Here is a 111216-nt window from a genome sequence, read left to right as displayed (position 1 = left end):
CCAGGGGCCAGCCCGTGTCCGACTGGCGGCTGGAGGCGGCGTTGTAGCGCGCGTCCCACTTGTCGTCCGGCATCAGGCCCAGCACCAGCGCTTCCAGGAAGCCGCCCAGGGCGGACAGGGTCAGCGGCAATATCTGGTAAAACCAGTCCGCTTCGGGAAACAGCTGGCGCAGCAGCAGCGAGGCGGGCAGGGCGGCCAGGTGTAGCCAGCCCCAGCGGTCCTTGGCGCCGTGCAGGTAGAAGCGGTGGGCGCCCAGCATGCCCAGCAGGAAGGCCAGCAGTGTCGTGAAGGCCTTGTTCTTGTGCGACTGTTGCAAAATGGTAGCGGTGGTCATGGGACTCCAGAGTTGCTCATCGGTAAAGATTGCCAGTATCGGTCATTGCTTGCCGCAACGATAGCACTTTCAGGCGGCGTTCAGGCGATGCTGTCGTGCAATATCAACGCCTGGACGTGGCATGGCAGGCACGATAGACGCACGCGCCTATTGCGTCTTCGGCCATGACTGGTCATAATGTTTGATTAGCCCAAATTACACGCCCGTCATCATAACGCTTGCTGCCTGGCGGTAAAGCGCGCTATAATTTGCGGCTTTTTCCGCCTCAGCACACTTTTTGGAAATATTATGGTCGTTATTCGTTTAGCTCGTGGAGGCGCCAAGAAGCGCCCGTTCTTCAACATCGTCGCTACTGACTCGCGCAATCGCCGCGATGGTCGCTTCATTGAGCGTATCGGTTTTTACAACCCGATGGCGCAAGGTGGCGAAGTTCCACTGCGTATCACCGCAGACCGTCTGGCCTACTGGCAAGGCGTTGGCGCACAATTGTCGCCAACCGTTGCTCGCCTGGTAGCTAGCAACAACAAAGCAGCAGCTTAATTAGATCACTGGTTTGACGGTCAAGACTGCATCCGGGGTGAAAGTCCCCGATGACCTGGTACAGGTAGGCTATGTCTCCGGTGCTTATGGCATTGCTGGCGGGGTCAGGATCACTCCTTTCTCCGACGACGCGGATGCATTATTAAGCGTCAAAACCTGGTGGTTTGATAAACCGACCTTGCATGATGTTCAAGTCAGGCAAGCGAAGTTACACGGCGGCGACGTCGTGGCCCAGCTGGTGGGTGTGGTCGGGCGGGATGCCGCAGAAGCGCTGAAAGGCGTCTCTGTGCAAATTCCGCGTAGCCATTTCCCGACGCTGTCGGCCGATGAATTTTATTGGTCCGATCTGATCGGACTGACAGTCGAGAATTTGCAAGGCGAGTGCCTCGGCACAGTGCACGACATGATGAGCAATGGTCCGCAGTCGATCTTGCGCGTTACGCCCGTGGTCACTGCCGATGAGACCGTTGAAAAGGCGCCTGAGCGCCTGATCCCGTTTGTTGGCCAGTTTGTCATTAACGTTGACAAGGCTGCCAGCAAGATCACGGTCGACTGGGGCCTCGATTATTAAACCGCCTGCGCTTAACTTTGCGCCGGGCAAACTTTGCAGGATGGTGAACGATGCAATTTGATGTCGTGACCCTGTTCCCGGAAATGTTTGCCGCGCTGACGCAGTCGGGTGTGACCCGGCGCGCCTTCGAGCAGGGGAAATGTGGCTTGTCGCTGTGGAATCCCCGCGATTTCACCACCGACAATCACCGTACCGTGGATGACCGCCCGTATGGCGGCGGCCCCGGCATGGTGATGATGGCCCGTCCCCTCGAAGCGACAATTAATGCCGCGAAGCAACGTCAGACCGATCTTGGCCTGGCGGCGCCCCGCGTGGTGTTCATGTCGCCGCAAGGCCGTCCGCTGACGCACGAGCGCGTCACGCAGTTGAAAGCCGAACCCGGTTTGGTGATCCTGTGCGGCCGCTATGAAGCCGTGGACCAGCGTTTGCTGGACCGTTGCGTCGACGAAGAAATCAGCGTCGGCGACTTTGTCCTGTCGGGCGGTGAGCTGCCCGCCATGGCGCTGATGGATGCGGTGATCCGCCTGTTGCCGGGTGTCTTGAACACCGAGGCATCGGCCATCGAGGACAGCTTCGTCAATGGCTTGCTCGATTCGCCGCACTACACGCGGCCGGAAAGCTATGAAGGCATGGCCGTGCCGCCCGTCTTGATGGGGGGCAATCATGCCGAGATCGTCAAGTGGCGCCGCCAGCGCATGCTGGAAGCGACCGCGACAAAGCGGCCTGACCTGCTGGTCAGTGCGCGCGCCGCCGGCTTGCTCAGCAAGACCGACGAAAAATTCCTGGCCAGCCTGTAAGCCGTTCTCGGACGGCCAGCAGGGTGGCTTTGCAGTGCCGGGCATGTTGCCCAAATTGGTAATACCCATCCTCTACCGGGCGGATAGCACGCTATCCACAGTGCGCCGGCATGATGGTTTTCGGAGTTATAAAAATGGACTTGATTCAACAATTAGAGCAAGAAGAGATCGCCCGTCTGGGTAAATCGATTCCTGACTTCGCACCAGGCGATACCGTTATCGTCAGCGTCAACGTAGTCGAAGGTACGCGCAAGCGCGCCCAGGCTTACGAAGGCGTCGTTATCTCCCGTCGTAACCGTGGCCTGAACTCGAACTTCATCGTTCGCAAGATCTCGTCCGGCGAAGGCGTTGAGCGTACGTTCCAACTGTACTCGCCGCTGATCGCTTCGATCGAAGTGAAACGCCGTGGTGATGTTCGCCGCGCCAAGCTGTACTATCTGCGTGAGCGTTCGGGTAAATCGGCGCGTATCAAAGAAAAATTGCCAAATCGCCGCGTTGTGGCGAAAGCAAGCGCGTAATATCAGCGTCTGCGTTGGGAAAAGGGGTGCCTCTCGGCGCCCCTTTTTTATTCTGAATTGCTATTGAGGCAAGCTGCCATGGCCACCATCGCATTTGATCCCAAACAACTCGCCATCGATTCGATCGCCGGCGAGGCGGCGCTGGACGCCGAACGCCTGACGCCGGACTGGCTGCGCCGGCGCCTGGCCGAACAGCCAGACTGGCAGCCCGAGATTACCCAGGATTTCCTGTCCGCCCGCGCCGTGCCCGTGCGCGCCGCCGTGCTCATTCCGCTGGTGCAACGGCCACAGGGCTTGACCATCTTGCTGACCATGCGCACGGACCACCTGAGCAGCCATGCGGGCCAGGTCAGCTTTCCCGGCGGGCGCAGCGAACCGTTCGACGGTTCGCCCGTGGCCACGGCCCTGCGCGAAACGGAAGAAGAAGTGGGCCTGGCGCGCGAACACATTGAAGTGCTGGGCTGCCTGCCCGACTACCTGACGGGCACCGGTTACCAGGTCACGCCCGTGGTGGGCCTGGTGACGCCGCCGTTCGAGCTGCGCGCCGACCCGTCGGAAGTGGCGGAAATCTTCGAAGTGCCGCTGGCCTTCCTCATGGATGGCCTCAACCACCAGCGCCTGTCCGTGGAATTGCCCGGCGGACGGCGCTCGTTCTACGCCATGCCCTACGAGCGCTTCTACATCTGGGGCGCCACCGCCGGCATGCTGCGCAATCTGTTTCACCTCTTGCGCGCGTAAAATGGCACCCCGCACGTAATAAGTTTGATTCCAGCACTGCACTGCGCTATCGTAGCGGGCATTGCGGTATTGCTGAAAAAGACAAAAAGGACCATTGATGACATTTCTCTCCATACTTTGCGCATTGCTGATCGAGCAGCTCAAACCTTTGCGCGCGGACAATCCGATCTACGCCGAAATCAAGAGCCTGGCAATGCGCATGGAGACCTGGTTCAATGCCGGCCACGCCAACCACGGCCGCATGGGCTGGTTCCTCATGATCGGCGTGCTGATGGTGCCGACGGCCGGCGTGTACTGGCTCTTGCGGCATTACCAGCTGACCCCCCTGGCCTTCGTCTGGAATGTCCTCATCGTCTACCTGACATTGGGTTTTCGCCATTACAGCCATTACTTCACGTCGATCCAGCTGGCCCTGAGCGCCGGCGACGAGGCGTCCGCGCGGACCTTGCTGGCCGAGTGGACCAAGCTCGACACGGTAGGCATGGAAGCGAGCGAAATCGCCCGCATCGCCGTGGAAAAAGCCCTGATCACCACGCATCGCAATGTGTTTGGCGTGTTCTTCTGGTTCCTCATGCCGCTGGGCCCTGCCTGCGCCGTGATGTACCGCGTGGCCGAATACCTGGCGCGCGCCTGGAACGAGCCCGAGCACATGCGCAATGAAGCGTTCGGCCAGTTCGCCGCGCGCGCCTTTTACCTGATCGACTGGATTCCCGTGCGCCTGACGGCCGTGGCGTTTGCCGTGGTCGGCAATTTCGAGGATGCCATCTACGCCTGGCGCAATTTCGCCCAGCGCTGGCAGGACGAGGCCATCGGCATCATCCTGACGGCCGGCGGCGGCGCCATGGGCGTGCGCCTGGGCACGCCGGCGGAAACGGCGGCCCGCGTGGTCGTCACGCCCGACATGGCCGTCGATGACAGCGACAGCGAAAGCGATATCCTGCCGGGCGAAGAGCCGGGCGCACGCGCATTGCAGAGCACGGTGGGCCTCGTCTGGCGCGCCTTGCTGTTGTGGATGCTGCTGCTGTTGTTGATGTCGGGCGCCGTTTTCCTCGGCTGACGCGGGCGCACACGCGCCATCCATGCGCCTGGCGCGTGGAACAAGGTTAAAATAGGGGCTGGCGCGTTACGCGTGCCGGCCCCTGTTTGCATCGTCAGGGCAGATCGAGGTAGAACCCAAGTCTTCTATAAGATATAATACTGGCTTACCGCAGCAAACGTAGTTGAATTACCAGCCCGGCTTACCCGCCGGGGCCATTCACGCAATCCAGTCCCGACAAGCCACATGGCCGAGTTATCTCAAAAAACAGGGGAACTCTCAGACGAGTTCTTCATCCTTGGTCTCACCAGCAATGGCAAGCAATTCCGACCCAGCGATTGGGCCGAGCGCCTTTGCGGAGTGATGTCCTGTTTCAATCCCGAAGGCGGCGGGCGCAATGCGCACCTCCAGTATTCGCCCTACGTGCGCCCGACCGTCGTCAATGGCGTCAAGTCGGTGGTCGTCAACACGAAGTTGCGCGAGATCGAGCCGATGGCGTTTCACTTCGTGCGCGAATTTGCCAAGGATAACGACCTGCAAATCGTCGAAGCCTGCTTCCTGCCGCCCCCCGAAGAAAAGTAAGTACCGCTCCATTGATTTGCCTCAAGCCCGCCACGGTGGGCTGGCGTAGCGTGGACACTCTGCCTCAAACGGAGTGGCGACATGCGCATCGGCGACATCTGTACCCTGCACACCATCCATTGCCAGCGTGACACCAGCGTGCAAGACGCGGCGCTGCTGATGCGCCAGCACCACGTGGGCGACCTGATCGTGGCCGAACAGCCGAACGGCGAGCGCGTTCCCATCGGCATCCTCACCGACCGCGACATCGTCATTTCCGTCATCGCCCTGGGCCTCGACCCCGCCAGCCTGCTGGTGGGCGACATCATGAGCGCGCAACTGCTCACGGCCAGCGAAGACGAAGACGTCTACGACATCATCGAACGCATGCGCGTCAACGGCATCCGCCGCCTGCCCGTGGTCAACAGCCTGGGCGCGCTTTCCGGCGTCGTCAGCATCGACGACCTGCTCGCCTTCCTGGCCCAGGAAATGGCCGAGCTGGCGCGCATCAGCAGCGGCCAGCTGGTTTACGAAAAGCGCACCAGAAAGTAAGCCCGCATTGCGCAATTTCAGTCAAATCCTCGTGACCTGAAAATGCTACAGTCGCAGCTCGTTCAACGGGAAGCGTCCATGCACTATCTGGCCAAGGCACTCTGGTATATCGAATCGCATTATGCGGAGAATATCTCGCTCGGCGACATCGCCCACGTGGGCGGCGCCTCGCCGTGTCACCTGACGCGCGCGTTTGGCCTGGCCACGGGCCACTCCGTGATGCGCTATGTGCGGGCGCGCCGGCTCAGCGAGGCGGCGCGCGCGCTGGCGCAGGGCGCGCAAGACATCCTCGCCGTCGCCCTGCAGGCTGGCTACAGTTCCCACGAGGCATTTACGCGGGCCTTCCGCGAGCAGTTCCAGCGCACGCCGGAAATGGTGCGGGCCCAGCGCCATGTCGCCAACCTCGCGCTGGTGGAGGCCATCAAACTGGATGTGGCGCCTGGCGTGGCGCTGGAAGCACCCCGTTTCGAGCAGGGCCCCGCCTTGCTGGTGGCGGGCCTCGTCGAACGTTATCGCGCAGAAACGGTTGCCGGCATCCCCGCCCTGTGGCAGCGTTTCCTGCCCCATGCGGCGCCCGGCCAGCTCGTGTATGGCGTGTGCTGCAACAATGACGATGCGGGCAATTTCGATTACCTGTGCGCCATGCCCGTGAACGACTTTTCCCAGGCCCCCGACGGCTGGACGCGGCTGCGCATCGCCCCGCGGCGCTATGCCGTGTTTCATCACCGCGGTCACATTTCCACCATCCGCGCCACCTGGCACACGGTGTGGAACGAATGGTTGCCCCGATCCGGCCTGGAAGTGGCCGACGCGCCCGATTTTGAACGCTACGACCAGCATTTCGATCCCGCCAGCGGCAGCGGCGGCGTGGAAATCTGGCTTCCCTTGAAAGCATGACCATGTTCCCGACCTTGACTACGCCGGCTGCCGGCGGCACCGCGCTGCGCCAGCGCCTGTTGCAAACGGCCGCCGCGCTGGCGGCGGGCCTGCCCCTGTACTGGGTGCTGGGGCCGCAGCCGCTGGGCTGGTTGGCCTGGTGCGCGCCGCTGCCCGTACTGTGGCTGGCCCTGCGCTCGTCGCGCCGCGATGCGGCCTGGATGACGTTTTTGGCCGCTCTGCTGGGCCTGTCATCGAACGTTGCCTATTTTCGCCTGCTCATGCCCTTGCCGGCCGTGCTGGCCGTGATGTTCGTCAAGGCACTGCTGTGGCTGCTGGTGGTGCTGGCCACGCGGCGTCTCGTGCTGCGCTACCGTTCCGGCTGGACGGTGCTGGCGTATCCCGTGCTGTGGGTGGCCATCGATACGGCGATGGCGGCCTTGCTGCCCGATGGTAACTGGGGCAGCCTCGCGTATTCGCAAGCGGATAACCTTGCCGTGCTGCAGGTGGCGGCCCTGGCGGGCGTGCCTGGCCTGTTGTTCTTGCTGTGCCTGGCGCCATCCGCGCTGGCCTTGCTGCTGGCGGGCGGCCGCGCATATGCGCCAGCGGCGGGCGCGGCCGCGCTGCTTCTGGCGGCCGCGTTCGCTGGCGGCGCCTGGCGCGTGCAGGGAAACTCTGGCGCGCCGGCGCCTGGCGGGCCGCTGGCGGGACTGGTGGCCATCGATGACTTTATCGGTCCGGCCACGCCGCCGGCGCGCGCGCAAGCCGTCTGGGACCAGTACGCGCGCCATGTCGGGCAACTGGCCGGGCAGGGCGCCACGCTGGTGCTGTTGCCGGAAAAGATAGCCGTGCTGGCCCCTGCGCAGGCGGACGCCGTGCGGCAACGTTTCCAGGCGCTGGCGCGCAGCACGGGCGCGTGGATTATCCTGGGTATCGGCGTGCAGGACGCTGCCGGCCGGCGCAACCTGGCCTGGCTGTTCGCGCCCGATGGCGCCGCGCCTGTCAGCTATCAAAAACATCATCTGGCGCCGCCCGAGCGCGAGTTTCTTGCTGGCAGCGCGTATGCCGTGCAGCCGGTGGCGGGGCAGGCCATGGGGCTGGCCATTTGCAAGGACATGCATTTTGCGCCCCTGGGGCGGGCATACGGTGTGGCCGGCGCGCAAACGATGCTGGTGCCGGCCTGGGATTTCCAGGTCGATGCCTGGATGGGGGCGCGCATGACCGCGGTGCGCGGCGTGGAAAACGGTTATGCGGTGCTGCGCGCGGCGCGCGAGGGCGTGCTGACGGTCAGCGATGCGTATGGGAACGTGCTGGCGGAGCGGGCCAGCAGCGCCATGCCGGGCAGCACCTTGCTGGCGCCGCTGCCGGCAGCGCGGCCCGTGGCCACCTGGTCCAGTTGGCTGGGGCCGCTGTTCGGCTGGCTGTGCGTGGCGCTGGGCGTGATCCTGCTGGGCGCGGGCCGTCGCGCCGCGCCCGCCGTTTGACGCATAACGCCGCGTTTTGTTGCAATGCGCAAAACCGTATTGCACGGTCTTCTTTTATATTCTGCGCGGGCGGCCACATAATCGCCGCCGATAATTGCACCATTGCCGTGCATATTATAGGCGCGATGCCGGCATATATATTGCACTGCAATAAGTGGTGTTATCTGGTATTGAGAAATTCGCGCATCCGGTATTAATTGGTACTTAATTCGGCCACGAAGTCATACATATCGCCGCGGAAGTAGGAGCGGCAAAATTCCACGGCGCGGCCATCGCGCAAAAAGCCCAGCCTTTCCACCGACAAGCCCGCGTCGCCTTCCTCCGCCTGCAGCAGGCTGGCCTGCTCCCCCGTCAATAAAAGCGCGCTGAGGCGCTGCAAGGCGCGCACGGGCCGGTTGCCCGCCTGTTCCAGCGCGTCATACATGGACACGTCGACGGCGTCGAGCGCCGGCAGGCAACTGGCGACGATGGTCGCGTACTCCAGGCACATCGGCACCTCGTCCGCATAGCGGATGCGGTGGAAGCGGTACACGGGCGCGCCCGGCGACAGCCGCAGGCGCAAGGCTTCTTCCGGCGTGACGGTGCCTTCTGCGCGCTTGAGCCACACGCTGCGGGGCGTGCGTCCGCGCGCGCGCATGTCCTCGGAAAACGAGGTCAGCTTGGCGAAGTTTTTCTCGATGCGCGTATTGATGAAATTGCCCGAGCCGGGGCGCCGCACCAGCAAGCCTTCGTTGACGAGGCCATCGATGGCCTTGCGCACGGTGATGCGCGAAACGGACAGGTCGCTGGCCAGCTGGCGTTCGGCCGGCAAGGCTTCCTCGGGGCCGAGGATGCGCTTGTCGATCGCTTCGCGCAGCGCGCGCTGCAGTTGCTGGTACAGGGGCAGGCTACTCGTCTGCCCCAGGCCTTGCATGATGTGAGCGAGGGTTGTCATACGCTGAGGGTCTCCGTTACGGCGCGTTGCAGACGCGCTCTGTATCTGTTTTGTGTCGCTGGATAATACCAAAAAAGGCCGTTATAAAACCAATTTGAATTATCAGGCCAACAATTTATGCCTGGCTTCCCCCGTATTTAAGCCGCGCATACGGGCTACGGATTGATTTAGATAAAGTGGTCTGTGTGATTCAAACAACGTTATAAAAAAAAAGTTGCAACTGGTAGTGTTCTGGTATTGGATAGTAGTATATTGGCGTTGAATTGGTTTTGTAAGTGGTTGTGCCGAAGGGTCTGCAGCATGCCGGCGTGAGTGGGCGGGCTGGAAAGAAGACCTACGTTAAAAATGAAAAGGTTCCAATCCTGGAGCCTAAATCAAGGGGGAGTACATGAAACGCAATTTGACACCTGCAGCTGCCGTCGTGAAATCCGGATCGCGTAGCCGTACGCCGATCGCCGCGGCCGTTGCCGTGATGGTCGCTGGTCTGGCTTTTTCGGCGCAGGCGCAAGAAGCACCCGCCGACGACGTGACGACCGTCACCGTGACCGGCGTGCGTGCCTCGCTGGAAAAGTCGCTGAAGCAAAAACGCAATGCGGATTCCGTGGTGGAAGTGGTGACGGCCGAAGATATCGGCAAGATGCCTGACCGTAACGTGGCTGACGCGATCCAGCGCCTGCCAGGTGTGAATACCCAATCGTCGGCCGGTGGTGAAGGCGGCTTCGGCGAAAACGACCGCGTCAGCCTGCGCGGCACCAGCCCCAGCCTGCAGCAAACCCTGTTCAACGGCCATGCCATCAGCACGGGCGACTGGTTTGTCTTGAATCAATACGGTGGCAACGTGGGCCGCAGCAGCAGCTTCTCCTTGCTGCCGTCCGAGCTGGTGAGCTCGGTAGTGGTGAAAAAGAGCGCCACCGCTGATCTGGTGGAAGGCGGCGTGTCCGGTGCGATCGATGTGATTACGCGCCGTCCGTTGGAATTCAAGAATCAGATCACGGCCGAAGGTTCGATCCAGGCTGTCTACAACGACCTGTCCAGCAAAACAGAGCCGCAATTCTCCGGTTTGGTGAACTGGAAAAATGATACCAATACCCTGGGCGTCATGCTGCAGGGATTCTCGCAAAAGACGTCGGTACGCCGCGATGGCCAGGAAATCCTGGGCTACACCAGCATCACTGCGGATAGCGCGGCGGCCAAGGCCGATCCGTCCTTGGTCGGCGTGCGGGTGCCTACGTTTATTGGCGCGAGCTATTTCACCCAAAAGAAAACGCGTGAAGGCGGCGCGTTTGACGTCGAATTCAAGCCCAACAAAGACTTGACCCTGGACTTTAACGGCTTCTACTCCCAGTTGAAGGCGCCTAACCAGAATACCAATTTCCTGGCAGCGCCCGGCAATTCGGTCCGTGCGGATCGTTCGAACCTTGTTCCGACGAATTACACCGTCAAGAACGGTACCTTGGTCGGCGCTACGTTCGCCTCCAATGCTGGGGAAGTAGACAATGCCTACCGTCCCGATGCCGGCGGCGAGACGTACTATCTCGATTTCAATTTCAAGTACCGCGCGAGCAAGGACCTGACCTTTACCGGGAAGCTGGGCAAGACCCACGGCGTGGGTTACGACCGCGACGATGTTTATTATCAAAACAATGTCAATGGCGGCATGGCGTATGCACTCAACGGCATGAACCCGGCGACCGTTTCCTATCCAGGTGGTAATACTTCCTCGCCACAGGGAACCGGCTGGATCGGCGGCGGCGAATCGCAATCGGTCGACAAGGAACTCTACACGCAGATCGATGGCGAATTGCGCCTGTCGAGCGGCATTTGGGATTCCATCAAGTTTGGCGCACGCTTCACTGATCATAAACGTAGCGCCGAGCACCCGTATGAAGCCGGCCCTGGCAAGTTAGGTTTTATCAATCCAGGTCCCGTCTGGAATGGCACCATGTTCCCAGGCAATTATGGTAACAATTTGGGTGGAAACGTGCCAAACAATTACTTCCTGTACGATGGCCAGGCGCTGGCCAATTGGGGTGCCGTGCCAGGCAACCGCAACGTAGACCGCGTGGTGCGCCATAACTGGAAGGATGAGTTCAAACTGCAAGAAAAAACCCAGGCCGTGTATGGCATGGCCAATGTGGCTGGCGATAACTGGAGTGGTAACTTCGGCGTGCGTGCCGTGCACACCAAGCAAACGACGACGGTCAACTCCAGCGGTGGCCCGCTCTCCACGGCATTTGGCGATTACTCGCAAAACACCTACGAGCGCAGCTACAATGACTTCCTGCCTAGCGCCAACATCAAGTTTGATGTCAACCGCGATATCGTCGTTCGCGCAGCCTTGGCAAAGACCATTGCGCGTCCCGACTATAGCGCATTGGGTGGCGCTGTTGCGCTGAATGACGATACCATCAGCGGCACCAAGGGGAATGTGAATCTCAATCCGGTGCGCTCGAATAATGCCGAAGTCAGTGCCGAGTGGTATTTCGCACCGAAATCGGCGGTGTCGGCCGGTATTTTCTACATGGATTTGAACTCGATCGTGGCACAGCGCAACGTCAATGCGACCTATTTCAACACCAAGGTCGGCGCTAACAACCTGTATCAAATTACCGAGTCTTTCAATACCAAGGGCAAGAACAAGGGTGTCGAGTTGAGCTACCAGCAACCGGTGCTGGGTGATTTCGGCGTCCTGGCCAATTACACCTATGCCGATGGCAAGTTGAACGATGGCAGTGAACTGCTGAATGCATCAAAAAATACCTATAACCTGACCGCTTTCTATGAAGCACATGGTTTTAGCGCGCGCCTGGCCTATAACTATCGCTCGGCTTACAAGGCCGGCGTGGACCGTGGCGCCAGCCAGCACGTCGACGACAGCAGCTCTTTGGCCGGTTCGCTCAACTACAAGATCAACGAACACTTCACGATCACGTTCGATGCGCTTAACCTGACCAATGAAACCATCAAGATGTACGCCGAAAACAAGGAACAGCCACGCGCTTTCTATAGCAATGGCCGTACTTTCTACCTGGGCTTGCGCGGCAAGCTGTAAGCAAGACGATCAGGCCTGATGCGTCCGCGTCAGGCCAGGTCTTCCTCGGTCTTTCAAGCAAGTTCCTGCTTCAGGGGCTTGCTTTTTTTTTGCGCTCACCGGCTGGGCGGCTTCTGGCTTGTTCATGCCTGGGCTGTCCCCGCCGGTTGCCAGCATGACTTGCGCTGCCAAGCTTGTATCCTGCGGCGCAAGGTTTTTTGCCGCCTCCTTGCCGCAAGCAGGAAGGCGGTTTTTCTCATTTGGATTTGTTTGATCATGACTATTGCACCTCAACGCTACCTCGCTCTCGATGTCTTGCGCGGCCTGACCGTGGCCCTGATGATCGTCGTCAATACACCCGGCGACTGGGACAGCGTGTACGCCCCGTTCCTGCATGCCGAATGGCATGGTTTTACTCTGACGGACCTGGTCTTTCCCAGCTTTTTGTTTGTCGTCGGCAATGCCTTGGCCTTTGCGTTGGGCAAGTATGAAAACCTGGGCCATGGCGCTGTGCTGGCCAAGCTGTGCAAGCGCAGCGCGCTGATCTTTTTACTGGGCTTCCTGCTGTACTGGTTCCCTTTCTTCAAGATCGACGACGCGGGCCAGTTCGCCTGGTCGCCCCTGTCGCACACGCGCATCCCCGGCGTGCTGCAGCGCATCGCCGTATGCTACCTGGCCGCCGCGCTGATCCTGCATTACTGGAAGACGCGGGGCGCGCTGGCCTTCAGCGCCTGCGCCTTGCTCGGCTACTGGGCCATCCTGGCATGCTTTGGCGACTACAGCTTGCACGGCAATGCGCCGGCCAAGCTGGACCTGATCCTGCTGGGCGACAGCCACCTGTACCACGGCGAAGGCATCGCCTTCGATCCGGAAAGCGTCCTCGGCACCTTGCCGGCTATCGTCAATGTGATCGCCGGCTACCTGGCGGGCAGTTTCTTGCGCCAGGCTGCGCCGGCGCGGCTGCGCTCCAGCTTGTATCAGCTGGCCGTGGCCGGCGCCATTTGCGTGGCGGTGGCTTTGTGCTGGAATGAAGTGTTTCCGATTAACAAGAAGCTGTGGAGCAGCTCTTACGTGATGCTGGGCATCGGCCTGGACTTGCTGCTGCTGGCGCTGCTGATGTTCATCATTGACGTGCGTCAAATGACGGGCTGGACCTACTTCTTTGAAGTCTTCGGCAAGAACACCCTGTTCATCTACCTGGTGTCGGAAGTGCTGGTGATTGTCGCGTTTACCGTGCGCATCGGTGGCGTCAACCTGTACCAGTGGCTGTACCAGCAGTGGTTTACGGGCTGGGCGCCGGCGCGCGTGGGATCCATGCTGTTTGCCGTCAGCTTCATGTTGCTGTGCTGGCTGATCGCCTACGCGATGGACAAGCGCAAGATCTATATCAAGGTCTGAAACTTGACGTCAGCCCATGCCGTGTGGCTTGGGCGGCGATACCCATTCTTGGGTGGATGGTCGAAAAAAAAGCAGCCCCGGCCTGAGCCGGGAACTGCCTTGCGTCTGCTTGAGGGCGCAGGAATTACTGTGCCGCTGCTGCCGGTGCCGCCGCCGCTGCCGTGGCAGGACGGTTCAGCCACAGGATCCAGTAGCGGGCCAGGTCGCCCACGCCGTCGCCGCCCTTGACCGTTTCCAGGACCTTGATGGCGTCGTCTTTCTTGCCGGCCATGGCGTAGGAATAGCCAAGGCGCAGCTTGGCGTCTTCAGCACGTTTCAGGCCGCCCTTGGCGATGCCCTTCTGGATCAGGTCGATACCTTTGTCGAACTGGTCCATCGTCACGAAGGCGTAGCCCAGGTTGATCAAGCCCGTGCCATCCTTGCTCTTCATGGCCGACGCTTCGCCGCTGGCGATGTTTTTCGCATCGTCGGCGGCAGCCTTGTTGGCCTGGTCGCGCAGTTTCTTGTGCTTGGCAGCATTCGCGCCCGTGCCCAGCACGCCTTTGGCAAAGCCGGCGTCGATGACTTTTTTCGCTTCCGTCGGGAAGGCGTTTTGCAAGGCGATTTCAGCCATGTCGCTGTAGTCCTGTGGCGGCATGGTGTCGACGGCCTTGAATTGCAGGCGCAGCACGTCCAGCGCGAAGCGGTCGGAGTAACCGGCCTTGCCTTGCAGGCGGCCCAGCAGGTCGCTCCAGTAGTCATCCGACGGGTAGTAGCGCACCAGGTTTTCCATGGCGATCAGGTAGGTGGCCGGATCCTTGCTCTTCGAACCCGTGTTGGCCAGCAATTGCAGTTCTTCGATGGTCGGCGTCTTGCCCGCTTGCTGCTTGGCCGTCACGTCGGCCATCAGTTCCTGCTTGGCGCGCGCGAAATCATTGCTGAAGTAATACGCGCGGATGATGTAGGGACGCACGGAGGCTACGTCGCCCGTTGCCGTCTGGTAACGGGTAAACCATTTGATGGCGTTCGGGTAATCCTTGGCGTTGTAGTGATAGTTCGCCAGCGCTTGGATGAAGTCGCCTTCCGATTTCTTGTCCAGCTTGCCCGATTCGATCACCGCTTCCAGTGCCGTCATGGCCATAGGCGCATTGTTGGTGGTCGAGGCCAGCGCCACGCGCAGGCGGTTCAGCACGAACGTTTCATACGGCGTCAGGGCCGGCATGGCGGCAGCTTGGTCGATGCGGCTTTGCACGTCGGCGTAATTCTTGGCATCCATCGATGCCTTCACGGCGGTCGGATCGAGCAGCTTGAACACTTCAGGGCGCACCGAGTCGGCCGGAGCGGCAGCGGCAGCGGCTGGCTTGGCATCCTGCGCGTGCGACAGGGATGGCAGGACATTCAGGCCGATGGCGGCCAGGAGCAGGCTAAGACGGGCAAGACGGAATTGGGACATGGTCAATCCTTCAATCAATAACAAAAATACGCACCTGCACTGGCAGCCGCAACATCGTGCAGTGGCATTGCCAGAGGGGCAAGGAAGCTCGAAAAAACACACATTCTGCCAGTCTGCCTGCATAAGTCAAACAGAAGCGGCATGATACGAAGCGGCTATTGTCACATAAACGGCTGAGCGGGTGCGGCAAACGTGCGCGCCAGGGCTTGCCCTGCGGCATCGAACAGCAGGCAGCGCTGCGCCGGCAGATGCAGGCGCATGGCGTCGCCCGCCTGGCGCAAGCCTTCCTCGGCCGGCAGCTTGACGGCCAGCATCTCGGTCACGCCCGGCATGCTGGCGTAAACGATGGCCACGTCGCCCAGGTATTCGACATGGCTGACGGCCGCGTCGATGACGTTCTCGCCTGCAGCGTCCCCGTCCTGCAGGACGACGTGCTCGGCGCGCACGCCCAGGGTCAGCTGGTCGCCCGGCGCCACGCTCCCGCCCTGCGCTTCGACGTCGATCACGGCGCCGCCGGGCAGGCGCACGGCCACCGAACCGGGGCCGCTGGCGACGGCTGTGCAGGCGATGAAGTTCATCTTCGGCGCGCCGAGGAAGCCGGCCACGAACAGGTTGCCGGGATTGTTATACAGCGCGTGCGGACTGCCCACCTGCTCGATGCGCCCGCCGTTGAAGACGACGATGCGTTCGCCCAGGGTCATCGCCTCGACCTGGTCGTGCGTGACGTAGATCATGGTCGTTTTCAATTCCTGGTGCAGGCGCGAGATTTCCACGCGCATCTGCACGCGCAGCGAGGCGTCGAGGTTCGACAGCGGTTCGTCGAACAGGAATACCTGCGGCTTGCGCACGATGGCGCGGCCGATGGCCACGCGCTGGCGCTGGCCGCCCGACAGATCCTTCGGCTTGCGTTTCAACAGTGGCGTGATCTGCAGGATATCGGCCGCGCGCTCGACGGCGGCGCGCACCTCCGCCTTCTTGTGCCCCGCCAGCGAGAGGGCGAAGGCCATGTTTTCGAATACCGTCATGTGCGGGTACAGGGCGTAGCTCTGGAAAACCATGGCCAGACCCCGCTCGGCCGGCGCGATATCGTTGGCCAGCTTGCCGCCGATATGCAGTTCGCCGTCCGTGATGTCTTCCAGCCCCGCGATCATGCGCAGCAGGGTTGATTTACCGCAACCGGACGGCCCCACGAAGACGACGAATTCGCCGTCGCGGATATCGAGGTCGATGCCGTGGATGACCGGGTGCTTGTCGTCGTACAGCTTGACGATGTTCTTTAACGCGATATGTGCCATGAAGTGGTTCTATCCTAGCTGGCGCTGGCCGGCGCGGACGTGGCGCCCGTGTCAGTCTGGCCGGAGGCATCCTTCGGTCCGATGCGCATGAAGCGCGACAGGATCAATACGGGCACGGCCGACACCAGCACCCACAGGAAAAAAGTCTTGTAGCCGAGCGCCGTCTGGATGTCGCCGCTGATCATCTTGAACAGCACGAAGCCCAGCTGCATCACGCCGGTGGCGAACGCATAGTGGGCCGTCTGGTACTTGCCGACGGAGACCACCTGCATCATGAACAGGATCAGGCCGACGAAGCCGAAGCCATAGCCGAACATCTCCACGCTGAGCGCGGCCGTGATCAGGGTCAAATCGGTGGGCATGCTGTGGCTCAGGTAATAAAACACCAGGTTCGGCAAATTCATGGCCAGGATCAGGAAGAACATGGCGCGCTTGAGGCCCAGCCACGACGTGAAGTAGCCGCCGCCGATGCTGCCCAGCAGGAATGCGACGGTGCCGGCCGTGCCGTACACGGCGCCCACTTCCGTCGTCGACAGGCCCAGTCCACCCAGTTCGCGCGCTTCGCGCAGGAACAGCGGGCCGATGGTCTGCACTTGCGCCTCGCCGGCGCGGAACAGGATGATGAAGGCGATCATGCCCCAGATGCCAGGCTTTTTCAGGAAGTCCACCAGCACGTCCCACAGGGTGCGGCTGATGCCGGCCACGCTCTTGTCGGCCACGGCCGCATTGCGCACCTGCGGCAGCGCCCACAGGTGGTACGCGGCCAGCGACAGCATCATGGCGCCGATGATCAGGAAGATCACAGACCATGCGGGCTTGATGCCGATTTTTTTCTCCAGGTAGCCGGCCAGGATCACCAGGCCGCCCAGCGAGATGAATTTGCCCGCGTTGAAGAAGGCGCCTTGCCAGCCCGCGTAAGCCGCCTGCTGCTTGTCCGACAGGCTGGCGATATACAGGCCGTCGCAGACGATGTCGTGCGTCGACGAGGCCAGCGCGGCGACGAACAGCACGGCGATGCAGGCGGCAAACCACAGCGGCGTTTGCAGGGCCAGCGCGATCAGGCCCAGGCTCAGGCCACCGGCGAACTGGAACAGCACCACCATGGTCTTCTTGCTCGACGCCAGTTCCAGGAAGGGACTCCACAGCGATTTGAAGACCCAGGCAAAGCCGATCAGGCCCGTCCAGCGGGCGATCTGGTCGTTCGGCACGCCCATGCTCTTGAACATCAGGCCGGCCACCAGGGCCACGGCGTAGAACGGCAGGCCCTGGGCGAAGTACAGGGTCGGCACCCAGGAAATCGGGCTGCGTTTGCCAATGTTGGTGCGCTTGTCGTGCATGGAGGCTTCCTTATCGAGAGACGTTTTCATTTGACTGCGCCGTCCATGCCGCGCATGAAGAAGCGTTGGGTAAACAGGAAGGCGAGCAGGGTCGGCACGATGGTGATCAGGGTGCCGGCCGCAATCACGCGCGTGCTGCTGCCGAAGGTGCCGCGCAAATACAGCACGCCCACCGACAGGGGGAATTCATCGGGCTTGCTCATGACGATCGACGGCCAGATGTATTCATTCCACGATTCGACGGCCGTCAGGATGCCGACGGTGGCCAGCCATGGCGTAATCAGCGGCAGCATGATGCGGCTGAAGATCACCCACTCGGAGGCGCCATCGACCCTGGCCGCGTCGATCAGGTCTTGCGGCACTTCCTCGAACGCCTGCTTGAGCAGCAGGATGGCCACGGCCGTCACCACGTTGGGCAGGATCACGCCCGTGTAGGTGTCGACCAGGCTCATTTGCGTGATGGTGATGAAGTTGACGAGGAAGTTCACTTCCGACGGCAGCACCAGCGTGGCGAGGATCAGGCCGAACACCAGTTTGCGGCCGCGGAATTTCAGGCGCGCCAGCGGATACGCGGCCAGTGAGCACAGCAGCAGTTTCCAGAACACGGTGAACACGGCGATCAGCACGGAGTTCCTGAAGAACGACCAGATCGGGATCGCACTGAACACTTCGATGAAGTTGTCGAAGGACGGCGCCTTCGGCCAGAAGGTGGGCGGGAAGGCAAAGATATTGCCCTCCGTGGAAATGGCCGTCACCAGGGTCCACCAGAACGGGAAGACGCAGACGACGGCGATCGCGCACAGCACGGCATAGTGGCCCAGTATTTGCAGGCGGGTTTTCAGGGGGCGGGAACGTTTTTGCATGGTCATTCCCGGTCAGCGGTGCTTGGGTTTGAGGTAGCGCAGGCACAGCAGGGCGATGCCGATGCAGAATAGGGACACGACGAAGCTGGCGGCCAGCGCGCGCGGCAGTTTCAAGTGCTTGAGGCCCTGGTCGTACGCGTAGTACAGCGCCGTGAAGGTGGAATTCATGGGGCCGCCCTGGGTCAGCACGTCGACTTCCTGATACGCCTTCAGGGCCGCCAGCACGGACAGGATGGAGCACAGCATGATGGTGGGGCGCAGCATGGGCACGGTGATCTTCCAGAAGCGCTGCCAGCGGTTGGCGCCATCGAGCATGGCCGCTTCCTGCATGTCCGACGGAATCGATTGCAGCGCCGCCAGGTACATCACCATGTACCAGCCCAGGCCGCGCCACAGGGTGACGAACATGACGGCAAACAGGGCCAGGCTGTCGTTCGACAGCCAGCCCACGGGCGCGTTCACGAGTTTCAGGGTCAGCATCACGTAGTTCAGCGCGCCCTGTTCGTGGAACATGAAGCCCCACATGATGCCGACCACGGACACGGTCGTCACCACGGGCACGTAGAAGGCGGCGCGGAACAGGCGGATGCCGGGCAGGCGGTTGTTCACCAAGACCGCCAGGGTGATGGCGCCCACCTGCACGAAGGGCACCATCAGCAGGAACATCAGCGAATTCTTCAGGCCCGAGACAAACATCTCGTTATTGAAGATGTAGCGGAAGTTATCGAGGCCGACGAAGCGCGTCTCGCGTATCAGGCTGTAGTCGGTGAAGGCCAGCACGGAGCCGTAGCCGACGGGCCAGAAGGAAAAGGCGGCCAGCAGCAGCAGGGCGGGGGTCAGGAACAGCCAGGCTTGCAGGGTGTGACGGTGGGAGAATGTCATGGTGTCCTCAGTGGCGCGGCAGGGTGGCCAGCTTGCGGTTCCAGATGGCGACGGCCTGGTCCAGCGCCTGTTTCACATCCTGCTTGCCCGTCACGCCCGCCTCGACGGCTTTCACCAGCGAGCGGCGCAGCTCGTCGTAGTCGTCGATGCCGGCCACGTACAGGGTGCGCGAGTGGCCCATCGACAGGGCGCCGGCGGCGACCGCCTTTTCGGCCGCGCCCGCGTTGGTCGGCGTGGCGAGGAAAAACGGATCGGCCGCCGCTTTCACCGTGGTGGGGAAGACGCTGGCCTGGCGCGCGAACGCCAGCTGGTTCTCGTCGTTCGTCAGGAAACGCGCGAACTTGCCGACCGATGGCAACTGGCGCGCCGGCACGCCTTTCGGAATGGCGAAGTGCACCAGCCAGCCGCCGTCGGCGATGCCGGTGGGGCCCAGCGGCGCGGGCGCCACGTCGGTGATGGCGTAGATGTCTTTCGCGTCGCCGCGGATGCGCTGCATGGCCGTCGGCGGCGCCAGCAGCATGCCCAGGCGGCCGCCCTTGTAGGCGTCGATCACGGCAGGGAAGTTATCTTCGGCGAACAGGCTCTCCTTCAGCAGTCCGCCCACCTTGTAGGTGTCGGCCAGCTTCTGCACCAGCGCCACGTGCTGCGGCGAATTGAAGACGGCCCGGTTGTCGGTGATCACGGCCAGGCCCTGCTGCATGAACAGGCCATCGATTTTCGACAGGGCGGGGGCGATGCCGGCCTTGCCCGTGCGTTGCGCGATCTGGCGCGCGAACGCCAGCTGTTCATCGAGGCTGGCGGGGCCGCGCGTGAGGCCCGCCTGCCTGAAAATGGCGGTATTGAAGGCGATCACCGCGACATTGCTGTACATGGGAAAACCGTAGGTGCCGCCCTTGAAGCGCAAGTCCGCCAGGGCGCTGGGGATGTAGCCGGCGCGCGCCTCTGCGATCAGGCCATCGACGGGCGTGAGCAAGCCGTCGCGCGCGAACTCGTCGGCCCAGGGCACGTTCAGGCTGACCAGCGCGGGCGGCGTGCCGGCCACGATGCGCGTGACCAGCTTGGTCTGGATGACGTCCCACGGGAAGTCGATCCATTCGATCTTGACGCCGGGATTCTGCGCCTCATAGCGCGCCACCACCGCATTGAAATACGGCGTGAACTTGGGCTTCATGCTCAAGGTCCAGAATTCGATTTTCTCGGCAGCCCATGCCTGCGGCGCGAGCAGGCCCGCGCAGGCAACAACCGCCAACAGTCTCTTGATCGTCATTTTTATCCTGGAGCGCGAGGCTCCAATGTCCATGAGTCCGCGGCGCGGGTACATGCCCTTGCCGTCGCTTATATTCGGGTGCTACGGACGGCAGCCGCGCCCCGTGCCGGGGGCGCAGCTGCCGCTTGCTGCTTAATTGGTTTTGGTGACCTTGCTCAGGTGACGCGGCGCATCCGGATCCATGCCGCGCGCGGCCGACAGTTTGGCCGCCATCACGTAGAAGGACTGGATGGCGACGATCGGATCGAGGTCCGGCGTGGCCGCCACGGGGAGGGTCAGGTCGCGCTCGGCCACGTCGGCGGGGGCCGCCAGCAAGACCTTGGCGCCGCGGCCGCGCATCTCGGTTGCCAGCTGCAGCAGGCCGGCTTGCGTCGGGCCGCGCGTGGCGAAAATCAGCAGCGGGTAGCCGTCTTCGATCAGGGCCATCGGGCCGTGCTTGATTTCGGCGCCGCTGAAGGCTTCCGCCTGCAGGGCCGAGGTTTCCTTGAATTTCAGCGCCGCTTCCAGCGCCACGGGGAAGCTGATGCCGCGTCCGACGACCATGATGTTGCGGGCCGGCGCCAGCACGTCGATGGCGGGCGACCAGTCGACGCGGGTCGCTTCGAGCAGCGCTTCGGGCAGCGCTTCCAGGCCCGCCTGCAGTTCGGGGTCGTTCTGCCACTGCGCCACCATGCGCGCGCCGGCGACCAGGCTGGTGATGAAGCTCTTGGTGGCGGCGACGCTTTGTTCCTTGCCGGCGCGCAGGGGCATGGCCCACTCGGCGGCGTGCGCCAGCGGCGAATCGATGTCGTTGACGAGGGCCACGGTGGTGGCGCCGCCGTCGCGGAAGTAGCGGATCGGCTCGACCACGTCAGGGCTCTGGCCCGATTGCGAGATCGAGATGGCCAGCGTGTCGCGCGTCACCAGCGGCGACTTGTTCAGCGTCACCAGCGACATCGGCAGGGAGGCGACGACACGGCCCAGGCGCGCCATGATCAGGTAGGCGACGTAGTTGCAGGCGTGGTCCGAGCTGCCGCGCGCGATGGTCAGCGCGGTCGAGAACGAGGTGCTCCTCAATTTGCGGCCCAGTTCCGCGTAGCGTTCCGTGTCGCTGGCCAGTTGCAGGGCGACGCATTCGGCGGCGGAAATGGCTTCTTTAAGCATCATTGAGGTCACAGATTTCTCCTTCTATATACACAGCTTTGAGTTTGAGATCGCGATCGAGTACCACCAGATCGGCGTAAGTACCGGGGGCCAGCCGGCCGCGTTCTTCCAGGCCCAGGTAATCGGCGGCGTTGGTCGACACGCGCTTGGACGCGTCGGCCAGGTCCAGTCCCAGTCCCACCAGGTTGCGCAGCGCCTGGTCCAGGGTCAGGGTGCTGCCCGCCAGCGTGCCGTCGGGCAGGCGCACGCCGCCCATGCATTTCTGTACGGCGTGGCGGCCCAGCATGTATTCGCCGTCCGGCATGCCGGTGGCGGCGGTGGAATCGGTGACGCAGTACAGGCGCGGGATGGCGCGCAGGGCCACCTTGATGGCGCCCGGATGCACGTGCAGCAGGTCGGGGATCAGTTCCGCGTATTCGGCGTGCGCCAGGGCGGCGCCGACCATGCCCGGCTCGCGGTGATGCAGGCCGCTCATGGCGTTGAACAAATGCGTGAAACCCATGGCGCCGTGTTCCAGCGCGGCCACGCCGTCTTCGTACGAACCGAGGGTGTGGCCGATCTGCACGCGCACGCCGGCGTCGGCCAGGGCGCGCACCAGGTCCAGGTGGCCGGCGATTTCCGGCGCCACGGTGATGACGCGCAGCTTGGCCAGCGTTTGCAGGCGCTCGATTTCAGCCAGGTTGGCGGCGCGCGCGTAGTTCGGCTGCGCCCCCAGCTTGCCGGCATTGATGTACGGGCCTTCCAGGTGGGCGCCCAGCACGCGCGCCGTGTTCGGGCGGCGGTGGTTGGCGGCGATGCCGATGGCCGTCAATGCCATGTCGATATCTTCCGGCGGCGCCGTCATGGTGGTGGCCAGCAGGCTGGTGGTGCCGTGGCGCGCATGGATGCCCGCGATGGTGTACACGGCTTCGCCGCCTTCCATGATGTCCTTGCCTGCGCCGCCATGCACGTGCAGGTCGATAAAGCCGGGCAGGATGTAATCGTCGCTGTTGCCCGACGGGTGGAGCGAATCGCCCGTGATGCTGTCGACCCGCTCGCCGAAGGCGATGGCGCCGTGGATCCAGCCGCCGGGGGTAAGGATATTGCCTTTGATAGTGCTGCTCATCTGCGCGACTCCGCTACGAATTCATAATAATCACTGCGGCAATACGAGTGGGTCAGTTCCACCGCTGCGCCGTTGTCGAGATAACTGACACGGGTGATGTGCAGCATGGCTTCACCCGTCTTGATATTGGCCAGCTTGGCCTGTTCCGCCGTGGCGTTGACGGCGCGGATATGCTGCAGCGCGCGCATCGGGATGGTGCCGCGCGACTCCAGGTAGCCGTACAGCGAATCGGTGACCTGCTGCGGGTCCGGCATGTACAGCGCGGGGATGGTGGTCGTTTCGATCGCCATCACCACTTCGTCGGCCGTGCGCAGGCGGCGCAAACGCGCCACCGGCATGTGCGGCGACAGTCCCAGCGACAGCAATTCCAGCGGCGCGGCCGCGCCGATGTCGCGCTGCAGCCAGCGCGAGCCGGCCGTGAAGCCCCGCTGGCGCAATTCTTCCGAAAAGCTCGTCAGGCGCGACAGCGGCTGTTCCAGCTTGGGCGTGATGTAGGTGCCCGAGCCGCGCTTGCGCGTCAGCATGCCCCGGTCGCACAGCATGTCGATGGCCTTGCGCGCCGTGACGCGCGAGATTTCCAGGATGTCCGACAGCACGCGCTCGGAAGGCAAGGCCTGGTTGGCGCGCCAGTCGCCGCTGGCGATGCCGTCCGACAGCATGTTCGCCAGCTGCATGTAGAGCGGCGTGTCGCTGGCCGGATTGGGTTTGAAGGCGGACAGTTTGGCCAGCATGGTCATTGCTCCTGCAAGTGCTTGCGTATCAGGCGCAGGCCGCCTGCGGCCGAGTCGCCCTGTGCCGGCACGACCAGTTGCAACAGTGCCGCCGGCAGGTAGCTCGACAAGGGCGCCGCCAGGCCGCCGCACAGGGCCACGGGCAAGGCGCCGGCCGGGTCGAGGGCCCTGGCGATGAGGGCGATCTGCTGGCCCGCGTCCACCAGGATGGCGCGCGCCACCGCATTGGTGGCTGCGTGTTCGAGCACCAGGCGCGCCAGTTGCGCGAAATTGGTCTGGCTGGCGGCCGCCAGCCACACCTGCATGGCGTCGCGCTGGCCGCCGCAGGCATCGATGATGGCCGTGGCGAAGGCGCTGCCGGGCACGCGGCCGTCGGCCACCTGCTGCGCATGGTTGATGGCGCGCATGCCGATCCAGGCGCCGCCCGCTTCGTCGCCGGACGGGAAGCCCCAGCCGCCCACTTCATGGCGACTGCCGTCCGCGTGCAGCACTTCGCCCACGCTGCCCGTGCCGATGGCCACGATGGCGCCCGGCTGGCCCGCATGCGCGCCCAGCAGGGTGGTCAGGGCGTCCGATTCGAGCGCGACGGCGGCATAGCCGGGATTGTGTTCGATGAAGCTGGCGGCCCACTGCTTGTTGTGCACGCCAGCCAGGCCCAGGCCGATGGCCATGCGCTGCAGCGGCGGCTGTTCCAGTGCGGCGGCGCGGAAGGCCAGGGTGACGGCATGCGCGACGGACGTCCAGGCCCGTTCGATGCCCAGTCCCAGGCCGGATGGGCCGCTTTGTCCCTGCGCCAGTTCCTGGCCGTCGAGGCGCGCCAGGCGTACGCGGGTTCCGCTGCCCCCGCCGTCGACGCCGATTATGTATTCGATCATGTTGTGCAGTCCCGCGTTTGGTTGATTGCGCCTGTCTCGGTTCTTTTATTTGTCGGGCGGCGAAAAAGCTGAAAGCACTATATTGTCGCCCCGATGGCTTGTCAACAGGTATTTAAGTGGTATTAATAAATGCGTTGCGCGCTGTCGCCGCATGCCCGAGGGCGTGATTGCAAGTGATTGTTAATAAAGGGATTTTTATGCTTGCCGAATGGTATTGAAATTGGCCTTGTTTAATGCCAATTTTTTCAGACTGGTCTGCGCCGCGCGCGGTAGTGTTGCTTCCGCGCATGCTTGGCAAGGGACGCCATGAAGAGTAAAGTCCGCCTTTTACACCTGAGTTGGAAGAGCATGATGAACGACAAGGCAGCAAAGAGCGATTACTGGGACGACTGGCAGCAAGAGGCGCTGGCCGCTGGCGTGTCGGCGCCGCTGGCTGCGCTGGGCATGGAAATGATGCGCACGCACCGCAAGAACCGCTGGCCGAAGGATTTCCTGGGCCGCGAAAGCGATGGCCCGGTCATGATCGAAATGTGCCTGGAAGACGAAGCGGAAACGGAATTGTTCTTCATCGAGAACCTGTATCCCTACGATGCGGCGCTGATCGAAAAGACGCGCCGCCGCCTGTGCCTGCACTGAGAGTGCGCTGACGCGCGACTGGAACGGCCGCCTTGTGCGGCCGTTTTGCTTTTCGGGTGGCATTTTCATGGGGGAGTGTCATAATGGCCCAGGCATTTCCGCCCAGGTATGGAGTAGATAATGAGCAAGGCACAGGACAGCAAGAAGGAAGCCAAGAAGGAACCGGCCAAGACCATGAAGGAAAAGAAGGAAGCCAAGAAGGTCAAGAAAGAAGAGCGCAAGCGCTGATCATGCGCCTGCGTCGCTTACTGTCGCGCCCGTGGCGTGCGCCGGCCCTGCTGGCGGCGTTCGCCCTGCTGGCCGTGGGCACGCCCGTGTCCGGCGTGCTGGCGCAGCAAAAGCCGCCGCCATCTACGTTCGGGCAAGTGGTGGGCAACGCCGTGCTGTGCATCGACCAGATCGACAACAAGGCCTTCTATGCGTATCTGCTGACGGCCTTCGGCCCCGCCTACAAGCATGAAGGGGGCGCTTACTGGTTCCGCACGGACGCCACCTTGTGGGGCGCGCCGATTACCGACGTGATCGTCAGCGACGACACCAGTCCCCTCGTCTTCATGGGCGTGGTGGCGGACGCGACGCCGGAAAAGCTGGAACCGGCCATCCGCGGCGTCTCGGGCCTGCGCTTCAATAAGCTCGACAATTCCGCCTTTCCTGTCCGTGGTTCCGTGCCTGGCAGTAAAATCGTCTACTTCCGCAGCAAGGCGAAAGTGTATTGCGCCAAATACAAGCCGTTGCCGCCCGCCCGCACCCGATGAGGGGTTCGGCTTGCCGCCGCGCATTTTGATCGTTTCATCCGCAGGGTCTCCATGTACACGCATTATTTCCAGCTCAAGCAATCGCCGTTTTCGATCGCCCCCGATCCGCGCTACCTGTTCATGAGCGAACGCCACCGCGAAGCGCTGGCGCACCTGCTGTATGGCGTGGGCAGCGGCGGCGGCTTCGTGCTGCTGACGGGAGAAATCGGCGCCGGCAAGACCACCGTGTGCCGCTGCTTCATGGAACAGATTCCGGAAAATTGCCAGCTCGCCTACATCTTCAATCCGAAACTGTCCGTCGAGGAATTGCTGCTGTCGATCTGCGAGGAATTCCGCATCGCCCTGGCGCCCGGCGTGGCCAGCGTGAAAGGCTATGTCGACGCCATCAATGCGCACTTGCTGGCCAGCCATGCGCAGGGCAAGAATAATGTGCTGATCATTGACGAAGCGCAAAACCTGTCCGCCGCCGTGCTGGAGCAGCTGCGTTTGCTGACCAACCTGGAGACGAGCGAGCGCAAGTTGCTGCAGATCATACTGATCGGCCAGCCGGAATTGCGCGCCATGCTGGCCCGTCCCGAACTCGAACAGCTGGCGCAGCGCGTGATCGCCCGCTACCACCTGGGGTCGCTGACGGCGGACGAGACGGCCAGCTATATCCGTCACCGCCTGGCCGTGGCCGGCAGCACGGCGCAGACGCCGTTCGCGCCGCGTTTGATGGCGCAGATCCATGCCTTGAGCAAGGGAGTGCCGCGCCGCATCAACCTGCTGTGCGACCGCGCGTTGCTGGGCGCCTACGTGGAAAACCAGCCGCAGGTGACGCGCCAGATACTGCGCCGCGCCGCCGAGGAAGTGTTTGCGGAAGAGGGGAAGTCGGCTGCCGGACGGGGTCTGCGCTGGCCGCACGTGGCCGGTGGCGTGCTGGCCGGCGCCGTGGTCACGGCCGCGCTGGCTTGGCATTTCATGCCGCGCCCGTCCGCCGTGCCCCCTGCACCTGCCGTGGCCGCCTCTGTGCCGGCCGTCTCCGCCGTGGCGGTTGCCGCCGCATCCGCCCCCGCACCGGCCAGCGTGCCGGACCGCAACGCCGTGCTGCGCCAGCTGGCCAGCCTGTGGGGCGAGCAGTTGCCGGCCGGCGACGCTTGCCAGGCGGGCGCCCGCGCCGGCCTGCGCTGCCTGCAGAGCCGGGGCGGCATCGCCGAGCTGCGCGTGCTGGACCGTCCCGCCATGCTGGCCTTGCGCGACGGGGAGGGGGAGGAGCAGCTGGCGCTGCTGACGCGCGTGCAGGACGAGATCGCCACCTTGATGCTCGATGGCAAGCCACAAAGCGTGCCGCTGGCCCAGCTGGCGCAGCGCAGCGATGGCAGTTTCACCACTTTCTGGCGCGCCCCGCGCAGCTGGCGCGACGAAGTGCCGCTGGGCGCCCGCGGCGCCGACGTGGACTGGCTGGCGCAGCGTCTGGCACAGCAGCAGGGCTTGCCTGCGCCGGCCGCCAATCTGCCGCTCGATGCCGAAATGCAAGGCTTGCTGCGCGCTTTCCAGCAGCGCCAGAACTTGCGGGCCGATGGCCTGGCGGGCCCGAAAACATTCATACGCCTGATGCAGCTGGGTGACAACTCGGAGCCGCGCCTGAGCAGCGCGGCTCCTGCCGTGGCAGCGCCCGCTGCGACGGCGATGGTGGCGGGGAAATAAGATGTCCTACATACTTGAAGCACTGAAAAAATCGCAGGCCGAGCGCCAATTGGGCGAGTTGCCGTCGATCCACGCACCGCAAGTGCAGCTGCACGATGCCGCCGCATCCGGCGCCGCGCGGCGCGCGCCCGTGTGGCTGGCGCTGGGCGGCGTGACGGTGGCAGTGGCTGCCGCGCTGCTGCTGTGGCAGCCGTGGCAGGCGGGCGCGGCAGCACCTGCGGCCGTCGCCCCTGCCTTGCTGGCCCAGGCCGTGCCCGCACCGCTGCCGGCAGCGCCGCCGCCTGCTGTCCCCGCGCCCGCGCCCGCGGCTGCGCCCGTACCCGTACCCGTGCCGCCAGCGGCCACCGCCGCGCCCGTGCACCATGCGAGGGCCGTGCCGGAACCGAAGCAGGAGACGCCAGGCCAGGCCGCTCCGCCTGTCCCCGCTCCGGCTCCCGCTCCCGCTCCCGCTCCCGCTCCCGCTCCGGCGCCGGCCATGCCCGCGCCAGCGCCCGCGCCGGCGGCCGAAGAGAGCGTGCCCGGCATGCGCGACCTGCCCGAGCCGATACAGCGGCAAATCCCCACTGTCGCCATCGGCGGCTATATCTATTCGAAAAATCCGGCCGACCGCCTGTTGCTGATCGACAAGGTCTTGCGCCACGAGGGTGAGGAGCTGGCGCCCGGCCTGGTGCTGGAAAAGTTGCAGCCGAAGGCGGCCATCTTCAGTTTCAAGGGCTACCGCTACCGCGTGCCATATTGAGTTGTTGTGCATCAAGGCCGGGCCGCCATAGCTGAACCATACTGGCCAGGCCTGGTCGAACCAGGGTCGCTGCGACCGTGTGCGCGGCCGGGGAGGTCCGATGATTGCTGCCGCAACTGCTGGCGAGGGTGTGCTTGATGCGCAGGGCCTGGGAAACCTGGCGCGCATCGACCATATCGTCGTGCTGATGATGGAAAACCGCTCGTTCGACCACATGCTTGGCTACCTGAGCCTGGAAGGCGGGCGCACCGATATCGATGGCTTGCAGGCAAGTCATGCCAACGTGCATGCGGGCGTGCGCTACCCCGTGCACCATTTGCTGCGCACGGCCTTTGGCCCGCAGCAAGACCCGTCGCATACGGGCATGTCGGTGGCGCAGCAATTGCAAAACAATAACGGTGGCTTCGTTGACGATTATGCGCAAACGCATCCGGGCGACCCCGACATCGACCTGGTCATGGGTTACTACAATGGGGCCGACTTGCCCATGTACGATTTCCTGGCGCAGCAGTTCTGCGTCTGCGACCGCTGCTACAGTTCCGTGCCGGGCGCCACCTGGCCCAACCGCCTGTATGCGGTCAGCGGCAAGGCGGCCGGCAGCAAGGACAGCAAGCGCGTGCCCCTGTATGCGAACAAATCCTTCGTGCGCCACCTCGAGCGGGCCCAGGTCAGCTGGAAGTTTTATTCCGCCTGGAAGCCCTGGAGCCTGGCGCTGACGGACGACCATTACCGCTCGTCCGACATGTACGAACCGTTCGGCTCCAGCGCCCGCCGCTATGGTTTCATCGGCGATGCGCTGGCGGGCGCCTTGCCCTCGGTCAGCTGGATCGATCCCCATTTCTTCGACAATGACGACCACCCGCCGGCCGATATCCGCGCCGGCCAGGCGCTGGTGGCGCAGGTGTACCAGGCCCTGTCGCGCGGTCCCGCCTGGGCGCGCACCTTGCTGATCCTCAGTTATGACGAGCACGGCGGCTTTTTCGACCATGTGCCGCCACCCGTCGCCGTGGACGACGACCCCGCGTTTCGCCGCTACGGCGTGCGCGTGCCCATGCTGCTCGTGTCGCCGCTGATCGCGCCGGGCAGCGTCAGCCACGAGGTATACGATCACGCGTCGATCATCAAGACCATCCTGCAGCGCTTTTGCCGCGCCGCCGATGGCGCCTTGCCCCAGATGGGCGCGCGCGTGGCGGCCGCCAGCGGCCTGGGCGCCGTGCTGACCCTGGCGCAGCCGCGCGCTGCGCCTGCCGTGCCCGCAGCCGTGCAGGCGCAGCGCGCCGCCTGGGAAGCGGATGTGCGGGCGCAGGATTTCGCCCCGCTGGCGCCTGCCTCCCCGCCGGATGGCGCGCTGGCCGCCGCTGCCGCCGTTCCCTTCCAGTCCGATGCGGAGGCGGGCGCGATCGCCGCCCACCGGCAATTGGCGCGCAGGGCGAGGAATGCGCAGGCGGTGGATGGTAAACCGGCGAGTAAAATGGCAAGTCAAACGGCGGGAACGGCAGCGCCGAAGCCGGCGGGAAGGCGTCGGCGGCAGGGCGGCAAGCCAGGGCCCGCCAGTGCCAGGAATGGCGGGAAATCCGGCGGCGCTTGAGTTGCGCGATGAGTCGGGCGATGCGCGGCGCCTGCGCCAGGCGGCAGCGCCGGTGTGCTGCGTATAATCATTCCTTCTCAATCAAGGAGTGACCATGCACGATGCGATGCCCGCACACCCGGTACTCGGTGTGATCGGCCGTTCCGGTAGCGGCAAGACGACCCTGCTGGAATTTGTAGTGAAGGAAATGGCGGCGCGCGGCTTGCGCGTCAACCTGGTCAAGCACAGCCACCATGACCTGGCGCTGGAACCGCCGCAAAAGGACAGCGCCCGCCTGCGCCTGGCCGGTGCGGCGGAAGTGCTGGTGGCGTCGCCGTACCGTTTTGCCATCGTGCATGAACTGCGCGGCGCGCCGGAACCCAGCCTGGCGCAGCAATTGGCCCGCATGGGGCCGGCAGACCTGACCCTGGTGGAAGGCTTCAAGACGGACCCGATTCCCAAGCTGGAAGTATTCCGTCCAGAAGTGGGGCAGGCGCCCCTGTATCCGCATGACCCGCATGTGATCGCCGTCGCGTCGGACAGCCCGGCGCCGGCCGACTTGCGCGAGGGCGTGCAATGGCTGGACTTGAATGCGCGCGAACACGTGCTGGCCTGGCTGCTGCTGCAGTTGGAAAATAAGCTGGAAAAATAAGCTAAAGGTTTGCCGGCGGCATCCGTTAACAAGGGTAGAACCTCATTGGAGAAACGTATGGACGTCGGAAGCATTGCTCAACTGTCAACCACGATGGCGGAGACAGGCACGCGGCAAGCCGTCGGCTTGACTGTCCTGAAAAAAGCCCAGGATATCCAAAGCTCGACCGCCACGGCCTTGCTGGCAGCGCTGCCACCGGTACAGTCGGCGCCAAGTCTGCCGGCTCACCTCGGCAACCGCATCAACACGACCGCCTGAGCGCAGTCCCGCGGCGCCCGTCTGGCGCTCGCATTACTTACGCCCACACCACCGTCATCGACGGTGGCGCGTGGGCATTTTTGTCTGTCTTCCTGCTTTCCTTCCATTTTTCTCTCCGCCCCTGTCAAGTTGATTAATTGACCATGGTTCGCCATGGCACGGCCGATTCAGTAGAATGGCGTCCATCACCTCGCGTTGCCCATCAGCGCAGCCCGGGGCGTGCCATTACTTTGACCCATGCAAGAGGATTCCCCATGAACAAACGTCAAGCTCTCATCGCCGCCGCCCTCGCGGGCATCTGTGCCGGCACCACCCTCAACGCGGCCGCGCACGATGGTCCCGCCCCCGGCGACAAGGAAAAGTGTTATGGCGTGGCCAAGGCAGGGCAGAACGATTGCGCCTCGTCCGACGGCGCGCACTCCTGCGCGGGCCAGGCGGAAGCGGACAACTTGCCGACGGAATGGACGTATGTTGCCAAGGGCACGTGCGAACAGGCGGGCGGTTCCGTCAAGCCCATCAAGGCCGGCAAGGCGGCAAAACCAGCCACGCAGCCGTAAGCATCCGCCGCCTGCCCATGCCGCCGTCAGTTCAAGCGCTTGCCGGCGTCGGCTTGCGCGCCGCGCACTACCGCGACTTCCTGGCGCGCCGCCCCCGGGTGGGCTGGCTGGAAGTACACACCGAAAACTATCTGCAGCCGTCGGGCTGGGATAACCATGTATTGGACACCCTGCGCCAGGATTACCCCATCAGCCTGCATGGCGTGGGCCTGGGTCTGGGGTCCGCGCGCGGTTTTTCCGAGAGCCACTTGCAGCACGTGCGCGCCGTGGTCGAGCGCGTCGAGCCGGTCCTCGTGTCGGAACACCTGAGCTGGGGCGCCGTGGCGCAGCAGCAACTCAATGATCTGTTGCCGCTGGCCTTGAATGGCGCCGCCCTCGATTTGCTGTGCGCCAGGGTGGGGAGGGTGCAGGATGTGCTGAAAAGGCCGATCTTGCTGGAGAATGTCTCCACTTACCTGCGTTTTGCCGACGATGCCATGAGCGAGGCGCAATTCCTGGCGGAGCTGGCGCTCCGCAGCGGCTGCGGGCTGCTGCTCGATATCAATAACCTGTATGTGAACCAGTGCAACCACGGCGAAGACGCCTTGACGGCCATGCAGTCCATCGCGCCGGGCAGCGTGGGCGAGCTGCACCTGGGCGGCCATCTGGTAACGCCGCATGCCGTGATCGACCATCACGGCGCCGCCGTGGCCGATCCCGTCTGGGACTTGTATGCGGCCGCCTTGCAGCGCTTTGGCGCCGTGCCCACGCTGGTCGAATGGGATACGGACTTGCCCGCCCTCGATGTCTTGCTGGGCGAGGCGGACAAGGCGCAAGCCATGCTGGCGCGCCATGCGCCGCCAACGCCATGGCAGGGAGCAGCGCTGCCGTCCCCGCCGCCGCCCGCGTTACTTGATGCGTTGGCGGCCGGCCAGCAAGCGTTTGCCACGGCCTTGCTGGATGCCGAGGCAACCCTGCCACCGTTCGCGGGCGAGCAGGTGCCGCAGCGTTTTGCACTGTACCGTGGCAATATGAGCGCCACCTGGCGCCGCACCCTGGCGCACGCCTATCCCGTCGTGCTGGCGCTGGTAGGCGAGGAATTCCTGGGCGGCCTGGCGCGCGCGTATGGGCGGCAGATGCCATCCGATAGCGCCGATTTGAACCAGTTTGGCGCCCGTTTCGCCGATTTTCTGGCCACTTTCCCGCATATCTCCGACTTGCCCTATCTGCCGGACATGGCGCGCCTGGAATGGGCCGTGCACCTGGCCCATTACGCGGCCGATGCGCAGGGCCTGGCGCCCGAGTCGCTGGCCGCCTTGCATCCCGATCAGCTCGAAGCGCGGCGCTTCAGCTTGCATCCCGCCTGCGCCTTGCTGGAATCGGATTGGCAAGTGGCGGCCCTGTGGCAGGCGCATCAGGAGGGAGAGGGGCAGGGGATGTTTCCGCAGGATATGCAGGTGGCGAGCTGCGCGCTCGTATGCCGGACGCGCTGGAAGGTGCAGGTGCTGCTACTGGATGCGGCTGCGCATGCCGCCTTGCTGGCGTTAAGGCAGGGGCAGACGTTTGGCGCCGCGCTCGATGCGGCGTTCGAGCTGGACCCCGCATTCGACCTGGCCGCGCACTTGCGCCAGTGGCTGGCGCATGCGGTGTTGACAACCTGACTGTTATTCGAAGGCCCGCAGCAGACGCGCTTCGCCCGTCTGATCGCGGTACAGGGCATTTGCGGCCAGAGTGGCGTCCATCATGCGCGTGACTTGCTCTTCTTCAAAGCGGGCGAGCTCGGCCGTGGCCGCGACGAGGGCCAGTTCCAGCCTGGCGCGCGCGCTCTGGTACAGGCTGCTGGTGTATTTGTCTGTGTTACGCAGCAATTCTTCCGCGTTTTCTATTACCTGGCGCAAGTCGCCGATCAGGCGTTCCTGGCTGCGCGTACCTTGTTCGGGATGGTCCATGGCGCTTCCCTTCTGCAATCGATATTTATCTGACAATAACGACGTGTTTGCAGCTTGATCCAGGCAGCCGGCTGGCAGCGGCGCTGGCTGGACGCATGGGGCTGCTTTCGCGCCCCATGCCGGGATCAAGCGGGAGCGACGACCGTGATACGGATATCGCCCACGCTGACGACCTGGCCGGCGCGGATCTTGGCGGTCTTGCGCAATTCCTTCTTGCCATCGACCTTCACCACGCCGCTATCGACCATGACCTTGCCTGCGCCACCGCTGTCGCACAGGCCGACCAGCTTCAGCAGCTGGTTCAGCTCGACGAACTCGGATGTTAAATCAAAGCTTACTTTTTGCATTGTATCCCTTATTGCAACGATGTGTTTTAAACACTTAATGACGGTGTCAACTAAGGTCATAGTTTACATGAAGCCAGGAGGAATGCAGGCTGAGCCTTAACTTTTGTTGGGCCGCGTCATGTCCAGGGGCACGATCCACGCACCGAATTGCTCTTCCGTCACAAAGCCCAGGGCCAGCGCCGCTTCCTTCAAGGTCGTGCCTTCATGCTGGGCCTGCTTGGCGATTTGCGCCGCCTTGTCGTAGCCGATGTGCGGCGCCAGCGCCGTGACCAGCATCAGGGAGCGCTCCATCAGTTCGGCGATGCGCTCACGGTTCGGCGCGATGCCGTGCGCGCAATGCTCGTCGAAGCTGCGCATGCCGTCGCCCAGCAGGCGCGCGCTTTGCAGGAAGTTGTGCGCAATCAAGGGCTTGAAGACGTTCAGCTCGAAATTGCCCGAGGCGCCGCCCACCGTGATGGCGACATCGTTGCCGAACACCTGGCAGCACAGCATGGTCAGCGCTTCGCACTGCGTGGGGTTGACCTTGCCCGGCATGATGGAGCTGCCCGGCTCGTTTTCTGGGATGGTGATTTCACCGAGGCCGGAACGGGGGCCGGACGCCATCCAGCGCACGTCGTTGGCGATTTTCATCAGGGCCGTGGCCAGGGTTTTCAGCGCGCCATGGGCGGCCACCAGGGCGTCGTGGGCCGACAGCGCGGCAAACTTGTTGCTGGCCGTCTCGAACGGCTGGCCCGTCAGGCGCGCCAGTTCCGTCGCGATGCGGCCGGCAAATTCCACGTGGGCATTCAATCCCGTGCCGACGGCCGTGCCGCCGGCGGCCAGCTGCAGCAGCGGCGGCAACGATGCCGTGATGATGTGCTCGGCAAAGTCCAGCTGCGCCACGTAGCCGGAAAATTCCTGGCCCAGGGTCAGCGGCGTCGCATCCTGCAAGTGGGTGCGGCCGATCTTGACGATGTCGGCAAACTCCGTCGCCTTCGCGTCCAGCGTGGCGCGCAGCTGGCGCAGCGGCGGCAAGACCGTGTTGGCGACGGCCAGGGCGGCCGCCACGTGGATGGCGGTGGGGAAGATGTCGTTCGAGGACTGGCCCAGGTTGACGTCGTCGTTCGGGTGCAGCAGGCGCCCCTCGCCCCGCAAGCCGCCGATCAGCTCGGAGCCGCGGTTGGCCAGCACTTCATTCATGTTCATATTGCTTTGCGTGCCAGAACCCGTCTGCCAGACGGCCAGCGGGAATTCTGCCTCGTGCTTGCCGGCCAGTACTTCGTCGGCCGCCTGCGTGATGGCGATGGCTTTCTTGCCATCCAACAGACCCAGGTCCAGGTTGACGTGGGCGGCCGCGCGCTTGACGGTGGCCAGGGCGGCGATCAGTTCGGGCGGCATCTTTTCCGTGGAGATATGGAAGTGCTCGAGCGAGCGCTGCGTTTGCGCTCCCCACAGCCGGTCGGCGGGTACGTCGATCGGGCCGAAACTGTCGCGTTCGATTCTGCTACTCATGGCATCCCTTTCATCGATGGAGGTGGATCGAGTGTACTCCAGGCGTCAAAAAAGCACAGGATGATGCTGTATTGCATCATTTTTGCCCTGACCCATCTATATTTTTGCGATTTCCTGCCGTTAAAGACAGGCGAGTTCCCCTTATCTATCCTGTTATCAAAGCGATCAGTCCATGCAGAGCAGCATCTTTCCCCGTTGGTCCCTGATCGCGTGCGCCGCCGCCAGCCTGGCCTTGCCGCCTGTCATGGCGGCCGAGCTGGGTGACATGGCCGTGCTGTCGCACGTGGGCCAGCCCTTGCTGGCCGAGATCGAACTGACAGCCCTGGCGCCCGAGGAAGCGAGCGGCGTGGCCGTGCGCCTGGCTTCGTCCGATGTGTACCGCGGCGGCGGCATCGGCATGGATCCGGCCCTGCAAACCTTGACCATCAGCCCGCTGGAGCGCGGTGGACGCCACTATGTGCGCGTGACAACGCGGCAAGCGATCCAGGCAGGCCATGTGCACCTGTATTTATTGCTGGGCAGTGGCAATGGCGCCGTCGTGCGCCTGGGCACCTTGTGGCTGACGCCGGCCCCGCCCGCCGCCGCCGTCGCCCCTGTCAGCGCGCCAGCCAGGCCCGCCGTTCCGGCGCCCGCGCCCGTGCCGCAACCGTTGCCATTGCCGCGCGCCGTCTCCGCCGCGCCGTCGCCCGATGCCGCCGCCCTGGCGGCCCGCGCGCGCGCCGAGGGCCTGGTGCGCCCGGCGCGCGTGTTCGTGCCGCCGCCCGCCGCGCCCGCGCCGCCCGCTGCCGCACTGCGTCCGGCGCCGTTGCGCCGCGCCACGGCGCCCGTCGCCGCTTGCGCGCCGCAAGCCAATATTGAGCAGGCGCAAGCGTGCGTGGCGCTGGATGAGAAAAACGCGGCCCTGAATGACAAGCTGGGCGAATTGGAAGGCAAGATCGGCGCCTTGCAGCAGGCGCTGGCTCAGCCTGCCGCCGCTGCCGCTGCGCCGGCTGCCGCGCCGGCCGAGGCGCAGGCGCCGCATGCCAAGCCCAAGCCCCTGCACGCGGCGCCCGCAGCCGAGAAGAAGGCGGGCGGCAATGGCTTGCTGTGGCTGGGTATCGGCACCCTGGCCTTCCTGCTGTTGACGGCGCTCATCGTGTACGTCGTGCGCAAGCGCAAGCAGGCGGCGGGGCCGGGTGCGCCGTCGAAATACTGGGTCTTGCTGCGCAAGCCATTCGGCCGCAAGAAGAAGGAGGCGCCCGTGCTGACGGAGGCGGTGGAAGAGGGCGTGGCGGACGAGCCGGAACCGGAGCCGTTCTCGCGTTGATGATGTTGCAAGGGCTGCGACAAGGCGGCGCCGGAATTTGATATAAAAAAAGATATTGAAAAAAGACAGAAAAATGCTTGTATCGCGTGTTGCCTGTTTCTTAAATATGGTGATATGATTAATTCAGTGGACTTGCTCTACGACAAAACAGCCCCAGCCTGGCGCAGTCACCAACGATAGTGTGGCGCGGCAAACAGGTGTAGCGTTGCATAAACGCCTGGGTCTGGAAGCGGTTCGCGATGCCGACGATGTGCTCGCGAACGCCGGATGCAACCGGCAGCGAGGCGACGCCAGGAGATACCTGGGGCTCGCCTTCCAAATTCCCCTCCTTGTTTCCCGAGCGCCGCAGATGGCGTGCTCCCCGGCAAGGCGGCAGACGTAAAAAAAAGCACCCGCGGGTGCTTTTGTCGTTTCTGGCGCTGCAATATTGACTTACATGCGGGCGCGCGAACCTTGCATGGCGTTCGGCAGCTGCGTCATCCACGGTTCCGTGATGGTGCGGATTTCGCGGTCGTTGGCCAGGATTTGCTTGAGCAAGTCGATCTTGCGCAGGCGCGAGGCGCCGGCCTGGGCGGGCACCTTGCCCGTCATGACCGTGCTGGCGGCGCTGGCACACTGGTTTTCCAGGGCATCCAAGTCATTCCAGTCGCTCGAACGTGCGGCCACGACCATTTTATTGGTCATTCCTGCAATATTTTCATACATCGAAAGAACGTCGTTGGAGGTCATGAGCACACCCGTAACTAGTGAATGGATTACCGCTTGTCTAGATTAACGGCGTGCTTAACGGGAACTTGAGGGTGTTTTTGAAAAAAAAGTGAAAATAATTTGGATAATTTTGGCGATCCGCCGGAATCGCCCGCAAACCCGCATGGATGCAGGGTCGGCGATGCCGGCGGTGGGGGATTTATTTGACGAGTTCTTCCAATCCCGCGCTCAGTTCGGCTGGCGGCGGCATCTTGTCGACCAGTACCGAAGGCGGTAAACCGAGCGCTTCGGCCACGTTGCCGGGGTAGCAGGCGATGATTTCTTCATTGCTCAGGGCGTTTTCATCGATGCGGGCGCGCCAGGCGGCCAGGTGGATGATGGCGGCCAGGCGGTTCAGCGGCGCCTTGGCCAGCGGGTCGGGAAAGGCGGCGATGGCGTCGGCAAAGGCGCCGGGGAACTTCCAGCGGCGCGCCAGTTCGGCGCCCACCTGTGCATAGTCATAGCCCAGCGAGACCCGCTCCGCGTCGAGCCGGCGCGCATCGAGCGGTGGGGCGATCTTGTCGAGCTGCATGGCTTGCTCGGGCATGGCGGCATGGATCACCAGTTGTCCGATCGCATGCATCATGCCGATGGTGAACGCCAGGTCCTGGTTGTCGCCCGTCTGCCTGGCGATCCAGCGGGCCGACACGGCGCTGTGCAGGCTGTAGCGCCAGAATTGCGGCAGGTTCAGGCCGGGCACGGCCTTGAAGCCACTGACCAGGCCGGAGCTGATGACGAGGGTGCGCACGGTAACAAAACCGAGCATGAGCACGGCGTCTTCCACCGTGCCGATGCTGCGCGAGACGTGGTAATAGGCTGAATTGGCCAGCCGCAGCAGCTTGGCGCTCAAGGCCGGGTCCGCTCCCAGCTGGCGCGCGATGTCTTCGGTGGCGATGGCGGGGTTGTCGAAACTGCGCACCAGTTCATCGACGATCTTCGGGGCGGCAGGCAGGGCGTGGGGTTGCTGGAACAGCGCTTCCAGTTGCATGGCAATCTCCTTGGCGTACACGCGGCACGGGCTCGTGAAACTATAGGCCGATTTTTTGTCCGCATGCAAAAAAGTTCCGGGATGCTTTTTGCATGGGAAACAGGCTATGATTTTGACTATTCCATCGAAAGGATCGCCATGCACGGTTTGCGTTTTTCCTGGTCCCGGACGCCAGTCCAGGCCGCCATCGTCCTCGCCCTGGCCGGCGTCTCGCTGACCGGCTTGCCCGCCCGGGCGCACGGCCAGCCGGCCGCCGCCGATGTCGCTGGCGCCGCCGTCCCCGCCGCCTTGCCCGGCGACGACTTCTATGACTACGTGAATGGCGACTGGCTGCGCGGCACGGAGATTCCCGCCGACCGCAGCAGCTGGGGTTCGTTCGCCATCCTCGCCAATGCGACCAACGGGCGCATCATCGCCCTCGTCGAGGGCCTAGCGGCGGCGCCGCAGGCCGATGCCTCCGCGCGCCAGGTCAGCGATTTCTACCGTTCCTGGATGGATGAATCGGCTATCGAAGCGAAAGGCTGGGCCCCGATCAAGCCCTTGTTGAGCAAGATCAATGGCATACGCGACCAGGCAGGGCTGGCCCGGGCGCTGGGCGAGAGCTTGCGCGCCGATGTCGACCCGCTCAATTCCACCAATTTTTATACGGAAAACCTGTTCGGCCTGTGGGTGGCGCAAGACTTGAACGACACCACGCGCAATGTCGCCTACCTGCTGCAGGGCGGACTGGGCTTGCCTGACCGTGCCTTCTATCAGGACGACAGCGCCCGCATGCAGGGCTTGCGCGCCGGCTACCAGGCGCATATCGCCGCCATGCTCAAGCAGGCCGGCTACCGCGATGCACCGGCCCGCGCCGCGCGCGTGTTTGCGCTGGAACAGAAAATTGCCGCCAGCCACGCCAGCCGCGAGGATTCGGCCGATGTCGCCAAGGGCAACAACGCGTGGCGCGCCGCCGACTTCGCCAGCAAGGCGCCGGGCCTGGACTGGCAAGCCTTCTTCCAGGCGGCGGGCCTGGGCAAGCAGACGGATTTCATCGTCTGGCATCCGTCGGCCATGACGGGCAGTGCCGCGCTGGTGGCGAGCGTGCCGCTGGCCACGTGGAAGGATTTCCTGGCCTTCCACGCCATCAACCATTTCAGCACCACCTTGCCGAAGGCGGCCGCCGACCAGCGCTTCGCCTTCTATGGCAGCGCCCTGAGCGGCACGCCGCAGCAGTCGCCGCGCAGCAAGCGCGCGCTGGCCGCGACGAATGCGGCCCTCAGCGACGCCGTCGGCAAGCTGTACGTGGAACGCTATTTCCCGCCGGAATCGAAAGCCCGCGTGCAGGAGATGGTGACGAATATCGTCGCCGCCTTCTCGCGCCGCATCGACAAGCTGGACTGGATGGCGCCGGCCACCAAGGCGCAGGCGCAGGAAAAACTGCAAACCCTGTACGTGGGCGTGGGCTATCCGGAACGCTGGGACAGTTATGCTGGCTTGCGCGTGGTGCGCGGCGATGCGCTGGGCAATGTGCAGCGGGCGGAACAGTTCCACTATCGCCAGGAACTGGCCAAGCTGGGCCAGTCGCCCGACCGCAAGGCCTGGGCCATGCCGGCGCAGCTGGTCAACGCCGTCAACCTGCCGCTGCAAAACGCGCTGAACTTCCCGGCTGCCATCCTGCAGCCGCCGTTCTTCGACCCGCAGGCATCCGACGCGGCCAATTACGGCGGCATCGGCGCCACCATCGGCCACGAGATCAGCCACAGCTTCGATGACCAGGGCGCGCAATTCGACGCCCAGGGCAAGCTGCGCGACTGGTGGACGCCGGCCGACCTGGCGCATTTCCAGACGGCATCCAAGCAATTGGTGGCGCAGTTCGCGGCCTATAAACCATTCCCCGACCTGGCCGTGAATGGCCAGCTGACCCTGAGCGAAAACCTGGCCGACCTGGCCGGCGTGGCGGCCGCGCATGATGCGTTCACCCTGTCGCAGCAGGGCAAGCCGCTGCAGGCGGGCGCGGACCGCGATTTCTTCACGGGTTATGGCGTCAGCTGGCGCAGCAAGGCGCGCGAAGCGGCGGCGCGCCAGCAGATCCTCACGGATGGCCATGCGCCGGCGCAGTACCGTGCCGCCACCGTGCGCAATCTCGACGCCTGGTACCCGGCCTTCGACGTCCAGCCGGGCCAGCAGCTGTACCTGGCGCCGGAGCAGCGCGTGCGCGTCTGGTAAGAGTGCTGACGCTGCCGGCCGGGGAGCTGGTCGGCAGCGTAAAATGGCGGAACATATCGACAGGACCGCCATGATGCCAAGCCCACCGCAAGACCCCATCCACGCCATCACGGGCCGCACCCTGGCCCATTACGACGCCAGCGCCGAGCAGTTTTTCGAAGGCACGCGCGACCACGACGTCAGCCAGAACATCGCCGCGCTGCTGGACGCCATCGGCAAGCCGGCACCGCTGGCCATCCTCGACCTCGGTTGCGGCCCTGGCCGCGACCTGAAGGCGTTCACGGCCATGGGGCATCACGCCACGGGCGTCGATGGCTGCCCCCGCTTCGTCGAGATGGCGCGCGCCTACAGCGGCTGCACCGTGTGGCAGCAGGATTTCGTCGACCTCGATTTGCCGGCCGCGCACTTCGACGGCGTGTTCGCCAATGCCGTGCTGTTCCACGTGCCCAGCGCCGTCTTGCCCGGCGTGCTGCGCGCCTTGCACGCTTGCCTGAAGCCCGGTGGCGTGCTGTTCAGCTCGAATCCGCGCGGGCAGAACCAGGAAGGCTGGAACGGCGCCCGCTACGGCAGCTATCACGACGAGGAAACGTGGGCTGCGTATGTACAGGCGGCCGGTTTCAGCCTGCTCGACCAGTACTACCGTCCGCCGGGCTTGCCGCGCGAGCAGCAGCCGTGGCTGGCCACCGTGTGGCGCAAGCCGGCGTGATCGCCGATATTGGCGCAAATTGAGCATGTGTTAGGAACCGTACAGAGCATTGATCCCCCGCCCCGTAGTATGGACACATCGACACGCAGCAAGCAGTTTGCAACAGCGTGTGAGCCGCAGTACCGGCCCTTCGGGGCCGGACAACAGATGTACCAACTACAGTGAGGATCCATCATGAACAAAGATCAAGTCGAAGGTAAACTGAAGGAAGTCGGCGGTAAAATCCAGGAAGCCGCTGGCAAGATCGTCGGCAGCGAAGAACAGCAAGCCAAGGGCCTGGCAAACCAGGTCGAAGGCAAAGTGCAGAAGAAAGTCGGCGACGTCAAGGACGCGGTGGAAACCGTTACCCGCAAGCCGTAATCTGACGCACGCATAAAAAAACCGCCGCCTGTCGCGAGACAGGCGGCGGTTTTTTATTTGATGCCGGTCAAACCTATTTCACTGGATTGGCCAGGTTCTGCTTGAAGAACATCTCGATTTTCTTGTACACGTGGCGCTGGCCCGCGCGCGACGAGATGCCGTGCTTGGCGCCAGGATACGTCATCAGGTCGAATTGCACGCCGCGGTTCACCAGCGCGTCGATCAGGCGCGTGCTGTTGCTGAACAAGACGTTATCGTCGGCCATGCCGTGCACCAGCAGCAGCGGCGACTTCAGGCCGTCCAGGTGGGCGAACACGGTGCTGGCCTTGTAGCCATCGACGTTTTCCTTCGGCATGCCGAGGAATTGCTCCGTGTAGTGGGTGTCGTACAGCGACCAGTCGGTCACGGGCGCCACGGAAACGCCCATGGCGATCTTGTCGGACGCGGCCGACAGCAAGCGCAGGGTCATGAAGCCGCCGTAGCTCCAGCCGAAGACGCCGATGCGTTTCGGATCGACGAAGCTTTGCTTGCCCAGCCAGTCGATGCCCACCAGCTGGTCGGCCACTTCCGCCGCGCCCAGGTTGTGATAGATGGCGTCCGTGAACGCGCGCTCGCGGCGCGACGAACCGCGGTTATCGAGGCGGAAGACGACAAAGCCCTGCTGCGCCATGTACTGGTCGAAGTTGTTGCCCCAGCGGCGAGCCACGTGCTGCGAGTGCGGGCCGCCATACGTCGACAGGTAGACGGGATAGCGTTTGCCCGCGTCGAAGTTCGACGGCTTGACGATCGAATAGTGCAAGGTCTGGCCATCGTTGGCCTTCAGGGTGCCGTATTCGGTCGGCAGGTGGTCCGCCTTGTACTTGTAGTACGGATGGCTGGCGTTCAGCGCGTTTTCTTCCAGCCAGCCCACCATGGCGCCGTCCGGACGGCGGATGCTCACTTGCGGCGGCGTGGCCGGGTCGGAATACGTGTCGACGAACACTTCGCCATTGCGCGAGAACGTCGTGTCGTGCCAGCCATCGGCCTTGGTGACGCGCTGCGGCTTGTCGGCCGTGCTGCCATCGAGGGCCAGGGCGTAGGTCTGCTTGTCGATGACGGCATCGCGGTTCGACGATACGTAGACCTTGCCCGTCTTCTGGTTCACGGCCAGCACGCTGTCGATGCCCCACTCGCCGGAAGTGACCGGGTGCAGCAGCTTGCCGCCCATGTCGTACAGGTACAGGTGGTTGCGGCCCGTGCGCTCGGACGACCACAGGAACTGGCCGTTCGGCAGGAAGCGCAGGTCGTCATGGATGCTGACCCAGGTCTTTGACGTTTCCGTCAGCAAGGTGCGCTGCGCCAGGGTGGCCGCATCGACGGCGACCAGGTCGAGGGTCTTCTGGTCGCGCGACTGGCGCTGGTACACGAGCGACTTGCCGTCCGCGCTCCAGTCGGCGCGCACCAGGTAGATGTCCGGGTTCGTGCCCAGGTCCACCTGGCGCTGCGCGCCCGTTTCCGGCGAGACGATCAGCAGCTGCACCAGCACGTTCGGGTCGCCCGCAGCCGGGTAGCGCTGCTCGACGACGTCGGTGCGGTCGGCGAAGATTTCGAAGCGGCGCACGACGGGCACGGGCGCTTCGTCATAGCGTTTATAGGCGATGGCGGAATCGTCGGGAGCCCAGTAGTAGCCGGTGCGCTGACCCATTTCTTCCTGCGCCACGAATTCGGCTTCGCCGTTGCGGATGGTGCCCTTGCCATCGGTCGTCAGCTGGCGTTCCTTGTTCGTCTTGAGGTCGATCACATAGATGTTTTGATCGCGCACAAACGATACGTAGCGGCCTTTCGGCGAGATTTTCGGATCGAGTACATTGCCCTTGGCGACCAGGCGCGCCTTGTCCGGGTGGGCCGCGTCGACCAGGTACAGATTGCCGGCCAGCGGCACCAGCAGCTGCTTGCCGTCCGGCGACCAGCTGTAGCTGAGAATGCCGTTCAGGCTGGCCGTGCGCTCGCGTTCGCGGCGCGCCTGCTCTTCGGGCGAAATCGTTTCATTCGGCACCAGCGCCTTCGAGTCGACCAGGCGGTGCGTGCTCTTGTCCTTCAGCTTGAATTCCCACAGGTCGAGCTGGAACTGGTTGTCCGCGCGGCCGCGCAGGAACGTGACGCGCTCGCCATCGGGCGAGACCTTCAGGTTGCGCACGCCGGGGCCGGCCAGCGCCGGATCGGCGTGGATGCGTTCCAGGGTCAGCTTTTCAGCCGATGCGGGAACGCTGGCCATCGCGGCCAGAAAACAAAGAATAAAACGCATGGATGTCTCGGTGATTGTAAAGGGATGTCAAGAAGATGCTTGACAGCAAACGATACCAGAGCACGGCGTTTAATGCGATAGGGCCAGCCACGGAATAATCCGGCAATTGCCTTCTTTACTTTGGCGGAAAGAGTGCGGCGCTGGGGCTTTGTATGGCGAAGCAGGGAGGGCGGCATGCATAAATTGCGCGCCACCCTGTGTTCCATGCATTGTTTCAATGCGCCGCGCGCAGGCGCTGCAGCGACAGCCGGTTCAAGTACCAGGTCAGCAGCACGGCGGCGACCGTCAAACCCGTGACGAGGCCGATCCAGAAACCGGCAGCGCCCATCGGCTCGGCCGGCGACCAGGGGAAGCCGGCCGGCGCGAGGCCCAGCACGTAGCCGATCGGCAGCGAGAAGCCCCAGAAGGCCAGCAGCTGGATCAGCATCGGCTGGCGCGTCACCTTGTAGCCGCGGATGGCGCAGGACGTGGCCACCTGCGTCGCGTCGGACAGCTGGAACAGGGCGGCGAACAGCAGCAGCTGCGCGCACAGGGCCTGCACTTGCGGGTCGGACGTGTAGGCTTGCGCGATCTGGTGGCGGAACACGGTGATGACGGTGGCCGAGACGATGGCCGCCGTCAGCGACATGGCCACGCCCACCCACGAAATGAAGCGCGCGCGGCGCAGGTTGGCTTCGCCCACGGCATGGCCCACGCGCGTGACCAGCGCGATGCCGAACGTGAGCGGCACCATGAAGACGACGGACGAGAAATTCAGGGCGATCTGGTGCGCGGACACCTGGATCACGCCGAAGCGCGCCACCAGCAGGCTGATGACGCCAAACGCGCTCACTTCGGCAAAGTAGGTCACGCCGATGGGCAGGCCCAAACGCAGCATGGGGCCGATGGACGACAGCTGCGGCCCTTCCCAGTGCGTGAACGGGTACGTAGCGCGGTAGGCGGGCGCGATCTTGATCCAGGCCAGCATGGCCAGCAGCATCATCCACACGCAGCAGGTGGTGGCCACGGCGCAGCCCACGCCGCCCATCTTCGGCATGCCCCAGTGGCCGTAGATCAGCAGGTAGTTGACGAGGATATTGAGGCCCAGCGCGGCCAGCGCGATGACCATCACGGGCTTGGTCTGGTTGATGCTGGTGCTGTAGCCGTACAGCGCGCGGTAGGCGGCGAACGGCGGCAGCGCGCAGCTGATGATGTGCACGAACAGCTTGGCCTTGGCAGCCACGTTTGGCTCCAGCATCAGGTGGTCGAACACCAGCGCCGCCATGTTCGTCAGCAGGCAAGCCACGAGGCCCACGAGCAGCGCCTTCCACAGCGACTGGCGCACGATGTGCGGCACCCGGTCGTGGCGCGCGGCGCCGATTTCATGCGCCACCAGCGTATTGATCGCCATCATGATGCCGCTCACGGTGACGAGTACGATGGACCAGATGGCCGCGCCCAGCGAGACGGCGGCCAGTTCCTCGGGATTCGTATGGCCCGTCATCGCCACGTCGGCCGCGCCCATGCCGACGGTGGCCAGCTGGCCGATCAGGATGGGCCACGCCAGCTTCCACAGCGAAGAAATTTCAGTACGGACGGCGGGCGGGGTGAACGAGGTAGTGTGTGGCATGGTCGGCAAGCTTGACTAAACACAAGATTCTACCGGCATTCGCCGTGCTTGTCCGCCGTGCCGCCCCCGGGGGCGGCGCGCGGTAATCATTTGTTACAGCTAAGTGGGCCAGTCGCGGATAGACTGCGCGCTCTATTTGGCAAGATGACCAAATAGTCAACCGCAGTACCCTGACTATGGAGTAAGACCATGTTGAAGAAAGCTTTGAACTGCGCCCTGCTGCTGGGCGCCGCCATGACGGCCGAACTGGCCGGCGCCGGCGAACTGACCCTGTATTCGCGCGACGATTATCACGGCCGCTCGCACACCGTGCGCGACGCCGTCGCCGACCTGGAAGAGGTCCGTTTCAACGACACGACGCAAAGCATCCGCGTGCGCTCGGGCCGCTGGGAAGCGTGCGAGGAAGCCGATTTCCGCGGCGCCTGCTTCCTGCTCGAGGCGGGCGAATATCCGTCGCTGGACGGCCATGCCAACAAGATCACCTCGCTGCGCGAAGTGCGCGGCGGCTGGGATGGTTATCCGGGCCGCGACCGCGACCGGGGGCGCGACTGGGACGGCCGCCGTGACCGCGACCGCGAGCGCGGCCATTTGCCGGGGCGCTCGCTGGGCGGCGAACTGACCTTCTATACGCGCGACGATTTCGCCGGCCGCAGCTTGACCGTGCGCAATGCCTCGGCCGATTTGCGCGAGCGCGATTTCAACGACACGGTGCAAAGCGTGCGCGTGCGCTCCGGCTATTGGGAAGTGTGCGAGGACGTGGATTTCCGCGGCCGCTGCCGCACCCTGGAACCCGGTGAATACGCGAGCCTGGAGCGCCTGAGCAACCGCATCTCGTCGGTGCGCGAAGTGCGCTGACGCGGGGCAGCGCGTCAGCGAAATGGCAATAACCGGCTCCCGCAGGGCCGGTTATTGCTTTTGGTAACAATTTGTTGTCCTTTTCTCATACTTTGTTACACCGTTTTTTCTACGGATGGCTACACTGGCATCAGTTGTCATGTCGATCACTTGCCTTTGCCGCCACCGGAGACCGCCCCATGAATCGCCCGTTCGCTTTTGCCCTGCTGTGCGCCAGTTCGCTGTTTGTCCACCTCGCGGCGCAGGCCGGCGAGATCCGCCTGTACACCGACGATAATTTCAAGGGCAGGGTGGTGGTCTTGCGCGATACGACCGATGACCTGTCGCGCGTCAATTTCAATGACGCCGCGTCGAGCATCCAGGTCGAGTCGGGCAGCTGGGAAGTGTGCACGAATTCCGATTTCAAGGGCGATTGCAAGACGCTGGAACGCGGCGACTACCGCTCGATGCCGGGCATGAACGACAAGATTTCATCCGTGCGCGAAGTCGGCGGCAGCAGCAGCAGCAGCAACGGCGGCCGCCGCGCGGCGCTGGAACTGTATGCGGACGGCGGCCAGCGCGGCGCGTCTGCCGGCATCAACGCGGACCGCGACGACCTGGTCGACATCAGCTTCAACGACCGCGCCAGCAGCGCGCGCATCGAATATGGCTACTGGCAGCTGTGCAGCGATTCCAACTACCGCGGCAGCTGCCGCGTGTTCGGACCTGGCACCCACGATGACTTGGGCAGCCTGAGCGGGCGCGTGTCGTCCGCGCGCATGGTCGATCCGCGCGAAGAGAACCGTCCGCAAAATAACGAGGGACTGGTGGTGCTGTACGGCCGCGCGTTCCTGAATGGACCCGGGCTGCAGGTGAACCGCGACGTCAGCGACCTGGTGCGCCTGAACTTCAACGACCAGGCGGCCTCCATGACCATCCACGAAGGCACCTGGGAAGTGTGCACGGACTCGCAGTTCAGCGGCACCTGCGAACGCATGGGACCGGGCAAGTATGAAACCCTGGGCGCGACGCTGGAAAAGCGCATTTCCTCGCTGCGTCGCCTGTATTGAATGCGCGACCGGGCCTTCGCCGAGGCCTTGTATTTGTTACACTAACACCCTGGCGTTTTGGCCAGGCGAATCATCACCAAAGAATGAAGAATGGAGTTAATCATGACGGGCCCTTTCAAACACGCGCTGGCATGCGCGGCGACCTTGCTGCTCTCGCTGGGGGCGCATGCAACCGCCCATGCGGGCGATATCACCTTGTTCGAGGATGATAATTTCCGGGGCCGCGCCGTGAACCTGCGCGAGACGACGGACGATTTGTCGCGCTTTGGCTTCAACGACAAGACATCGAGCATCCTGGTGCGTTCGGGGACCTGGGATGTGTGTACCGATGCCGGCTTCCGCGGCAATTGCAAGACCCTGGGGCCGGGCGAGTACCGCTCGATGCCGGGCATGAACGACGCCATCAGTTCGGTGCGCGAATCGGGGCGCGGCGACGGCTACAATCCGGGACGCCCCGGGCGCGATCCGGACCGCGGCCATGGCGGCTATGGCCGTGGCGGCACCCTGGAAGTGTATTCGGGCGCGGGGCAGAATGGCGGCTCGGCGCGCCTGAACCGCGATACGGACGATTTCGTCAGTATCGGCTTCAACGACCGCACCACGAGCATCGTCATCTACAACGGCTACTGGCAGCTGTGCAGCGATTCGAACTACAACGGCGTGTGCCGCATCTTCGGCCCCGGCCGCCACGACGACCTGGGGCGCGGCCTCGATGGGCGCGTCTCGTCGGCGCGCATGGTCGACGAGCGCGAAGCGCGCCGCCAGCAGCAGTATGAGCAGCAGTACCAGCGGCCGCAATACGAGCAGCAGTATCCGCAACAGCAGTATCCGCAACAGCAGTACCAGCAGCGCGGCGCCGTCCTGCTGTTCCCCGAAGCGGGCATGCGCGGCGAACCGCTGGCGCTGGACCGCAATGCGGAAGACTTGGTGCGCTACAACTTCAATGACCGCGCCTCGTCCATCGTCGTCAACGAGGGGCAGTGGGAAGTGTGCAGCGATTCGAACTTCCGCGGCCGCTGCGAAGTGATCGGGCCGGGAGAATACGGCCGCCTGAACAGCATGGAAAACCAGATTTCCTCGCTGCGCCGCGTGCGCTGATCGCGCCTTGACGCGATACTGACAGGCCGCCTGCCGGGTTGATCCCGCCAGGCGGTTTTTACATTCCCTGCCGTGTGCTGACATTTGCTTGCCCTTTGTTACACTCGCCGCCTGTCGCCTGGACTACACTGGCGAAAATGTCTCAGTATTGGAGTTGTCATGGTTCGATCTTTCCGGCCCGCGCTGCTGTGCGCCGCCACCTTCCTCGCCCCCCTTGCCGCATCGGCGGGCGAAATCACCCTGTTCGAGGATGCCGGTTTCCGCGGCCGTCCGGTCACCCTGCGTTCCGATGCGGGCGATCTGTCGCGCATGGGCTTTAACGACAAGACCTCCAGCATCATCGTGCGCTCGGGCACCTGGGAAGTGTGCAAGGACGCCAATTACCGTGGCAATTGCCGCACCCTGGGACCGGGCCGCTACGACACCATGCCGGGCATGAACGACGCCGTTTCCTCGGTGCGCGAAGTGGGCCGGCCGGGTCACGGCGGCGGCGATCACCGTCCCTACCCGCCGCGGCCGAACCGTCCGTATCCGGAGCCGGAACGCCCATACCCTGGCCACGGCCATGGCGGCGGCCACCGTCCCGACATGAACGGCGCCGTGCTGATGTTCCCCGATGCGGGCATGCGCGGCCGGCCCGTGCGCCTGGACCGCGAAGTGCGCGACTTGAGCCGCTATGGCTTCAACGACCGCGCCGAATCGATCGTCGTCAATTACGGCCGCTGGGAATTCTGCGTCGACGCCAACTTCCGCGGCCGCTGCGTGGTGATGGGGCCTGGCAGCTATGGCCGCCTGCACCATGGCCTGGATCGCCGCATTTCCTCGCTGCGCCGCGTGCGCTAGACCTTTTCCGCTGCCCTTGCACCGCCCGCGCGACCCGTGTCCCGCGGGCGGTTTGGTTTGTGCGTCCGCTGTCCTTCGGCCAATTCGTGTACTCTTCCTACAGGCACTTCAACCATGGGGAGCAGGCACGGTGGAATACAAGGATTATTACAAGGAGCTTGGCGTCGAAAAGACGGCGACCGAGGCCGAGATCAAGAAGGCGTACCGCAAGCTGGTACGCAAATACCATCCCGACGTGAGCAAGGAGCCGGACGCCGACAAGCGCACCAAGGCCCTCAACGAAGCCTACGGCGTGCTGGGCGACGCGGAAAAGCGCGCCGCCTACGATGAACTGGGCCGCAGCGCGCAGGGCCATCCCAAGGGAGAGCCCTTCCGCCCGCCGCCGGACTGGGGTTCAGGCTACGAATCGTCGGGCGCCGACGACAGCGACTTCTTTGCCGACCTGTTCGCCCACGTGGGCGGGCGGCGCCGCGCCAACAGCACGTTCCAGATGCAGGGCGAAGACAGCCACGCCGCCATCACCATCGATTTGCAGGACAGCTACCAGGGCGCCAAGCGCCATATCGTCATGCGCGTGCCCGAGGCGGATGCGCAAGGCCACGTGGTGACGCGCGAGCGCACGCTGGAAGTGACGATACCGAAAGGCGTCACGGAAGGCCAGCAGCTGCGCATGAAGGGGCAGGGCAATCCGGGCAGCGGCGGCGCGCCGGCCGGCGACCTGTACCTGGAAATCCGCTTCCGGCCCGATGCGCGCTACAAGGTGGAAGGGCGCGACGTCTTCGAGACGGTGCCCGTCACGCCGTGGGAAGCGGCGCTGGGCGGCGAGATCGACGTGCCCACGCCATCGGGCACGGTCTCCGTCAGCGTGCCGCCCAATTCGCAGACGGGGCGCAAGCTGCGCCTGAAGGGACGGGGCATCCCCGCCGCCCAGCCGGGCGACCTGTATCTGCTGCTGGAAGTGGTGCTGCCGCCGGCGAACGATGACAAGGCGCGCGAACTGTATGCAACCATGGCGCGCGAGATGGCTTTCAATCCGCGCCAGAAGCTGGGAGGGTAAATCATGACAAACAAGGTAATTGGCGAATTGCTGGAAGACCGTGCCCTGAGCCTGGAAGAACTGGCGCGCGCCTGCGCCGTGGAGCCGGACTGGGTGGTGCAGCACGTGCAGACGGGCGTGCTGCTGCAAAATGGCCCGCCGGCGGGGCAACTCACGGCCTGGCGCTTCACCAGCCTGGACCTGGTGCGCGCGCGCCGCCTGCACGAAATCGAATCCGTGTTCGACGCGAACGCCGAACTGGCCGCGCTGGTGGTCGACTTGTCGGAAGAAGTGGCGCGCCTGCGGCGCCGCCTGCACGTGCTGGGCGTCGATTAGGCCTTATGCCGGCTCGCCGTGCCGCTGCACGGTGAGCCGGGCAATATAGAACTGCCCGTCGACGACCACCCGGTGCGGGATGCCGGCCACGTCGAAGCCGGGGCCGCCGTCTTCCATCCATTCCTGCGCCAGCGAATCGAATTGCTGCGGCGTCATGCGCAGCATCTGCGCCGTGATGACGAAGCGCGCGCCAGGTTTTTGTTTGTTGACGAAGTCGTCGATGCCGGCCATGTGGTTCCTTCTGATGCTGATCAATGTATGCGCGCATGATACCCGCCCGCGCGCGCTTCTAGAAGACTTGTGCCAGTAGCGGCAACTGTTCCGCAAACCGCTCCGTCAGCCACTTGCCCGCCTGGCCCGGCGGCGTGTCGGCGCGCTGGATCAGATAAATCGGGTAATTCTCGCCATTGTCGACGGCCAGCGGCAGGTGCACCAGGCGGCCTTCCGCCAGGTCGTCGCGCACCATCGCTTCGGGCATGTTGCCCCAGCCCAGGCCCGCGCGCAGCAGTGCGTGCTTGGAACCGAGGTCGCCCAGGCGCCAGTTGCGCAATCCCAGCACGCCGAAATCCTGGCCTTCCGTCAGCACGCTGCGGTCGCTGAGTACCAGCTGCACGTGTTCGCGCGCCACGTTGGAGGCGATCGGGCCTGCCAGCTGCGCCAGCGCGTGGCTGGGCGCGGCCACGGGAATCAGGCGCACGTGGCCCACGGCCAGGCGCTCGAAGACGCTGGCCGTGGCCGTCATCCAGCCACCGAGGCCGATGTGGCAGCTGCCATCCATCACCAGTTGCGCCACGGCGCCCATGGCCTCGATGCGCAGGCGCAGGGCGACGGTGGGGAACTGCGCCTGGAACGCTTCGAGCACGCGCACCAGCACGCAGGTGGGAAACATCACGTCGACCACCACCGACACTTCCGCCTCCAGCCCGCCGGCCAAGGCCTTGGCGCGCGCGCGCATGCCGTCGACCTTCAGGGCCACGGCGCGCGCGTCGGCCAGCAGGGCCTTGCCCGCGTCCGTCAGGGTGGGCTTGCGCTTGCCGCGGTCGAGCAGCACCACGTTCAGTTGTTCTTCCAGGTTGGCGATGGTGTAGCTGATCACCGACTGCGTGCGGTGCAACTGGCGCGCCGCGTGGGCGAAACCGCCCGCGTCGATGACGGCGACAAACACGCGCAACTGGTCGAGCGAAGGCTGGCCCGGTTCTCTCATGCTGACTCCATATCCAGAAATTCGATGCTAATCATTTATATTTACACGGTTTTCTCGATGGTAGACCCGAACTATGCTGTGTGCAAGGGCTGCGATGCGGCCATTCCCGTCACCCATCTTCACAGGAGCACTTCATGAGCAAGGTCTTATACATTAATAGCAGTGTGCGCAACAGCGGTTCCCTTTCTCGTCAATTGTCCGGCGAATTCGTCGCCAAACTGGCCGCGCAAGGGGCCAGCGTCGTCGAACGCGACCTGGCGGCGCAGCCCGTGCCGCACTTGACGGAAGAGGTGATGGGCGCCTTCTTCACCCCGACCGACCAGCGCAGCGCGCAGGCGGCAGCGGCCGTGCAATTGTCCGATACCCTGGTCGACGAATTGCTGGCGGCCGACGTGCTGGTGCTGGCCGCGCCCATGTACAACTTTTCCGTGCCCTCGACCCTGAAGGCGTGGATCGACCACGTGGCGCGCGCGGGCCGCACGTTCCAGTACACGGCGACGGGCCCGGTCGGCCTGGCCACGGGCAAGAAAGCGGTCATTTTCACGGCCAGCGGCGGCGTCTACAGCGAAGGCCCCGGCGCCGCGTATGACTACCTGAGCACTTATCTGCGCACGGCGCTGGGCTTCATCGGCATCACCGAGATCGAGTTCGTGCAAGCCGAAGGCGTGGCCATGGGCGAGGAAGCCGTCAGCAGCGCGATCGCCAAGGGCCGCGCCTCGATCGAAGCCCTGGCTGCCTGAGTCAGGCTCGCCTCTAGTTCCAAAGGGGGATTGCCAATCTGCCATGGTTGACATAAGCTTGCCGGCGGCACGCCCCGTGCCGGCCCGGCGAGCGGTTCGCCATGAAAGTCCCTCATGCACAAGTTGGCAAGCGCGGTATTGTTCGGATGTTCTTTGTTTTCAGCAGGCATTGCGCTGGCGCAAACTGCGCCAGCTGCGCCGTCCCACGTGGGGCGCCATGCTTCCACACCCGAAGATATCCGCGCCATTGAAAAAGTCGTCGCCGACTTCCAGGCGGCCCTGATCGCCAAGGATGTCAAGCTGCTCTCGTCGCTGCTGCTGCATACGAACATCCTGTTCGCCTCGCCTGCCGACGACGATTTCATCAAGAAAATGCGCGACACGACGGACGTCCACTTCGACGGCGTCGGGGCGGCCGGCTATGTCGGTTTCGCCAACTTCATCAAGCGTGAACCCCAGCGCACGGAAGAAAAATTCTACAACGTCAAGATCACCCAGGACCGCCATGTCGCGTGGGTCAACTTCGACTACGAATTCCTCGTCGGCAATAAATTGTCCAACTATGGCGTGGAAGCGTGGCAAATGGTCAAGCGCGATGGCGAATGGAAAATCCTCAGCGTCGTGTGGTCCATGCATTCCGCGGCCGAGGCCGGAAAGTAGGGGGCCGGCGACGCCGTGTCAGTCGCGCGGCAGCTCGCGAATTTCCACCGTCCCCCCTGCGTTCAGTACGGGGTTTCCGATTAACAATTTTTTTGCATCGTCTATACTTTCAGCTTGTACACGTATATAACCTGACAAGTGTGGCGTGACCGGTTTGGCCTGGCCGGACCGGTGCACGCAGATACCGGGACCGATGGAACTGCCGCCGCAGAAGCGGCCGCTGGCCCTGAGCATGGCGAAGTAATCTTCCCAGGCCGGCGTGGCGACGTCCACTGGTGTTTCCGTGTCGTCGTGCATGAAGATGAGGTAGTCATTCATCCATTTTCTCCTGTGCCGCGTTATAAAAACAAAGCCGCATCGGGTATCCCGAGCAGGCGTGAACGCATGGTTTTACCTTTTTACCGCGTCAGTCCGTAGAGACAAGCTGTCCGGCCATGTCATTTTTGGAGCGAACATCGTGCCGATAAAGTATGTTGATTTTTATGAGGTGAATTACACGGCGGAACCCTTGCGGGGCTGCAAGCTATGGGGCGCCTACGTCGCCATCTATGCCCCGTCGCGTAACCCCATGCACCGGGTCAACCTGGTGAAAAAGCGCCGGGTGTCGGCCGACCACCAGTTTACAACGGAAGCGGACGCCGTGGCGGAAGCGGGCGAGGTGGCCGTCAAGCTGGTCGAGCGGCGCCAGCGCCGCTATGTCTTCCACCCCTGAAGCATCGCGTGGCTTGTTTCGGTGCAAGTTATTGCGAATGAGCACAGTCCGGGCTTAGCCGGTGCAGGCGCGCCGGCGCAGTTGCCCGTATCATGCGAACTATTGCCACGCCAGAGGACCGCCATGAAACGCCAGTTGCACCTGCTCGTCATCGATCCGCAAAACGATTTTTGCGACTTGCCTGCCGCATGGCTGCCGCCAGACGCCGCACCGGCGCTGGCCGTGTCCGGCGCCCACGCCGACATGCTGCGCGTGGCGCAACTGATCCGCGAAGGGGGCGGAGGTTTGACGCAGATCAGCATCACGCTCGATGCGCACCACCGTTACGACATCGCCCACCCCGCCTTCTGGCGCACGGGCGATGGCGGCGCCGTGCCGCCGTTTACCCAGATCAGCGCGCAGCAGGTGCGCGACCGCCTGTTCCTGCCCGCCGCCAGCGGCGCCTTGCCGCGCGCGCTGGCCTATCTGGATGCCTTGCAGCAAGCGGGGCGCTATCAATTGATGGTGTGGCCCGTGCATTGCGAGATCGGCAGCTGGGGGCAGAATGTCCACGCGGCCGTGCGCGCCGCCTACAACGCGTGGGAAGTGGAGCGGCTGCAAGTGGTGGCCAAGCTGAGCAAGGGTTCGAACCCATGGACCGAGCATTACTCGGCCGTCATGGCGGAAGTGCCCGATCCGCAGGATGCGGCCACCCAGCTCAACCGCGCCTTCCTCGATACCTTGCTGCCGGCGCAGCAGATTTATGTCACCGGCGAAGCGGGCAGCCATTGCGTGAAAGCCAGCACCGAGCACATCGCCGACTACCTGCAAGCGCAGCAGGGACCGCAGGCGCTGGCGCGCCTGGTCTTGCTGACGGACTGCATGAGCCCTGTCACGGGCTTTGCATCACAGCAGCGCGACTTCCTGGCCGCCATGCAAGCGCGCGGCGCGCGGCTGGCCACCTCCGCCGACGTCTTGCCCGAACTGCAGGCGAACGCGATTGCCTGAGCCATTGTCGATTGTGTCCTGCTGAAATGCTTGCAGTGGCGTACTATTCTGGCTTCAGGAAGTTGGAGAAAACACACATGACCCCGATAGTGCGCAGTTTGCTGGAAACCGATCTGTATAAATTTACAATGTGGCAAGCATTGCTGCACGGTCATCCGAATACCCATACCGAATACGAATTTGTCTGCCGCAACGCCACCGCCTTTCCCCTGGCCGAACTGAAGGGCGAGCTGGAAGAGCAGCTCGACCATTTATGCTCGATGTCGTTTGCCGACGACGAGCTGGCCTATCTGCGCACCCTGCGCTTCATGAAGAGCGATTTCGTCGACTTTTTGACGGTGTTCCGCTTCCAGCGCAAGTTCATCGAAGTGAGCACGGATGGCGACACCTTGCTCGTGCACGCGGCCGGGCCGCAAGTGCACGTGATGGGCTTCGAGATTTTCGTGCTGTACATCATCAACGAACTGTATTTCCGCCGTTTCGACCTGGATGCGGCCATGCGCGAAGGGCGCCACCGCCTGGGCTTGAAAGTGGCGGCCGTGAAGGAATTCGGCAAGCTGCCAAGGCGCAAGCATCCATTCGAGTTTTCCGACTTCGGCGTGCGCCGGCGCTTTTCCGGTGCCTGGCATGACGAGGTGGTGCAGCGCCTGGCGCGCGAGGTGCCCGAGTATTTCAAGGGCACGTCGAATGTCTACCTGGCGAAAAAGCTAGGCATCGTGCCGATCGGCACCATGGCGCATGAATACATGCAATCGTTCCAGTCGTTCGGTGTGCGCCTGCGCGACTTTCAAAAGGCGGCACTGGAAGACTGGGTGCAGGAATACCGGGGCGACCTGGGTATTGCCCTGACGGACGTGGTGGGAATGGACGCCTTCCTGGCCGACTTCGACCTGTATTTCGCCAAGCTGTTCGACGGCTTGCGCCACGATTCGGGCGACCCCGTCGAGTGGGGCGAGAAGGCGCTGGCCCACTACGCGGCCCTGCGCATCGACGCCAATACCAAGCGCCTCGTGTTTTCCGACGGCCTGGACCTGGACAAGGCGTTTGCCCTGTACCAGCACTTCGCCGACCGCATCATGACGGGCTTCGGCATCGGCACCAATCTCACCAACGATGTCGGTTTGACGCCGCTCAACATCGTCATGAAACTGGTGCGCTGCAATGGCCAGTCCGTGGCGAAATTGTCGGATTCGCCGGGCAAGACCCTGTGCAAGGATGAAACTTTCCTCGCGTACTTGCGGCAAGTGTTTCACCATCCTGCCGTTTAAGGCGCCGGCACGGACATTGACAGCCCGTGCCGCCTGCCGATATTAAAACCCGGTCACCACCGTGTTCATGTGCTCGACCTGGGGCGGGGCGGCGAAGAATTCGCCCACCAGGCCGCGCCATGCCTGGAAGTCGTCGCTGCCGCGGAAATGCACGGTATGGTCTTCCAGCGTCGTCCAGCCCACGACGAGGCGGTAGGCGTCGCCGTTTTCGATCGAGCGCTCCAGGCGCATCGACTCGCAGCCGCGCGCGCGCTGGAACAGGGGGATGGCTTTCGTCACGGCCGCTTCGAAGGCAGCGTGCGTGGCCGATTTGATCTGGATGTGGGCAATTTCAAAAATCATGGCAAGTTCCACTGAGGAATGAAGGAAGCTTGATCTTGCCATAATTCGGCCGCGCGGGGGAGAGCGCCTCAGCCAGCGAGCGTAGCGACGCCTGCGCGCCGGCCGCCCACGTGGCTGGCCGTGCGTTGTTCGATATCGCAGCCGTGATGCGTCTGCACGATGGCGTGCGCCCGTTCCCGTTCCTGCGCATTGCCGATGGCCACGACGAGGCGGAACATGCCGCGCCACGCGGCCTTGCCCTGTATGGGGACGGTGGGGACGGCCTCGTCGTCGACCGTGTCGAGCTGCACGGCGTGCGCGGGGAAACCATCGTCGAGCAGGGCGCTGCGGGCCTGTTGCGCATCGGCAAAATGGTCGAAGATACGGATCAGGGCAGGCGCAACAAGGGGGCTGGTGGCGGTGTGCATGGCCAGGCTTTCGAGTGGGGGCGTCCGAGTTTGAGCTGCCAGCCTGTAAAAAATTCTGCCTCAGCCTGTAAAATCCTCGATCAAGGCGCAAAAGTTTGATAAATATCCAGTATGGTTGCCAAGTCGCGCTAAGATACGCCTTGCGGTGCGTCTTGCTGGCAGGGATGCGGGATCAATCTTTCATAGGAGAACTAAATGGCAGCGAAGAAAATTCTGTTTTTGACCGGCGATTTTGCAGAAGATTATGAAACGATGGTGCCGTTCCAGGCCCTGCTGATGCTCGGCCATACCGTGCATGCCGTGTGCCCCGGCAAGAAGAGCGGCGAGACGATCAAGACGGCCATCCACGATTTCGAGGGCGACCAGACCTACACGGAAAAGCCGGGCCATTTGTTCACCCTGAACGCCAGCTTCGACGACATCGACCCGGCCCACTATGACGCCGTGATGATCGCCGGCGGCCGCGCCCCCGAATACCTGCGCCTGAACGAGAAAGTCATCGCCGCCGTGCGCCATTTCGCCGAGGCGGGCAAGCCTGTCGCGGCCGTCTGCCACGGTGCGCAGTTGCTGGCCGCCGCCGACGTCATCCGCGGCAAGCGCATTTCCGCCTATCCCGCCTGCGCGCCGGAAGTGAAGCTGGCGGGCGGCACGTATGCCGACATCGCCGTCACGGACGCCGTCACGGATGGCCAGTTCGTCACGGCGCCCGCGTGGCCCGCGCATCCGGCCTGGCTGGCGCAGTTCGTCAAGCTGCTCGGTACCGAGATCCGTTTGTAACCTTTACCAGCCCGGCAGGCCGCAGCGCTTGCCGGGCGCACTACTTTTCAGATTCGAGTTCTTCATGCATGCGCCGCGCAGTCAATCTTCCCGCAAACAACTTCCAGCGTCGCGCTGGCGCCAGCGCCGCCTGGCGCAAGCCGAGTCGGGCCTGAGCGCCGCGCAGGAACGCCAGCTGGCCACTCTGCACGAGATTTCCACCTTGCTGGCGGGACAGCACGCCATCGATGCGCTGTGCCGCGGCTTCCTGCGCCACGTGATGCAGTTCGCGCAAGCGGAAGGGGGCACCGTGCGCATCCTCGATCCGCAGCACGATACCGTGCACATCATCGTGCACGAGGGCATTTCCGACGCCATGGTGGAAGAGGAACACTGCATCCGCAACAACGATTGCCTGTGCGGCGCGGCCGTGGCGCAGGGCGTGATCCAGATCCGCGATTTCCGCCAGGTCGATGCCTTGCAGCGCTACCGTTGCCAGGACGAAGGATTTATCGCCATCGCCGTCTTTCCCATCCTCGCGCGCGACCAGGTGGTGGGCAGTTTTTCGCTGCACTTTGCGCGCCCGCAAGCCGTGCATGCGCAGCAGCAGGGCTGGCTGGAAACGCTGGGCCAGAGCCTGGGCATCGCCATCGAAAACCAGCGCCTGATCGCGCGCGAAAAGGAATTCGCCGTGGCGCGCGAACGCAGCCTGCTGGCCGAAGGCTTGCATGACAGCATCGCGCAAAGCCTCAACTTCATCAGCCTGCAAGTGCAGATGCTCGACGATTCCGTGCGCCGGGGCCAGCTCGACGAAGCGGCCGAAGTGTTGCCGCTGATGCGCATGGGCGTCGAGCAAAGCTACCAGGACGTGCGCGAATTGCTGGTCAATTTCCGCACGCGCTGGCATGGCAGCGACCTGGAAAGCAAGCTGTCGGAAGTGCTGGCCAAGTTCGAGCTGCAGACGGGCGTCGTCGGCACCCTGGACATGAGCGGCAATGGCGCGCCGCTGGCGCCCGAGCAGCAGTTGCAGATCCTGTTCATCGTGCAGGAAGCGCTGTCGAATATCCGCAAGCACGCGCAGGCGAGCAACGTGGCGTTGCGCGTGGTCAACGGGCGCGATTTCGCGCTGCAGGTGCGCGACGATGGCGAAGGCTTCGCCGCCAACCTGCGCGACAAGAAAACGGAATTGCAGATCGGCTTGCGTATCATGCAGGAAAGAGCCGAGCGGCTCGGTGCGCAATTTGCCATCGACAGCACGCCCGGCGGCGGCACGACGATCTCGCTGGCCTTGCCGGCAGCCCGGCGCCAGGCCGCGTAACAGATGACTTATCCCTATCAGGCCACAAACATAGTGAACGCACCAATCAAAATCCTGCTGGTCGACGACCACACCTTGCTGCGCAGCGGCGTCAAGCTGCTGCTGCAGCGCAATCCTCAATTCCAGGTGGTGGGCGAGGCATCGAACGGGCTGGACGGCGTGCGCCTGACGGCCGAACTGCGGCCCGACGTGGTGCTGATGGACTTGAACATGCCCGGCGTGTCCGGCGTCGAGGCGCTGCAGCTGATCTTGCAGGACTTGCCGCAGATGGTCGTGCTGATGCTGACCGTGTCGGAAAACGCGGCCGACCTGGGCGCGGCCCTGCGCGCGGGCGCGCGCGGCTACCTGCTGAAAAATATCGAAGCCGAGCAGCTGGGCCAGGCCATTTGCCGCGCCGCCGCCGGCGAATCCGTGATCGCCGACGCCATGACGGCCAAGCTGGTGTCGCAGTTCCGCGCGGGGCAGAACGCGCCCCAGGCCGACTATGACAAACTGACGCCGCGCGAACGCGAAGCCATGGCATGCCTGGCGCAAGGATTGAGCAACAAGGAAATCGCGCGCCAGCTGGACGTGGCCGAAAGCACGGTGAAAATCCACGTGCAAAACATCCTCAAAAAGCTTAAGCTCAGCAGCCGCGTGCAGATCGCCGTGTATGCCGTCGAGCGCGAGTTGAGCAAATAAAGATCAAACAAAGTGCAAATAGTGCGCAAGGAATGCGCGATTGTTTGATCTGCATGGCGTTCCGGCCTAGACAACCCTAGTTCCTTTGACGTATGGCCTTGACCGTGCCTGCGCATTACACTCTTAGTCATTCGCTAATCTAATAAGAGAGTGTCATGCATAAGGTCAACGTCGATGGCTTGCTATCGAGCCAGGCTCTGTTTCGCCATATTTCCCCTTCGCAATTAGAGCAATTGCGCCAGGATGTCGTGCGCGTCGAAGTGGAAAAAGGCAAAGTACTGTTCCGCAAGGGCGAAGTGGCGGAAGGCGCCTATGTGGTGGTCTTCGGCCTCGTCAAGCTGAGCGTGTTTTCCATGGAAGGTACCGACAAGGTACTGGAACTGATCCGCCCGGGCCAGAGTTTCGGCGAAGCCATGATTTTCCTCGATGAACCGTATCCGTTCTGCGCCGAAGCGCTCGAGCACTGCCTGCTGCTGCGCATTCCGCCGCACGCGCTGCTGCGCCTGCTGGACCAGTCGCCCCGTATCGCGCGCCAGATGATGAACAGCCTGTCGCATCACCTGATGGGTTTTATCCGCAACGTGGAGCGCTGCTCCGTGCAGAACGCCACCCAGCGCGTGGTCGAGTACCTGTTGCAAGCTTCGGACCAGCAGCGTTCGAACGAGGTCAAGCTGGACTTGAAGAAAAGTCTGTTGGCATCGTTCCTGAACCTGGCGCCCGCCACCCTGTCGCGCGTGCTGCACCAGTTGACGGACTTGCATTTGATTAAAGTCAGCGGTTCGCTGATCCAGATCCAGCCGGACGCCTTGAAAACCTACCGCCATGGTTCTACCGCGGCCATGCTGAACTAAGCTTTTTCAGCAGGCAAGGTCAGTCGCCAGAACAGCAGGGCGAGCAAGCTGACCGCCGCGCCCAGCGCGCATACCCCATGCCAGCCCGCCAGCGCATACACGCTGGTGGCGGCAATCGCACCGAGTCCGCTTCCCACCGCATAAAACAGCATGTAGCACGCCACCAGGCGGCTGTGCGCGTCGCTGTCCTGCCTGAAAATCAGGCTCTGGTTCGTCACGTGGATGGCCTGGCCTGCCAGGTCCAGCGCGATGATGCCGACGAGCAAGGGCCACAGGGCTGCGCCCGCAAAGCTGAGCGGCAGCCACGCGGCCAGCAGCAACAACAGGGCCGCACCCGTCGTCCACTGCGCGCGGCCATTATCGGCCAGCGCCCCGGCGCGCGCCGCGCCCAGCGCCCCCACCACGCCCACCAGGCCAAACGCGCCGATGGCCGCATGGCTGTAGCCTTGCGCCGTCAAGGGCAGCACCAGGGCGCTCCAGAAAATATTGAACACGGCAAACATCAGCAGGGCCAGCGTGCCCCGCACGCGCAAGACCTTGTTGTGCATCAACATCTCCACCATCGAGGCGAGCAGGGCGCCATACGCCAGTTGTCGGTTGGCCGACTGCGCCGGCGGCAGCTTGCGCCACAGCAGCAACAGCAGGGCGCAGGCGATGGCCGCCGACACAAAGTACACGGCGCGCCAGTCGGCCACATCGGCCACCACGCCGGACAGGGTGCGCGCCAGCAGCAAGCCGATCACCACGCCGCCCTGCGCCATGCCGACCACGCGGCCCCGCTCGTGGCTGGCCGCCGCGCTGGCCGCATAGGCGATCAAGCCCTGCGTCATGGCCGTGCCCAGCAAGCCGACCAGGAGCATGCCGCCCAGCAAGGCGGCCGTGGAGCGGGCGCAGCCCAGCGCCGCCAGGGAGATGGCCAGCAAACCCAGCTGGAACAGGGTCAAACGGCGCCGGTTCAGCATGTCGCCCAGGGGAACCAGCAGCAGCAGGGCCAGCGCGCAGCCGAGCTGCGTGGCCGTGATGACCATGCCGCTCGCCGCTTCCGTCATGCCGAATTCCTGCGCCAGGGTGGCGAGCAAGGGCTGGGCGTAATACACATTGGCTACGCTGAGGCCGGCCGCCGTGGCAAACAGCCAGACGAGTGAAGGGGGAAGTGCTGTCGTGATGGATGGGTTGGTATCGCGCATGGGTCTGTATGTAAGTGGTTTCAAATTAAAACCAGTTGGAGTCTACGCCGGGAAGTTTTAAAATGCAACCACTCAATCCTGGAGAATGCCCGTGGCCAAGCGCAAGAGCCTGAAAACCGACCCCTGTCCCGTGGCGCGCGCGCTCGATGCGATCGGCGAGCGCTGGTCGCTCCTGATCGTGCGCGACGCCTTCGACGGCATGCGCCGGTTCGGGGAGTTCCAGAAAAGCCTGGGCGTGGCGAAGAACATCCTGGCCGACCGCCTGCACACCCTGGTGGAAGAGGGCATCTTTACGGTCGCGCCCGCTTCGGACGGCACGGCCTACCAGGAATACGTGCTGACGCCCAAGGGGCTGGCGCTGTTTCCCGTCGTCGTCGGTTTGCGCCAGTGGAGCGAGGCGCAATTGTTCGAAGCGGGCGAGGCGCATTCGACCTTGCTGCAGCGCGGTTCAGGCTTGCCCGTGCGCAGGATGGACGTGCTGGCCGAGGATGGCCGCGTACTGCAGGCGGGCGATACCGTCGTGCACAAGGTGTCGCCACTATGACGCGGGTGGCCGTGCTGGGCGCCGGCATCACGGGCGTCACTACCGCTTACGCGCTGGCGAAACGGGGCGTGGATGTCACCCTGATCGAGCGCCACCGTTATGCCGCCATGGAAACGTCGTATGCGAACGGCGGGCAATTGTCGGCCTCGCACGCGGAAGTGTGGAACCACAAGGCAACGATTTTGAACGCCCTGAAATGGATGGCGCGGCGCGATGCGCCCTTGCTGCTGCATCCATGGCCCAGCTGGCACAAGCTGAGCTGGTTTGCGCAATTCCTTGCCGCCATGCCCGCCTACGAGCGCAACACCATCGCCACGGCGCGCCTGGCGATCGCCGCGCGCGCACACTTGTTTGCCTGGGCGCAGGAAGAGCATATTGATTTCGATCATCGCCGCGCCGGCATCCTGCACGTGTATCGGGACAAGTCCGGCTTCGAGCGGGCAGCCGGCGTGTCGCGCCTGCTGGCGCAGGGCGGACTGGAGCGGCGCGCCGTCACGCGGCAGGAAATGCGCGCCATCGAGCCGACCTTGCAGGGCGACTTTTACGGCGGCTACTACACGGACAGCGATTCCACGGGCGACATCCACAAGTTCACCAGCGGCCTAGCCGACGCCTGCCTGCGCCTGGGCGTGGCTTGCCGCTACGGTGCGCAGGTCACCGCGCTGGCGCGCGAACACGGCAAGGTGCGCATTGGCGTGGGAGACGGCGCGGGCGAGGACAGCACCCTGTTCGACGCCGTCGTCATCTGCGCGGGCACGGCCAGCCGCGCCATGGCGGCAATGCTGGGCGACCACGTGAATGTATATCCCGTGAAAGGCTATTCGATCACGGTGCAGCTCGACGACGCAGCCAGCCGCGCGGCGGCGCCGAAGGTCAGCCTGCTCGACGACGCGACCAAGCTGGTCAGCAGCCGCCTGGGCGAAGACCGGCTCAGAGTGGCGGGCACGGCGGAATTCAATGGTTTCAATGACGACATCCGCGCCGACCGCATCCGCCCGCTGGTGCGCTGGGTGGAGCAGTGTTTTCCGGGCGTCAATACGCGCAAGGTGATCCCGTGGGCGGGCTTGCGCCCCATGCTCCCGGACATGCTGCCGAAAGTGGGGCCGGGCAAGGCGCCTGGCGTGTATTACAACACGGGCCACGGCCACCTGGGCTGGACCCTGGCGGCCGCCACGGCGGAGATGGTGGCAGAGGTGCTGCTTAGTTCTTCGGCAGCAAATCGCTGAGGGCGGCGCGGCCCTTGACGGTGAGGAAGGGGCCGACCTTGCTGTAGGGCAGTAAAAAGTCGTTTTCGCAGCCGCTGCCGTTCGAGTCTTCCCAGAAGGACACGCCTTCCGGCTTCAGGGACAGGTGGAAGCGGCCTCGGCCGTCGTAATCCGTGCCCTTGCATTCGGCATCGATTTTCACGTCCTTGAACAGGGCCTGGCGCAAGCGGTCCGGCAATTCGGCCTTGTCGTCGCCATCGCTGGCGCTGGCGCCAAACCAGTTCCACACGTCCGTTTCCTGGCCCGTTTTGACGTCCCAGGTACGGAATTTGATGGAGATGCCGTTGGCGCCATAGCCTGCCGCCCAGCGGTAGAACTTGACCGTCACCCAGCGCGGCGACCAGTAGGTCGGCTCCGCATACACTTCGTCTTCCGTCGTGAACCCGTTGCGGCCCAGGTATTCGCGCCGCGTGGCATAGAAGTCGGCCAGGTCTTTTTTATTTTTTGCCAGCACGGCGCGCAACTGCGCATTGATTTTTGTCACGCCATCGCCGGGCGCGATCAATTCCACGGTGATGGTGTCGCCCACTTGCAGGTTGCGGTATTGCCTGCCTTCGAAGGCGATCGGCTTGCTCGTCTTGGTATTGGGAAAATCTTCCAGCGCCAGGTTGTAGGCATCGCTGGCGCAGGACGGATGCTCGCGGTCGCCCGCCGCTTCCAGCAGGGTCAGGGCCAGGGGCAGGGTCTTGCCGCTTTTCGGGTCCGCCCAGGTGCCGGTGACTTTGCCGTCTTGCGGCGCATTCAGGGACCAGGTGCCCGTCGTGTCGCCCTTGGCGTCGAGTTCCTGCCACAGCGTCTTGCCGTTCGGCTTGGCCAGCATGATCGGCGTCTTGTAGCGCGTGTAGTAATAGTTGCCGCTGCGATCAGACCCTTGCGTGGGGCCGGGCTGGTTGAAGCAAGCCACGATATTGGCCTTGCCCACGGTGCCCTGCCATACCCCTTGCACGGGCGGCTCGGCCGCCATGGCGGCATGCAGGGCGGGCAGGGTCAGGCAAGCAAACAGAAAGCGGCGCATCGGTTGTTCCTCTCGTGGGCGAAGGCCGATTCTACATGGCCCCGCCCACGAGATGCCACACGTCAACTTATTTGGCGGGACGCCCCTGCGCCACCACGGCCATCGCCGCGCCCAGGTATTGCAGCATGGCTCCGTCGACGAAGCTGCCTTCCATCAGACGCGGTTCCTGCTGGTGCGCCTGGCGGAATTTCAGCTGCGTGGCCGGGTTCGTGCCCGCATACGAGCGGAACAGTTCCAGCCACTGCCGCGCCAGCTGCAGCACGGCCGGGTCGGTGGGCGGCGTGCGCGCATCCATGGCGGCGCGCACGGCGGCGATCAGGGCCGGCCACTCGCCCGAACGCTTGCCGTAGTTGGCCACCAGGTACGCATATTCCTGCTCATCGAGGAAAGGTCGATACAGCGCAATGCGCGAGGCATTGAAGGCGGCGATGATGAATTGCATCACGTCCGCATCGACGCTGGTCGTCGCTTGCATCGATGGTTCCTGTTCGTGCATGCTGTTCAGGCGCGCGAACAGGCCCGGGTGGGCGCCCGTGTCGCGCACCAGCTTGACCATCCATTCCGTGGCCAGCGCTTGTGCTTGCGCATCGCCGGGGCCGGCGCCCGCCTCCTTGACGGCGCGCACCCTCGCTACCAGTGCTTTCCATTCCTGTTCTACGGCGCTATCTGTCAGCAGCGGCAGCTGTTGCAGTTCTTCGGGACTAAAGTATTTGTCGTACATGGTCATTAACTCCATAGTGGTGAGCCACTCGGTCAGTTCCGGCGCCTGCCCCTGCGCCAGTTGCGCCTGCAGGGTGCGCAGGCGTTCGCGCAAGGTGGAAGCTTGCGCGATCTGGCGTTCCAGCATGGCGATCTGCTGCGCCACGATGGAATGCAAAGGCAGGTCCGGGCCGGCGAGGGCGTTGGCGATATCGGCCAGCGACAACCCGAACTTGCGCAGCGCCATGATCCGGTGCAGCCGGTCCATGTCGCCGTGCTGGTACAGGCGGTAGCCAGCTTGCGTGCGCGCCGAGGGCGAGAGCAGACCGATGCTGTCGTAGTGGTGCAGGGTGCGGATGCTCAAGCCTGTCATCTTGGCCAGTTCACCGATTTTCAACAGCATGGGGTACTCCTTTCCGGGTGCGTGCAAGCAGAATCGCACCTGACGTAACGTCAGGGTCAAGCGGAATTTTCAACTGAATTAACTGAATCAACTGATCGTCAGCCGCTGCCGCAGTTCCTGCAGCAGGGTGCCTGTTTTCGGCGTCAGCTGGCGCGCCAGCGGCCACGCCAGGTACAGGGGCAAGCCTTGCGTGGCCAGTGCCGGCAGCACCGCCACGATGGCGCCCGTGGCCAGGTGCTCGTGCACCAGCCACGTGGCCAGCTGCGCCACGCCCAGGCCTGCCAGTACGGCGGCCGTGCGCGCTTCCGCGTCGCCCACCGTCATGCGGGGAGACGCCAGGCGGTGCTCGACCTGCCCGCCCGTGGCGACGTCAGGGAAGACCCACGGCATGGGCGAACTGTCGCCGCGTCCGTAGGCGATGCAGTCGTGGCCATCCAGATCCGCGATGGACGCGGGCGTGCCGCGCCGCGCCAGGTAGCTGGGCGCCGCGCACAGGATCAGCTGTTCGTCGCCCAGGTGCATCTGGCCCAGCGCGGCGGGCCAGTGCGAGGGCGCGCCGATGCGCACGGCGATGTCGATGCGCTCCTCGAACAGGTCGACGAAGCGGTCGCTGAAGGCGATCGACGGCTGCAAGCGCGGATACTGCGCGCACAGCTCCAGCAGCGCAGGCATCACGCGCAGGCGCCCGTACGAGGCGGGTACGCCGATGCGCACCTTGCCCGCCAGCTCCGTCGCGTGTTCGGCCAGCACGTCTTCCGCATCCATCAGTTCCTGCAGCACGCGCTTGCAAGTGGCGTAGTAGGCGCGGCCCGCGTCGCTCAGTTTCAGCCGGCGCGTGCTGCGCTCGAACAGCAGCACGCCCAGCCGTTCTTCCAGCCGCGCCACGCTCTTGCTGACGGCCGAGCTGCTCAGGTGCAGGCGCTCGGCCGCCTTGGTAAAACTGCCCGCGTCGGCCGTGGCGAGAAACGGTGTGAGGCCCTTGAGATGTTCCGATGAAAACATGATCCGCGAATTTTATTCATGAATAGGGAGAAATAGTATCGCGGATAAGAATTGATGTCGCGGATATGATGTTTTTTTCTTTCGGAGGCTTTCTCTCATGCAAAAACACGCTCTCATCATCGGCGCCAGCGGCATCATCGGCAGCAATCTGGCCACGCACTTGCTGGCGCAGGGCTGGCAGGTGACGGGCGTCTCGCGCGGCCGCACGCCCGTGCCGGCAGGCTGCACTTCCCTGCAATTTGATGCCACGGATGGCGCGGCAGTAAACGCCGCCCTGTCGGGCGTGGACGCCAGCCACGTCTTTTTCACGGCCTGGGCACGCCAGGAAAACGAGCAGGAAAACATCCGCGTCAATGGCGCCATGGTGGCCAATGTGCTGGCCGCGCTGGGACCGGCCGGCCACTTGCGCCATGCGGCGCTGGTCACTGGCCTCAAGCATTATCTGGGACCGTTCGACGCGTATGGCAAGGGCAGCGTGCCCGTCACGCCATTTCGCGAAGAGCAGGGCCGGCAAGCGGTCGAGAATTTCTACTATGCTCAGGAAGACCGGTTGTTCGAAGCGGCCGCGCAGTACGGATTTACGTGGAGCGTGCACCGCCCGCACACCATCATCGGCTACGCGCTGGGCAATGCCATGAACATGGGCCTGACCCTGGCCGTGTATGCGAATTTGTGCAAGGCCGGCGGCCAGCCCTTCGTGTTTCCCGGTTCGCCCGCGCAATGGCACGGCTTGTCCGACATGACGGACGCGGGCCAGATCGCGCGCCACCTGGCGTGGGCGGCCGACAGCCCCGCCGCGCGCAACGAAGATTTCAATATCGTCAATGGCGACGTATTCCGCTGGAAGTGGCTGTGGCCGCGCCTGGCCGCCTACTTCGGCGTCGCGGCGGCCGACCTGCCCGAGGTGATGGCGCCGCTGGCCGAGCGCATGCAGGATGCCCCCGCCCAGTGGCGCGCCATCGCGCAGCAGCATGATCTGGCCGAGCTGGATGTCGGCCGCCTCGCTTCCTGGTGGCATACGGATGCCGACCTGGGCCGGCCGATGGAAGTGATGACGGACATGGGCAAGAGCCGCAAGGCCGGCTTTCTCGATTACCAGGATACGCAAGACGCCTTCTTCAAGCTGTTCGGGAAGTTGAAGGCGGAGCGCGTCATTCCGCGCTGACGGACTCCGCGGCAGCCGGTGGCGGGGTTGCCGCCGCTGCCGCCGCATTGGCCGCATTTGCCTTATGCTGCTGCGCCCGCTGCCATTCCAGGCCCGGGCGGTCGACGCGAAATTGCAGCAGCCGTCCCTGCACCACTTCCGTCACGTACGCCGTGCGGCCATCGGGGCCGCCGAAGGTGATGTTACTCGGCTTGGCGCCGGGCACGCTGATCTCGCGCAAGATGCGGCCCTGCGGCGACAATTTGACCACGCTGCCCTTGCCGTAGCGCGTCACGTACAGGTTGCCGTCGACGTCCACGCGCATGCCATCCATGCCGAAATCGTCGAACTTGATCAGCAATCGCTTGCCGCTCAGGCTGCCGTCCGCGGCAATGTCATACATCCAGATATTGCGCTGCACGCTTTCATTCACATACAAGATCTTGCCGTCGGGGCTGACCTCGATGCCGTTGGCCGTGCCCATGGTGTCGAGCGCCAGGGTCACCGTGCCGTCTTGCGCGATGCGCCACACGCGGCCCGTGTTTTCCTTCCAGTTCGGGTCGCTTGCATACAGCACGTCATCGGCCGTGATGGCGATGTCGTTCGGCTGCGTCATGCGCGGTTCGCGCGCGTGGATGGTGAGCGCGCGCGTGGCCGGGTCGACCAGGTAAATCGTGTGTTCCATGTAGTCGGCCAAATACATCTGCCCACGGCTGCCGAAGCGGATGCCGTTGGCGATGCTGGTGCCAGGCAGGGTCAGGTACACCTCGCCCATGCCGCCCGGGCTGACCTTGCCGATGGTTTGCTGGCGCGCAAAGTTGACGGCATAGATATTGCCATCCGCATCCACGGCCGGGCCTTCGATGCCCTTGGTAAAGGAGTGCGCGGGCGTGAGGGTGGTGGCGAGGAACAGCGTTTCGTGCGCGGGCGGGCTGGCGCAGGCGGACAGGTTGGCCAGCGCGGCGGCCAGCACGGCCGTGCGCAGCGACGGCAGGGCGTATCGGGAATGGGGCATCGAGTGTTCTCTGTATGGCAAAGGTGGCGTATGTTACCCGACGCGCGCCGACGCAGGCGCCGGGCTAGGTTGCCACCTAGGCCGCCACCACGACGAGGTCGGGGAAGTCGTCCTGCCAGCCGTCCCAGTCGTCTTGCAGATGGGCATGCATGCCGGCCCGGTCTTGCGCCTGATCAAAGGTGTCGGCGCTGGCCAGCAGAAAATGGGCGATGGCGCGCAGGGTGGCCGGGTCGGCGTGGATGGTCACGTCGGAGCAGGGCAGGGGCCGCTCGGCGGCGGCGTCCTGCAGATAGCAGTGCAGCGATAAATGTGTGCTCATGGGTGTCGGTGGCTGATATAGGCGCCCAGCATGGCGTGTGCGTTCAGCGCGGTGCGGGCGGCGTCCAGTTCCTCGGGCGGCAGGTACCAGAAAGTCAAGCCGGCATGCTCTTCGCAGCGGCCATACGCCTGCATCGCGTCGCGCAGCGCTTGCCGGCGCTCGGGCGGCAGCGCATCCAGTCTGGCTTGCGTGAAACCATTGATGGGATATACATCGCGCAGGTGCGAATCTTGCAGCCCGCGCCGCTTGATGGCGGCCCAGTTATTTGCGGGGCAAGGAGTGCCAAAGGTCATCGGATGGGCCTCATCGATCTGCCGGTAGCCGAGTGCGTAGCCGGTGCCATAGCCCTGCGTTTCAGCGTAGCAGTACACATATTCGCAATGCTCAAACAGGCCGGGTATGGCCCGGGCACCGTCGAACAACGGCATCAGCGCAAGCTTGCTGGCGCGTATGGACAGAACCAGCTCCGAGCCCGATGAGTACATGGCTTGCGCGTCGCAGTTGACGGCCTCGTCAGCTTCGTCGGGCGGCACGAGACGCGGCGAAAGCAGTCCGATGCCGTCGGTCTCTGGCGCGAACAGCATTTTCTCGTAATTTCGCTGTGAGAACTTGACGATCTTGCCGCGCTTGTTGCCGTAGCGCTCGACGGGTTCGCCGATGTGCGCGAACCAGGCGAACAGCTGCGCGCTGGCCGCGGCGGCAATGAAGGGGGTATTTTTCTTGAATTCGCCTACCAGGAAGTGATATTGGTCCATGTGTCGCCAGAGTGAATGGGTAACGCGCATGATGCCATGTGCGGGAGCGTGCGGCTAGCGCGCACGCGAGGAATGGCGCAGGTCTGGATGCACGGTAACGTAGCAGGACGGGTGGAATGGAAAAAGATGCGCGACAGGACGGCGCAATGGCCGGGTTGAGGCGTATGATGGAAATACGGATGTGGTTGCCGCAATGCAGTGCGACCGGCATGGGCCGCACGTCTTGCAGGTTTTTTTCGTGGTTTTGGCAGCAATAACAACGAGGAGACATCATGGACAAACCCGAATTCATCCTGGCCGCCAAGGCCATGGAAACCCTTGAGATGTATCAAACGTTTTACGGCCACTCCAGCGAATATCAGGCGCACCAGCAGGAAGTCTTGAAACTGCTGCGCCACAAGGGCGCCTCCCTGCTGGTGTCGGACCATGGCCCGGCGAAGTTCCTGCTGGCGTTTGCCGATGCGCTGGAGGTGGCCAGCTTGCCGGGGGAATACGTGCCGTTGAGCCGGCGGTAGGGCGGGCGCTGCCTGTCAGCCGCGTGTGTCGTTGAGAAAAGAGCGAGCACCATGGCGCAGCAGGCAAAGTGATTCTTCATCCATGCTCCCTGGCAAGTGCAGTGGTAATTTTTTTGTATCTTGTTTGTGACGATGTGTGAGTATGTTGCTGCCTATTTGGTGCACACTTTGCGGCATGTCAATCCGGGAGTGTCGCCATGATCAGGTCACGCAGCTTGCCGCCACGCTTGTTGGGAGCAGGTTTCCGTGGTTTTTCCTTACTGCCGCTGGCCATCTCATTTGTCGTGCTGGTGTGCCTGTCGCTCCTGGCGATCCAGTTCTGGATGACCTTGCGCGCACGGGAAGTACAGCTGAGTGAGGCGGCCCGCGAAAGCGCCAATCTGGCGCAATCTGTTGCGCAGCATGCCTATGACACCATCAAGGAAGCCGATACGGTGCTGGTCGGACTGGTGGAGCGGGTGGAAACAGACGGTGTTTCCGATAGCGAATTGGCCCGCATGCACAAATTGCTGGTCGCCCGTGTCGCCGAGCTGCGCCAGTTGCACGGCATCTTCATCTATGCGAGGGATGGCAGCTGGCTCGTGAATTCGCAGAAAACGCTGTTGAGCAATCTGAATAATTCTGATCGGGATTATTTCAACTACCATCGAACGCATGAGGACCGGGGGCCCTATGTCGGACCTCCCGTGCGCAGCAAATCAACGGGGCAATGGATAGTCACGGTATCGCGGCGAATCAATATGCCCGACGGAAGTTTCGGCGGCGTGGCGCTGGCGACCATCGACATGAATTATTTCAGGCTGTTTTATGAACGCTTTTCGATAGGGAAAAAAGGCGCCATTTTCATTGCGAATGGAAAAGGCATTCTTTTATTGCGAAGGCCTTTCGATGAAAGCCTGTTGGGACGCGATATTTCGCAATTCCCCGTGTTCCACGATTATTTGCCCAAAAGTCCCGTTGGCACGGCCGTGATCAAGTCGGGCGTCGATGGCGTGACGCGTATCAATAGCTATCGAAGGGTCGAGGAATATCCGCTGGTGGTCTCTGCCGCACTGTCACAGGATGAAGTCCTCGCTTCGTGGCGTCTCGACACGATTTTACAGAACGCGGTGGGTGGCGTGCTGGTGCTGCTGATTGCCTTCATCGGATACCGCGTGGTGCGGCAAATCGATTTGCGGGTCAAGAGCGAGGCTGGATTGCTCGAGGCGCGCAATGAGCTGGAATTGATCAATGAAACCCTGGCCCGCCTTGCCAACCAGGATGGCTTGACGGGGCTGGCGAACCGGCGCCACTTCGACCAGTCGCTGCTTGCCGAGTTCAGCCGTGCGCAGCGTGAAGACGGCTCGCTTGCGCTGGTGTTGATCGATGTCGACTTCTTCAAGCAATACAACGATATCTATGGCCATGTGGCCGGCGACGAGTGCCTGAGAAAAATCGGCAAAGTGGTCGGCTACAGCATGCGCAGGCCGGGCGACCTGGCGGCACGCTATGGTGGCGAGGAAATGGTCATTTTATTGCCTGGAACGGATTTGCCGGGCGCCCTGGCGGTGGCGGAAGGCGTTCGCCAGGCAGCGCAATCGCTGGGCGTCGAACATCGGGGCAATCCCCTGGGCGTGGTGACGGTCAGCGTCGGCGTGGCGGCTTTCATGCCGACGCACCTGGAAAACCAGGCAGTCGAACTGGTTGAACTCGCTGATACGGCACTGTACAAGGCCAAGGCATCCGGCAGAAATCAAGTCTGTTATGCCTCGCCTTGCGAACCGGCCGAGCAGGACGCGACTGCTTTTGCGTTTCGATAGCGATTGCTGACGGCGGAGGGGGGCGCGTGCGCAAGCCTTGTTCATGTACAATCGGCAACATCCGGATCGACGTATCCGCCCCTTCACTGCGGAGTACGCCTGAGCGTGACACAAACATTGCAAACCTGGCTGCTGGCCTGGCGGGAAGCCTTCACGTGCATCGGCCTGGGAGTGCGCGATGCGCGTCATGCGGGGCTGTGGTGGCGCTCCGCGCTGTGGTGCATGGCGGTCGTGGCGCTATGGCTGGGACTGTATGGCTGCTTCGGCCGTTTTTTTGTCGAGCTGAGCGCCATGCTGGCGCTGGTGTCGGTTACCGGCTTGCTGGGCCTGGGCGTGATGGATGGCGTCGGGACACTGGCCAACGGGCCTGCCACGCTCTCGCAGATGGGCAATATCGCCGGCGGCCTGGGCAGCGCCGCCAAGGCCCTGCTGTCGATAGGCCAGATCGCCCTGGCCTTGCTGGCGCTGGCCACCTTGTTCTATGTCATGGTCTTTATCGTCGGCGCCATCGGCACGGCGCGCTTGCCGTTGCGCTGGCTGTTGCTGGAACGGGCCAAGGCTGTGGCGGCACGCCGCTATGCTCCGTGGCAACCTCCGGCCGGCCTGGAGCTGTCCTCCCCGCGCCCCGTCTGGCGGCGCCTGTTGCTGCTGCTTTCCCTGCTGATCCCCGTGTGGGCCATGTGCGTGCTGGTCTCGTACCTGCTGGCCTGGAATGTCCGGATGATCTACGGCGCAGCGGCCGAAGACGTGCTCGGCGCAGAACAGCAAGCGGCGTTGCGCCGCGCGCAGCGTCCGGCGATTGCTGCCCTGGGCCTGCTGCTGTGCTTGCTGATGCTGATACCGGTGTTCAATTTACTGGTGCCAGCCTTGCTGTGCAGCAGCGTTTGCCATTTGCAGCGCCGCGGCTGGCGCACAACGGGGTCAGCAACCAACGTGGAGTGAACAAGGAATAAACATGAGTGAACACGCAAGACGCGGCACCCTGGAACGCGCGATTGAAATCGCCGCCGCCACCCATGCCGGCCAGAAGGACAAGGGCGGCGCGCCATACATACTCCACCCCTTGCGCGTCATGCTGCGCGTCGCCCCTGGCGCCCAGCAAATTGTCGCCGTACTGCATGATGTGGTGGAAGACAGCGATGGAAAAATCACCTTCGACGACCTGGCGCGCGAAGGATTTTCCCGGGGAGTCATCGACGGCGTGCGCGCCGTGACCAAGATCGAGGGCGAGTCGTACGAGGATTTCATCGCCCGCGCGGCCCTGAATCCGGTCGGCAAGGCCGTCAAGCTGGCGGATCTGGCCGAGAACAGCGATTTGTCGAGGATAGATATGCCGACGCAGAAGGATTTGGAGAGGGTGGAGAAGTATCGGAGGGCGATGGGGTATTTGCTGGGAGAGGTTCTTTAGTTTCAAAGTGACGCGGCGCGATCTTGTGCTGGTCCAATGTCATGGCTGCAACTAGCGATAACGCCATTAACGTACAGGGATTTGATCCTTCGCAATGCTTCGGGAATGCATTACGGCAAAAATTGTCGAGTGTGCATTTTTGGGCGATCATGCGAAGATTCTCGCCAATTACTGCGGCGCGAGACATCGTCAATAAAATGCGCAACAAGGTTTGACAGGCAGTATGCATCGCGATGCAACGGCGCAGCTAATCCGCATATTTTTTGAATTCAGCTTTGTCCAAGTTATTTATTTTAATGACCCTACTATCCCCCGGATAAGACCACTCATACATCACGACGACCATTTTCACGTCACGATTAAGTAGCGGGACGGATGACATGAAACGCATTCTCGCTGTTTTTCCGCTCCTTGTCGTTGCTATGGCCATGGCTCAGTCCGCTCCCAAATGGTTATTTTCTTACCAGTCATTCAAAGGCCGCTATGCCATCTATAGCGGAGGCCTGAGCGATCCGCAACCGTCGACCGGTAAAGACAAGCGCATTGCATTCTGGATCGATGGCAAGGCGGCAAAGCAGCTATTCGATGCGATGGGGCCGGACTTGCGCAATGCGTGCGGCGCGGATGGCGAATATCGCCTGCGCCAGCGGGCGGAAGTGCGCTGCTCCTATCATCCCCGTGATGGGCACCATTGCGACTTCGGTTTTGACCTTCTGAGCGGACGCAGTATCGGCGGCTCCGTATGCTGAGGCGCGCCAGCCAGCTATTCGTCGCGCTACTGTGCTTGTTGTTGGCGCACCAGGCCAGGGCCGTATGGGAATTCGTGCAAAAGGATTTTTCAGGGGCGTACGCGATTTATGGCGCATATCTCGACGATGCCGTGGCACCGGTTGCGGGCGATACCAAAGTTGCGTTTCGTTTGACGGGAGCCGCTGCAAAGGACATGTTTGACGCCATCGGGCCGGATATGCGCGATGGCTGCCCCGACCCGCAAATACGCATTCGCAATCGTGACATGCTGCTGTGCCGGCATCGTCCGAAAGATGGCTATCGCTGTGATTTTGGTTTCGATTTGTCGACGGGCTTGAGTATCGGGGGAGCGGTGGGTGGGGCGGTGTGTGGGGAGTAATGGGGGCGACCGGTCACCGGGTACGAGCAAGAGCTTTGCGGATGGCTTGTTCGACGGGGCGGTCTATCAGCGCCAAAACGAAGACCACGACAGCGGTAACAATCATTCCCTCCAGTAAAGCTGGATCGGGGAAAAGTTGCTGATTGGTGATGGCACCGGGCACGGTTGCTCGTTTCCAGACAAGGAGCAACAGTGCGGCACCCGCGGCGAGAAGCATGGCCGGTCGACGATGGTGCAAGCGGGCGATTTGTCCCATCAGCAGCAGCGCGATACCCCACGCAAAAGGATAGAAGCCGTGGTCGAACAAGATCATGCGCTCATCATAGTATGCGCCGGTGTACCAGGCAAAACGGGAGAGGCCGAAAAGACCATAGACGACGAGGGCCACGGCTAGCACGAGGAAACTGGAGGAAAGCATGCGAGCAATTTTCATGGTTTGGGTTTCTCTGCCAATGCCTTGAGATAGCGCAGATCAGTTGGCCCTTCTGTTTGGTTACTTGGATAGTCTTGTCTTTGCTGAATATGGCTCGCTGGCCGTGTTTGTAGTCTTGCTTGCTATTTTTTTCTCGCGCCGGCGTGGCTTGCCAGGCCACCTTTGCGTATGATTTTACCGGCTAAAGGGCGAGGGGCAGGTCCGCCATTCGTACACGGCCTGAGCAGTTCATGTTGTCGCTAGGAAAAACCGCCTGCGGCGCAAAACCTAGTCAGACGAATCGGAGAGGGTTGCGCTTGCAAGCGCAACCCGGTTTTGCGGCGCCGAGCTGCGCTCGCCGAAGCCCCGCAAAACCCCCGCGCCCGTACCGGACGCGGATTCGACGCCCGCGCTCTGCATGCATGGAATAAATAAAAAGGGCCTCCCCGCCAAAACGGGGAAGCCCTTTTATTTATTCAGTGGTGGAGACGGCGGGAATCGAACCTACCGTAAACCAAGGTTTCTTAGGTATCTTGACGGTTTTGCTGTCAAAATGCAGACAATAGACCTGCTACGTTAATTGTTTGTTAGATCAGACATGCTTACCTCTTCTATGATTGATGGGCGAGAATCCATGTAGATCTTTCGACCACTAGCAGCTTGAACTACCTGACCTTAGAGGCACGTTGATGATAGAAATGAACAAATCGGATTTGTGGAAGAACTTTAGACTTGGCGAAGAAGTGCACATCTCCGGCTCATTCATCTATAACGGCTTGCGTCGTTTTCATGAGCTTGAGGTGCTTAATCACAGCGAAGAGCTTTTCGAATTCCTTTATAACTTGTCAGTTGGCATTGAGCGACTCTTAAAGATTGCTATTGTGCTTCACGAGCATACTGAAACTACCGATCAGATCAGTCTAGAGAAGTCACTGATCACACACAGCCACTTGGACTTGTTGGCGCGCGTGCGGAAAAGTGTCCTGATCAATTTCGGCAAGCCACAGAATGATCTCCTGCAACTCTTGAGTACCTTCTACAAATCAGTAAGATATGATCGGTTTTCTCTCAATTCGGTGTATGAGGGAAAGAAGGAAGCTTCAGCGATTTGCGGATTGCTAAGTAAGCACCTAAACATAGAAATTGTTGATAGAGAGATTTTTGGCACGCCTAATGAAGACAACTACAGATCGTTTATCAGGCGTACCGTATTGAAGATTTCACAAACGATCTACAAAGTTATCACCGAGCGATCCAGTGCCCTTGGATTGTATACATACGAACTACGGCTCGAATCGAAGGCAGCGCGTGTTTTTTTGGGGACGGCGGATATCCGTAATGAGGATGTTTTGTGGAAGGAATTGTTGATTTTTTTCATGAATACAGCCCCTACAACGGGCTATTTGAACTACTTGAAAGAGATTGTTCCGCTGGATTTCGATCCAGCGTTGTTAGACGATTACCTTAGTTGTTTCAAATTAAATCCACCTCCAGCTGGTGTGATGGACGAGTTGGAGTACCACTATGAAAACCTGGATTCGGATACCAGAAAGCTGAGATTCGAGACATTAAACGTTATCGCTATGGGTGGCGTTGATTTTAGTCAACCTGAGGACTTGGGCGAAATTTATGATGACGAAGACGATTTTTGACTAATTCTTTGAAGAGCTGATGTTCATGGAAAAGGTTAGGGATGTTCAGGTTTGAAATACTCCGTTAAACAACCTGCTTTGGGGCATTTCAGCCCCATAGTTTGGGTAAGTAGGGCAGGATGAAAACTAACCGATATTGCTAGTTTTAGACGCCGAAAACACTTTCGGACTTTGAGCCCGCACACTGGTCAGCATCCGGCATCCACCTCCCATATACCCTGGCAATCATCGTCCAGTCAGCATGCCCCATCTGTTTTGCCACCCAAATAGGGTGTTCACCGGCCGATAGCATCATGCTGGCATAGGTGTGCCGTGTCTGATACCAGGCCGTGCACCAGTTCAACAAGGGCCGCGTGTTCCACCTGATGGAACCGGACGTCAATCAGGAGCTGTACGGCGTGCCGCAGTACCTGAGCGCGCTGCAATCGGCCTGGCTCAACGAGGCCGCCACCCTGTTTCGTCGCAAGTACTACAAGAACGGCTCGCACGCCGGCTTCGTGTTCTACATGACGGACGCCGCCGCCAACACCCAGGACGTGGACAACCTGCGCCAGGCCATGCGCGACAGCAAGGGGCCGGGCAACTTCCGCAACCTGTTCATGTACGCGCCGAACGGCAAGAAGGACGGTATCCAGATTCTGCCGGTGTCGGACGTGGCCGCCAAGGACGAGTTTTTCAACATCAAGAGCGTCACGCGCGACGACCAACTGGCCGCGCACCGCGTGCCGCCCCAGCTCATGGGCATCCTGCCGAACAATGCAGGCGGCTTCGGTGCCGTGGAACCGGCCGCGCGAGTCTTCGCGCGCAATGAGCTGGTGCCGCTGCAGTCGCAGTTCATGGCGATTAACGAATGGGCCGGCGTGGAAGTGGTGAAGTTCGCCCCGTATGACCTGGCCACAGGCGGGGAGGGCGCGGCATGAGCGACCACGTCGACAACACGGACAAGATCATCTTCGCCGAGGTGGCGCGCGGCTTGGCCGCCGTGCGGCGCCGGCCGGGCCTGGTGGCGCATGGCTGCTGCCACTACTGCGACGAGCCGCTGGCGCCCGCGCTGCTGTTCTGCGATGCGGACTGCCGCGACGACTACGAGAAGGAGCAGGCGGCCAAGGTGCGCGCCGGCTGCCCAGGATGACTGTCACGCCGCGTTAGCCGGCAGGGCCGGGCCGCGATAGCCCAGCCGCGCCAGAGCGCCCTAGCCACCGCACAGGCCGCCCATGAGGCGGCTTTTTCACGTCCCGACGAATGATGTTGCCCTTGGAGCAAGAAAACAGCCCATTTCGGCCCGGCGCGCGCAGTTGTCCCCCCTCCACACCTGCCCGCTAGTTAGGGGTCTTTTGACTCAAATGTGCGCCATGGCCGAAGGCGCATGAGGACTGGCGCGGCGGGGCGAAGAGGGGGTATGCGATTTGACGCATTTTGACGCACTTTGAGCGGTTTTGTGCTCCCCCAATTCTGCAGGGATTTCGCTGATATTTTATTTGACGGAAAAGCAACCTCAGTACACTTTGGAGGTTGCGTTGCCCAGGAGCGTTGTGGGTAATGACTAAATTATTTCTGCCATTTCACGAAATATTTCTCTCGTTTCATTGGGAGTTCTAGATTGCTTCAATGGGGTGAGTAGATACATATCCCAGTCGGGTTGCACTGGGTCAACGACCTCAATAAAATCGGTGAAGGTTTCAAATTTGAGTGTGACCATTACCCCTCCTATTTTGATTGGAGGGCGTTCACGGAGCGAAATGCGGTGAGCCGAAAAAACAACCGTCAAATTCCATTCAGCCAACTCAGCAACGCCTTGTAGCTCATCGGATCTCAGGGAAATCACCTTGCTAAGTGTTCGTAAGTGCTCATCAACGTAAACGTCGGTCAGTTCTCCACCATGGGATTCATAAGCGATGATTTTTCTATTTGCAGCATCTTGGAAATCACAATCCCCTAGTTTCCTTCGGCTGACATTCGTTGTATTCACAGAGTCACCAAGGCCTCGACTGCGCCAGCCATCTGCAGGTAAGTGCATTGACGAGGAAATTGCATCCACGACCCGTTGCTCCAACACTCCAAACGTAGCCGTATTGCCAAGTGTAATACGTCGCAATAGCGATGAAACTTGGACTGGTGTCAGTGCGTCCGGAAGAGGTACAAATAACGGCGCACTTAGGCGCATGATCCTGTGTAGCCAAAGCCGCAGAATTTTTGCAAGTTCTCGCCTAGCTGCGAAGCGTAATGACTCCAATCCTTTCAAAATATCCAGGAGAGATTTAGCGCCAGGGCGTGCCTTGAGTTTTTTACTTCGTACCCAGGAATCATCTAGATTGCCCACTGACTTTAGGTTGTTCAGGTACGGATTTCCGGCTGTTGAGAGTGCATCCGGATACTGTGCAAACAGCCAAAGCGCCGCGTTGCCCCTTGGGCTGAACTCGTACATGTCTGTGGCAGCATGGTCGTAAAACTCCGCTATCGTGCATTGATAGTGAAGTATTTGTAAATATGGCGGGAAGTATGCAAGGTCATCTGCAGGGCAAAGTGTTCCCAAGGCTTCCTTTATGTCATACGGAAACCCTAATAAAGTAGCTGATCCAGCAACTATTTCGGCAGAAGCATTCATGTCAGAGTCGGCAAATACTGAAATTTCCGACTCAGTATCGCTTTGGTAAAGAAGCTTTACTTGTTCAACTGAAAGTGAGCAGGTCCGGCCCAACGACTCCAAAAGATATCCAACAGACTGCCGACTAAATTTTAATTGTTCATGACCCTGGGAAAGTAGCCTTGAAATTTGAGCGCCAGAGAGTCTCTCAAGCTGGGCGAGATCGGCCATCAGAAAAGCATTTGTTAGAAATGCTCTGGCCTCTTCGTGCGACATGAAGTGTTCAGAAATGAGCTGACGGTGGATAATGAAATACTTATCCGCTAGGACCAGACCATGTTCGGAGTCTGCTGCACGAAGTACAGCTTGTGTTGCTATGCAGAATTCAGCTGATGGAGCACCTGAGTCTCGCCAGGTTCCAGTTTGCAGTTCAACCCAGGCACGAAAGTCAGCCTCAATGATACCCATGCCGACGAGAGTTGCTTCAAACGCTACAGAACATTGCAGTTCTTTCTCGACCCGCATGGGTAAAAGAAGCATGCGTAAGCAAGAGATAACATAGGCGGGATTAGGCATCTGAAAGCCCCCCATGACTTGCAGAGCCGGGAGTCTCCAAGAGCGAAGACGCCTCAACGCCCAGTGCACCACTAAGCTTGTGCAGTGCCTCGAGGCTAGCGTTTCGTCGACCTCGCTCGCAACTGCTAATGTACGTTCTATCAAGTCCAGCGCGATCAGCAAGCGCTTCCTGTGAAAGTCCGGCAATTAGCCTTAGCTCTCGGAGACGAAGGCCAAATTGTATTTTTGGGTCAATGCTATGTGAGGTGCTCATGAACACATGATCATGTTCATGTGGACTTTATGTCCACGGACTATGAGTCACCTCATGCTCGAGCTAACCCAATGCTCTGATTAAGGCTTTACCTACCGCACGTGCCAAAAGAGGTGGGACGGCATTGCCAATTTGTCTGTACTGCGCGCTCGTTAGACCACTAAACTGAAAATTCTCAGGAAATGATTGCAAGCTTGCAGACTCGCGAACTGTTAAGCGACGGACGCCTTCGACCAGTCCTGCTTTTGGGGTTCCGCCGTTCATAAGATGTGCATGATATTCAAGCAGAACACCATTTTCATCAACGATATGCGTTCTGTTGCCGCCGGCCGAAGCAGGTATAGTTTGCGAGGGTAGGTCAAGGTTAATTGGTCGACCACCGCCATTGACCAGCATGCCAGCCCAGGGGCTTGGGCGCAGGACAGGGGCCTTGGCATACGTCACAATGGCACGATTCGGAGCATCGGCGGACGCTTGCATGATTGCCTCTCGAGCAGACTTAAATGGACGATTTTTTGTGCCATGTGTTGCCGTGGGGAATATCGGATTGGAGCGCGCGGAACCAATCACAATTACGCGATTTCGATCCTGTGGCACACCAAACTTTGCAGCATTTAAAACCTGGTACTCGACCTCATAGCCAAGTGCCTCAAGGATGGCGATTTTTTCCTGCAAGTAAGGTGTATGTCGAACCGAAGCAAGTCCCGCTACATTTTCCATCAGGAACATTTTGGGCTTGATTTCTTGCACGGCACGGACAAACTCAGGCAGCATGTCGCGCATATCATTGGCAGCCTTTTGATTTCCTGCAACAGAAAATGGCTGACATGGAGGACCTCCAGCAACGAGATCTATTTTTCCTCGTAATGGTTTCCAGTCAATTTTGCGAACATCGCCTTCAACTACTTCAGTATTCGGGAAATTGTTGCGATAAGTGGCGCAGGCTCGAGGGTCGAAGTCGGACGCAACTTTTGTGTCCCATCCAGCCATTTCAAGACCAAGGCTAAGTCCCCCTGCGCCTGCAAATAAATCGACACTTGTTGGTTTTTTCATAATGATTCTAGATATGCTATTTCAGGAATGCTGGTACATCTAATGCCGGTCTTGGCGGGTATTGTTAGGCTATGCACTTGCCAACGCCAAATCCTTCTGTGATGCCGCGACTTTTGTCGTGACATCCAGTCATCGTCTTTCGCAACGTTTGGTTCTTCAAGGCTGAAAATGCCTGATGGCTACAGTTGGACTTAGTCCCTTTGAGGTGCTGCGATGCCTGGCTCAATGAGGATGAATCAATATAGCAGAAGATGAACTCCGCGTATTTAGCAAGTGTGGCAACACATTCTGGCGAACAAAAAAAAGCTGTCATTTTGTTGTCATTCCTAGGCTAAAACAGCCCAAAAACAACCCAAATAATGACAGCCTTCTTCTTGCTAACTACTTGATTCTAAACAATTCAGTGGTGGAGACGGCGGGAATCGAACCCGCGTCCGCAAGCACTCCACAGACAGTTCTACATACTTAGCACTATCATTTAATTTAACTCAGCCAGCACGGATGTGCACGTTATGGGCAAGCGAGTTACCTATTATTTAGTCGGACGCTAAGTAACCCAGCATACGACGAGTCCCTGTAAATGACTCTAGAGCTTTTGACGGCCCACCCCAGGGACGAGGTGTTCTAGAGCTAACAGCGATTAAGCTGCCAGTGCGTACGAGTTATCGTTTGCAGTTAAGTTTTTTCAGGTTGTATTTACGAGGTAGCCCGCCCTCGGTATGCCCTGCGCTGCTTTGCAACCCACGTCGAAACCAGGTCGTCCCCACAGAACCTTCATTGTAGCGCAATCCGCCCACTCTTGCATGGTGCATTCGCTTGCTGGCGTGCCAGATCAAGCGCGGGCCGATTTATGCCGCCAATTGCCGCGCCTGCGCCGCCTTCACCACCGCGCTGACCAGCTCGAGCAGCGCATGCGGGGTATCCAGCAGGTGGTCGGCGTTCCAGTGCTGCGGTTCGACGGGGCCGCAGTAGCCCCAGGCGCAGGCCACCGTGCGCATGCCGGCGGCGCGGCCGGCCTGGATGTCGCGCAGGTCGTCGCCCACGTACCAGCAGTCTTCCGGCGCCAGGTCCAGGCGGCGCGCCGCTTCCAGCAGGGGGGCGGGGTGTGGCTTCGGGTGCGCCATGGTGTCGCCCGAGATCACGCAGCCGGCGGCGCCCAGGCCGATCTGGCCGACCAGCGGGTCGGTGAAGCGGGCGGCCTTGTTGGTGACCACGCCCCAGGCCAGGCCCAGGGCTTGCAGGCCTTCCAGCAGGGCAGGGATGCCGTCGAACAGGCGGCTTTCCACGGCCAGGGCAGCTTCGTAATTGTTCAGGAAGCCGTCTTTCAGGGCTTCGTAGCCGCTTTCGCCGGGGCCGATGCCGTAGGATGCACCGATCATGCCGCGCGCGCCGGCCGAGGCCGTGGGGCGCAGGACGTCATACGGGGTCGGCGCCAGGCCGGCGCGCGCGCGCAGCAGGTTGATGGCCGCCGCCAGGTCGGGCGCGGTGTCGGCCAGGGTGCCGTCGAGGTCGAACAGGATGGCGCGCGGGGCTGGCAGATGGTCAGTGATCATGGCGGACAAAGTGTGTCAAGTAGGAATGAAAAATGGCGGCCGCAGCCGCCTTGTATTGTGCGTGATGGTTACAGCGGCCGGGTGCAGGCCACCAGATAATTGACGCTGGTATCGCTATTAAGTGAGTAAATCTTGGTCAGCGGATTGTAGCCCATGCCGCGCATGCTGTTGACGTCCAGGCCGGCGCTGCGCACGTATTGTGACAGTTCGGAAGGAGTGATGAATTTGTCATAGTCATGCGTGCCTTTCGGCAGCAGGCGCAGCAGGTATTCGGCGCCCAGGATGGCAAACAGGTACGCTTTCGGGTTGCGGTTCAGGGTCGACAGGAAGACGTGGCCGCCCGGTTTTACCAGCGCAGCGCAAGCCTTGACGATGGCGGCGGGGTCCGGCACGTGCTCGAGCATTTCCATGCAGGTCACGACGTCGTACTGACCAGCCTCTTCCTCGGCCATGGCTTCGGCGGCGATCAGCTTGTAGCGCACCTTGGCGCCCGATTCCAGGCTGTGCAGGTCGGCCACTTTCAAGGCCTTGTCGGACAGGTCGATGCCCGTCACGTCGGCACCCTTGCGGGCCATCGATTCGGCCAGGATGCCGCCGCCGCAGCCGATGTCGATCACGCGCTTGCCGGCCAGCGGCACTTTCGCGTTGATCCATTCCAGGCGCAGGGGGTTAATTTCGTGCAGGGGACGAAACTCGGAAGTGGGGTCCCACCAGCGGTGGGCCAGCTCACTGAATTTTTGGATTTCGAGAGGGTCGGCGTTCATAGGTCGAATAATAGCGGCAATTTTACAATTGGGCAGCCACGGACGAAAAAAAACCCCGCCGTGGCGGGGTTTTTCATGCTGTTCTTGACTTGCGCGATGACTTGCGGCAAGTCCAGGGGTTCAGCTATTACTTGTTGCGGGTACCAACAACTTCGATTTCCACGCGACGGTTTTTCGCACGGCCTTCGGCAGTTTTGTTATCAGCAACAGGTTGTTTCTCGCCTTTGCCTTCGGTGTACACGCGGTTGCTTTCAACGCCTTTGGTGACCAGGTAGGCTTTGACAGCATCAGCACGACGTACCGACAGTTTTTGGTTGTAAGCATCGGTGCCGACGGAGTCGGTGTGACCCACAGCGATGATGACTTCCAGGTTGATGCCGCCCAGTTGTGCGGACAGCTCGTCCAGCTTGGCTTTGCCTTCTGGCTTCAGCGTGGCTTTGTCGAAATCGAAGAATGCATCAGCAGCGAAGCTGACTTTTTCCGAGGTAGGAGCAACGACGACTGGTACTGGTACGACAACGACTGGTGCCGGTGCTGGTACGACTGGTGCTGGAGGAGCCACGCATTTGCCGTCTTGCAGGGTTTCTGGCTCTACGCACAGTGGCACGTCGCAACCTGGCACTGCGTCAGCAGGTGTCCAGTAGCCGGTACGCCAGCACAGGCCGAATGGGTCACGCACGATCACGCCGCGGGCATCTTGCACGTAAGCGCTTTTTGGGCTTGGTGCTTTGATGTCAGTGGTAACTGGCGCGAATGGTGGGGAGGTTGGGGTTTGGGCCGAAGCCGAGCCAGCAATCACTGCGGATGCAGCGAAAAACAGCGTTACAAATTTATTCATTCTTTTTTCCTTTCGGGGGGTGATATCCGCAGAACAACACTGCGCTACTGGTGCTACGTGCCAAGATTTTATCATGTAGACCATATGCGCTCGTTTCAGATTGCGAAACTAGCAATTAACTTCCCAGTCATTTTGCCACACGCATCAGGGGCGCACGACCGTGGTTAAATCAAAGCTTGCCCGATTTTAGACCGCGCGTTGTTTTTGCGCAACGAAAATGCCCATTTGTAACGCGTCTGTAACAATTGATCGCTTTTTTTGCCTCTTTTAAGGGCAGGTGTCTTGAACTGGTATTGCCATTGTGCATTATCGAAAGGTCAGGCTGCACGGCTCCCGTGCAAACTGCCAATCTTGTTGGTATGGCCAATTTGTACAGGTAGCTGGGCGCGCATGCTAAAATCGTGCGCTTGACTGTTAAGAGTGTCGGGCAAATGCCCACGGCGGCACTGCATGGCCAGCGCGTACCACTGCGGTACACGTACTGGCCGTGCCGCCAGCCCGCCGATTTGTTCCGGCACTCTGCGACATGGAAGCCGGGCCGCGCCAGCAGCGCGCGGCGCGGCGTCCACGACGACAGCCACCCAGGATATGCAGTATTGCGTCATACATTGCGTAACAGATAAGTTAACCACAGCCTGAGATCAGTCGAACCGCCAATGGATCAATTCGCAAAAGAAACAATTCCTATTTCCCTCGAAGAAGAGATGCGCAAGAGCTACCTCGATTACGCCATGAGCGTGATCGTCGGTCGCGCCTTGCCCGATGCGCGCGATGGCTTGAAGCCAGTGCACCGCCGCGTCTTGTTCGCGATGCATGAAATGAACAACGTGTGGAACCGCCCTTACGTCAAGTGCGCCCGCGTGGTCGGCGAAACCATGGGTAAATACCATCCCCACGGCGATGCCTCGATCTACGACACGCTGGTGCGCATGGCGCAGGATTTCTCGCTGCGCTACATGCTCGTCGATGGCCAGGGCAACTTCGGCTCCGTCGACGGCGACGGCGCCGCGGCGATGCGTTACACCGAGTGCCGCCTGGACAAGATCGCCAGCGAGCTGCTGGCCGATATCGACAAGGACACCGTCGACTTCCAGCCCAACTACGATGGCAAGGAAAAGGAACCGACGGTCTTGCCGACGCGTATCCCGAACCTGCTGATCAATGGCTCGTCCGGTATCGCGGTCGGCATGGCGACGAACATTCCGCCACACAACATTACCGAAGTCATCGACGGTGCGCTGCACGTGCTGCGCAACCCCGAGTGCACGATCGATGAGTTGATCGAGCTGATTCCGGCGCCGGACTTCCCGACGGCCGGCATCATCTATGGCGTGTCCGGCGTGCGCGACGGCTACCGCACGGGCCGCGGCCGCGTCGTCATGCGCGCCAAGACCCACTTCGAAGAATACGGCAAGGATGGCGGCCGCATCGCCATCATCGTCGATGAGCTGCCATTCCAGGTCAACAAGAAATCCTTGCTGGAACGCATCGCTGAAAACGTGCGCGACAAGAAGCTCGACGGCATTTCCGACATCCGCGACGAATCCGACAAGTCGGGCATGCGCGTGGTGATCGAGCTGAAACGGGGCGAAGTGCCGGAAGTGGTGCTGAACAACCTGTACAAGCAGACCCAGTTGCAAGACACCTTCGGCATGAACATGGTGGCCCTGGTCGATGGCCAGCCGAAGCTGCTGAACCTCAAGCAGATGCTGCAATGCTTCCTGTCGCACCGCCGCGAAGTGGTGACGCGCCGCACCGTGTTCGAACTGCGCAAGGCGCGCGAACGCGGTCACGTATTGGAAGGCCTGGCTGTCGCGCTGGCCAACATCGATGACTTCATCGCCATCATCAAGGCCGCGCCGACGCCGCCGATCGCCAAGGTCGAACTGATGGCCAAGGCCTGGGATTCGTCCGTCGTGCGCGAAATGCTGGCTCGCACGGGCGACGGCTCGACGCCAGGCGGCATCGACGCCTACCGTCCGGAAAACCTGCCGAAGCACTATGGCATGCAGGGCGATGGCCTGTACAAGCTGTCGGACGACCAGGCGCAGGAAATTCTGCAAATGCGCCTGCAGCGCCTGACCGGCCTGGAACAGGACAAGATCGTCAACGAGTACAAGGACGTGATGGAACATATCGCCGACTTGCTCGACATCCTGGCCAAGCCGGAACGCGTCACCGTCATCATCACCGACGAAATGACGGCGGCGAAGAACGAATACGGCGCTGGCAACAAGGACGTGCGCCGCTCGCAGATCGAATTGAACGCGACCGACCTGGAAACGGAAGATCTGATCACGCCGCAGGACATGGTCGTGACCCTGTCGCACACGGGCTACATGAAGGCCCAGCCGATCACCGAATACCGCGCGCAGAAGCGCGGCGGCCGCGGCAAGCAGGCCATGGCGACGAAAGAGGAAGACTGGATCGACCAGCTGTTCATCGCCAACACGCACGACTACATCCTGTGCTTCTCGGATCGTGGCCGCATGTACTGGCTGAAGGTGTGGGAAGTGCCGCAAGGCTCGCGCAATTCGCGCGGCAAGCCGATCGTCAACATGTTCCCGCTGCAGGACAACGAAAAGATCACCGTGATCCTGCCGCTGTCGGGCGAGAACCGCACGTTCCCGGAAGACCATTACGTGTTCATGTCGACCAGCCTCGGTACCGTCAAGAAGACGCCGCTGAAGGACTTCAGCAATCCACGCAAGGCCGGCATCATCGCGGTCGACCTGGACGACGGCGACTTCCTGATCGGCGCGGCGCTGACCGACGGCCAGCACGATGTGATGCTGTTCTCCGATTCGGGCAAGGCTGTGCGCTTCGACGAAAACGACGTGCGTCCGATGGGCCGTACGGCGCGCGGCGTGCGCGGCATGAACCTGGAAGAAGGCCAGCACGTGATCGCCCTGCTGGTGGCCGAGAACGAGCAGCAGTCGGTGCTGACGGCCACGGAAAACGGCTACGGCAAGCGTACGCCGATCACCGAGTACACGCGCCATGGCCGTGGCACGAAAGGCATGATCGCCATCCAGACCAGCGAGCGCAACGGTAAAGTGGTTGCCGCGACCCTGGTCGATACCAGCGATGAAATCATGCTGATCACCACCGGTGGCGTATTGATCCGCACCCGCGTGTCGGAAATCCGCGAGATGGGCCGCGCGACGCAGGGCGTGACCCTGATCGCCGTGGAAGACGGCACCAAGCTGTCCGGCCTGCAGCGCGTGGTGGAGACGGATATCGACGAAGTCGAGCTGACGACGGAGGTGGGCCAGGAGGCTGCGGCCGCGCCGGCAGCGGCTGAACCGGCCGATCCTGTCGACCCGGCGCAGCCGGAGTAAGATGATTGGGGCTCTTTCGGGAGCCCCAATTGCTGTTGGCGTGCCGGTTGCGGCGCTAGCCTGCGTATCCCCAGATAGTTCCCCGCTTTTGTAAAGTCCCGCATGCCATGAGAAAAATCGTCGCCACCTTCTTCGCCGCGTTTTCGCTGGCCTTCCTTGCGACCCTGCCGGCCCTGGCCCAGAGCACGCAAGCCACGCCCGCCCGCCAGGCGGCGCCCAGCCCCGCCATGAAGGTGGCCGTGCGGCGCATGCTCGACGCGATGCAGTTCCCGCAACTGACGCGCAACATCTTCGACCAGATGCTGCAATCGGTGCCGGCCATGATCCGCCAGTCGGCGCAGCAGCAAATCAGCAGCAACCCGAACCTGGACGAGCAGCGCAAGGCGCGCGCGCTGGCCAGCGCCGAGGAAGAAATCCCCCTGGCCATCGCCACCCTGACGCAGGTGCTGGCCGACCCGACCCTGATCGACGAACTGGCCGCCGAAATGGTGCCCCTGTACGCGCGCTTTTACACGGTGCCCGAAGTCGAGCAGCTGACGACCTTCTACAAGACGCCGCTGGGACGCAAGATGCTGGCCACCATGCCGCAACTGTCTGCCGAATCGATGGCCATCAGCCAGCGCGTGCTGATCCCGCGCGTGAATGCGGTGCTGGACCAGGTCATGCGGGCGGCCACGCAGTCGCCCCAATAAGATTTTCATTTTGCCAAGGACCGTATCGTGACCCATATCTACAATTTTTCCGCCGGCCCCGCCGTCCTGCCCAAGGAAGTGCTGGCGCAAGCAGCTGCCGAGATGCAGGACTGGCATGGCAGTGGCATGTCGGTGATGGAAATGAGCCACCGTGGTCCCGAATTCATTTCCATCTACCAGCAGGCAGTGGCCGACCTGCGCGAGCTGCTGGCCGTGCCCGACAACTACAAGATTCTGTTCCTGCAGGGCGGTGGCCTGGGCGAGAACGCCATCATCCCGATGAACCTGGTGGGTCTGGCCGCGCAGCAGCCGGCCACCGTGGACTTCGTGCACACGGGCTCGTGGTCCGGCAAGTCGATCCAGGAAGCGGCCAAGTACGCCAACGTCAACGTGGCCGCGTCGTCCAAGGCCGCCCGTTTCACGGGCGTGCCGCCGGTCTCCGAATGGCAGCTGACGCCGGGCGCCGCCTACCTGCACATCTGCACCAATGAAACCATCGACGGCGTGGAATTCCAGCAGGCGCCGAACGTGCCGGCAGGGACCACCATCGTGGCCGACATGTCGTCGCACATTCTGTCGCGCGTTATTGATGTATCGCAATATGGCGTCATCTTTGGCGGCGCGCAGAAAAATATCGGCCCGGCCGGCCTGACCCTGGTCATCGTGCGCGAAGACTTGCTGGGCAAGGCGCTGCCGATCTGCCCGTCGGCCTTCGACTGGAGCATCGTGGCCGAACATGAGTCGATGTACAACACGCCGCCCACCTACGGCATCTATATCGCCGGCCTGGTTTTCCAGTGGCTCAAACGCCAGGGTGGCGTTGCAGCCATGGAACAGCGTAATATTGAGAAAGCGGCGCTGCTGTACGCGGCGCTCGATGCGGACGACTTTTACCAGAACCGGGTCGCCCCAGAATACCGCTCGCGCATGACCATCCCGTTCTATCTGCGCGATGAAAGTCTGAACGACGCATTCCTGGCCGGCGCAAAACAGCGCGGCCTGCTGCAACTGAAGGGCCACAAGTCCGTCGGCGGCATGCGTGCATCGATTTATAACGCGATGCCGATCGAGGGCGTGCAAGCCCTGGTCAACTATTTGAACGAGTTTGCCGGACGCTGAGTCGCCTAGACGACCGCGCCGGCCCGCCGCCGGCGCAGGCCGCGCGGCCATGATTGAAGTACAGCTGACGAAACAAACCAACCATGACCGATAAATTGAAACCGCTGCGCGAACAGATCGATGCGATCGATGCGCAAATCCTCGAACTGCTGAACCGCCGCGCGCAAATCGCCCAGCAAGTGGGCCACGTGAAGGCTGAAACGCAGGCGCCCGTGTTCCGCCCCGAGCGCGAGGCGCAGGTGCTGCGCGGCGTGGCCGAACGCAATCCCGGCCCCATGGGCGACCGCGAAGTGCAGACTATCTTCCGCGAAATCATGTCGTCCTGCCGCTCGCTGGAAAAGCGGGTCACCGTGGCGTACCTTGGCCCGGCCGGCACTTTCAGCGAACAGGCCGTGTACCAGCAGTTCGGCAGTGCCGTGGAAGGCTTGCCATGCGCGTCCATCGACGAAGTATTTCGTTCCGCCGAGGCGGGAACGGCGGATTTCGGCGTGGTGCCGATCGAAAATTCCTCGGAAGGCGCCGTCAACCGCACCCTGGACATGATGCTGCAGACGAGTCTCATCATCAGCGGCGAGGTGGCGATCGCCGTGCACCACAGCCTGATGACGAAGAGCGGCAACATGGATGGCGTCACCGCCATCTGCGCCCATTCGCAGGCGCTGGCGCAGTGCCAGGTGTGGCTGAACCAGAATTACCCGCACATCGCGCGCCATGCCGTGGCGTCGAACGCCGAGGCGGCCCGCATGGCCGGCGAAGATGGCACGGTGGCCGCGATTGCCAGCGAACTGGCGGGCGCGCAGTACAAGCTGGGCGTGGTCAAGGGCCATATCCAGGACGACCCGCACAACCGCACGCGCTTTGCCGTCGTGGGCACCTTGCAGACGGCGCCGTCGGGCAAGGACCAGACGTCGCTGGTGCTGGCCGTGCCGAACAAGGCGGGCGCCGTGTACCAGCTGCTGGCGCCCCTGGCGAAACACGGCGTGTCGATGACGCGCTTCGAGTCGCGCCCGGCGCGCATGGGCAGCTGGGAGTACTATTTCTATGTCGACGTGGAGGGTCACGTGCACGACGCAGCCGTCGCCCAGGCGCTGGCCGAGCTGCAAAGCAATGCGGCGTTTTTCAAGGTGCTGGGGTCATATCCGGTCAGCCTGTGAAGCTGTAGCTATTCTTACAATCACCCACTTTTTTAAAGAACACCATGTCTAAAAATATCGGTCCAGAATACGTCCGCGCCATCGCCCCTTACCAGAGCGGCAAACCGATCGCGGAAGTCGCGCGCGAATTCGGCCTCGACGAGGCAGCCATCGTCAAGCTGGCATCGAATGAAAACCCGTACGGCATGCCGGAATCGGCCAAGCAGGCGATGATCGCCGCCATCGATGACCTGGGCCGCTACCCGGACGCCAACGGCTTTGACTTGAAAGCCGTGCTGTCGAAGCGCTATGACGTGCCGGCCGACTGGATCACCCTGGGCAATGGCAGCAACGACATCCTGGAAATCGCCGCGCACGCGTTTGTGCAGCATGGCGAATCCGTCGTGTACTCGCAGTATTCGTTCGCCGTGTACGCGCTGGCCACGCAAGGCCTGGGCGCGCGCCACATCGTCGTCCCGGCGCAAGCCTATGGCCATGACCTGGACGCCATGGCGGCGGCGATTGCCGACGACACGCGTCTGATTTTCATCGCCAACCCGAACAACCCGACCGGCACCTTCCTGACGGCGGCGCAGCTCGAAGCCTTCCTGCAGAAAGTGCCGGCGCATGTCGTCGTCGTGCTGGACGAGGCCTACAACGAATTCCTGTCGGCCGACGAGCAGTACGAGTCGACGGCGTGGGTGCGCCAGTATCCGAACCTGGTGGTCTCGCGCACCCTGTCGAAGGCGTATGGCCTGGCGGGCCTGCGCATCGGCTTCGCCATCGCCCAGCCGGTGCTGACGGACCTGATGAACCGCATCCGCCAGCCGTTCAACGTCAATTCGCTGGCGCAGGCGGCCGCGATTGCCGCCCTGAACGACAAGCCCTTCCTCGAGCAAAGCGCGCGCAACAACGCGGCCGGCTACCAGCAGTTTACGGAAGCGTTTGCGCAACTGGGCCTGGAATACGTGCCGTCGCACGGCAATTTCGTGCTGGTGAAGGTGGGCGACGATGATGAAGCGGGCGCGCGCGTGAACCTGGCGCTGCTGAAACAGGGCGTGATCGTGCGCCCCGTGGGCAGCTATGGCTTGCCGCAATGGCTGCGCATTTCCATCGGCCTGCCGCAGGAAAACGCCATCTTCATCGCCGCGCTGACGAAAGCGCTGGCCTGACGCCATGACGACGCCTGCACTGAAGAAGGTCGTCATTTTTGGCGTAGGCCTGATCGGCGGATCGTTCGCGCGCGCCTTGAAACACGCGGGCGCGGTTCAAACCGTAGTCGGCATGGGCCGCTCACGCGCGTCGATGGTGCGCGCGCTCGAACTGGGTATCATCGACGAAATCGGCGGCGACATGGCGCAAGCCTTGCATGGCGCCGACCTAGTGCTGCTGGCCGCGCCCGTGGCGCAGACGGGTCCCATCCTGGCATCCATCGCGCCGCACCTGCAGCCCGGCACCATCGTCACCGATGGGGGCAGCACGAAGAGCGACGTGGTGGCGGCCGCGCGCGCGGCGCTCGGCGGCAAGGTGGGCCAGTTCGTGCCCGGCCACCCGATCGCGGGGCGCGAGACGAATGGTCCCGACGCCGCCATCATTGATCTGTATCAAGGCAAGAAAGTGGTGCTCACGCCGCTGGCGGAAAACGCAGCGGACGACGTCGAGCGCGTGGCGGCCGCCTGGCGTGCCTGCGGCGCCATCCTGCACACGTTGACGCCCGAAGAACATGACAAGGTGTTTGCCGCCGTCAGCCATCTGCCGCATTTGCTGGCCTTTGCGCTGGTCGACGACATCGCCAACAAACCGCACGCGGGCCTGCTGTTTCAATACGCGGCCAGCGGCTTTCGCGACTTTACGCGCATCGCCGGTTCATCGCCGGAAATGTGGCGCGACATCAGCCTGGCCAACCAGCCGGCGCTGCTGCACGAACTGGACGCCTACCTGGCACAGTTGACGGCCTTGCGCACCCACCTGGCCGCGCACGACGGCGCCGCCATCGAGGGCGTGTACGCGAACGCCCAGCACGCGCGGCAGCAATGGATCGAGGCGATCGAGACGGCGGAAGCTCCCGCGCCCGCACAATAAATACTCAAGGATTCCAGCATGACCCAGACCAAGCACTACCCCCACCATATCGACTTGAAGCCGGTGATGCACGCCGAGGGCACGGTGCGCTTGCCCGGCTCGAAAAGCATTTCCAACCGCGTGCTGCTGCTGGCCGCGCTGGCCAAGGGCACGACGAAGATCGTCGACTTGCTCGCCTCCGACGACACCTTCGTCATGCTGACGGCCCTGACGTCGCTGGGCGTCAAATGGACGCAGGACGAGTTGCAGGGCGACCCGGCCACCGCGCACCAGATCCACCACGTGGAAGGCTGCGGCGGCGTATTCCCGCACCACGAGGCTGACCTCTTCATGGGCAATGCCGGTACGGCGATCCGCCCGCTGACGGCGGCGCTGGCCGTCATCGGTGGCGACTACACCTTGCATGGCGTGTCGCGCATGCACGAGCGCCCCATCGGCGACCTGGTCGACGCGCTGAACGCCGTCGGCACGCAGATCGAATACACGGGCGAGCAGGGCTTCCCGCCGCTGCGCATCCGCCGCGGCCACATCCACGCGCAGCGCATCGCCGTGCGCGGCAACGTGTCGAGCCAGTTCCTGACGGCCCTCTTGATGGTGGCGCCGCTGATGGCGCGCGACCATGCCGTCACCATCGATGTCACGGGCGAGCTGATTTCGAAGCCGTACATCGAGATCACCCTGAACCTGATGCGCCGTTTCGGCGTGACGGTCGAACATGACGGCTGGCAGTCGTTCACCGTGCAGCCGGGCCAGCAATACCAAAGCCCGGGCACCATCCACGTGGAAGGCGACGCTTCGTCGGCCTCGTATTTCCTGGCGGCCGGCGCCATCGGCGGCGGCCCCGTGCGCGTGGAAGGCGTGGGGCGCGACAGCATCCAGGGCGACGTGCGCTTCGTCGAAGCCTTGCAGCAGATGGGCGCGACCATCACCATGGGCGAGAACTGGATCGAAGCCCGTTCGAACGGCGTCCTGAAAGCCGTCGACATGGACTTTAACCACATCCCCGACGCGGCCATGACGATCGCCGTGGCCGCCCTGTACGCGGACGGCACCAGCACCTTGCGCAATATCGCCAGCTGGCGCGTAAAGGAGACGGACCGCCTGGCCGCCATGGCCACGGAGTTGCGCAAGCTGGGCGCGGAAGTGGAAGAGGGCGCGGACTACCTGCGCGTGACGCCGCCGGCGCAGATTCTTGCCGCCACCATCGACACGTATGACGACCACCGCATGGCCATGTGCTTTTCGCTGGCTTCGCTGGACGGCGCCGCGCGCCGCGGCAACGAGATGCGCATCAACGACCCGAAATGCGTGGCCAAGACCTTCCCCGAGTATTTCGCCGCCTTCGCGGGGATTGCCAAAGATACTTTGATTTAATTGATTGCCAACACTATGCCGACCTCCCACATTCCAGTCATCGCCATCGACGGCCCCACCGCTTCCGGCAAGGGCACGGTGGCGCACCGCGTGGCCGACAAGCTGGGCTTTCATTACCTGGACTCGGGCGCGCTGTACCGTCTGACGGCCTTGAGCGCGCTGCGCCGCGGCACGGACTTGCGCGACGAGCACGCGCTGGCCAAGCTGGCCGAACACTTGCCCTGCCATTTTGCGGGCGGCGAGATCCTGCTGGCGCATGAAAATGTCACCGAGCAGATCCGTGCCGAAGAAGTGGGGAATACGGCGTCGAAAATTGCTGTTTTACCAACCGTCCGCCATGCCTTGGTCGGTTTGCAGCTGGGCTTTCGCAAGACGCCGGGCCTGGTGGCCGACGGACGCGACATGGGCACGGTGATCTTCCCGCACGCCCCGTTGAAGGTGTTCCTGACCGCCAGCGTCGAGGCGCGCGCGCAACGGCGCTACAAGCAATTGATAGACAAGGGTTTTTCTGCTAATATGGAAGACCTTCTGATGGATTTGCAGGCGCGGGACGAACGTGATACTCACCGTGCGATTGCGCCGCTGGTCCCCGCAGAAGGGGCGCATGTCCTCGATACCTCGGCCATGACGGCAGATGATGCCGTCGAAACCGTGTTGAAATGGTATGCCGCAGTTGCAAAATAAGCAGAAAAATAGCGTGTATTGATGTGTAGTGCGTGCTATGTGGTGCCCGTTGACGGCTCCTGGCCTGTCCGGGTGTGTCAAAAACCTAACCCAGTTTAAGTCGCATCGTGCGATCTCTGCTGGATAACCTGTGTGAACCCTATGTCTACTGTTACAACTAACGAATCTACCGGTATGGAAAGTTTTGCTGCGCTCTTCGAGGAATCGTTGTCGCGTCAAGATATGCGCTCCGGCGAAGTTATTTCCGCTGAAGTCGTGCGCCTCGACCACAATTTCGTGATCGTGAACGCTGGCCTCAAATCCGAAGCATTCATCCCTGTCGAAGAATTCAAGAACGACCACGGCGAACTGGAAGTCAAAGTTGGTGACTTCGTTTCCGTGGCGATCGAATCGCTGGAAAACGGTTTCGGCGATACCATCCTGTCGCGCGACAAAGCCAAGCGTCTGGCTTCGTGGCTGGCTCTGGAAAAAGCGATGGAATCGGGCGAAATCGTCGTCGGTACCGTCAATGGTAAAGTCAAAGGCGGTCTGACCGTGTTGACCAACGGCATCCGCGCATTCCTGCCGGGCTCGCTGGTTGATACCCGTCCTGTCAAAGACACCACCCCATTCGAAGGCAAAACCCTCGAATTCAAAGTGATCAAGCTGGATCGCAAGCGTAACAACGTGGTTCTGTCCCGCCGCGCCGTCATCGAAGCTTCGATGGGCGAAGAGCGTCAGAAACTGATGGAAACGCTGAAAGAAGGCACGGTCGTGACCGGCGTCGTCAAAAATATCACCGACTACGGCGCGTTCGTGGATCTGGGCGGTATCGATGGCCTGCTGCACATCACCGACCTGGCATGGCGCCGTGTACGTCACCCGTCGGAAGTTCTGACGGTTGGCCAGGAAATCACCGCCAAAGTCCTGAAATACGATCAAGAGAAAAACCGTGTTTCGCTGGGCGTGAAACAACTGGGCGACGATCCTTGGACCGGTCTGTCCCGTCGTTACCCACAAAGCACCCGTCTGTTCGGTAAAGTAACGAACCTGACCGACTACGGCGCGTTCGTTGAAGTGGAACAGGGTATCGAAGGTCTGGTACACGTTTCCGAAATGGACTGGACGAACAAAAACGTTGCTCCTAACAAAGTTGTCCAACTGGGCGACGAAGTAGAAGTGATGGTTCTGGAAATCGACGAAGAGCGTCGTCGTATTTCGCTGGGCATGAAACAGTGCAAAGCCAATCCATGGGACGACTTCGGTGTTACCCATAAGAAAGGTGACAAAGTCCGCGGCGCGATCAAATCGATCACCGACTTCGGCGTGTTCATCGGCCTGGCCGGCAACATCGACGGTCTGGTGCACCTGTCCGACCTGTCCTGGACCGAAACCGGCGAAGAAGCCGTGCGTCGCTTCAAGAAAGGTGACGAACTGGAAGCCATCGTTCTGGCCATCGACGTTGAGCGCGAGCGCGTTTCCCTGGGCGTCAAGCAACTGGAAGGTGACCCATTCAACAACTTCGCAGCCATGAACGACAAAGGCTCGCTGGTAACCGGTACCGTTAAATCGGTTGAGCCTAAAGGCGCCGTGATCCAACTGTCCGAAGAAGTTGAAGGCTACCTGCGCGCTTCCGAAATCTCGCGCGACCGCGTTGAAGATGCTGGTACGCACCTGAAAGTCGGCGACACCGTCGAAGCAATGGTGTTGAACATCGACCGCAAAGCCCGTGGTATCCAACTGTCGATCAAAGCGAAAGACAACGTTGAAACCCAGGAAGCCATGCAGAAGATGGCAGCTACCGACAACAACGCAGCTTCGGGCACCACCAGCCTGGGCGCCTTGTTGAAAGCTAAGTTCGATAACAAGAACTAAGACTGCGGATACGGCAGATGACAAAGTCCGAGCTGATCAACCGCCTCGCTGAGCGTTATTCTCAGCTGGTGGCGAAAGATGCGGAGTATGCCGTCAAGACCATTCTCGATGCGATGACCAACGCCCTGGCGACCGGTCAGCGTATCGAGATCCGCGGTTTTGGCAGTTTTGCCCTGAACAGCAGGCCCCCGCGCATCGGCCGCAACCCGAAATCCGGCGACAAGGTGATGGTTCCCGAAAAACGGGTACCCCACTTCAAGCCGGGCAAACAGTTGCGCGAGCGGGTGGACGCGATGGTCGGACAACCGATCATCGAGGATTAATCGTCTGCTGGAAGGCGACACAAAGAGCGGCGTCCTTGGATGCCGCTTTTTTTTGTTAATATGCTGAGAATGCCTGACATAAGCTACTGCGCGTCGCGCTTTGCGGCCTGCGATGCTCACCGTACTTAAGTACGGTTGTGCTTCTCGGACCAAAGGGGGCGCCGAGCCTCGCTGACGCTCGCTACGCTTCTGTCAGGTATTCCAAGGTTGTGCCATACGGGCATTTTTTGTACTTTCTGGGCGTATCGATGAAAATCATCTCCACCATCGTTGGCTGTGTTCTCTTCGTCCTGTTCTTCAGTTTTGCGCTGAAGAATGCGCAGGTTGTCGACCTGCATGTTTTCCTCAATTATGAAATTCGCGGCCCCCTGGTCCTGATGCTGCTGGGCTTTTTTGTCGCCGGCGCCAGCCTGGGCGTACTGGCCCTGACGCCGACCGTGTTCCGTCACCGCCGCGAAGCGAGCAAGCAAAAAACCACCATTGCCGCGCTGCAGACCGTTGGCGTGGCCAGCAATGTCCAGCCGCAACCGGACAGCGTGAGCGCGCAGTAAGCGGCGCCATCGCTCCTATCTCTCTTACTCGAATAAAAACAATCGCATGGATTTTGAACTCTGGTGGCTCTTGGGTATCCCCGTGTTTTTCGCGCTGGGCTGGATTGCCGCGCGTGTTGACATTCATCAACTGGTGTCCGAATCGCGCAGCCTGCCGCGCAATTACTTCAAGGGCTTGAATTTCCTGCTCAATGAGCAGCATGACAAGGCCATCGATGCCTTCATCGAAGTCGTCAAGCTGGACCCGGAATCGGCCGATATGCACTTTGCCCTGGGTAACCTGTTCCGCCGCCGCGGCGAGACGGAGCGCGCCATCCGCGTGCACCAGAATTTGCTGGCGCGCCCGGACTTGCCGCTGGAGCAGCAGGGCCATGCCGCCTATGAGCTGGGCATGGATTACCTGAAGGCGGGTCTGCTGGACCGCGCCGAAGAAACCTTCAACAGCCTGGTCGACACGCAATATGCGGCCCAGGCGCGCCGCGCGCTGCTGGAAATCTACCAGCGCGAAAAGGAATGGCCACGCGCCATCGAAGCGGCCGTGGGCTTGCAGGAATCGGGCGCCGGCGCGCGCCAGAAGGAAATCGCCCAGTTCTATTGCGAACTGGCGCATGACGCGCTGGTGCACATGAAGCCGGACGAAGCCATGCCGCTGCTGGAAAAAGCCTTGCAGACGGACCGCAAGAGCGTGCGCGCCACCATCCTGACGGGCGACGTGCTGCTGGCGCGCGGCGACGTGGAGGGCGCGCTGACCACCTGGCGCCGCGTGGAGCAGCAAAGCGTGCCGCATGTGGCCCTGGTGGCGCAGCGCCTGATGGACGGTTATACCAAGCTGGGCCGTCCACAGGAAGGCGTCAACTTGTTGCGCTCCTACCTGGAAGAGGCGTCGTCGATCGACCTGATCGAAGTCGTCTTCAAGGCCGTCATCGAGCTCGACGGCGTGGAAGCGGCGAAACAGCTGGTCAGCGCCGAGCTGCGCCGCACGCCGACCTTGCTGGGCCTGGATAAACTGCTGGAAGCGCGCATGATGGATGCGCCGGCCGCCATCTGGTCGGAGCTGTCGATGGTGAAAAACCTCGTGCACGGCTATACGCAAAAGCTGGCCCGCTACCAGTGCAGCCACTGCGGCTTCAAGGCGCGCCAGTTCTATTGGCATTGCCCGGGCTGCAACAAGTGGGAAACCTATCCGCCACGACGCACGGAAGAACTCAACGTCATGAATTAGTCGTGCCCAGCACAGGGCTCATGGCTGCGTTGCAGCGCCTTGCCCTGAACCCTGTGCTGTGCACTTGCAGGTCAGAACCCATATTACAAATACGGCACAACCATGAAAATCACCATTATCGGCACGGGCTATGTGGGCCTCGTGACGGGCGCCTGCCTGGCGGAGCTGGGCAATGACGTCTTTTGCCTCGACCTCGACGTACAGAAGGTCGCCTTGCTCAACAGCGGCGGCATCCCCATCCATGAACCGGGCCTGGAAGAAGTCGTGGCGCGCAACCGCGCCGCCGGCCGCATGACCTTTTCCACCGACGTCGAGGCTGCCGCCGCGCACGGCGTGATGCAATTCATCGCCGTCGGCACACCGCCCGATGAAGACGGCTCGGCCGACCTGCAATACGTGCTGGCCGCCGCGCGCGGCATCGGCAAGTACATGACGGACTTCAAGGTCATCGTCGACAAGTCCACCGTGCCCGTCGGCACGGCCGAAAAAGTGCGCGCCGCTATCCAGGGCGAACTCGATGCGCGCGGCGTGGCTGCCACGTTCTCCGTCGCGTCGAATCCGGAATTTCTCAAGGAAGGCGCGGCCGTCGAAGACTTCATGCGCCCTGACCGCATCGTCATCGGCGTCGACGCCACGCCGGACGGTGAACGCGCGCGCGAATTGCTGAAAAGCCTGTACGCGCCATTCAACCGCAACCACGAGCGCACCTACTGGATGGACGTGCGCTCGGCCGAATTCACGAAATATGCGGCCAACGCCATGCTGGCCACGCGCATCTCGTTCATGAATGAGCTGGCGAACCTGGCCGACAAGGTGGGCGTCGATATCGAAGCCGTGCGCCACGGCATCGGTTCCGACCCGCGCATCGGCCACAGCTTCCTGTATGCCGGTTGCGGCTACGGCGGTTCCTGCTTCCCGAAAGACGTGCAGGCGCTCGAGCGCACGGCGCGCGGCCACGGCCAGGAATTGCTGATCCTGCGTGCCGTCGAAGCCGTTAACGACCAGCAAAAGCAGGTGCTGGGCCGCAAAGTGGTCGCTCGCTTCGGCGAAGACTTGACGGGCCGGCATTTTGCCGTCTGGGGCCTGGCCTTCAAGCCGAATACGGACGACATGCGCGAAGCGTCGGCTCGCGTGCTGCTGGCCGACTTGCTGGGGCGCGGCGCCACGGTGGCCGTGTACGACCCCGTCGCCATGGCCGAGGCGCGCCGCGTGCTGCAACTGGACTTGACGCCGGAGCAACTGGCGAAGGTGCGCTTTGCCGACAGTCCGAAGGATGCGCTGCAGGACGCCGATGCGCTGGTCATCGTGACGGAATGGAAAGCCTTCCGCAGCCCCGACTTCGAGCAGGTCAAGGCGCGCCTGAAGCAGGCCGTCGTCTTTGACGGGCGCAACCTGTTCGAGCCGGCCGTCATGGCCGAGAATGGCATCGAATACCACGGGATCGGCCGCTCGATCCTGACGCGCGCATGAGCGCCCACGAGGTGGTCGCCTTGACGGCGCCGGCCGCATTGGCCCAGGTACGCCTGCTGGTGGTGGGCGATGTGATGCTGGACCGCTACTGGTTCGGTGACGTCAGCCGTATTTCGCCGGAAGCGCCCGTGCCCATCGTGCGCATCGAAAAGCGCGAGGAACGCCTGGGCGGCGCGGCCAACGTGGCGCGCAACGCGGCCGCGCTGGGCGCGAAGACGAGCTTGCTCGGCGTGGTGGGCGACGACGAGGCCGGCAGCCAGGTCGAGCGTCTGCTCGAAGGCGGCGGCATCCACAGCTATCTGCAGCGCGACGCAGCTATTTCCACCATCATCAAGCTGCGCGTGATCGGCCGCCAGCAGCAGATGCTGCGCATCGACTTCGAGGATGCGCCTAGCGATACGGTGCTGCGCGACAAGCTGGCGCAGTTCAACGCGCTGCTGCCCCATTACGATGTGGTGATCCTGTCCGACTACGCCAAGGGCAGCCTGGTGAACGTGGCAGAGATGATCAAGGCGGCCCGGGCCGCCGGCAAGATCGTCATGGTCGACCCGAAAGGTGATGATTTCAGCCGCTATTCAGGTGCGTCAGTGCTCACTCCGAACAAGTCCGAACTGCGCCGCGTGATCGGCAGCTGGAATACGGAGGAGCAACTCACGGAGCGCGCGCAGCAGATGCGCGCGCAACTGGGCCTGGACGCCTTGCTGCTGACCCGTTCCGAAGAAGGCATGAGCTTGTACACGGCCGATGAGGTGCTGCACATGCCGACCGATGCGCGCGAAGTGTTCGACGTCTCGGGCGCCGGCGACACGGTGATCGCCACCATGGCAGCCATGCTGGGGGCCGGCATGGCCCTGGGCGACGCCGTGCGCACGGCCAACCGCGCCGGCGGCATCGTCGTCGGCAAGCTGGGCACTGCCACCGTCACCCGCGACGAGCTGTTTTCGCAGTAATATGTTGTATCGCCTGCGCCGGACCGTTTGATCTGGCGCAGGTTTTCCCGCAGTTCCGCAGTCCCATCTTGTCAACCGTATCACGCTACAGCCGTTAAGCCGTTAAGGCGCTGTTCCTCCCTTGCGTTCGAGTCATCTTGAAACCACATCACGGAGAGATACCCATGTTCAAAAAAATACTGCTGGCCATCGCCACCCTGATCGCGACGATGGGCTTTGCCTTTGCCCAGGTCGATGTCAACAAGGCGGACCAGGCGGCACTCGACAGCGTCAAGGGCATCGGCCCCGTCACGTCGAAAGCCATCGTCGATGAACGCGCCAAGGGCGGCGCCTTCAAGGATTGGGCCGATTTCGAAAGCCGCGTAAAAGGTATCGGCCCGAAAAGTTCCGTGAAACTGTCGGAAGCGGGCTTGCAAGTGAATGGCCAGGCCAAGTCCGGCGCGCCAGCGGCACCCGCTCCGGCGGCGAAAGCTGCCCCGGCAAAAAAGGATGCTGCAGTGAAGGAAGTTGCAGCGAAAGAAGCCGCACCGAAGCCAGCTGGTGCGACCGACACCGCTGCGGCACCAGCCAAGTCGGCCGCTGAAGCGAAGAAGGAAGCTGCTGCAGCCAAGAAAGAAGCCAAGGCCGCCGCCGCTGCCGCCAAGAAGGAAGCCGCCGCCGCCAAGGCAGTGCCTGCTGCCGCGCCGGCTCCCGCTGCTGCTGCGGCCGATGCCGCCCCTGTGAAAACGGCCGCCGAAACGAAGAAGGAAGCTGCTGCCGCGAAGAAAGCAGCAACGGCGGCCAAGAAGGAAGCCAAGGCTGCGGAAGCGGCTGCGAAGAAGGAAGCCAAACTGGCTGCTGCCGACGCGAAGAAGGCAGAAGCCGAGAAAAAGTAAGCGTGTTGCTGTAAAGCGTGTTGCGTGGTGGTGCCGCGCAGCACGAGAAGAAAACCCCGCGTGGTACCGGCCGCGCGGGGTTTTTTATTCCGCGGCCGGAACTTCCCGCTTGCCGGTGGGCCGGAATGGCGCAGCCAGTTGCCCTGCCAGCGTCTTCGGCATGTGCGCCTCGATGCCGCAGGCGGCTGGCCAGGCGCGCGGCAAGTGATGGGTGCCGAACACCCGGTCCAGCACGGGCAGGGTCGACGCATAGTTGCGGTTGATGTGTTCGAACTTGCTGTGGTGCCAGTGGTGGAAGGCAGGCGTGGCCACCAGCCATTCCAGCGGGCCGAAGCGCCAGCGCAGGTTGGCGTGGATGAAGAAACCCCAGACGGTGCCGATCAGCAGCAAGAGCACGGGTGCCGCGCTGCCTGCCGCGCCGGGGCCTGCCAGGCCCAGCAGATACAGCGGTGTCAGGCCGAACAGGCGCGTGACGACCATGTCGACGGGATGGGTGCGCGTATTGGCGAGGAAATACAGCTGTTCCGTGCTGTGGTGCACGGCATGGTAGCGCCACAGCCATGGAATTTCATGGCTGAGCCTATGCCCCCAGTAAGTGCCGACTTCGCCGATCAGCAAGCCCAGCAGAAGCTTGCCCCACAGGGGCAGGGTAGACATGGTGGCGGGGATGGCGTCCGGCAACAGGTGCTGGCCGGCGACGGCGAGCAGGGCCAGCGGCGCGGCCAGCAAGGCGGCCGGCAGCAGGCTGCTGATGAAATAAAAGCCCAGGTCGCTGAACAGTTCCGTGCGGGAGCGTCCCGCGTGGCGTTCGCCAAACAAGCGCTCGAGCGGCACGAAGATCACGGCCAGCAGCACCAGCCACAGGCTCAGGCGCAGCACATCGATGGCGATGCCGGACAGGTGGGTTTGCAGGGTGTGCAGCAGGCTCATTTCATTCCGTCAGGTAAGAAGCAAAAAAATCCGGACAAAGCTGGGCTGGTCCGGATTCTGTCACGCGCGCTGGCGGCTCAGACTGCTACAGCAGCCTTGCGGCGGCGTGCCATGAACCCCAGAAGGCCCAGGCCGCCGATCAGCATGCCCCAGGTCGACGGTTCCGGCACGGCCGACACCAGCGAGACGCCGTCGAGCAGCATGAATGGCGGCGCGCCGGACGGGCTGCCCTTGGCCATGAACGACAGCAATTCGCTGCTGTCCGTGGCCATGAAGGTCATGCTGGCCTGGTGCCAGCCCGTGAAACCCTGGCTGACGTTGGCCAGGGATGCGGTCTGCTGTTTGCTGTTGCCCAGCGACACATCCCAGTAATTGACCAGGTTATCGCCACGGAAGCCCACCTGCTGGGCCGCGCCGTAGGAAAAGCTCAGGGTATACGCCTGGCCGGGGATCAGGCCGCTGACTTGCTGTGTGACGGGGCCGGGAAAGTAATCCCAGTCGGCCGCCAGCACGTTGCCGCCCGTAGGGCTGGCGCCCAGGCCGTTTTGCGGGCCGTGGCCGCTGTACGAATTCGGACCCCACAAGGCCAGCGCCGTCGCGGCGTTGGTGTCGTCGATGTTGTTGCCGTTCAAGACGAAGTTATAGCCTTTGCTGGACCAGTCGCTCAGGTAGGTGCGGTCCGCGCGCGCGTACGTGCCTTCGTTCAGCTGTTTCGAGGTGCCGTTGCTGGTCAGTTCGAAATCGCCATTCTTGACCAGGTTGGTCGTGGCGGCCTGGGCGGCGGAGACGCACAGGGAAGCGGCGGCCAGCACCAGCAAGGTAGATGTTTTACGCATGATAAAGCTCCAAAAGTGACAGGGTAGTGTTGCAGTCTGTCGGCGAGCTTTTGGCCAACGTTTATTCAATCGCGGAAGGGGCGAGAAGGGTACTTCAGGGACAGCAGTGGTGTCCCGTCGAAGCGATTATAGCAGCGTTTGGCAAAACGGCATCTAACATGTCTCGAAAACAACAAATATTTTTAGATGGCAATTTTGCCAGGATTAAAAAGTTTTTGCATACCGCGCACGCCTACAGCTGCGATTCGATCGGCAGCCAGCGCATCACGGACACCAGCGTGCGGCGCCAGAAGCCAGCTTCGGGATCGTGCGTCCACACCTTGGCGGGCTCCTCGGTAGCGTCGGACCAGCGCAGGGCGCCGTTGTCGAGGAACACGCGGTAGCTGGTGTCGCTGGCCGTCGAATGCTGGAACAGCGCGCGCATGTCGGCCGCCAGCGCGGCATCGTCGAACAGCACGCCCATCTCCGTATTCAGCTGGGCCGAGCGGGGATCGAGGTTGAAGGAGCCGACGAAACCCCGCTGGCCGTCCACCACGACGGCCTTGGTATGCAGGCTGGCGCGGCTCGACCCCATCAGGCTGATGCGCTTGCGGTGCAGGGTCTTCAATTCATACAGCTCGATGCCGCCGCCCAGCAGCGCCTGGCGGTAGCGCGCATAGCCTGCATGCACGAGGGCCACGTCGGTGGCGGCCAGCGAGTTGGTCAGCACCTGGACCTGGACGCCGGCGGCAACCTTTTTACCCAGGGTCTGCGTCAGTTCCGCGCCGGGCACGAAGTATGGCGAGGTCAGCAGCGCTTCCTCGCGCGCGTCCGTCAGCAGGGGCTGCAAGCTGTACATGAGCCAGTGCTCGCTGCGCTGCAAACTGGCCACGGGCGCGGCTTTTTCCGGCGGGTCCGACAATACTTGCACGTGCGTGCTCCAGTGCAGGCGCAGGCGGCCATCGAGGTGGGCTTGCAGCTGGCCCGCATCGGTCAGCTGGCGCAGGTAGGGCGAGGCGCCCAGTTCTCCGGTCAGCGCGTCGAGGCGGGCGCGCACGGTCTGTAGCTCCGATGCGCCCATGTTCTTGCCAGCGTGCAAGGCGCTGATGGGAATGACGGCGCGGCTGTTCCAGAAGCGGTCGAAGATGTCGCTCGTCTGCTGCACGGCGGGCCCCACCAGCAGCAAGTCGGCATCCTGGAAATTGACTTGTTCTGCGGCATCGAAGTATTCGTCGCCGATATTGCGCCCGCCGACGAGGGCGACCCTGCCGTCGACGATCCAGGCCTTGTTGTGCATGCGCCGGTTCAGGCTGACGGCGCGCAAGGCCATTTCCATGGCGCGCAACCAGATGCCGTCGCGGTTGCGGCCCGGATTGAAGATGCGCACGTCGATCAGCGGGTGGCTGTCGAGCGCCAGGATGGCGGCGTCCTGGCCCCGCGCGTTGATATCGTCGAGCAACACGCGCACGCGCACGCCACGGTCGGCCGCGCGCAGCAGTTCGCGCACGAGCAGGCGTCCCGTGACGTCGTTATGCCAGATGTAGTATTGCAGGTCGATGCTGCGGCCCGCTTCGCGCGCGCTCAGGGCGCGCAGGGCGAACGCTTCCAGGTTGTCGTCGATCAGCGCCGTGCCGCTGTGGCCCGGGCGTTGCGCCAGCTGCGGCGCCAGCACGCGGTCGAGCAGGGTGGCATCCACCGCCACGGGCAAGGCCATTCCTGGCGCACCCAGCGACCGCTCGGCGAAACGCCCGTAGCTGTACAGCGCGGCGATGCTGAGCACGGTAAACAAGGTGGCCAGCAGCAACAGTTTGACGAGCATGCGGCGCACCGTCAGCGGACCGCGGGCATGCTGCGGCGCGAGGAAAGCTTGGCGGTGTGGGGCATGCGGACTCTTTCAGCTGGATGGCAACAGCCGATTGTAGCAGTTTCTACAATGCACGATTTTCAAGCCGAGCCCGCAGGTAGCCGCGCCAGGAAGCCGTGAATCTGCGATACCACGGCTGCCCCTTCACCGACGGCGGCGGCCACGCGCTTGGTCGAGCCGGCCCGCACGTCGCCGATGGCGAACACGCCCGGCACGCTCGTTTCCAGCGCGGCCCGCTCGGGCAAGTCCGCTGGCGGATAGGGTAAATGCGCGGCGTGGCCATGGGCGCGGCATTCGGCGCGCGTGACGTCGAAACCCGTGCGGATGAAACCCTGCTCATCGACGGCCACGGCGCAGTCGTGCAGCCAGTCCGTATTCGGGTCGGCGCCGACGAACAGGAAGACGCGGCGCACGGCGCAAGCGGCTTCCTCGCCCGTGCGGTTATTGCGCCAGCGCACTTCCGTCAAGCCATCGTCGTCGCCTTCGAGGGCGATGATTTCCGTGTGCGTGTGCAAGGTGATGTTGGGCGTGGCGGCGATGCGCTCGATCAGGTAGCTCGACATGCTGGCCGCCAGCCCCTCGCCGCGGATCACCATGTGGACCTTGGCGGCATGGCCGGAGAGAAACACGGCCGCCTGGCCAGCCGAATTGCCGCCGCCGACCAGGATGATCTCTTCCTGCCGGCACAGCTTGGCTTCGATGGGCGAGGCCCAGTAATACACGCCACGTCCCTCATACGTTTTCAGGTTCGCCAGCGAAGGACGGCGGTAGCGCGCGCCGCACGACAGCACTACCGTGCGGGCGCGCACTTGCGTGCCGTCGCACAAGTTGACGCGCAGGGGCCAGGTGTCGCACAGCAAGTTGGTGGCACTGGCCGGCGTAGCGATCTCGACGCCGAATTTTTGCGCCTGCACATAGGCGCGTCCCGCCAGCGCGCGGCCGGAGATGCCTGTGGGAAAGCCCAGGTAATTTTCGATGCGCGCGCTGGCGCCCGCCTGGCCGCCATACGCGCGCTGTTCCAGCGCCAGCACGCTCAAGCCCTCGGATGCCGCATACACGGCCGTGGCCAGGCCGGCGGGACCGGCGCCCACCACCAGCACGTCGAAGATCTTGTCGCCGGACAAATCGGGCAGCATGCCCAGGCAGCGCCCCAGTTCCGCATTGCCGGGATTCTTCATGATCTTGCCGTCCGGACAGACCACCAGCGGCCATTCCTGCGGCGTGGGCTGGTAGCGCCCGGCCAGCGCGGCGGCGGCCGCATCGCTGGCCGGATCGAGCACCGTGTGCGGATGCCCATTGCTCGATAAAAAGCTTTGCAAGTGGAACAGATTGCCATTGCCGCGCGGCCCCACCAGCACGGGGCCGCCCGAATTCGATTCGATCAGCGCCACGCGGCGCAGGATCAGGGCACGCACGATGCGCTCGCCCATCTCGGCCTCGGCCACGATCAGCGCGCGCAAGGATTCCGAGCAGATGTCGAGCAATTCCACGGCGCCCACGGCGCTGCCGTTGACGAGGGTGGGGCGGCCGGACAATTGCGCCACCTCGGCAATGAAGTGGCCGACGCCCACTTCGCGCAGCTGCGACGCCTGCCCCAGCACTTCGTGGCGCTTGATGCTGACCCGCCCGGACAGTATCACCAGCATGCCGAAGCTGCTGCTGCCCGCCTCGAACAGCGTATCGCCATCGGCAAAGCGTTGCAGCGTGCCATAGCGCTGCAAGCGCTGCAGTTCGGGCGCAGTGAAGACTGGCGAGATCTGGTGGCTGCGGCCCTGCAAGTCGAGCGTGGCGAACTGGACGGGATCGTCCTGCGTCGTTTCGGGAATGAATTCGGGTGTGTTGCTGGCCATGGCGAGTCCGTTCGGAGGCTGAATAAGCAAATAACAAAAATAACTAACAGTGGCGAGTCTAGCGCATGCGGCGCGCGCCTGCCGCAATCGCCCTTGTACACGCCCGGAAACGGCAGCGCGGCAGGCGCCGTGCGGGATGCGGCGGCGCATCCGGACGCGCGCGCAGGCCCGGATGCAGGTGCCGATGAGCGATACGCCACCCAGCATCTCATATTAGAATGGGTCTTTGTTGAATCTACTCAAACAGACACGATGGCTTACAAGACACTTGAAGATACGATAGGCAATACCCCGCTGGTGCAGCTGACGCGCTTGCCGGGTGCCGATGCGCTTGCGCGCAACAACGTCATCCTTGGCAAGCTGGAGGGCAATAATCCGGCCGGCTCCGTGAAGGATCGCGCCGCCATGTCCATGCTCAAGCGCGCTGAAGAGCGCGGCGTCATCAAGCCGGGCGATACCCTGATCGAGGCGACCAGCGGCAATACGGGCATCGCGCTGGCCATGGCCGCCGCCTTGCGCGGCTACAAGATGCTGCTCCTGATGCCGGACAATCTCAGCGTGGAGCGCCGCCAGAGCATGGCCGCCTACGGCGCCGACATCCTGTTGACGCCGAAGACGGGCGGCATGGAATATGCGCGCGACCTGGCCGAGCAGATGCAGAAGGATGGCCGTGGCGTGATCCTCGACCAGTTCGCCAACGAAGACAATTCGCGCGCCCACTATGAAAGCACGGGGCCGGAAATCTGGCGCGATACCAATGGCCAAGTCACGCATTTCGTCAGCGCCATGGGCACGACGGGCACCATCATGGGCGTGTCGCGCTATTTGAAGGAGCAGAATCCCGCCATCCAGATCATCGGCGCCCAGCCCGAGGAAGGTTCGCAGATTCCCGGCATCCGCAAGTGGCCGGAAGCGTACTTGCCGAAAATCTATGACAAGTCGCGCGTGGACCAGGTGGAATACGTGAGCCAGGGCGTGGCCGAACGCATGGCGCGCAGCCTGGCGGCGGAAGAAGGCTTGTTCTGCGGCATCTCGGCCGCCGGCGCGTGCGAAATCGCGCTGCGCATCTCGCAAACGGTGGAAAACGCGACGATCGTGTTCGTCGTCTGCGACCGTGGCGACCGCTATCTGTCGACCGGCGTGTTTCCTGCTTGATAGTTGATACGGGAAAATAATATCGGCCAGAACGGCCTGAGAACTGCTGGAAATACCCCCTCCCCATGGCGGGGAGGGAAAACCTGCGCAACTGGCAGGATCAGCCTTGTGGCGTTTCGCCTTCTTTTGGCTTGAATTGCTTGTCGCTGATGCGGAATTTGTTGCGACGGTCACCCATCAGGTAACGCAGGTCGCGGATGCTCAGGTCGCTGACTTCGTGCATGCGGATCAGCAGCGATGCGCCGACCGGCAGGCGGTGGTGGCGGATTTTGCTGATGACTGGTGGCGCTACTTCCAGCGCGCGGGACAGGGCTGCGTCGTTTTTCAGGCGCAGGTTTTCGATCAGGGTATCGAGCAATCTGTTTGGGTTGTATTGAAGCAGATCGTCGGAGTCCGAATCGCTGTTCATATCAATGCCGACTTGGTTTGTCATGATGTTATTGTTCCTTCTGTAGTTGCACTGCAAAGTAAAAAACACTCGGAGCTCGCTCTTGCTGCGTTCATGTTCATTCTTTACTAAAAGGAACGAATTCACACACGGTACGATCCGGGATACAGTTTTTCGTAATATATACACAATTGTACAACAGGATTCAATTTCAGGCCGGAAAGCCCAGTAATCTTGCTTTGTACAAAATAGGTGTTGTCTTGTTGCAACACCTATTTATTCTTTATTATGCTCTATGATAGAACAAAAATTGTACTTTGACAAAAGTTAAGTATAAAACCATTTCCGTATTCCGTGCCGCACAAAGGCTGGCGAGCAAGGCTGGCACATGTTATCGGCCCTACCATAGACTTGTTTTCTGGTCGCTTCAACATCCCTTACGCTTTCTTACAAGTAATATTATAACTTTACACCGACTTTCAGTTAGCGTGCGCGCACTTGACTGATGGCCTTGCCCAAGTCGATCACTGACATGGCATAAAAATAACTTCTGTTGTACTGAGTTATAGCAAAGAAGTTATTGGTTGCCAAGTGATACTCAGTTGCTTCTGAACCATTTTGCAGATCGATCAAGCCGAACAACATGTTCTGTGGCGTGGACGGGCCGGCGCTCACGCCGGCCTCCTGCAATTCCGCCAGCCGGTACTTGGCTTGCAAGCCCTGGCCGATGAACTTTTCCCAGGCTCGGCTGGCCGAAACGGTGACGGGATAGGTGCTGATGGCCGGATCGTCGCGCCGCCAGCCGTGCTCGACGAGGAAATGCGCGACGCTGCCGATGGCGTCGGCCGTGGAATTGCGCAGGTCGATGTGACTATCGCCATCGAAGTCCACCGCATATTTCATGATGCTGCTAGGCATGAACTGGGGCAAGCCGATGGCGCCCGCATACGAGCCGAGCAGGGTCAAGGGATCGATGCCATCCTTGCGCGCGTACAGCAGCGCGTTTTCCAGTTCTCCCTTGAAAAACTCCATGCGCGCGGCGCGGGTCGGGCTTTCCGGATAGGAAAACGCCAGGGTGGTCAGCGCGTCGAGCACGCGGAAGCGGCCCGTGTTGCGTCCGTACACAGTTTCCACGCCGATGATGCCGACGATGATTTCGGCCGGCACGCCATATTCGCGTTCGGCGCGCGCCAGCGCTTCCGCGTTTTCTTCCCAGAATTTCACACCCGCATTGATGCGCACCGGCTCGATGAAGCGGGCGCTGTACGCTTGCCAGTTCTTCGGCTTGCCCGGCGGGGCCGGCTTCATCAGTTGCACGGTCGATTCGACATAGCGCACCTTGCCGATCAGAGTATCGAGTTCGGCGCGGTTAAAGCCATGCTTGGCGGACATGTCGTCGAGGAAGGCGCGTACTTCTTTCCAGTTGGCATAGTCGACAAATTCGCCCTCGAAGTCGAATTTCGCCGGCGCTTTCTTCGCCGCCGGCTTGCCGGCGACCTTCTTGATGGGCTGTGCCTTGGCCGCGCGCACGGCACGGGCGCGGTCGGCGTCGGAAATATTGCTGTTTTCGCCTGCGTGCGCGGTGGACAGGCACAGGGGAAGGGAGAGGAGCAGGGACAGGGCGGAGGTTTTGATCGGTAACAAGGAGCGTCTCATCGGCATTGGGTTAACAGGCGGCGCAAGCTGCGCCGCGCGCGGAGTTGTTCGTATGGGTTGGCATTACCATACTTCATCGCGGCATAGATTGCCAGAAACTGTGCGATGGCGGCGTGCGCTTCTTGTGTGGCCTTGCCTGCGGCCAACCGGGCAGCATAACCGTGCGGGCCTTCATGCGGCGCACGGCTGTAGCCGCGCCGCGCTTGCCGGTGGCAAAACTGCGCGTACAGGGCGTCGAGCGGATCGCCTTGCCGCGCCTGCCGCCACCAGACCAGTGCGCCGGCCAGGGCGGACAGCAGGGCCAGCAAGGCGCAAGCGGCTGCCAGCTTTTTTGCCGGCACGTTTTTCAAGCCATCGAGCATGGCGCGCCGGCGTTGCGGCGTGGTGTCGAGTACCCAGCTGCTCCAGGCTTGCTCGGCTTGCTGCCATTGCTGGCGCCACGCGGCAAGCGCTCCGTGCGCGCCGCCGTCGAGGCCGGCCAGGGCGCGCCATGCCGTCAGCGGCGACGGGGCCGGCGGCAGGGCGGCATCGAGGTTGCGCTCCGTGCGCAGGGGCGCGACGGCGCTGGTGGGATCGACGCGCACCCAGCCCCGGCCCGCCAGCCACACTTCGCTCCACGCATGGGCATCGGACTGGCGCACGCTCAGGCTGTTGTCTGCCGCGCCATGCAGGCCGCCCTGGTAACCGGTGACGACGCGCGCGGGAATGCCCATGGCGCGCATCAGCACGACAAAGCT

The 111216-nt window shown here is 62.4% G+C and carries 112 protein-coding genes, 1 other RNA gene and 2 pseudogenes (2 of these 115 running past the window's edge); 68 read left to right on the top strand and 47 right to left on the bottom strand.

The genetic code is table 11. The annotated features are described in order from the left end of the window. A protein-coding gene (locus VPH40_RS17935) for an NINE protein (protein WP_305056856.1) crosses the window boundary here: on the bottom strand, window positions 1–334 show its 5' portion. 101 nt of this gene lie to the left of the window's left edge; only the first 334 of its 435 coding nucleotides appear in the window; the start codon lies at window positions 332–334; its stop codon lies beyond the left edge, outside the window. 288 nt (window positions 335–622) lie between these two features. On the opposite strand from VPH40_RS17935, the gene rpsP reads away from it, so the two are divergent. The 10 genes from rpsP (at window position 623) to VPH40_RS17885 (ending at window position 8007) form a co-directional block, all read left to right on the top strand. After that, window positions 623–874: a 30S ribosomal protein S16 gene (gene rpsP, locus VPH40_RS17930; RefSeq protein WP_010395524.1), complete on the top strand. Its 252-nt coding sequence runs from the start codon at window positions 623–625 to the stop codon at window positions 872–874. A gap of 13 nt (window positions 875–887) precedes the next feature. Then, entirely contained in the window at window positions 888–1445 is a 558-nt protein-coding gene (gene rimM, locus VPH40_RS17925) for a ribosome maturation factor RimM (RefSeq protein ID WP_328574100.1), read from the top strand. Window positions 1446–1495: 50 nt separating this feature from the next. Continuing rightward, entirely contained in the window at window positions 1496–2242 is a 747-nt protein-coding gene (trmD, locus tag VPH40_RS17920) for a tRNA (guanosine(37)-N1)-methyltransferase TrmD (RefSeq protein WP_099665211.1), read from the top strand. A gap of 134 nt (window positions 2243–2376) precedes the next feature. Beyond that, window positions 2377–2760, top strand: a complete 384-nt coding sequence (rplS, locus tag VPH40_RS17915; RefSeq protein WP_035825414.1) for a 50S ribosomal protein L19 — start codon at window positions 2377–2379, stop codon at window positions 2758–2760. A 78-nt stretch (window positions 2761–2838) separates the two neighbouring features. After that, window positions 2839–3498, top strand: coding sequence for a CoA pyrophosphatase (locus VPH40_RS17910; protein WP_328574099.1), 660 nt, complete (start codon window positions 2839–2841; stop codon window positions 3496–3498). Window positions 3499–3595: 97 nt separating this feature from the next. Continuing rightward, complete coding sequence (locus tag VPH40_RS17905; RefSeq protein WP_099665209.1) at window positions 3596–4555, top strand: CobD/CbiB family protein; 960 nt, start codon at window positions 3596–3598, stop codon at window positions 4553–4555. A 225-nt stretch (window positions 4556–4780) separates the two neighbouring features. Beyond that, the gene (locus VPH40_RS17900; protein ID WP_029496213.1) at window positions 4781–5116 is read left to right on the top strand and encodes a DUF3579 domain-containing protein; all 336 of its coding nucleotides are present in this window, start codon (window positions 4781–4783) and stop codon (window positions 5114–5116) included. 81 nt (window positions 5117–5197) lie between these two features. Next, a complete protein-coding gene (locus VPH40_RS17895; protein WP_035825422.1) occupies window positions 5198–5647 on the top strand; it encodes a CBS domain-containing protein in 450 nt (149 codons plus the stop codon). A 78-nt stretch (window positions 5648–5725) separates the two neighbouring features. Next, window positions 5726–6544, top strand: coding sequence for an AraC family transcriptional regulator (locus VPH40_RS17890; RefSeq protein WP_328574098.1), 819 nt, complete (start codon window positions 5726–5728; stop codon window positions 6542–6544). After that, on the top strand, window positions 6541–8007 hold the full coding sequence (locus tag VPH40_RS17885; protein WP_328574097.1) for a nitrilase-related carbon-nitrogen hydrolase: 1467 nt from the start codon (window positions 6541–6543) through the stop codon (window positions 8005–8007). Before VPH40_RS17890 ends, VPH40_RS17885 begins: the two co-directional genes overlap by 4 nt. A gap of 193 nt (window positions 8008–8200) precedes the next feature. On the opposite strand, the gene VPH40_RS17880 is transcribed toward VPH40_RS17885, so the two are convergent. After that, window positions 8201–8941 (bottom strand): GntR family transcriptional regulator, encoded by a 741-nt coding sequence (locus tag VPH40_RS17880; protein ID WP_328574096.1) that lies wholly within the window; start codon window positions 8939–8941, stop codon window positions 8201–8203. Between the two features lie 388 nt (window positions 8942–9329). Between VPH40_RS17880 and VPH40_RS17875 the strand changes: the two genes are divergently transcribed. Continuing rightward, window positions 9330–11993, top strand: a complete 2664-nt coding sequence (locus tag VPH40_RS17875; RefSeq protein ID WP_099665205.1) for a TonB-dependent receptor — start codon at window positions 9330–9332, stop codon at window positions 11991–11993. Window positions 11994–12248: 255 nt separating this feature from the next. After that, window positions 12249–13370 (top strand): acyltransferase family protein, encoded by a 1122-nt coding sequence (locus VPH40_RS17870; RefSeq protein ID WP_328574095.1) that lies wholly within the window; start codon window positions 12249–12251, stop codon window positions 13368–13370. A gap of 124 nt (window positions 13371–13494) precedes the next feature. Here VPH40_RS17870 and VPH40_RS17865 read toward each other — a convergent pair whose 3' ends face one another. The 10 genes from VPH40_RS17865 to VPH40_RS17820 all read right to left on the bottom strand — a co-directional run bounded on the left by VPH40_RS17865 (window position 13495) and on the right by VPH40_RS17820 (window position 24300). Continuing rightward, on the bottom strand, window positions 13495–14802 hold the full coding sequence (locus tag VPH40_RS17865; protein ID WP_099665204.1) for a tetratricopeptide repeat protein: 1308 nt from the start codon (window positions 14800–14802) through the stop codon (window positions 13495–13497). Between the two features lie 161 nt (window positions 14803–14963). Further along, entirely contained in the window at window positions 14964–16097 is a 1134-nt protein-coding gene (locus tag VPH40_RS17860; RefSeq protein WP_099665203.1) for an ABC transporter ATP-binding protein, read from the bottom strand. 14 nt (window positions 16098–16111) lie between these two features. Beyond that, window positions 16112–17434: an MFS transporter gene (locus tag VPH40_RS17855; RefSeq protein WP_077400590.1), complete on the bottom strand. Its 1323-nt coding sequence runs from the start codon at window positions 17432–17434 to the stop codon at window positions 16112–16114. 26 nt (window positions 17435–17460) lie between these two features. After that, on the bottom strand, window positions 17461–18297 hold the full coding sequence (locus VPH40_RS17850; protein WP_328574094.1) for a carbohydrate ABC transporter permease: 837 nt from the start codon (window positions 18295–18297) through the stop codon (window positions 17461–17463). 12 nt (window positions 18298–18309) lie between these two features. Then, window positions 18310–19179, bottom strand: a complete 870-nt coding sequence (locus VPH40_RS17845; RefSeq protein WP_099665202.1) for a carbohydrate ABC transporter permease — start codon at window positions 19177–19179, stop codon at window positions 18310–18312. A gap of 7 nt (window positions 19180–19186) precedes the next feature. After that, entirely contained in the window at window positions 19187–20446 is a 1260-nt protein-coding gene (locus VPH40_RS17840; protein ID WP_328574093.1) for an ABC transporter substrate-binding protein, read from the bottom strand. A 132-nt stretch (window positions 20447–20578) separates the two neighbouring features. Beyond that, the gene (locus tag VPH40_RS17835; protein ID WP_071079063.1) at window positions 20579–21592 is read right to left on the bottom strand and encodes an SIS domain-containing protein; all 1014 of its coding nucleotides are present in this window, start codon (window positions 21590–21592) and stop codon (window positions 20579–20581) included. Further along, window positions 21582–22694: an N-acetylglucosamine-6-phosphate deacetylase gene (nagA, locus tag VPH40_RS17830; protein WP_328574092.1), complete on the bottom strand. Its 1113-nt coding sequence runs from the start codon at window positions 22692–22694 to the stop codon at window positions 21582–21584. Before nagA ends, VPH40_RS17835 begins: the two co-directional genes overlap by 11 nt. Further along, window positions 22691–23425 (bottom strand): GntR family transcriptional regulator, encoded by a 735-nt coding sequence (locus tag VPH40_RS17825; RefSeq protein ID WP_070282815.1) that lies wholly within the window; start codon window positions 23423–23425, stop codon window positions 22691–22693. Before VPH40_RS17825 ends, nagA begins: the two co-directional genes overlap by 4 nt. Before the next feature lie 2 nt (window positions 23426–23427). After that, window positions 23428–24300: a BadF/BadG/BcrA/BcrD ATPase family protein gene (locus VPH40_RS17820; protein WP_289913405.1), complete on the bottom strand. Its 873-nt coding sequence runs from the start codon at window positions 24298–24300 to the stop codon at window positions 23428–23430. A gap of 348 nt (window positions 24301–24648) precedes the next feature. Between VPH40_RS17820 and VPH40_RS17815 the strand changes: the two genes are divergently transcribed. The 9 genes from VPH40_RS17815 (at window position 24649) to bufB (ending at window position 32790) form a co-directional block, all read left to right on the top strand. After that, window positions 24649–24936, top strand: coding sequence for a hypothetical protein (locus tag VPH40_RS17815; protein ID WP_029496217.1), 288 nt, complete (start codon window positions 24649–24651; stop codon window positions 24934–24936). A gap of 230 nt (window positions 24937–25166) precedes the next feature. Continuing rightward, complete coding sequence (locus VPH40_RS17810; RefSeq protein ID WP_099665198.1) at window positions 25167–25691, top strand: hypothetical protein; 525 nt, start codon at window positions 25167–25169, stop codon at window positions 25689–25691. 51 nt (window positions 25692–25742) lie between these two features. Next, on the top strand, window positions 25743–27377 hold the full coding sequence (locus tag VPH40_RS17805; protein ID WP_328574091.1) for an AAA family ATPase: 1635 nt from the start codon (window positions 25743–25745) through the stop codon (window positions 27375–27377). A 1-nt stretch (window position 27378) separates the two neighbouring features. Beyond that, complete coding sequence (locus tag VPH40_RS17800; RefSeq protein WP_328574090.1) at window positions 27379–28116, top strand: general secretion pathway protein GspB; 738 nt, start codon at window positions 27379–27381, stop codon at window positions 28114–28116. Between the two features lie 100 nt (window positions 28117–28216). After that, window positions 28217–29704 (top strand): alkaline phosphatase family protein, encoded by a 1488-nt coding sequence (locus VPH40_RS17795; protein ID WP_328574089.1) that lies wholly within the window; start codon window positions 28217–28219, stop codon window positions 29702–29704. Window positions 29705–29798: 94 nt separating this feature from the next. Then, window positions 29799–30335 carry a molybdopterin-guanine dinucleotide biosynthesis protein B gene (gene mobB, locus VPH40_RS17790; RefSeq protein WP_077400616.1) on the top strand — a complete coding sequence of 179 codons (537 nt, stop codon included), beginning with the start codon at window positions 29799–29801 and terminating at the stop codon, window positions 30333–30335. 57 nt (window positions 30336–30392) lie between these two features. After that, window positions 30393–30593, top strand: a complete 201-nt coding sequence (locus tag VPH40_RS17785) for a YjfB family protein (protein ID WP_034781856.1) — start codon at window positions 30393–30395, stop codon at window positions 30591–30593. Between the two features lie 254 nt (window positions 30594–30847). Then, window positions 30848–31150, top strand: coding sequence for a BufA1 family periplasmic bufferin-type metallophore (locus VPH40_RS17780; protein ID WP_077400619.1), 303 nt, complete (start codon window positions 30848–30850; stop codon window positions 31148–31150). Window positions 31151–31167: 17 nt separating this feature from the next. Beyond that, window positions 31168–32790 carry an MNIO family bufferin maturase gene (bufB, locus tag VPH40_RS17775; protein WP_328574088.1) on the top strand — a complete coding sequence of 541 codons (1623 nt, stop codon included), beginning with the start codon at window positions 31168–31170 and terminating at the stop codon, window positions 32788–32790. Window positions 32791–32793: 3 nt separating this feature from the next. Here the strand turns inward: bufB and VPH40_RS17770 are convergent, their stop codons facing one another. From VPH40_RS17770 to fumC, 3 genes are all read right to left on the bottom strand, one after another. Beyond that, a complete protein-coding gene (locus VPH40_RS17770) occupies window positions 32794–33078 on the bottom strand; it encodes a hypothetical protein (protein ID WP_034759786.1) in 285 nt (94 codons plus the stop codon). Between the two features lie 125 nt (window positions 33079–33203). After that, the gene (locus VPH40_RS17765) at window positions 33204–33425 is read right to left on the bottom strand and encodes an RNA-binding S4 domain-containing protein (RefSeq protein WP_071079051.1); all 222 of its coding nucleotides are present in this window, start codon (window positions 33423–33425) and stop codon (window positions 33204–33206) included. Window positions 33426–33521: 96 nt separating this feature from the next. Beyond that, window positions 33522–34916, bottom strand: coding sequence for a class II fumarate hydratase (gene fumC / locus VPH40_RS17760; RefSeq protein WP_328574087.1), 1395 nt, complete (start codon window positions 34914–34916; stop codon window positions 33522–33524). Window positions 34917–35088: 172 nt separating this feature from the next. Between fumC and VPH40_RS17755 the strand changes: the two genes are divergently transcribed. After that, window positions 35089–36222, top strand: a complete 1134-nt coding sequence (locus tag VPH40_RS17755; RefSeq protein ID WP_328574086.1) for a type IV pilus assembly protein FimV — start codon at window positions 35089–35091, stop codon at window positions 36220–36222. Window positions 36223–36654: 432 nt separating this feature from the next. Here the strand turns inward: VPH40_RS17755 and VPH40_RS17750 are convergent, their stop codons facing one another. Continuing rightward, window positions 36655–36906, bottom strand: a complete 252-nt coding sequence (locus tag VPH40_RS17750; RefSeq protein ID WP_257218715.1) for a flagellar protein FliT — start codon at window positions 36904–36906, stop codon at window positions 36655–36657. A gap of 223 nt (window positions 36907–37129) precedes the next feature. Then, window positions 37130–37957 (bottom strand): HDOD domain-containing protein, encoded by an 828-nt coding sequence (locus tag VPH40_RS17745; protein ID WP_099668200.1) that lies wholly within the window; start codon window positions 37955–37957, stop codon window positions 37130–37132. 138 nt (window positions 37958–38095) lie between these two features. On the opposite strand from VPH40_RS17745, the gene VPH40_RS17740 reads away from it, so the two are divergent. The 3 genes from VPH40_RS17740 (at window position 38096) to VPH40_RS17730 (ending at window position 41231) form a co-directional block, all read left to right on the top strand. Beyond that, window positions 38096–40165: a M13 family metallopeptidase gene (locus VPH40_RS17740; protein ID WP_328574085.1), complete on the top strand. Its 2070-nt coding sequence runs from the start codon at window positions 38096–38098 to the stop codon at window positions 40163–40165. 73 nt (window positions 40166–40238) lie between these two features. Beyond that, window positions 40239–40871 (top strand): class I SAM-dependent methyltransferase, encoded by a 633-nt coding sequence (locus tag VPH40_RS17735; protein ID WP_305060958.1) that lies wholly within the window; start codon window positions 40239–40241, stop codon window positions 40869–40871. Window positions 40872–41045: 174 nt separating this feature from the next. Next, complete coding sequence (locus VPH40_RS17730) at window positions 41046–41231, top strand: CsbD family protein (protein WP_077400637.1); 186 nt, start codon at window positions 41046–41048, stop codon at window positions 41229–41231. A gap of 73 nt (window positions 41232–41304) precedes the next feature. On the opposite strand, the gene VPH40_RS17725 is transcribed toward VPH40_RS17730, so the two are convergent. Together VPH40_RS17725 and VPH40_RS17720 are read right to left on the bottom strand one after the other, a co-directional pair. Further along, a complete protein-coding gene (locus VPH40_RS17725) occupies window positions 41305–43515 on the bottom strand; it encodes a S9 family peptidase (RefSeq protein ID WP_328574084.1) in 2211 nt (736 codons plus the stop codon). Between the two features lie 214 nt (window positions 43516–43729). Further along, window positions 43730–45124, bottom strand: a complete 1395-nt coding sequence (locus tag VPH40_RS17720) for an MATE family efflux transporter (protein WP_328574083.1) — start codon at window positions 45122–45124, stop codon at window positions 43730–43732. Window positions 45125–45313: 189 nt separating this feature from the next. On the opposite strand from VPH40_RS17720, the gene VPH40_RS17715 reads away from it, so the two are divergent. The 6 genes from VPH40_RS17715 to VPH40_RS17690 all read left to right on the top strand — a co-directional run bounded on the left by VPH40_RS17715 (window position 45314) and on the right by VPH40_RS17690 (window position 50341). Beyond that, a complete protein-coding gene (locus VPH40_RS17715; protein ID WP_099665187.1) occupies window positions 45314–45979 on the top strand; it encodes a beta/gamma crystallin family protein in 666 nt (221 codons plus the stop codon). Window positions 45980–46158: 179 nt separating this feature from the next. Next, window positions 46159–47028, top strand: coding sequence for a beta/gamma crystallin-related protein (locus tag VPH40_RS17710; RefSeq protein ID WP_328574082.1), 870 nt, complete (start codon window positions 46159–46161; stop codon window positions 47026–47028). A gap of 102 nt (window positions 47029–47130) precedes the next feature. Then, window positions 47131–48126 (top strand): beta/gamma crystallin-related protein, encoded by a 996-nt coding sequence (locus VPH40_RS17705; protein WP_180278612.1) that lies wholly within the window; start codon window positions 47131–47133, stop codon window positions 48124–48126. A gap of 159 nt (window positions 48127–48285) precedes the next feature. Continuing rightward, complete coding sequence (locus VPH40_RS17700) at window positions 48286–48969, top strand: beta/gamma crystallin-related protein (RefSeq protein WP_328574081.1); 684 nt, start codon at window positions 48286–48288, stop codon at window positions 48967–48969. 130 nt (window positions 48970–49099) lie between these two features. Continuing rightward, window positions 49100–50026, top strand: a complete 927-nt coding sequence (locus VPH40_RS17695; RefSeq protein WP_176374871.1) for a DnaJ C-terminal domain-containing protein — start codon at window positions 49100–49102, stop codon at window positions 50024–50026. Between the two features lie 3 nt (window positions 50027–50029). After that, window positions 50030–50341: a MerR family transcriptional regulator gene (locus VPH40_RS17690; RefSeq protein ID WP_099665182.1), complete on the top strand. Its 312-nt coding sequence runs from the start codon at window positions 50030–50032 to the stop codon at window positions 50339–50341. A gap of 3 nt (window positions 50342–50344) precedes the next feature. On the opposite strand, the gene VPH40_RS17685 is transcribed toward VPH40_RS17690, so the two are convergent. Together VPH40_RS17685 and VPH40_RS17680 are read right to left on the bottom strand one after the other, a co-directional pair. After that, window positions 50345–50572 (bottom strand): hypothetical protein, encoded by a 228-nt coding sequence (locus VPH40_RS17685; RefSeq protein ID WP_099665181.1) that lies wholly within the window; start codon window positions 50570–50572, stop codon window positions 50345–50347. 58 nt (window positions 50573–50630) lie between these two features. Beyond that, a complete protein-coding gene (locus VPH40_RS17680; protein ID WP_305054407.1) occupies window positions 50631–51545 on the bottom strand; it encodes a LysR family transcriptional regulator in 915 nt (304 codons plus the stop codon). 134 nt (window positions 51546–51679) lie between these two features. Here VPH40_RS17680 and VPH40_RS17675 point away from each other — a divergent pair, with 134 nt between their 5' ends. Together VPH40_RS17675 and VPH40_RS17670 are read left to right on the top strand one after the other, a co-directional pair. Then, entirely contained in the window at window positions 51680–52285 is a 606-nt protein-coding gene (locus VPH40_RS17675) for an FMN-dependent NADH-azoreductase (RefSeq protein WP_328574080.1), read from the top strand. A 153-nt stretch (window positions 52286–52438) separates the two neighbouring features. Next, on the top strand, window positions 52439–52945 hold the full coding sequence (locus VPH40_RS17670; protein ID WP_289899961.1) for a nuclear transport factor 2 family protein: 507 nt from the start codon (window positions 52439–52441) through the stop codon (window positions 52943–52945). Between the two features lie 18 nt (window positions 52946–52963). Here the strand turns inward: VPH40_RS17670 and VPH40_RS17665 are convergent, their stop codons facing one another. Continuing rightward, entirely contained in the window at window positions 52964–53263 is a 300-nt protein-coding gene (locus tag VPH40_RS17665) for a hypothetical protein (protein ID WP_099665177.1), read from the bottom strand. Window positions 53264–53402: 139 nt separating this feature from the next. On the opposite strand from VPH40_RS17665, the gene VPH40_RS17660 reads away from it, so the two are divergent. The 3 genes from VPH40_RS17660 to pncB all read left to right on the top strand — a co-directional run bounded on the left by VPH40_RS17660 (window position 53403) and on the right by pncB (window position 55912). Continuing rightward, window positions 53403–53657 (top strand): hypothetical protein, encoded by a 255-nt coding sequence (locus VPH40_RS17660; RefSeq protein ID WP_099665176.1) that lies wholly within the window; start codon window positions 53403–53405, stop codon window positions 53655–53657. Window positions 53658–53780: 123 nt separating this feature from the next. Continuing rightward, on the top strand, window positions 53781–54644 hold the full coding sequence (locus VPH40_RS17655) for a cysteine hydrolase (RefSeq protein WP_328574079.1): 864 nt from the start codon (window positions 53781–53783) through the stop codon (window positions 54642–54644). A gap of 77 nt (window positions 54645–54721) precedes the next feature. Then, window positions 54722–55912, top strand: a complete 1191-nt coding sequence (gene pncB, locus VPH40_RS17650) for a nicotinate phosphoribosyltransferase (protein WP_099665174.1) — start codon at window positions 54722–54724, stop codon at window positions 55910–55912. Window positions 55913–55954: 42 nt separating this feature from the next. Here pncB and VPH40_RS17645 read toward each other — a convergent pair whose 3' ends face one another. Together VPH40_RS17645 and VPH40_RS17640 are read right to left on the bottom strand one after the other, a co-directional pair. After that, window positions 55955–56254 (bottom strand): antibiotic biosynthesis monooxygenase family protein, encoded by a 300-nt coding sequence (locus tag VPH40_RS17645; RefSeq protein WP_034781921.1) that lies wholly within the window; start codon window positions 56252–56254, stop codon window positions 55955–55957. Between the two features lie 68 nt (window positions 56255–56322). Further along, the gene (locus VPH40_RS17640; protein WP_328574078.1) at window positions 56323–56661 is read right to left on the bottom strand and encodes a hypothetical protein; all 339 of its coding nucleotides are present in this window, start codon (window positions 56659–56661) and stop codon (window positions 56323–56325) included. A 195-nt stretch (window positions 56662–56856) separates the two neighbouring features. Between VPH40_RS17640 and VPH40_RS17635 the strand changes: the two genes are divergently transcribed. The 4 genes from VPH40_RS17635 to VPH40_RS17620 all read left to right on the top strand — a co-directional run bounded on the left by VPH40_RS17635 (window position 56857) and on the right by VPH40_RS17620 (window position 60267). Then, entirely contained in the window at window positions 56857–57438 is a 582-nt protein-coding gene (locus tag VPH40_RS17635; RefSeq protein ID WP_230522406.1) for a DJ-1/PfpI family protein, read from the top strand. Window positions 57439–57502: 64 nt separating this feature from the next. Further along, window positions 57503–58735, top strand: a complete 1233-nt coding sequence (locus VPH40_RS17630; protein WP_099665170.1) for a GAF domain-containing sensor histidine kinase — start codon at window positions 57503–57505, stop codon at window positions 58733–58735. 3 nt (window positions 58736–58738) lie between these two features. Then, entirely contained in the window at window positions 58739–59416 is a 678-nt protein-coding gene (locus tag VPH40_RS17625; protein ID WP_170846465.1) for a response regulator, read from the top strand. 155 nt (window positions 59417–59571) lie between these two features. Next, window positions 59572–60267 (top strand): Crp/Fnr family transcriptional regulator, encoded by a 696-nt coding sequence (locus VPH40_RS17620; RefSeq protein WP_034781930.1) that lies wholly within the window; start codon window positions 59572–59574, stop codon window positions 60265–60267. Here VPH40_RS17620 and VPH40_RS17615 read toward each other — a convergent pair. Then, on the bottom strand, window positions 60264–61454 hold the full coding sequence (locus VPH40_RS17615; RefSeq protein WP_328574077.1) for an MFS transporter: 1191 nt from the start codon (window positions 61452–61454) through the stop codon (window positions 60264–60266). The genes VPH40_RS17620 and VPH40_RS17615 overlap by 4 nt on opposite strands. Before the next feature lie 91 nt (window positions 61455–61545). On the opposite strand from VPH40_RS17615, the gene VPH40_RS17610 reads away from it, so the two are divergent. Together VPH40_RS17610 and VPH40_RS17605 are read left to right on the top strand one after the other, a co-directional pair. Then, on the top strand, window positions 61546–61998 hold the full coding sequence (locus VPH40_RS17610; RefSeq protein ID WP_328574076.1) for a winged helix-turn-helix transcriptional regulator: 453 nt from the start codon (window positions 61546–61548) through the stop codon (window positions 61996–61998). Beyond that, window positions 61995–63224 carry a D-amino acid dehydrogenase gene (locus VPH40_RS17605; RefSeq protein ID WP_328574075.1) on the top strand — a complete coding sequence of 410 codons (1230 nt, stop codon included), beginning with the start codon at window positions 61995–61997 and terminating at the stop codon, window positions 63222–63224. The genes VPH40_RS17610 and VPH40_RS17605 overlap by 4 nt, the downstream gene beginning before the upstream one ends. On the opposite strand, the gene VPH40_RS17600 is transcribed toward VPH40_RS17605, so the two are convergent. The 3 genes from VPH40_RS17600 to VPH40_RS17590 all read right to left on the bottom strand — a co-directional run bounded on the left by VPH40_RS17600 (window position 63199) and on the right by VPH40_RS17590 (window position 66382). Next, a complete protein-coding gene (locus tag VPH40_RS17600) occupies window positions 63199–64278 on the bottom strand; it encodes a hypothetical protein (protein WP_328574074.1) in 1080 nt (359 codons plus the stop codon). The genes VPH40_RS17605 and VPH40_RS17600 overlap by 26 nt on opposite strands. Window positions 64279–64345: 67 nt before the next feature. Further along, window positions 64346–65380 (bottom strand): MerR family transcriptional regulator, encoded by a 1035-nt coding sequence (locus VPH40_RS17595; protein WP_328574073.1) that lies wholly within the window; start codon window positions 65378–65380, stop codon window positions 64346–64348. Window positions 65381–65467: 87 nt separating this feature from the next. Then, window positions 65468–66382 (bottom strand): LysR family transcriptional regulator, encoded by a 915-nt coding sequence (locus VPH40_RS17590; protein WP_328574072.1) that lies wholly within the window; start codon window positions 66380–66382, stop codon window positions 65468–65470. A gap of 97 nt (window positions 66383–66479) precedes the next feature. On the opposite strand from VPH40_RS17590, the gene VPH40_RS17585 reads away from it, so the two are divergent. Beyond that, window positions 66480–67547, top strand: a complete 1068-nt coding sequence (locus VPH40_RS17585; protein WP_328574071.1) for an SDR family oxidoreductase — start codon at window positions 66480–66482, stop codon at window positions 67545–67547. Here the strand turns inward: VPH40_RS17585 and VPH40_RS17580 are convergent. The 3 genes from VPH40_RS17580 to VPH40_RS17570 form a co-directional block, all read right to left on the bottom strand. Next, window positions 67534–68541: an SMP-30/gluconolactonase/LRE family protein gene (locus VPH40_RS17580; RefSeq protein WP_328574070.1), complete on the bottom strand. Its 1008-nt coding sequence runs from the start codon at window positions 68539–68541 to the stop codon at window positions 67534–67536. The genes VPH40_RS17585 and VPH40_RS17580 overlap by 14 nt on opposite strands. A gap of 76 nt (window positions 68542–68617) precedes the next feature. Then, window positions 68618–68860, bottom strand: a complete 243-nt coding sequence (locus tag VPH40_RS17575) for an Imm32 family immunity protein (RefSeq protein ID WP_328574069.1) — start codon at window positions 68858–68860, stop codon at window positions 68618–68620. Then, entirely contained in the window at window positions 68857–69615 is a 759-nt protein-coding gene (locus VPH40_RS17570) for a hypothetical protein (protein ID WP_099665162.1), read from the bottom strand. Before VPH40_RS17570 ends, VPH40_RS17575 begins: the two co-directional genes overlap by 4 nt. 272 nt (window positions 69616–69887) lie before the next feature. Here VPH40_RS17570 and VPH40_RS17565 point away from each other — a divergent pair, with 272 nt between their 5' ends. The 6 genes from VPH40_RS17565 (at window position 69888) to VPH40_RS17540 (ending at window position 74466) form a co-directional block, all read left to right on the top strand. Further along, the gene (locus tag VPH40_RS17565) at window positions 69888–70130 is read left to right on the top strand and encodes a hypothetical protein (RefSeq protein ID WP_099665161.1); all 243 of its coding nucleotides are present in this window, start codon (window positions 69888–69890) and stop codon (window positions 70128–70130) included. 197 nt (window positions 70131–70327) lie between these two features. Further along, on the top strand, window positions 70328–71929 hold the full coding sequence (locus VPH40_RS17560) for a sensor domain-containing diguanylate cyclase (protein ID WP_328574068.1): 1602 nt from the start codon (window positions 70328–70330) through the stop codon (window positions 71927–71929). A gap of 105 nt (window positions 71930–72034) precedes the next feature. Next, window positions 72035–72871, top strand: a complete 837-nt coding sequence (locus VPH40_RS17555) for a hypothetical protein (protein WP_328574067.1) — start codon at window positions 72035–72037, stop codon at window positions 72869–72871. A 13-nt stretch (window positions 72872–72884) separates the two neighbouring features. Continuing rightward, entirely contained in the window at window positions 72885–73337 is a 453-nt protein-coding gene (locus tag VPH40_RS17550; protein ID WP_328574066.1) for a GTP pyrophosphokinase, read from the top strand. 380 nt (window positions 73338–73717) lie between these two features. Beyond that, window positions 73718–74086, top strand: coding sequence for a hypothetical protein (locus VPH40_RS17545; RefSeq protein ID WP_305054423.1), 369 nt, complete (start codon window positions 73718–73720; stop codon window positions 74084–74086). Beyond that, entirely contained in the window at window positions 74080–74466 is a 387-nt protein-coding gene (locus tag VPH40_RS17540; protein ID WP_328574065.1) for a hypothetical protein, read from the top strand. The genes VPH40_RS17545 and VPH40_RS17540 overlap by 7 nt, the downstream gene beginning before the upstream one ends. A gap of 13 nt (window positions 74467–74479) precedes the next feature. Here the strand turns inward: VPH40_RS17540 and VPH40_RS17535 are convergent, their stop codons facing one another. Beyond that, entirely contained in the window at window positions 74480–74899 is a 420-nt protein-coding gene (locus tag VPH40_RS17535; RefSeq protein ID WP_328574064.1) for a hypothetical protein, read from the bottom strand. A gap of 668 nt (window positions 74900–75567) precedes the next feature. Here VPH40_RS17535 and VPH40_RS17530 point away from each other — a divergent pair. Next, the gene (locus VPH40_RS17530; protein WP_328574063.1) at window positions 75568–76530 is read left to right on the top strand and encodes a hypothetical protein; all 963 of its coding nucleotides are present in this window, start codon (window positions 75568–75570) and stop codon (window positions 76528–76530) included. A gap of 145 nt (window positions 76531–76675) precedes the next feature. On the opposite strand, the pseudogene VPH40_RS27935 reads toward VPH40_RS17530, so the two are convergent. Then, window positions 76676–76852: pseudogene (locus VPH40_RS27935) on the bottom strand (site-specific integrase); the annotation flags it as partial. A gap of 10 nt (window positions 76853–76862) precedes the next feature. Here VPH40_RS27935 and VPH40_RS17525 point away from each other — a divergent pair. Both VPH40_RS17525 and VPH40_RS17520 read left to right on the top strand, forming a co-directional pair. Continuing rightward, window positions 76863–77450 (top strand): annotated as a pseudogene (locus tag VPH40_RS17525) (phage portal protein); the annotation flags it as partial. Beyond that, window positions 77447–77662 (top strand): hypothetical protein, encoded by a 216-nt coding sequence (locus VPH40_RS17520; protein WP_328574062.1) that lies wholly within the window; start codon window positions 77447–77449, stop codon window positions 77660–77662. The pseudogene VPH40_RS17525 and the gene VPH40_RS17520, both read left to right, overlap by 4 nt. Window positions 77663–78073: 411 nt before the next feature. On the opposite strand, the gene VPH40_RS17515 is transcribed toward VPH40_RS17520, so the two are convergent. The 7 genes from VPH40_RS17515 to ompA form a co-directional block, all read right to left on the bottom strand. Beyond that, window positions 78074–79690 (bottom strand): hypothetical protein, encoded by a 1617-nt coding sequence (locus VPH40_RS17515; RefSeq protein WP_328574061.1) that lies wholly within the window; start codon window positions 79688–79690, stop codon window positions 78074–78076. Continuing rightward, window positions 79683–79943, bottom strand: coding sequence for a helix-turn-helix domain-containing protein (locus VPH40_RS17510; protein ID WP_328574060.1), 261 nt, complete (start codon window positions 79941–79943; stop codon window positions 79683–79685). The genes VPH40_RS17515 and VPH40_RS17510 overlap by 8 nt, the downstream gene beginning before the upstream one ends. A gap of 63 nt (window positions 79944–80006) precedes the next feature. Continuing rightward, complete coding sequence (locus VPH40_RS17505) at window positions 80007–80996, bottom strand: DNA cytosine methyltransferase (protein WP_328574059.1); 990 nt, start codon at window positions 80994–80996, stop codon at window positions 80007–80009. 404 nt (window positions 80997–81400) lie between these two features. Continuing rightward, window positions 81401–81761: a transfer-messenger RNA gene (ssrA, locus tag VPH40_RS17500) on the bottom strand. A gap of 83 nt (window positions 81762–81844) precedes the next feature. Next, a complete protein-coding gene (locus VPH40_RS17495; protein WP_328574058.1) occupies window positions 81845–82549 on the bottom strand; it encodes an HAD family hydrolase in 705 nt (234 codons plus the stop codon). A gap of 68 nt (window positions 82550–82617) precedes the next feature. Next, entirely contained in the window at window positions 82618–83313 is a 696-nt protein-coding gene (ubiG, locus tag VPH40_RS17490) for a bifunctional 2-polyprenyl-6-hydroxyphenol methylase/3-demethylubiquinol 3-O-methyltransferase UbiG (RefSeq protein ID WP_077400739.1), read from the bottom strand. Window positions 83314–83440: 127 nt separating this feature from the next. Next, window positions 83441–84151, bottom strand: coding sequence for an outer membrane protein OmpA (gene ompA, locus VPH40_RS17485; RefSeq protein ID WP_034782001.1), 711 nt, complete (start codon window positions 84149–84151; stop codon window positions 83441–83443). 656 nt (window positions 84152–84807) lie between these two features. On the opposite strand from ompA, the gene gyrA reads away from it, so the two are divergent. The 15 genes from gyrA (at window position 84808) to VPH40_RS17410 (ending at window position 101821) form a co-directional block, all read left to right on the top strand. Next, on the top strand, window positions 84808–87492 hold the full coding sequence (gene gyrA / locus VPH40_RS17480; RefSeq protein ID WP_328574057.1) for a DNA gyrase subunit A: 2685 nt from the start codon (window positions 84808–84810) through the stop codon (window positions 87490–87492). A 107-nt stretch (window positions 87493–87599) separates the two neighbouring features. After that, complete coding sequence (locus VPH40_RS17475) at window positions 87600–88184, top strand: DUF2059 domain-containing protein (protein WP_251349946.1); 585 nt, start codon at window positions 87600–87602, stop codon at window positions 88182–88184. Between the two features lie 27 nt (window positions 88185–88211). After that, on the top strand, window positions 88212–89303 hold the full coding sequence (gene serC, locus VPH40_RS17470; RefSeq protein WP_328574056.1) for a 3-phosphoserine/phosphohydroxythreonine transaminase: 1092 nt from the start codon (window positions 88212–88214) through the stop codon (window positions 89301–89303). An 83-nt stretch (window positions 89304–89386) separates the two neighbouring features. Further along, complete coding sequence (gene pheA, locus VPH40_RS17465) at window positions 89387–90457, top strand: prephenate dehydratase (RefSeq protein WP_077400751.1); 1071 nt, start codon at window positions 89387–89389, stop codon at window positions 90455–90457. 44 nt (window positions 90458–90501) lie between these two features. After that, the gene (gene hisC / locus VPH40_RS17460) at window positions 90502–91608 is read left to right on the top strand and encodes a histidinol-phosphate transaminase (RefSeq protein WP_328574055.1); all 1107 of its coding nucleotides are present in this window, start codon (window positions 90502–90504) and stop codon (window positions 91606–91608) included. Window positions 91609–91612: 4 nt separating this feature from the next. After that, the gene (locus tag VPH40_RS17455) at window positions 91613–92518 is read left to right on the top strand and encodes a prephenate dehydrogenase (RefSeq protein WP_328574054.1); all 906 of its coding nucleotides are present in this window, start codon (window positions 91613–91615) and stop codon (window positions 92516–92518) included. A gap of 18 nt (window positions 92519–92536) precedes the next feature. Then, the gene (aroA, locus tag VPH40_RS17450) at window positions 92537–93892 is read left to right on the top strand and encodes a 3-phosphoshikimate 1-carboxyvinyltransferase (RefSeq protein ID WP_099665146.1); all 1356 of its coding nucleotides are present in this window, start codon (window positions 92537–92539) and stop codon (window positions 93890–93892) included. 15 nt (window positions 93893–93907) lie between these two features. Further along, the gene (cmk, locus tag VPH40_RS17445) at window positions 93908–94576 is read left to right on the top strand and encodes a (d)CMP kinase (RefSeq protein WP_251349951.1); all 669 of its coding nucleotides are present in this window, start codon (window positions 93908–93910) and stop codon (window positions 94574–94576) included. Window positions 94577–94717: 141 nt separating this feature from the next. Further along, window positions 94718–96430 (top strand): 30S ribosomal protein S1, encoded by a 1713-nt coding sequence (gene rpsA / locus VPH40_RS17440; RefSeq protein ID WP_071650172.1) that lies wholly within the window; start codon window positions 94718–94720, stop codon window positions 96428–96430. 17 nt (window positions 96431–96447) lie between these two features. After that, window positions 96448–96753, top strand: coding sequence for an integration host factor subunit beta (locus VPH40_RS17435; protein WP_008446215.1), 306 nt, complete (start codon window positions 96448–96450; stop codon window positions 96751–96753). Between the two features lie 248 nt (window positions 96754–97001). Continuing rightward, entirely contained in the window at window positions 97002–97304 is a 303-nt protein-coding gene (locus VPH40_RS17430; protein WP_077400759.1) for a LapA family protein, read from the top strand. Window positions 97305–97350: 46 nt separating this feature from the next. After that, window positions 97351–98526, top strand: a complete 1176-nt coding sequence (lapB, locus tag VPH40_RS17425) for a lipopolysaccharide assembly protein LapB (RefSeq protein ID WP_077400762.1) — start codon at window positions 97351–97353, stop codon at window positions 98524–98526. A 102-nt stretch (window positions 98527–98628) separates the two neighbouring features. Continuing rightward, entirely contained in the window at window positions 98629–99996 is a 1368-nt protein-coding gene (locus VPH40_RS17420) for a UDP-glucose dehydrogenase family protein (RefSeq protein ID WP_099665144.1), read from the top strand. Beyond that, window positions 99993–100946, top strand: coding sequence for a D-glycero-beta-D-manno-heptose-7-phosphate kinase (gene rfaE1, locus VPH40_RS17415; protein ID WP_251349952.1), 954 nt, complete (start codon window positions 99993–99995; stop codon window positions 100944–100946). The genes VPH40_RS17420 and rfaE1 overlap by 4 nt, the downstream gene beginning before the upstream one ends. A 164-nt stretch (window positions 100947–101110) precedes the next feature. Beyond that, window positions 101111–101821 (top strand): ComEA family DNA-binding protein, encoded by a 711-nt coding sequence (locus tag VPH40_RS17410; RefSeq protein ID WP_328574053.1) that lies wholly within the window; start codon window positions 101111–101113, stop codon window positions 101819–101821. 84 nt (window positions 101822–101905) lie between these two features. Here the strand turns inward: VPH40_RS17410 and VPH40_RS17405 are convergent, their stop codons facing one another. From VPH40_RS17405 to VPH40_RS17390, 4 genes are all read right to left on the bottom strand, one after another. Beyond that, window positions 101906–102751, bottom strand: a complete 846-nt coding sequence (locus tag VPH40_RS17405; protein ID WP_328574052.1) for a sterol desaturase family protein — start codon at window positions 102749–102751, stop codon at window positions 101906–101908. A gap of 77 nt (window positions 102752–102828) precedes the next feature. Next, entirely contained in the window at window positions 102829–103587 is a 759-nt protein-coding gene (locus VPH40_RS17400) for a PEPxxWA-CTERM sorting domain-containing protein (protein ID WP_328574051.1), read from the bottom strand. Window positions 103588–103819: 232 nt separating this feature from the next. Then, window positions 103820–105385 (bottom strand): phospholipase D family protein, encoded by a 1566-nt coding sequence (locus VPH40_RS17395; RefSeq protein ID WP_328574050.1) that lies wholly within the window; start codon window positions 105383–105385, stop codon window positions 103820–103822. Window positions 105386–105510: 125 nt separating this feature from the next. Further along, window positions 105511–107280 (bottom strand): FAD-dependent oxidoreductase, encoded by a 1770-nt coding sequence (locus tag VPH40_RS17390; RefSeq protein ID WP_328574049.1) that lies wholly within the window; start codon window positions 107278–107280, stop codon window positions 105511–105513. A gap of 252 nt (window positions 107281–107532) precedes the next feature. Between VPH40_RS17390 and cysM the strand changes: the two genes are divergently transcribed. After that, window positions 107533–108435, top strand: a complete 903-nt coding sequence (gene cysM / locus VPH40_RS17385; protein ID WP_035825682.1) for a cysteine synthase CysM — start codon at window positions 107533–107535, stop codon at window positions 108433–108435. Between the two features lie 100 nt (window positions 108436–108535). Here the strand turns inward: cysM and VPH40_RS17380 are convergent, their stop codons facing one another. The 3 genes from VPH40_RS17380 to VPH40_RS17370 all read right to left on the bottom strand — a co-directional run. Continuing rightward, a complete protein-coding gene (locus VPH40_RS17380) occupies window positions 108536–108868 on the bottom strand; it encodes a hypothetical protein (protein ID WP_034751784.1) in 333 nt (110 codons plus the stop codon). 438 nt (window positions 108869–109306) lie between these two features. Further along, complete coding sequence (gene mltB, locus VPH40_RS17375; protein ID WP_442906658.1) at window positions 109307–110485, bottom strand: lytic murein transglycosylase B; 1179 nt, start codon at window positions 110483–110485, stop codon at window positions 109307–109309. Beyond that, window positions 110476–111216 carry the end of a transglutaminase TgpA family protein gene (locus VPH40_RS17370; protein WP_328574047.1) on the bottom strand. Its footprint extends 1278 nt past the window's final position, so 741 of the gene's 2019 nt are visible here — the last part of the coding sequence; the start codon falls outside the window, past its right edge; the stop codon is at window positions 110476–110478. The genes mltB and VPH40_RS17370 overlap by 10 nt, the downstream gene beginning before the upstream one ends.

It is taken from the genome of Janthinobacterium sp. P210005, assembly GCF_036231865.1.
GTDB classification, from domain to species: domain Bacteria; phylum Pseudomonadota; class Gammaproteobacteria; order Burkholderiales; family Burkholderiaceae_D; genus Janthinobacterium; species Janthinobacterium kumbetense.
This window is presented reverse-complemented; position numbering and strand designations above follow the sequence as displayed.

Excerpts from the sequence above, each read along its gene's own strand:
- rpsP (WP_010395524.1), top strand. The coding sequence starts at position 623 with ATGGTCGTTATTCGTTTAGCTCGTGGAGGCGCCAAGAAGCGCCCGTTC.
- trmD (WP_099665211.1), top strand. The coding sequence starts at position 1,496 with ATGCAATTTGATGTCGTGACCCTGTTCCCGGAAATGTTTGCCGCGCTG.
- rplS (WP_035825414.1), top strand. The coding sequence starts at position 2,377 with ATGGACTTGATTCAACAATTAGAGCAAGAAGAGATCGCCCGTCTGGGT.
- VPH40_RS17910 (WP_328574099.1), top strand. The coding sequence starts at position 2,839 with ATGGCCACCATCGCATTTGATCCCAAACAACTCGCCATCGATTCGATC.
- VPH40_RS17905 (WP_099665209.1), top strand. The coding sequence starts at position 3,596 with ATGACATTTCTCTCCATACTTTGCGCATTGCTGATCGAGCAGCTCAAA.
- VPH40_RS17900 (WP_029496213.1), top strand. The coding sequence starts at position 4,781 with ATGGCCGAGTTATCTCAAAAAACAGGGGAACTCTCAGACGAGTTCTTC.
- VPH40_RS17895 (WP_035825422.1), top strand. The coding sequence starts at position 5,198 with ATGCGCATCGGCGACATCTGTACCCTGCACACCATCCATTGCCAGCGT.
- VPH40_RS17890 (WP_328574098.1), top strand. The coding sequence starts at position 5,726 with ATGCACTATCTGGCCAAGGCACTCTGGTATATCGAATCGCATTATGCG.
- VPH40_RS17885 (WP_328574097.1), top strand. The coding sequence starts at position 6,541 with ATGACCATGTTCCCGACCTTGACTACGCCGGCTGCCGGCGGCACCGCG.
- VPH40_RS17880 (WP_328574096.1), bottom strand. The coding sequence starts at position 8,941 with ATGACAACCCTCGCTCACATCATGCAAGGCCTGGGGCAGACGAGTAGC.
- VPH40_RS17875 (WP_099665205.1), top strand. The coding sequence starts at position 9,330 with ATGAAACGCAATTTGACACCTGCAGCTGCCGTCGTGAAATCCGGATCG.
- VPH40_RS17870 (WP_328574095.1), top strand. The coding sequence starts at position 12,249 with ATGACTATTGCACCTCAACGCTACCTCGCTCTCGATGTCTTGCGCGGC.
- VPH40_RS17865 (WP_099665204.1), bottom strand. The coding sequence starts at position 14,802 with ATGTCCCAATTCCGTCTTGCCCGTCTTAGCCTGCTCCTGGCCGCCATC.
- VPH40_RS17860 (WP_099665203.1), bottom strand. The coding sequence starts at position 16,097 with ATGGCACATATCGCGTTAAAGAACATCGTCAAGCTGTACGACGACAAG.
- VPH40_RS17855 (WP_077400590.1), bottom strand. The coding sequence starts at position 17,434 with ATGCACGACAAGCGCACCAACATTGGCAAACGCAGCCCGATTTCCTGG.
- VPH40_RS17850 (WP_328574094.1), bottom strand. The coding sequence starts at position 18,297 with ATGCAAAAACGTTCCCGCCCCCTGAAAACCCGCCTGCAAATACTGGGC.
- VPH40_RS17845 (WP_099665202.1), bottom strand. The coding sequence starts at position 19,179 with ATGACATTCTCCCACCGTCACACCCTGCAAGCCTGGCTGTTCCTGACC.
- VPH40_RS17840 (WP_328574093.1), bottom strand. The coding sequence starts at position 20,446 with ATGACGATCAAGAGACTGTTGGCGGTTGTTGCCTGCGCGGGCCTGCTC.
- VPH40_RS17835 (WP_071079063.1), bottom strand. The coding sequence starts at position 21,592 with ATGATGCTTAAAGAAGCCATTTCCGCCGCCGAATGCGTCGCCCTGCAA.
- nagA (WP_328574092.1), bottom strand. The coding sequence starts at position 22,694 with ATGAGCAGCACTATCAAAGGCAATATCCTTACCCCCGGCGGCTGGATC.
- VPH40_RS17825 (WP_070282815.1), bottom strand. The coding sequence starts at position 23,425 with ATGCTGGCCAAACTGTCCGCCTTCAAACCCAATCCGGCCAGCGACACG.
- VPH40_RS17820 (WP_289913405.1), bottom strand. The coding sequence starts at position 24,300 with ATGATCGAATACATAATCGGCGTCGACGGCGGGGGCAGCGGAACCCGC.
- VPH40_RS17815 (WP_029496217.1), top strand. The coding sequence starts at position 24,649 with ATGATGAACGACAAGGCAGCAAAGAGCGATTACTGGGACGACTGGCAG.
- VPH40_RS17810 (WP_099665198.1), top strand. The coding sequence starts at position 25,167 with ATGCGCCTGCGTCGCTTACTGTCGCGCCCGTGGCGTGCGCCGGCCCTG.
- VPH40_RS17805 (WP_328574091.1), top strand. The coding sequence starts at position 25,743 with ATGTACACGCATTATTTCCAGCTCAAGCAATCGCCGTTTTCGATCGCC.
- VPH40_RS17800 (WP_328574090.1), top strand. The coding sequence starts at position 27,379 with ATGTCCTACATACTTGAAGCACTGAAAAAATCGCAGGCCGAGCGCCAA.
- VPH40_RS17795 (WP_328574089.1), top strand. The coding sequence starts at position 28,217 with ATGATTGCTGCCGCAACTGCTGGCGAGGGTGTGCTTGATGCGCAGGGC.
- mobB (WP_077400616.1), top strand. The coding sequence starts at position 29,799 with ATGCACGATGCGATGCCCGCACACCCGGTACTCGGTGTGATCGGCCGT.
- VPH40_RS17785 (WP_034781856.1), top strand. The coding sequence starts at position 30,393 with ATGGACGTCGGAAGCATTGCTCAACTGTCAACCACGATGGCGGAGACA.
- VPH40_RS17780 (WP_077400619.1), top strand. The coding sequence starts at position 30,848 with ATGAACAAACGTCAAGCTCTCATCGCCGCCGCCCTCGCGGGCATCTGT.
- bufB (WP_328574088.1), top strand. The coding sequence starts at position 31,168 with ATGCCGCCGTCAGTTCAAGCGCTTGCCGGCGTCGGCTTGCGCGCCGCG.
- VPH40_RS17770 (WP_034759786.1), bottom strand. The coding sequence starts at position 33,078 with ATGGACCATCCCGAACAAGGTACGCGCAGCCAGGAACGCCTGATCGGC.
- VPH40_RS17765 (WP_071079051.1), bottom strand. The coding sequence starts at position 33,425 with ATGCAAAAAGTAAGCTTTGATTTAACATCCGAGTTCGTCGAGCTGAAC.
- fumC (WP_328574087.1), bottom strand. The coding sequence starts at position 34,916 with ATGAGTAGCAGAATCGAACGCGACAGTTTCGGCCCGATCGACGTACCC.
- VPH40_RS17755 (WP_328574086.1), top strand. The coding sequence starts at position 35,089 with ATGCAGAGCAGCATCTTTCCCCGTTGGTCCCTGATCGCGTGCGCCGCC.
- VPH40_RS17750 (WP_257218715.1), bottom strand. The coding sequence starts at position 36,906 with ATGACCAATAAAATGGTCGTGGCCGCACGTTCGAGCGACTGGAATGAC.
- VPH40_RS17745 (WP_099668200.1), bottom strand. The coding sequence starts at position 37,957 with ATGCAACTGGAAGCGCTGTTCCAGCAACCCCACGCCCTGCCTGCCGCC.
- VPH40_RS17740 (WP_328574085.1), top strand. The coding sequence starts at position 38,096 with ATGCACGGTTTGCGTTTTTCCTGGTCCCGGACGCCAGTCCAGGCCGCC.
- VPH40_RS17735 (WP_305060958.1), top strand. The coding sequence starts at position 40,239 with ATGCCAAGCCCACCGCAAGACCCCATCCACGCCATCACGGGCCGCACC.
- VPH40_RS17730 (WP_077400637.1), top strand. The coding sequence starts at position 41,046 with ATGAACAAAGATCAAGTCGAAGGTAAACTGAAGGAAGTCGGCGGTAAA.
- VPH40_RS17725 (WP_328574084.1), bottom strand. The coding sequence starts at position 43,515 with ATGCGTTTTATTCTTTGTTTTCTGGCCGCGATGGCCAGCGTTCCCGCA.
- VPH40_RS17720 (WP_328574083.1), bottom strand. The coding sequence starts at position 45,124 with ATGCCACACACTACCTCGTTCACCCCGCCCGCCGTCCGTACTGAAATT.
- VPH40_RS17715 (WP_099665187.1), top strand. The coding sequence starts at position 45,314 with ATGTTGAAGAAAGCTTTGAACTGCGCCCTGCTGCTGGGCGCCGCCATG.
- VPH40_RS17710 (WP_328574082.1), top strand. The coding sequence starts at position 46,159 with ATGAATCGCCCGTTCGCTTTTGCCCTGCTGTGCGCCAGTTCGCTGTTT.
- VPH40_RS17705 (WP_180278612.1), top strand. The coding sequence starts at position 47,131 with ATGACGGGCCCTTTCAAACACGCGCTGGCATGCGCGGCGACCTTGCTG.
- VPH40_RS17700 (WP_328574081.1), top strand. The coding sequence starts at position 48,286 with ATGGTTCGATCTTTCCGGCCCGCGCTGCTGTGCGCCGCCACCTTCCTC.
- VPH40_RS17690 (WP_099665182.1), top strand. The coding sequence starts at position 50,030 with ATGACAAACAAGGTAATTGGCGAATTGCTGGAAGACCGTGCCCTGAGC.
- VPH40_RS17685 (WP_099665181.1), bottom strand. The coding sequence starts at position 50,572 with ATGGCCGGCATCGACGACTTCGTCAACAAACAAAAACCTGGCGCGCGC.
- VPH40_RS17680 (WP_305054407.1), bottom strand. The coding sequence starts at position 51,545 with ATGAGAGAACCGGGCCAGCCTTCGCTCGACCAGTTGCGCGTGTTTGTC.
- VPH40_RS17675 (WP_328574080.1), top strand. The coding sequence starts at position 51,680 with ATGAGCAAGGTCTTATACATTAATAGCAGTGTGCGCAACAGCGGTTCC.
- VPH40_RS17665 (WP_099665177.1), bottom strand. The coding sequence starts at position 53,263 with ATGAATGACTACCTCATCTTCATGCACGACGACACGGAAACACCAGTG.
- VPH40_RS17655 (WP_328574079.1), top strand. The coding sequence starts at position 53,781 with ATGAAACGCCAGTTGCACCTGCTCGTCATCGATCCGCAAAACGATTTT.
- pncB (WP_099665174.1), top strand. The coding sequence starts at position 54,722 with ATGACCCCGATAGTGCGCAGTTTGCTGGAAACCGATCTGTATAAATTT.
- VPH40_RS17645 (WP_034781921.1), bottom strand. The coding sequence starts at position 56,254 with ATGATTTTTGAAATTGCCCACATCCAGATCAAATCGGCCACGCACGCT.
- VPH40_RS17640 (WP_328574078.1), bottom strand. The coding sequence starts at position 56,661 with ATGCACACCGCCACCAGCCCCCTTGTTGCGCCTGCCCTGATCCGTATC.
- VPH40_RS17635 (WP_230522406.1), top strand. The coding sequence starts at position 56,857 with ATGGCAGCGAAGAAAATTCTGTTTTTGACCGGCGATTTTGCAGAAGAT.
- VPH40_RS17630 (WP_099665170.1), top strand. The coding sequence starts at position 57,503 with ATGCATGCGCCGCGCAGTCAATCTTCCCGCAAACAACTTCCAGCGTCG.
- VPH40_RS17625 (WP_170846465.1), top strand. The coding sequence starts at position 58,739 with ATGACTTATCCCTATCAGGCCACAAACATAGTGAACGCACCAATCAAA.
- VPH40_RS17620 (WP_034781930.1), top strand. The coding sequence starts at position 59,572 with ATGCATAAGGTCAACGTCGATGGCTTGCTATCGAGCCAGGCTCTGTTT.
- VPH40_RS17615 (WP_328574077.1), bottom strand. The coding sequence starts at position 61,454 with ATGCGCGATACCAACCCATCCATCACGACAGCACTTCCCCCTTCACTC.
- VPH40_RS17605 (WP_328574075.1), top strand. The coding sequence starts at position 61,995 with ATGACGCGGGTGGCCGTGCTGGGCGCCGGCATCACGGGCGTCACTACC.
- VPH40_RS17600 (WP_328574074.1), bottom strand. The coding sequence starts at position 64,278 with ATGCGCCGCTTTCTGTTTGCTTGCCTGACCCTGCCCGCCCTGCATGCC.
- VPH40_RS17595 (WP_328574073.1), bottom strand. The coding sequence starts at position 65,380 with ATGCTGTTGAAAATCGGTGAACTGGCCAAGATGACAGGCTTGAGCATC.
- VPH40_RS17590 (WP_328574072.1), bottom strand. The coding sequence starts at position 66,382 with ATGTTTTCATCGGAACATCTCAAGGGCCTCACACCGTTTCTCGCCACG.
- VPH40_RS17585 (WP_328574071.1), top strand. The coding sequence starts at position 66,480 with ATGCAAAAACACGCTCTCATCATCGGCGCCAGCGGCATCATCGGCAGC.
- VPH40_RS17580 (WP_328574070.1), bottom strand. The coding sequence starts at position 68,541 with ATGCCCCATTCCCGATACGCCCTGCCGTCGCTGCGCACGGCCGTGCTG.
- VPH40_RS17575 (WP_328574069.1), bottom strand. The coding sequence starts at position 68,860 with ATGAGCACACATTTATCGCTGCACTGCTATCTGCAGGACGCCGCCGCC.
- VPH40_RS17570 (WP_099665162.1), bottom strand. The coding sequence starts at position 69,615 with ATGGACCAATATCACTTCCTGGTAGGCGAATTCAAGAAAAATACCCCC.
- VPH40_RS17565 (WP_099665161.1), top strand. The coding sequence starts at position 69,888 with ATGGACAAACCCGAATTCATCCTGGCCGCCAAGGCCATGGAAACCCTT.
- VPH40_RS17560 (WP_328574068.1), top strand. The coding sequence starts at position 70,328 with ATGATCAGGTCACGCAGCTTGCCGCCACGCTTGTTGGGAGCAGGTTTC.
- VPH40_RS17550 (WP_328574066.1), top strand. The coding sequence starts at position 72,885 with ATGAGTGAACACGCAAGACGCGGCACCCTGGAACGCGCGATTGAAATC.
- VPH40_RS17545 (WP_305054423.1), top strand. The coding sequence starts at position 73,718 with ATGAAACGCATTCTCGCTGTTTTTCCGCTCCTTGTCGTTGCTATGGCC.
- VPH40_RS17540 (WP_328574065.1), top strand. The coding sequence starts at position 74,080 with ATGCTGAGGCGCGCCAGCCAGCTATTCGTCGCGCTACTGTGCTTGTTG.
- VPH40_RS17535 (WP_328574064.1), bottom strand. The coding sequence starts at position 74,899 with ATGAAAATTGCTCGCATGCTTTCCTCCAGTTTCCTCGTGCTAGCCGTG.
- VPH40_RS17530 (WP_328574063.1), top strand. The coding sequence starts at position 75,568 with ATGATAGAAATGAACAAATCGGATTTGTGGAAGAACTTTAGACTTGGC.
- VPH40_RS17520 (WP_328574062.1), top strand. The coding sequence starts at position 77,447 with ATGAGCGACCACGTCGACAACACGGACAAGATCATCTTCGCCGAGGTG.
- VPH40_RS17515 (WP_328574061.1), bottom strand. The coding sequence starts at position 79,690 with ATGCCTAATCCCGCCTATGTTATCTCTTGCTTACGCATGCTTCTTTTA.
- VPH40_RS17510 (WP_328574060.1), bottom strand. The coding sequence starts at position 79,943 with ATGAGCACCTCACATAGCATTGACCCAAAAATACAATTTGGCCTTCGT.
- VPH40_RS17505 (WP_328574059.1), bottom strand. The coding sequence starts at position 80,996 with ATGAAAAAACCAACAAGTGTCGATTTATTTGCAGGCGCAGGGGGACTT.
- VPH40_RS17495 (WP_328574058.1), bottom strand. The coding sequence starts at position 82,549 with ATGATCACTGACCATCTGCCAGCCCCGCGCGCCATCCTGTTCGACCTC.
- ubiG (WP_077400739.1), bottom strand. The coding sequence starts at position 83,313 with ATGAACGCCGACCCTCTCGAAATCCAAAAATTCAGTGAGCTGGCCCAC.
- ompA (WP_034782001.1), bottom strand. The coding sequence starts at position 84,151 with ATGAATAAATTTGTAACGCTGTTTTTCGCTGCATCCGCAGTGATTGCT.
- gyrA (WP_328574057.1), top strand. The coding sequence starts at position 84,808 with ATGGATCAATTCGCAAAAGAAACAATTCCTATTTCCCTCGAAGAAGAG.
- VPH40_RS17475 (WP_251349946.1), top strand. The coding sequence starts at position 87,600 with ATGAGAAAAATCGTCGCCACCTTCTTCGCCGCGTTTTCGCTGGCCTTC.
- pheA (WP_077400751.1), top strand. The coding sequence starts at position 89,387 with ATGACCGATAAATTGAAACCGCTGCGCGAACAGATCGATGCGATCGAT.
- hisC (WP_328574055.1), top strand. The coding sequence starts at position 90,502 with ATGTCTAAAAATATCGGTCCAGAATACGTCCGCGCCATCGCCCCTTAC.
- VPH40_RS17455 (WP_328574054.1), top strand. The coding sequence starts at position 91,613 with ATGACGACGCCTGCACTGAAGAAGGTCGTCATTTTTGGCGTAGGCCTG.
- aroA (WP_099665146.1), top strand. The coding sequence starts at position 92,537 with ATGACCCAGACCAAGCACTACCCCCACCATATCGACTTGAAGCCGGTG.
- cmk (WP_251349951.1), top strand. The coding sequence starts at position 93,908 with ATGCCGACCTCCCACATTCCAGTCATCGCCATCGACGGCCCCACCGCT.
- rpsA (WP_071650172.1), top strand. The coding sequence starts at position 94,718 with ATGTCTACTGTTACAACTAACGAATCTACCGGTATGGAAAGTTTTGCT.
- VPH40_RS17435 (WP_008446215.1), top strand. The coding sequence starts at position 96,448 with ATGACAAAGTCCGAGCTGATCAACCGCCTCGCTGAGCGTTATTCTCAG.
- VPH40_RS17430 (WP_077400759.1), top strand. The coding sequence starts at position 97,002 with ATGAAAATCATCTCCACCATCGTTGGCTGTGTTCTCTTCGTCCTGTTC.
- lapB (WP_077400762.1), top strand. The coding sequence starts at position 97,351 with ATGGATTTTGAACTCTGGTGGCTCTTGGGTATCCCCGTGTTTTTCGCG.
- VPH40_RS17420 (WP_099665144.1), top strand. The coding sequence starts at position 98,629 with ATGAAAATCACCATTATCGGCACGGGCTATGTGGGCCTCGTGACGGGC.
- rfaE1 (WP_251349952.1), top strand. The coding sequence starts at position 99,993 with ATGAGCGCCCACGAGGTGGTCGCCTTGACGGCGCCGGCCGCATTGGCC.
- VPH40_RS17410 (WP_328574053.1), top strand. The coding sequence starts at position 101,111 with ATGTTCAAAAAAATACTGCTGGCCATCGCCACCCTGATCGCGACGATG.
- VPH40_RS17405 (WP_328574052.1), bottom strand. The coding sequence starts at position 102,751 with ATGAGCCTGCTGCACACCCTGCAAACCCACCTGTCCGGCATCGCCATC.
- VPH40_RS17400 (WP_328574051.1), bottom strand. The coding sequence starts at position 103,587 with ATGCGTAAAACATCTACCTTGCTGGTGCTGGCCGCCGCTTCCCTGTGC.
- VPH40_RS17395 (WP_328574050.1), bottom strand. The coding sequence starts at position 105,385 with ATGCTCGTCAAACTGTTGCTGCTGGCCACCTTGTTTACCGTGCTCAGC.
- VPH40_RS17390 (WP_328574049.1), bottom strand. The coding sequence starts at position 107,280 with ATGGCCAGCAACACACCCGAATTCATTCCCGAAACGACGCAGGACGAT.
- cysM (WP_035825682.1), top strand. The coding sequence starts at position 107,533 with ATGGCTTACAAGACACTTGAAGATACGATAGGCAATACCCCGCTGGTG.
- VPH40_RS17380 (WP_034751784.1), bottom strand. The coding sequence starts at position 108,868 with ATGACAAACCAAGTCGGCATTGATATGAACAGCGATTCGGACTCCGAC.
- mltB (WP_442906658.1), bottom strand. The coding sequence starts at position 110,485 with ATGCCGATGAGACGCTCCTTGTTACCGATCAAAACCTCCGCCCTGTCC.